The organism is Nonomuraea sp. NPDC050680 (genome assembly GCF_040654555.1).
Lineage (GTDB): Bacteria > Actinomycetota > Actinomycetes > Streptosporangiales > Streptosporangiaceae > Nonomuraea.
The window spans coordinates 56,460-169,615 of the sequence record NZ_JBFAIF010000014.1 but is presented as its reverse complement, the minus strand read 5'-3'; the positions used below and the strand labels follow the sequence as shown (position 1 = coordinate 169,615).

105 protein-coding genes, 6 tRNA genes and 2 pseudogenes (2 of these 113 cut by a window edge) are annotated in these 113,156 nt (G+C 67.7%); 60 read left to right on the top strand and 53 right to left on the bottom strand.

The annotated features are described in order from the left end of the window. The 4 genes from AB0H88_RS35765 to AB0H88_RS35750 all read right to left on the bottom strand — a co-directional run. Positions 1–868, bottom strand: the 5' portion of a protein-coding gene (locus AB0H88_RS35765) for a peptidase inhibitor family I36 protein (RefSeq protein ID WP_357652392.1). 26 nt of this gene lie to the left of the window's left edge; only the first 868 of its 894 coding nucleotides appear in the window; it begins with the start codon at positions 866–868; the stop codon falls past the left edge of the window. 60 nt (positions 869–928) lie between these two features. Further along, complete coding sequence (locus tag AB0H88_RS35760; RefSeq protein WP_357652390.1) at positions 929–1,654, bottom strand: peptidoglycan-binding protein; 726 nt, start codon at positions 1,652–1,654, stop codon at positions 929–931. 409 nt (positions 1,655–2,063) lie between these two features. Further along, positions 2,064–3,488 carry a sulfatase-like hydrolase/transferase gene (locus AB0H88_RS35755; protein WP_357652572.1) on the bottom strand — a complete coding sequence of 475 codons (1,425 nt, stop codon included), beginning with the start codon at positions 3,486–3,488 and terminating at the stop codon, positions 2,064–2,066. Between the two features lie 33 nt (positions 3,489–3,521). Continuing rightward, complete coding sequence (locus AB0H88_RS35750) at positions 3,522–4,982, bottom strand: extracellular solute-binding protein (protein WP_357652388.1); 1,461 nt, start codon at positions 4,980–4,982, stop codon at positions 3,522–3,524. 130 nt (positions 4,983–5,112) lie between these two features. Between AB0H88_RS35750 and AB0H88_RS35745 the strand changes: the two genes are divergently transcribed. The 5 genes from AB0H88_RS35745 (at position 5,113) to AB0H88_RS35725 (ending at position 10,236) form a co-directional block, all read left to right on the top strand. After that, positions 5,113–6,126, top strand: coding sequence for a LacI family DNA-binding transcriptional regulator (locus AB0H88_RS35745; RefSeq protein ID WP_357652386.1), 1,014 nt, complete (start codon positions 5,113–5,115; stop codon positions 6,124–6,126). Beyond that, positions 6,123–7,052, top strand: coding sequence for a sugar ABC transporter permease (locus AB0H88_RS35740; protein WP_357652384.1), 930 nt, complete (start codon positions 6,123–6,125; stop codon positions 7,050–7,052). Before AB0H88_RS35745 ends, AB0H88_RS35740 begins: the two co-directional genes overlap by 4 nt. Further along, positions 7,049–7,888: a carbohydrate ABC transporter permease gene (locus AB0H88_RS35735; protein WP_357652382.1), complete on the top strand. Its 840-nt coding sequence runs from the start codon at positions 7,049–7,051 to the stop codon at positions 7,886–7,888. Before AB0H88_RS35740 ends, AB0H88_RS35735 begins: the two co-directional genes overlap by 4 nt. A gap of 35 nt (positions 7,889–7,923) precedes the next feature. Then, entirely contained in the window at positions 7,924–9,711 is a 1,788-nt protein-coding gene (locus AB0H88_RS35730; protein ID WP_357652380.1) for a sugar-binding domain-containing protein, read from the top strand. Between the two features lie 213 nt (positions 9,712–9,924). Next, positions 9,925–10,236, top strand: coding sequence for a hypothetical protein (locus tag AB0H88_RS35725; RefSeq protein ID WP_357652378.1), 312 nt, complete (start codon positions 9,925–9,927; stop codon positions 10,234–10,236). A gap of 189 nt (positions 10,237–10,425) precedes the next feature. Here the strand turns inward: AB0H88_RS35725 and AB0H88_RS35720 are convergent, their stop codons facing one another. Both AB0H88_RS35720 and AB0H88_RS35715 read right to left on the bottom strand, forming a co-directional pair. Further along, positions 10,426–11,166 carry a hypothetical protein gene (locus tag AB0H88_RS35720; RefSeq protein WP_357652376.1) on the bottom strand — a complete coding sequence of 247 codons (741 nt, stop codon included), beginning with the start codon at positions 11,164–11,166 and terminating at the stop codon, positions 10,426–10,428. Between the two features lie 252 nt (positions 11,167–11,418). Next, entirely contained in the window at positions 11,419–12,120 is a 702-nt protein-coding gene (locus tag AB0H88_RS35715) for a hypothetical protein (protein ID WP_357652374.1), read from the bottom strand. 966 nt (positions 12,121–13,086) lie between these two features. On the opposite strand from AB0H88_RS35715, the gene AB0H88_RS35710 reads away from it, so the two are divergent. Further along, positions 13,087–13,776, top strand: coding sequence for a transposase (locus AB0H88_RS35710; RefSeq protein ID WP_357652373.1), 690 nt, complete (start codon positions 13,087–13,089; stop codon positions 13,774–13,776). On the opposite strand, the gene AB0H88_RS35705 is transcribed toward AB0H88_RS35710, so the two are convergent. Then, the gene (locus AB0H88_RS35705; RefSeq protein WP_357652371.1) at positions 13,715–14,020 is read right to left on the bottom strand and encodes a hypothetical protein; all 306 of its coding nucleotides are present in this window, start codon (positions 14,018–14,020) and stop codon (positions 13,715–13,717) included. The two genes, AB0H88_RS35710 and AB0H88_RS35705, sit on opposite strands and share 62 nt — an antisense overlap. Before the next feature lie 270 nt (positions 14,021–14,290). Continuing rightward, positions 14,291–14,758, bottom strand: a complete 468-nt coding sequence (locus tag AB0H88_RS35700) for an ATP-binding protein (protein WP_357652369.1) — start codon at positions 14,756–14,758, stop codon at positions 14,291–14,293. 246 nt (positions 14,759–15,004) lie between these two features. Between AB0H88_RS35700 and AB0H88_RS35695 the strand changes: the two genes are divergently transcribed. Beyond that, the gene (locus AB0H88_RS35695; RefSeq protein WP_357652367.1) at positions 15,005–15,835 is read left to right on the top strand and encodes a helix-turn-helix transcriptional regulator; all 831 of its coding nucleotides are present in this window, start codon (positions 15,005–15,007) and stop codon (positions 15,833–15,835) included. Beyond that, positions 15,823–16,038 carry a DUF397 domain-containing protein gene (locus AB0H88_RS35690; protein ID WP_357652365.1) on the top strand — a complete coding sequence of 72 codons (216 nt, stop codon included), beginning with the start codon at positions 15,823–15,825 and terminating at the stop codon, positions 16,036–16,038. Before AB0H88_RS35695 ends, AB0H88_RS35690 begins: the two co-directional genes overlap by 13 nt. Before the next feature lie 42 nt (positions 16,039–16,080). Here the strand turns inward: AB0H88_RS35690 and AB0H88_RS35685 are convergent, their stop codons facing one another. After that, positions 16,081–16,893, bottom strand: a complete 813-nt coding sequence (locus AB0H88_RS35685; protein ID WP_357652363.1) for a hypothetical protein — start codon at positions 16,891–16,893, stop codon at positions 16,081–16,083. A 293-nt stretch (positions 16,894–17,186) separates the two neighbouring features. On the opposite strand from AB0H88_RS35685, the gene AB0H88_RS35680 reads away from it, so the two are divergent. The 4 genes from AB0H88_RS35680 to AB0H88_RS35665 all read left to right on the top strand — a co-directional run bounded on the left by AB0H88_RS35680 (position 17,187) and on the right by AB0H88_RS35665 (position 22,655). After that, a complete protein-coding gene (locus AB0H88_RS35680) occupies positions 17,187–20,309 on the top strand; it encodes a TIM-barrel domain-containing protein (protein WP_357652361.1) in 3,123 nt (1,040 codons plus the stop codon). Positions 20,310–20,486: 177 nt separating this feature from the next. Further along, positions 20,487–20,999, top strand: coding sequence for a SigE family RNA polymerase sigma factor (locus AB0H88_RS35675; RefSeq protein WP_357652359.1), 513 nt, complete (start codon positions 20,487–20,489; stop codon positions 20,997–20,999). Next, the gene (gene mltG, locus AB0H88_RS35670; RefSeq protein ID WP_357652357.1) at positions 20,996–21,946 is read left to right on the top strand and encodes an endolytic transglycosylase MltG; all 951 of its coding nucleotides are present in this window, start codon (positions 20,996–20,998) and stop codon (positions 21,944–21,946) included. The genes AB0H88_RS35675 and mltG overlap by 4 nt, the downstream gene beginning before the upstream one ends. A 166-nt stretch (positions 21,947–22,112) precedes the next feature. Then, positions 22,113–22,655, top strand: coding sequence for a hypothetical protein (locus tag AB0H88_RS35665; RefSeq protein WP_357652355.1), 543 nt, complete (start codon positions 22,113–22,115; stop codon positions 22,653–22,655). A 240-nt stretch (positions 22,656–22,895) separates the two neighbouring features. On the opposite strand, the gene AB0H88_RS35660 is transcribed toward AB0H88_RS35665, so the two are convergent. Genes AB0H88_RS35660 through AB0H88_RS35645 form a run of 4 tightly spaced genes read right to left on the bottom strand, consistent with a single transcriptional unit; the run spans position 22,896 to position 27,879 of the window. After that, a complete protein-coding gene (locus AB0H88_RS35660; protein ID WP_357652353.1) occupies positions 22,896–24,539 on the bottom strand; it encodes an alpha-L-arabinofuranosidase C-terminal domain-containing protein in 1,644 nt (547 codons plus the stop codon). A gap of 22 nt (positions 24,540–24,561) precedes the next feature. Further along, a complete protein-coding gene (locus AB0H88_RS35655) occupies positions 24,562–25,401 on the bottom strand; it encodes a carbohydrate ABC transporter permease (protein ID WP_357652351.1) in 840 nt (279 codons plus the stop codon). Further along, positions 25,398–26,342: a sugar ABC transporter permease gene (locus AB0H88_RS35650; protein WP_357652350.1), complete on the bottom strand. Its 945-nt coding sequence runs from the start codon at positions 26,340–26,342 to the stop codon at positions 25,398–25,400. Before AB0H88_RS35650 ends, AB0H88_RS35655 begins: the two co-directional genes overlap by 4 nt. Before the next feature lie 22 nt (positions 26,343–26,364). Further along, positions 26,365–27,879, bottom strand: coding sequence for an extracellular solute-binding protein (locus tag AB0H88_RS35645; protein WP_357652348.1), 1,515 nt, complete (start codon positions 27,877–27,879; stop codon positions 26,365–26,367). Positions 27,880–28,152: 273 nt separating this feature from the next. Between AB0H88_RS35645 and AB0H88_RS35640 the strand changes: the two genes are divergently transcribed. From AB0H88_RS35640 to AB0H88_RS35625, 4 genes are all read left to right on the top strand, one after another. After that, a complete protein-coding gene (locus AB0H88_RS35640; RefSeq protein WP_357652346.1) occupies positions 28,153–29,190 on the top strand; it encodes a LacI family DNA-binding transcriptional regulator in 1,038 nt (345 codons plus the stop codon). 171 nt (positions 29,191–29,361) lie between these two features. Further along, positions 29,362–30,537, top strand: coding sequence for a hypothetical protein (locus AB0H88_RS35635; RefSeq protein WP_357652344.1), 1,176 nt, complete (start codon positions 29,362–29,364; stop codon positions 30,535–30,537). A 252-nt stretch (positions 30,538–30,789) separates the two neighbouring features. Further along, positions 30,790–32,103, top strand: coding sequence for a family 43 glycosylhydrolase (locus AB0H88_RS35630; RefSeq protein ID WP_357652342.1), 1,314 nt, complete (start codon positions 30,790–30,792; stop codon positions 32,101–32,103). A gap of 127 nt (positions 32,104–32,230) precedes the next feature. Further along, complete coding sequence (locus tag AB0H88_RS35625) at positions 32,231–33,136, top strand: alpha/beta hydrolase (RefSeq protein WP_357652341.1); 906 nt, start codon at positions 32,231–32,233, stop codon at positions 33,134–33,136. 3 nt (positions 33,137–33,139) lie between these two features. On the opposite strand, the gene AB0H88_RS35620 is transcribed toward AB0H88_RS35625, so the two are convergent. Together AB0H88_RS35620 and AB0H88_RS35615 are read right to left on the bottom strand one after the other, a co-directional pair. Continuing rightward, positions 33,140–33,817, bottom strand: a complete 678-nt coding sequence (locus tag AB0H88_RS35620) for a DoxX family protein (protein ID WP_357652339.1) — start codon at positions 33,815–33,817, stop codon at positions 33,140–33,142. Further along, the gene (locus AB0H88_RS35615) at positions 33,814–35,013 is read right to left on the bottom strand and encodes an FAD-dependent oxidoreductase (protein WP_357652337.1); all 1,200 of its coding nucleotides are present in this window, start codon (positions 35,011–35,013) and stop codon (positions 33,814–33,816) included. The genes AB0H88_RS35620 and AB0H88_RS35615 overlap by 4 nt, the downstream gene beginning before the upstream one ends. Positions 35,014–35,202: 189 nt before the next feature. On the opposite strand from AB0H88_RS35615, the gene sigJ reads away from it, so the two are divergent. The 5 genes from sigJ to AB0H88_RS35590 all read left to right on the top strand — a co-directional run bounded on the left by sigJ (position 35,203) and on the right by AB0H88_RS35590 (position 42,446). Next, positions 35,203–36,252, top strand: coding sequence for an RNA polymerase sigma factor SigJ (gene sigJ / locus AB0H88_RS35610; protein WP_357652335.1), 1,050 nt, complete (start codon positions 35,203–35,205; stop codon positions 36,250–36,252). Further along, entirely contained in the window at positions 36,249–37,442 is a 1,194-nt protein-coding gene (locus AB0H88_RS35605) for a cytochrome P450 (protein WP_357652333.1), read from the top strand. The genes sigJ and AB0H88_RS35605 overlap by 4 nt, the downstream gene beginning before the upstream one ends. Positions 37,443–37,586: 144 nt before the next feature. After that, a complete protein-coding gene (locus AB0H88_RS35600; protein WP_357652331.1) occupies positions 37,587–38,117 on the top strand; it encodes a pyridoxamine 5'-phosphate oxidase family protein in 531 nt (176 codons plus the stop codon). A 145-nt stretch (positions 38,118–38,262) separates the two neighbouring features. After that, a complete protein-coding gene (locus AB0H88_RS35595; RefSeq protein ID WP_357652329.1) occupies positions 38,263–40,794 on the top strand; it encodes an excinuclease ABC subunit UvrA in 2,532 nt (843 codons plus the stop codon). 248 nt (positions 40,795–41,042) lie between these two features. Further along, positions 41,043–42,446: a M1 family metallopeptidase gene (locus AB0H88_RS35590; RefSeq protein WP_357652327.1), complete on the top strand. Its 1,404-nt coding sequence runs from the start codon at positions 41,043–41,045 to the stop codon at positions 42,444–42,446. A gap of 7 nt (positions 42,447–42,453) precedes the next feature. On the opposite strand, the gene AB0H88_RS35585 is transcribed toward AB0H88_RS35590, so the two are convergent. After that, complete coding sequence (locus AB0H88_RS35585; protein ID WP_357652325.1) at positions 42,454–44,559, bottom strand: NACHT domain-containing protein; 2,106 nt, start codon at positions 44,557–44,559, stop codon at positions 42,454–42,456. A gap of 394 nt (positions 44,560–44,953) precedes the next feature. On the opposite strand from AB0H88_RS35585, the gene AB0H88_RS35580 reads away from it, so the two are divergent. From AB0H88_RS35580 to AB0H88_RS35570, 3 genes are all read left to right on the top strand, one after another. After that, positions 44,954–45,106 (top strand): hypothetical protein, encoded by a 153-nt coding sequence (locus tag AB0H88_RS35580; protein WP_357652324.1) that lies wholly within the window; start codon positions 44,954–44,956, stop codon positions 45,104–45,106. Between the two features lie 124 nt (positions 45,107–45,230). Continuing rightward, on the top strand, positions 45,231–45,890 hold the full coding sequence (locus AB0H88_RS35575) for a DUF998 domain-containing protein (protein WP_357652322.1): 660 nt from the start codon (positions 45,231–45,233) through the stop codon (positions 45,888–45,890). Positions 45,891–46,049: 159 nt separating this feature from the next. After that, the gene (locus tag AB0H88_RS35570; protein ID WP_357652320.1) at positions 46,050–46,721 is read left to right on the top strand and encodes a DNA alkylation repair protein; all 672 of its coding nucleotides are present in this window, start codon (positions 46,050–46,052) and stop codon (positions 46,719–46,721) included. A 122-nt stretch (positions 46,722–46,843) separates the two neighbouring features. On the opposite strand, the gene AB0H88_RS35565 is transcribed toward AB0H88_RS35570, so the two are convergent. After that, on the bottom strand, positions 46,844–47,734 hold the full coding sequence (locus tag AB0H88_RS35565) for a LysR substrate-binding domain-containing protein (protein ID WP_357652318.1): 891 nt from the start codon (positions 47,732–47,734) through the stop codon (positions 46,844–46,846). Positions 47,735–47,805: 71 nt separating this feature from the next. Between AB0H88_RS35565 and AB0H88_RS35560 the strand changes: the two genes are divergently transcribed. Then, complete coding sequence (locus AB0H88_RS35560; protein WP_357652316.1) at positions 47,806–48,222, top strand: ester cyclase; 417 nt, start codon at positions 47,806–47,808, stop codon at positions 48,220–48,222. Positions 48,223–48,347: 125 nt separating this feature from the next. Here AB0H88_RS35560 and AB0H88_RS35555 read toward each other — a convergent pair whose 3' ends face one another. Continuing rightward, complete coding sequence (locus tag AB0H88_RS35555; protein ID WP_357652314.1) at positions 48,348–49,568, bottom strand: FAD-dependent monooxygenase; 1,221 nt, start codon at positions 49,566–49,568, stop codon at positions 48,348–48,350. Between the two features lie 23 nt (positions 49,569–49,591). Beyond that, entirely contained in the window at positions 49,592–50,518 is a 927-nt protein-coding gene (locus AB0H88_RS35550) for a zinc-binding alcohol dehydrogenase family protein (RefSeq protein WP_357652312.1), read from the bottom strand. 259 nt (positions 50,519–50,777) lie between these two features. On the opposite strand from AB0H88_RS35550, the gene AB0H88_RS35545 reads away from it, so the two are divergent. After that, positions 50,778–51,227, top strand: a complete 450-nt coding sequence (locus AB0H88_RS35545) for a MarR family transcriptional regulator (protein ID WP_357652311.1) — start codon at positions 50,778–50,780, stop codon at positions 51,225–51,227. A gap of 81 nt (positions 51,228–51,308) precedes the next feature. On the opposite strand, the gene AB0H88_RS35540 is transcribed toward AB0H88_RS35545, so the two are convergent. Further along, the gene (locus tag AB0H88_RS35540) at positions 51,309–52,142 is read right to left on the bottom strand and encodes an enoyl-CoA hydratase/isomerase family protein (protein WP_357652570.1); all 834 of its coding nucleotides are present in this window, start codon (positions 52,140–52,142) and stop codon (positions 51,309–51,311) included. A gap of 123 nt (positions 52,143–52,265) precedes the next feature. Here AB0H88_RS35540 and AB0H88_RS35535 point away from each other — a divergent pair, with 123 nt between their 5' ends. Beyond that, complete coding sequence (locus AB0H88_RS35535) at positions 52,266–52,673, top strand: helix-turn-helix domain-containing protein (protein ID WP_357652309.1); 408 nt, start codon at positions 52,266–52,268, stop codon at positions 52,671–52,673. Positions 52,674–53,075: 402 nt separating this feature from the next. Here the strand turns inward: AB0H88_RS35535 and AB0H88_RS35530 are convergent. After that, positions 53,076–53,513 (bottom strand): annotated as a pseudogene (locus tag AB0H88_RS35530) (dihydrofolate reductase family protein); the annotation flags it as partial. A 27-nt stretch (positions 53,514–53,540) separates the two neighbouring features. Then, positions 53,541–54,317, bottom strand: a complete 777-nt coding sequence (locus AB0H88_RS35525; protein WP_357652307.1) for an alpha/beta hydrolase — start codon at positions 54,315–54,317, stop codon at positions 53,541–53,543. Positions 54,318–54,413: 96 nt separating this feature from the next. On the opposite strand from AB0H88_RS35525, the gene AB0H88_RS35520 reads away from it, so the two are divergent. From AB0H88_RS35520 to AB0H88_RS35500, 5 genes are all read left to right on the top strand, one after another. Next, positions 54,414–55,058 (top strand): TetR/AcrR family transcriptional regulator, encoded by a 645-nt coding sequence (locus tag AB0H88_RS35520; protein WP_357652305.1) that lies wholly within the window; start codon positions 54,414–54,416, stop codon positions 55,056–55,058. Between the two features lie 371 nt (positions 55,059–55,429). Further along, positions 55,430–56,884: an OmpA family protein gene (locus AB0H88_RS35515; RefSeq protein ID WP_357652303.1), complete on the top strand. Its 1,455-nt coding sequence runs from the start codon at positions 55,430–55,432 to the stop codon at positions 56,882–56,884. Positions 56,885–57,045: 161 nt separating this feature from the next. Continuing rightward, positions 57,046–58,020: a hypothetical protein gene (locus AB0H88_RS35510; protein WP_357652301.1), complete on the top strand. Its 975-nt coding sequence runs from the start codon at positions 57,046–57,048 to the stop codon at positions 58,018–58,020. Between the two features lie 8 nt (positions 58,021–58,028). After that, on the top strand, positions 58,029–59,294 hold the full coding sequence (locus AB0H88_RS35505) for a histidine kinase (RefSeq protein ID WP_357652299.1): 1,266 nt from the start codon (positions 58,029–58,031) through the stop codon (positions 59,292–59,294). Next, entirely contained in the window at positions 59,291–59,932 is a 642-nt protein-coding gene (locus tag AB0H88_RS35500; protein WP_357652297.1) for a response regulator transcription factor, read from the top strand. The genes AB0H88_RS35505 and AB0H88_RS35500 overlap by 4 nt, the downstream gene beginning before the upstream one ends. Before the next feature lie 87 nt (positions 59,933–60,019). On the opposite strand, the gene AB0H88_RS35495 is transcribed toward AB0H88_RS35500, so the two are convergent. Next, on the bottom strand, positions 60,020–61,033 hold the full coding sequence (locus AB0H88_RS35495; RefSeq protein ID WP_357652295.1) for a DUF6528 family protein: 1,014 nt from the start codon (positions 61,031–61,033) through the stop codon (positions 60,020–60,022). Between the two features lie 696 nt (positions 61,034–61,729). Here AB0H88_RS35495 and AB0H88_RS35490 point away from each other — a divergent pair. The 3 genes from AB0H88_RS35490 to AB0H88_RS35480 all read left to right on the top strand — a co-directional run bounded on the left by AB0H88_RS35490 (position 61,730) and on the right by AB0H88_RS35480 (position 67,101). Next, the gene (locus AB0H88_RS35490) at positions 61,730–64,717 is read left to right on the top strand and encodes a BTAD domain-containing putative transcriptional regulator (RefSeq protein ID WP_357652294.1); all 2,988 of its coding nucleotides are present in this window, start codon (positions 61,730–61,732) and stop codon (positions 64,715–64,717) included. Between the two features lie 196 nt (positions 64,718–64,913). Further along, a complete protein-coding gene (locus tag AB0H88_RS35485) occupies positions 64,914–65,144 on the top strand; it encodes a PT domain-containing protein (protein ID WP_357652568.1) in 231 nt (76 codons plus the stop codon). Then, complete coding sequence (locus AB0H88_RS35480) at positions 65,098–67,101, top strand: tetratricopeptide repeat protein (RefSeq protein WP_357652566.1); 2,004 nt, start codon at positions 65,098–65,100, stop codon at positions 67,099–67,101. Before AB0H88_RS35485 ends, AB0H88_RS35480 begins: the two co-directional genes overlap by 47 nt. Positions 67,102–67,228: 127 nt before the next feature. Here the strand turns inward: AB0H88_RS35480 and AB0H88_RS35475 are convergent, their stop codons facing one another. Next, positions 67,229–67,603: a hypothetical protein gene (locus tag AB0H88_RS35475; protein ID WP_357652292.1), complete on the bottom strand. Its 375-nt coding sequence runs from the start codon at positions 67,601–67,603 to the stop codon at positions 67,229–67,231. Positions 67,604–67,735: 132 nt separating this feature from the next. Here AB0H88_RS35475 and AB0H88_RS35470 point away from each other — a divergent pair, with 132 nt between their 5' ends. Beyond that, the gene (locus AB0H88_RS35470) at positions 67,736–67,867 is read left to right on the top strand and encodes a hypothetical protein (protein WP_357652290.1); all 132 of its coding nucleotides are present in this window, start codon (positions 67,736–67,738) and stop codon (positions 67,865–67,867) included. A 193-nt stretch (positions 67,868–68,060) separates the two neighbouring features. Here AB0H88_RS35470 and AB0H88_RS35465 read toward each other — a convergent pair whose 3' ends face one another. From AB0H88_RS35465 to AB0H88_RS35455, 3 genes are all read right to left on the bottom strand, one after another. Continuing rightward, a complete protein-coding gene (locus AB0H88_RS35465) occupies positions 68,061–69,275 on the bottom strand; it encodes an aminopeptidase (protein WP_357652288.1) in 1,215 nt (404 codons plus the stop codon). Beyond that, positions 69,256–69,432 (bottom strand): hypothetical protein, encoded by a 177-nt coding sequence (locus AB0H88_RS35460; protein ID WP_357652286.1) that lies wholly within the window; start codon positions 69,430–69,432, stop codon positions 69,256–69,258. The genes AB0H88_RS35465 and AB0H88_RS35460 overlap by 20 nt, the downstream gene beginning before the upstream one ends. A 103-nt stretch (positions 69,433–69,535) precedes the next feature. Continuing rightward, on the bottom strand, positions 69,536–70,051 hold the full coding sequence (locus AB0H88_RS35455) for a helix-turn-helix domain-containing protein (protein WP_357652284.1): 516 nt from the start codon (positions 70,049–70,051) through the stop codon (positions 69,536–69,538). A gap of 233 nt (positions 70,052–70,284) precedes the next feature. Between AB0H88_RS35455 and AB0H88_RS35450 the strand changes: the two genes are divergently transcribed. From AB0H88_RS35450 to AB0H88_RS35440, 3 genes are all read left to right on the top strand, one after another. Beyond that, positions 70,285–71,028: an MBL fold metallo-hydrolase gene (locus AB0H88_RS35450; protein ID WP_357652282.1), complete on the top strand. Its 744-nt coding sequence runs from the start codon at positions 70,285–70,287 to the stop codon at positions 71,026–71,028. Between the two features lie 1,232 nt (positions 71,029–72,260). After that, complete coding sequence (locus AB0H88_RS35445) at positions 72,261–72,581, top strand: hypothetical protein (protein ID WP_357652280.1); 321 nt, start codon at positions 72,261–72,263, stop codon at positions 72,579–72,581. A 424-nt stretch (positions 72,582–73,005) separates the two neighbouring features. Next, positions 73,006–74,037, top strand: coding sequence for a PQQ-binding-like beta-propeller repeat protein (locus tag AB0H88_RS35440; protein ID WP_357652278.1), 1,032 nt, complete (start codon positions 73,006–73,008; stop codon positions 74,035–74,037). A 59-nt stretch (positions 74,038–74,096) separates the two neighbouring features. On the opposite strand, the gene AB0H88_RS35435 is transcribed toward AB0H88_RS35440, so the two are convergent. Beyond that, positions 74,097–74,504: a tetratricopeptide repeat protein gene (locus tag AB0H88_RS35435; protein WP_357652276.1), complete on the bottom strand. Its 408-nt coding sequence runs from the start codon at positions 74,502–74,504 to the stop codon at positions 74,097–74,099. 47 nt (positions 74,505–74,551) lie between these two features. On the opposite strand from AB0H88_RS35435, the gene AB0H88_RS35430 reads away from it, so the two are divergent. Both AB0H88_RS35430 and AB0H88_RS35425 read left to right on the top strand, forming a co-directional pair. Then, on the top strand, positions 74,552–74,953 hold the full coding sequence (locus tag AB0H88_RS35430; protein WP_357652274.1) for a hypothetical protein: 402 nt from the start codon (positions 74,552–74,554) through the stop codon (positions 74,951–74,953). A 152-nt stretch (positions 74,954–75,105) separates the two neighbouring features. After that, positions 75,106–75,375 (top strand): annotated as a pseudogene (locus tag AB0H88_RS35425) (tyrosine-type recombinase/integrase); the annotation flags it as partial. Between the two features lie 71 nt (positions 75,376–75,446). Here the strand turns inward: AB0H88_RS35425 and AB0H88_RS35420 are convergent. Continuing rightward, positions 75,447–75,519: transfer RNA gene (locus AB0H88_RS35420), tRNA-Lys, on the bottom strand. A 59-nt stretch (positions 75,520–75,578) separates the two neighbouring features. Continuing rightward, entirely contained in the window at positions 75,579–76,733 is a 1,155-nt protein-coding gene (locus AB0H88_RS35415) for an acyl-CoA dehydrogenase family protein (protein ID WP_357652272.1), read from the bottom strand. Between the two features lie 91 nt (positions 76,734–76,824). Between AB0H88_RS35415 and AB0H88_RS35410 the strand changes: the two genes are divergently transcribed. Continuing rightward, positions 76,825–77,124, top strand: coding sequence for a PspC domain-containing protein (locus AB0H88_RS35410; RefSeq protein ID WP_357652271.1), 300 nt, complete (start codon positions 76,825–76,827; stop codon positions 77,122–77,124). Here the strand turns inward: AB0H88_RS35410 and AB0H88_RS35405 are convergent, their stop codons facing one another. Then, entirely contained in the window at positions 77,125–78,390 is a 1,266-nt protein-coding gene (locus AB0H88_RS35405; protein WP_357652269.1) for an MFS transporter, read from the bottom strand. It lies immediately after the preceding gene. A 109-nt stretch (positions 78,391–78,499) separates the two neighbouring features. Further along, the gene (locus AB0H88_RS35400) at positions 78,500–78,841 is read right to left on the bottom strand and encodes a metallopeptidase family protein (protein WP_357652267.1); all 342 of its coding nucleotides are present in this window, start codon (positions 78,839–78,841) and stop codon (positions 78,500–78,502) included. A 60-nt stretch (positions 78,842–78,901) separates the two neighbouring features. Here AB0H88_RS35400 and AB0H88_RS35395 point away from each other — a divergent pair, with 60 nt between their 5' ends. From AB0H88_RS35395 to AB0H88_RS35375, 5 genes are all read left to right on the top strand, one after another. Then, complete coding sequence (locus AB0H88_RS35395; RefSeq protein ID WP_357652265.1) at positions 78,902–80,446, top strand: metallophosphoesterase; 1,545 nt, start codon at positions 78,902–78,904, stop codon at positions 80,444–80,446. Continuing rightward, positions 80,447–80,519 (top strand) — tRNA-Glu (locus AB0H88_RS35390). Positions 80,520–80,599: 80 nt separating this feature from the next. Further along, positions 80,600–80,674: transfer RNA gene (locus AB0H88_RS35385), tRNA-Asp, on the top strand. Positions 80,675–80,678: 4 nt separating this feature from the next. Then, positions 80,679–80,752 (top strand) — tRNA-Phe (locus tag AB0H88_RS35380). A gap of 50 nt (positions 80,753–80,802) precedes the next feature. Continuing rightward, a complete protein-coding gene (locus AB0H88_RS35375; protein WP_357652263.1) occupies positions 80,803–81,648 on the top strand; it encodes a barstar family protein in 846 nt (281 codons plus the stop codon). A gap of 168 nt (positions 81,649–81,816) precedes the next feature. Here AB0H88_RS35375 and AB0H88_RS35370 read toward each other — a convergent pair whose 3' ends face one another. Further along, entirely contained in the window at positions 81,817–82,104 is a 288-nt protein-coding gene (locus AB0H88_RS35370; RefSeq protein ID WP_357652261.1) for a hypothetical protein, read from the bottom strand. 292 nt (positions 82,105–82,396) lie between these two features. Between AB0H88_RS35370 and AB0H88_RS35365 the strand changes: the two genes are divergently transcribed. The 5 genes from AB0H88_RS35365 to AB0H88_RS35345 all read left to right on the top strand — a co-directional run bounded on the left by AB0H88_RS35365 (position 82,397) and on the right by AB0H88_RS35345 (position 86,216). Then, on the top strand, positions 82,397–82,624 hold the full coding sequence (locus AB0H88_RS35365) for a GntR family transcriptional regulator (protein ID WP_357652259.1): 228 nt from the start codon (positions 82,397–82,399) through the stop codon (positions 82,622–82,624). A gap of 359 nt (positions 82,625–82,983) precedes the next feature. Then, positions 82,984–83,400, top strand: a complete 417-nt coding sequence (locus tag AB0H88_RS35360) for a profilin (protein ID WP_357652258.1) — start codon at positions 82,984–82,986, stop codon at positions 83,398–83,400. Positions 83,401–83,977: 577 nt separating this feature from the next. Then, entirely contained in the window at positions 83,978–84,892 is a 915-nt protein-coding gene (locus AB0H88_RS35355) for a hypothetical protein (RefSeq protein WP_357652256.1), read from the top strand. Between the two features lie 247 nt (positions 84,893–85,139). Next, positions 85,140–85,210: transfer RNA gene (locus AB0H88_RS35350), tRNA-OTHER, on the top strand. A gap of 211 nt (positions 85,211–85,421) precedes the next feature. Then, the gene (locus AB0H88_RS35345; RefSeq protein ID WP_357652254.1) at positions 85,422–86,216 is read left to right on the top strand and encodes a hypothetical protein; all 795 of its coding nucleotides are present in this window, start codon (positions 85,422–85,424) and stop codon (positions 86,214–86,216) included. A gap of 81 nt (positions 86,217–86,297) precedes the next feature. On the opposite strand, the gene AB0H88_RS35340 is transcribed toward AB0H88_RS35345, so the two are convergent. Next, on the bottom strand, positions 86,298–87,101 hold the full coding sequence (locus tag AB0H88_RS35340) for a hypothetical protein (protein ID WP_357652252.1): 804 nt from the start codon (positions 87,099–87,101) through the stop codon (positions 86,298–86,300). Positions 87,102–87,159: 58 nt separating this feature from the next. Beyond that, positions 87,160–87,417 (bottom strand): hypothetical protein, encoded by a 258-nt coding sequence (locus AB0H88_RS35335; RefSeq protein ID WP_357652251.1) that lies wholly within the window; start codon positions 87,415–87,417, stop codon positions 87,160–87,162. A 1-nt stretch (position 87,418) separates the two neighbouring features. Here AB0H88_RS35335 and AB0H88_RS35330 point away from each other — a divergent pair. Together AB0H88_RS35330 and AB0H88_RS35325 are read left to right on the top strand one after the other, a co-directional pair. Continuing rightward, a tRNA-OTHER gene (locus tag AB0H88_RS35330) sits at positions 87,419–87,481 on the top strand. A gap of 608 nt (positions 87,482–88,089) precedes the next feature. After that, a complete protein-coding gene (locus AB0H88_RS35325) occupies positions 88,090–89,196 on the top strand; it encodes a hypothetical protein (RefSeq protein ID WP_357652249.1) in 1,107 nt (368 codons plus the stop codon). 212 nt (positions 89,197–89,408) lie between these two features. Here the strand turns inward: AB0H88_RS35325 and AB0H88_RS35320 are convergent, their stop codons facing one another. After that, positions 89,409–90,263 (bottom strand): isocitrate lyase/phosphoenolpyruvate mutase family protein, encoded by an 855-nt coding sequence (locus tag AB0H88_RS35320; RefSeq protein ID WP_357652247.1) that lies wholly within the window; start codon positions 90,261–90,263, stop codon positions 89,409–89,411. Between the two features lie 136 nt (positions 90,264–90,399). On the opposite strand from AB0H88_RS35320, the gene AB0H88_RS35315 reads away from it, so the two are divergent. Continuing rightward, positions 90,400–91,392: a DUF5937 family protein gene (locus AB0H88_RS35315; RefSeq protein ID WP_357652245.1), complete on the top strand. Its 993-nt coding sequence runs from the start codon at positions 90,400–90,402 to the stop codon at positions 91,390–91,392. A gap of 199 nt (positions 91,393–91,591) precedes the next feature. Here the strand turns inward: AB0H88_RS35315 and AB0H88_RS35310 are convergent, their stop codons facing one another. The 7 genes from AB0H88_RS35310 to AB0H88_RS35280 form a co-directional block, all read right to left on the bottom strand. Then, positions 91,592–92,470 carry a bile acid:sodium symporter gene (locus AB0H88_RS35310; protein WP_357652243.1) on the bottom strand — a complete coding sequence of 293 codons (879 nt, stop codon included), beginning with the start codon at positions 92,468–92,470 and terminating at the stop codon, positions 91,592–91,594. 67 nt (positions 92,471–92,537) lie between these two features. Then, complete coding sequence (locus tag AB0H88_RS35305) at positions 92,538–93,872, bottom strand: Dyp-type peroxidase (protein ID WP_357652241.1); 1,335 nt, start codon at positions 93,870–93,872, stop codon at positions 92,538–92,540. A gap of 21 nt (positions 93,873–93,893) precedes the next feature. After that, entirely contained in the window at positions 93,894–94,910 is a 1,017-nt protein-coding gene (locus tag AB0H88_RS35300) for a hypothetical protein (RefSeq protein WP_357652239.1), read from the bottom strand. Positions 94,911–94,937: 27 nt separating this feature from the next. Then, the gene (locus AB0H88_RS35295; protein ID WP_357652237.1) at positions 94,938–95,471 is read right to left on the bottom strand and encodes a hypothetical protein; all 534 of its coding nucleotides are present in this window, start codon (positions 95,469–95,471) and stop codon (positions 94,938–94,940) included. Between the two features lie 190 nt (positions 95,472–95,661). After that, entirely contained in the window at positions 95,662–96,135 is a 474-nt protein-coding gene (locus AB0H88_RS35290) for a hypothetical protein (RefSeq protein ID WP_357652236.1), read from the bottom strand. A gap of 248 nt (positions 96,136–96,383) precedes the next feature. Further along, on the bottom strand, positions 96,384–97,577 hold the full coding sequence (locus tag AB0H88_RS35285; RefSeq protein WP_357652234.1) for a serine hydrolase domain-containing protein: 1,194 nt from the start codon (positions 97,575–97,577) through the stop codon (positions 96,384–96,386). 40 nt (positions 97,578–97,617) lie between these two features. Then, positions 97,618–97,995 (bottom strand): hypothetical protein, encoded by a 378-nt coding sequence (locus AB0H88_RS35280; RefSeq protein ID WP_357652232.1) that lies wholly within the window; start codon positions 97,993–97,995, stop codon positions 97,618–97,620. A 177-nt stretch (positions 97,996–98,172) separates the two neighbouring features. Here AB0H88_RS35280 and AB0H88_RS35275 point away from each other — a divergent pair, with 177 nt between their 5' ends. Further along, positions 98,173–98,562: a TraR/DksA C4-type zinc finger protein gene (locus tag AB0H88_RS35275; protein ID WP_357652564.1), complete on the top strand. Its 390-nt coding sequence runs from the start codon at positions 98,173–98,175 to the stop codon at positions 98,560–98,562. A 185-nt stretch (positions 98,563–98,747) separates the two neighbouring features. Here AB0H88_RS35275 and AB0H88_RS35270 read toward each other — a convergent pair whose 3' ends face one another. The 3 genes from AB0H88_RS35270 to AB0H88_RS35260 all read right to left on the bottom strand — a co-directional run bounded on the left by AB0H88_RS35270 (position 98,748) and on the right by AB0H88_RS35260 (position 102,658). Next, positions 98,748–100,787 (bottom strand): cellulose binding domain-containing protein, encoded by a 2,040-nt coding sequence (locus AB0H88_RS35270; RefSeq protein WP_357652230.1) that lies wholly within the window; start codon positions 100,785–100,787, stop codon positions 98,748–98,750. A 222-nt stretch (positions 100,788–101,009) separates the two neighbouring features. Further along, complete coding sequence (locus tag AB0H88_RS35265; protein ID WP_357652228.1) at positions 101,010–102,140, bottom strand: CU044_5270 family protein; 1,131 nt, start codon at positions 102,138–102,140, stop codon at positions 101,010–101,012. Further along, positions 102,137–102,658 carry a sigma-70 family RNA polymerase sigma factor gene (locus AB0H88_RS35260; protein WP_357652226.1) on the bottom strand — a complete coding sequence of 174 codons (522 nt, stop codon included), beginning with the start codon at positions 102,656–102,658 and terminating at the stop codon, positions 102,137–102,139. Before AB0H88_RS35260 ends, AB0H88_RS35265 begins: the two co-directional genes overlap by 4 nt. A gap of 162 nt (positions 102,659–102,820) precedes the next feature. Here AB0H88_RS35260 and AB0H88_RS35255 point away from each other — a divergent pair, with 162 nt between their 5' ends. Then, positions 102,821–103,456, top strand: a complete 636-nt coding sequence (locus AB0H88_RS35255) for a hypothetical protein (RefSeq protein WP_357652224.1) — start codon at positions 102,821–102,823, stop codon at positions 103,454–103,456. 93 nt (positions 103,457–103,549) lie between these two features. Then, positions 103,550–104,290, top strand: a complete 741-nt coding sequence (locus tag AB0H88_RS35250) for an endonuclease/exonuclease/phosphatase family protein (RefSeq protein WP_357652223.1) — start codon at positions 103,550–103,552, stop codon at positions 104,288–104,290. Between the two features lie 104 nt (positions 104,291–104,394). Here the strand turns inward: AB0H88_RS35250 and AB0H88_RS35245 are convergent, their stop codons facing one another. The 5 genes from AB0H88_RS35245 to AB0H88_RS35225 all read right to left on the bottom strand — a co-directional run bounded on the left by AB0H88_RS35245 (position 104,395) and on the right by AB0H88_RS35225 (position 109,275). After that, on the bottom strand, positions 104,395–105,453 hold the full coding sequence (locus AB0H88_RS35245) for a hypothetical protein (RefSeq protein WP_357652221.1): 1,059 nt from the start codon (positions 105,451–105,453) through the stop codon (positions 104,395–104,397). A gap of 73 nt (positions 105,454–105,526) precedes the next feature. Then, the gene (locus tag AB0H88_RS35240; protein ID WP_357652219.1) at positions 105,527–106,735 is read right to left on the bottom strand and encodes a HAMP domain-containing sensor histidine kinase; all 1,209 of its coding nucleotides are present in this window, start codon (positions 106,733–106,735) and stop codon (positions 105,527–105,529) included. After that, positions 106,732–107,376, bottom strand: a complete 645-nt coding sequence (locus tag AB0H88_RS35235) for a response regulator transcription factor (RefSeq protein WP_357652217.1) — start codon at positions 107,374–107,376, stop codon at positions 106,732–106,734. The genes AB0H88_RS35240 and AB0H88_RS35235 overlap by 4 nt, the downstream gene beginning before the upstream one ends. 61 nt (positions 107,377–107,437) lie before the next feature. After that, positions 107,438–108,817, bottom strand: a complete 1,380-nt coding sequence (gene lpdA / locus AB0H88_RS35230) for a dihydrolipoyl dehydrogenase (protein WP_357652215.1) — start codon at positions 108,815–108,817, stop codon at positions 107,438–107,440. An 83-nt stretch (positions 108,818–108,900) separates the two neighbouring features. Further along, positions 108,901–109,275, bottom strand: a complete 375-nt coding sequence (locus AB0H88_RS35225; protein WP_357652213.1) for a tautomerase family protein — start codon at positions 109,273–109,275, stop codon at positions 108,901–108,903. Between the two features lie 45 nt (positions 109,276–109,320). Between AB0H88_RS35225 and AB0H88_RS35220 the strand changes: the two genes are divergently transcribed. Beyond that, positions 109,321–110,373 carry a quinone-dependent dihydroorotate dehydrogenase gene (locus tag AB0H88_RS35220; RefSeq protein ID WP_357652211.1) on the top strand — a complete coding sequence of 351 codons (1,053 nt, stop codon included), beginning with the start codon at positions 109,321–109,323 and terminating at the stop codon, positions 110,371–110,373. A gap of 222 nt (positions 110,374–110,595) precedes the next feature. Then, complete coding sequence (locus AB0H88_RS35215) at positions 110,596–111,375, top strand: aminoglycoside adenylyltransferase domain-containing protein (RefSeq protein WP_357652209.1); 780 nt, start codon at positions 110,596–110,598, stop codon at positions 111,373–111,375. 94 nt (positions 111,376–111,469) lie between these two features. Here the strand turns inward: AB0H88_RS35215 and AB0H88_RS35210 are convergent, their stop codons facing one another. Together AB0H88_RS35210 and AB0H88_RS35205 are read right to left on the bottom strand one after the other, a co-directional pair. Further along, complete coding sequence (locus AB0H88_RS35210; protein WP_357652207.1) at positions 111,470–113,074, bottom strand: beta-N-acetylhexosaminidase; 1,605 nt, start codon at positions 113,072–113,074, stop codon at positions 111,470–111,472. Beyond that, on the bottom strand, positions 113,071–113,156 hold the final stretch of the coding sequence (locus AB0H88_RS35205; RefSeq protein ID WP_357652205.1) for an N-acetylmuramoyl-L-alanine amidase. 772 nt of this gene lie beyond the right edge of the window; only the last 86 of its 858 coding nucleotides appear in the window; its start codon lies beyond the right edge, outside the window; its stop codon occupies positions 113,071–113,073. Before AB0H88_RS35205 ends, AB0H88_RS35210 begins: the two co-directional genes overlap by 4 nt.

Below are 113,156 nucleotides of genomic sequence, written 5' to 3'. Positions count from 1 at the left end.
TCCAGAACGAGGTCGGGTTCGGGTTCTCCAGGGTCGGGTCGCCGACGCTCTTGGACGCCCGCGTCTGCCGTCCGGGGCGCATCTCGACGTGGGTGTGCGCGGACGAACTGCTCGAAACCCCGTGCCACGACTCGTCGGCGATGATCTGGCCGCGGCTGACCGTCTGGCCCACACGCAGGGAGGACCGCGGAGCGGAGTGCAGGTAGATCACCGTCTTGTTCGCCGCGGAGTTGTAGACGGCGATCGTGGACAGTCCGGCCCTGCCGGTGGATCCGAACTGGACATTGGTGATCGTGCCCGCCACCAGGTTGTGAACATCCGAGCCGATGCCGCGGGCGATGTCGATGCCCTCATGCCGGCCGGAGGTGGAGGTGTAACCGTCGAAGCCACAGCTGATCCCGCCGCCGGAGGACGCGTACAGCGCGTACGACATGTTGGTGCGCGTTGTCGATGACGGGTTGAACTCGTGCGAGGCGTTCTGGTTCTTGAGGCTGGGGTTCAGGTTGGCCTTGGCGCCTGGGGCGAAGTCCTGATAGGTGCCGGTATTGCCGGTGTTGAAGTAGACGCGGACCTTCTTGCTGCTGCGGTTCCAGGCGGAGGCGGCGGCGTTCTTGATGCACTTGCCCTTGCCTTCGCCGGGGCCCTTGAAGTCGTAGCAGGTGGGCTGCGTCGTGGAGTAGTCGGAGACCGATCCGGTGAAGTCGGAGACCGACCCCTGGTTGTTGCTGTTGAAGTAGTAGCAGAACTCGCCGGTGTCGCAGACGCCGTCGCGGTTGGCCGCCGAGGCGGGCGTCGCGGTGGCCAGCACCGTTCCGCTGAGCGCCATCGCGGCGGTCGTGGCGGTGAGGATCCTGGTGAGCGTGTTCATGCCGTTCTCCTTTTGTCCGTTTTGTCTGTCATGTCTGCGGAGCTCTGAGTTTTGGCGGAGTCAGCGACGCTGGTACTCCTCCCAGGTGCGGATGGTCACCTTCGGGCCGTCGTCCGGCCCGCGGTTGGCGAGCCCGTTCTGGCCCAGGTAGTAGTCACCGATCTGGTGCTGGGCCTGGCTGGAGAGGCTGGGGTCGCTGATGGCGGCGGCGTGGATGTGCCACGGCCAGTCACCTTGCTGGGGGCTGCGCACCCACGCCGCGAAGCCGACACGGCGCAACGTCCGGCAGACCGCCGTACGGGTGGCGGCGGTCATCCCCTTCACCGAGACGTCGATGACGCCGCCGCCATCGTGGGTGCCCACCGACGTTGGGTCGCCGCCGGGGTTGTACGAACCCTGATCCAGCGGGAGATCGCGGCCGAGCAGGCGCTTCGCCTCGGCCAGCATGTTTCGTGTACGGGTGTTGATGACGGCAGCGCCGGCGGACACCCGGGGGCCCGGGTCGATGGCGGCGGTGACGGTGAAGTGGCCGGCGCCGAGCTTGGTGAGCGACGCCTTGCCCGGCAGCCCGTTGGCGTCAAGGCCGGTGAGGCCGAGCGACTTCTGGTACTTCGCATAGGCGGTGACCGTTGTGGAGCCGAAGTAACCGTCCACCCACTTCTCGTCGAGCAGGCGCCGGTCGCGCAGCGCCTGCTCAACGAGAAGCACGCTGGCCTTGGCACCCGGGGTCAGCGTGCTGTCAGGTCGCCTGGGGTCGATCTGGGCCGCCTTGACAGTGGCTTCCATGTTCACGATCGGAAGGGCCCTCATGCCGGCCGCTTCGGCCGCCGACATCACGGACCCTTCGGCCAATGACGTGAGCAGGGCGGCCGACAAGAGGGCAGCGGCGCATGAGGCCAACTTCATCGTTACTCCTGGGGTGGTGTTGCTGGGCGGCGGAATCAACTTCGCCGGTTACCCAACGTGTCCACAAGGAGATCGGTGTTGTCAGCCTGTCCACATGCGATCTGACAGCCCTGGCCGTACGCCGTCTGACAGGCGGCCCGGTGGCGCTGACAGGGCCTGACCAGGCATATCGAGCACTATGACGTCGGCCGGGAGCTGACGGCAGAATGGCCCGCTCCGCAGGCGCGGCGACATCGGCGGCGGCTACACACAGTGGCCGACGGCGCGCAGCGAGTGGGAGGCGGGGCGCCTAGCGCCAGTTGTGTGGCGCGCGTTTGAGGGTGTAAGCCGCCTCTGGCAGGTCGTCCCGGACGCGGATCATCCAGTGGGCGAGATCGGTGGTGAGGTCGGCCCGGATGGTGGCGAGCGCGGGATCGTCGTACCGGTTGTCCAGCTCGGCGGGGTCGGCGTCCAGGTCGTAGAGCTCGCCGGTGCCGCGCTCGTCCAGCAGCAGTTTCCACTGCCCACGCCGGAGCATCACCGTCGTGCCGGATTGGGTGACGGTGTTGAGCTCGTCGAAGGTGCGGCCCTCGTACGGGAAATGCAACGGAGGGCGCTCGTCGACGTCATAGGACAGCCCGCCGTACCCGCGTTCGCCGTATCCGCTGGCGAACTCCCCGGCCGGATACGGCGCCCCGGTGAGCATGGGCCACAGGCTGCGGCCCTGGACGCCGGGCGGGATCTCGACGTCGAGAGCGTCGCAGATCGTCGGGAACAGATCGGCGAGCGAGACGAAGTCGGCGCTGTTGACCATCGGCCGCACGCCCGGCCCGGCCACGGCGTACGGGATGCGCATGAGGCACTCGGGCATGCCCGCGCCCTTGCGTTGCAGGCCGTAGTCGCCCACGTAGTCGCCGTGGTCGGCGACGAAGAACACCAGCGTGTCCCGATCGCCCAGGTACGCGAAGAACCGGCGCAGCTGGTCGTCGATGAGCCGGAGCATCCCGCAGTAGTTGGCGCGGTACCGCCGCCACTCCGCGTCGTAGCCGGGCCGCTTCTCCTCGATCAGCTCGCGCAGCCAGGTGTACGTGCCGCCCTTGCGCTCGGCGCCCTCGGGCCCGACCAGCCGATCGGGCACCTGGTCCGGCGCGAAGAGGCTGAAGTACGGCTCCGGGACCTGGTACGGATTGTGCGGCTCGGGGAACGACAGCCAGGTGAAGAACGGCCGGTCGTCGGGCGTCCGGTCGATCGCGCTGATCGCAGCGTCGACGATCCGATACGGAAACTGGCACTCCAGCGGAAACGGCGTCGGCTCATGGCTGACCGAGTGGTCGAGCGAGCCGAGCCACTGCTCGAACAGTGCCTGCTCAGGCGTCGCCGTCGGCCCGCGATCGTGCCAGTACGGTGCGGCGAAGGTGTCGAAGTCGGCGGGCTGCCGATAGAAATGCGTCTTGCCCGCCAGATGCAGCGCGTAGCCGGCCTCACGCAGCACGTCCACCAGATCGGCGCCGCGCAGCACGTGCTGCGCGGCGCTGTTCTGCCGGACCCGGTGCGCGGAGGGATACCGTGCGGTGAGCAGGCTGACCCGGGCGGGCACGCACGCCGGAGACGTGGTGTACGCCCGCTGGAACTGGGCGCCGGTGCTCATCAGCCCGTCGAGGAAGGGCATGGTGTCCAGCGGGAAGCCACTCGCCGCCGTCCAGCCGGCGCGCTGCTGATCGGTCATGATCAGCACGATGTTCGGTCGGTTCACGGGTTGCGGCCTCCGCTAGCGCTTCGCGTACATCGGCTTGAGGTAATCCGTCCGCGGCTTCCAGTTGGGGAAGGCGTAGTCGTCCAGGCTGACCTGCGCGCCCTTGCTCTTGGCCGCCGCGATGGCCAGGTCCCGCTGCTTGGCGCTGTCGCTGGACAGCTTGGTCAACGCCGCGCGGACGTCGCTGACATCGCCGGTCAGCGCACCCTGGACGATGTCCCCGAGGCCGGGGGTCACCGGCTTGGACTCGACCTGCACGCGCTGGAGGTCCTTGTTGCCGGCGATCGGTTCGGGGGCGAGGAAGACGCTCTCCTTGAACCAGCCGATCAGCTTCTTGTACGCGGGGTGCGCTGAGGACTGGTCGACGACGGAGATGTCGCGTGGGGGCTGCGACATGGTCCCGGCGATCGTGCGCGAGTACTCCTCGGTGGCGAAGTAGTCGCTCAGCAGCTTGTTCGCCGCCGAGGCCTTCTTGGTCGTCGGTGACAACCAGTAGTCTCCCGGCTGCGGCACATGGTACGTGGCCACGGTGGTGCCCGCGTCAGGCACCAGAATCGGCCCCACGCCGAGTTTGTCCCCGAAGCCGGGCGTGTCCTTCAGCGCCACGCCGGGGCACCAGGGGCCGTCGAAGTAGTACGCCGCGATCCCGGCGGTCCATCGGGCCCGTGCCACGTCGTCGAGCCAGGAGTTCGCGCCCGGCACCACCACCTTGTCCTGGCGCAGCGAGATCAGGAACTCGATCACGTCGAGGTATTCGTCGGCGTGGTAGGCGTACTCGCCGGTCTGGTATCTCAACCCGCCGCCCCCGGCGAAACCGGCCGCCTGCGCCAGGTCGTGGACCTGGTCGCCGAGCCGGATCGGCATGCCGATGTTCCACACCCAGCCGTACGACTGGCCGCCGCCCTTGCTCTGCACCGCGCGGGCCGCGGCCCGGAACTCGTCGTACGTCTTCGGCGGCGCGTCCGGGTCCAGCCCGGCGCGCGCGACCAGCTCCGTGTTGAACCACGTCACCGTGGAGTAGGTCTGGTGGCTGAAGATGGGGAAGGCGTAGATCTTGCCGTCGAAGACGTGCAGGCCCTCGATGAGCGAGTCCTTGACCTGGGCCTTCGCCGCGTCGCTGAGGTCCAGCGGCTGAGCCCACCCGGCGGCGACGAGCGCCGCGGCGGGAAGGTTGAGGCCGGCGTTGGTGCGGATGTCCGGCAGCTGGCCGCTCTGCTTGGCCAGTTGCAGCGCCTGGCCCATCTTCGCCGGGTTGTAGTAGGTGTACTGGACGGGAACGCCGCCGGGGCTCTTGGCGAACTTGGCGAAGACCTCCGCCTTCGCCTTCTGGAGCTGGTTCTGGTGGTCCCACCAGGTCAGCGAGTTGCCGCCGGCTCCGGCGCCGCCACCACCGCCCGCGCCGCATCCGCCGGTCGCCGTCGCGGCGGCCAGAGTGCCCGCCGCGGCGAGGAATCCCCGCCGAGTCATCCCGCTCATCGGTCCTGCCTTCCACCTCGCAGCGTGAAGAATGGGTTCAACAATGTTGCCGCGTGGCAAATTCATTCTTGCCACGCGGCATGCCGCGTGGCAAGACTCTTCTTAGCAACTAGGAGGATGAACGACTGTGGTGACACAACGTGACGTGGCGCGGCGGGCGGGAGTCTCAGTGCGGACCGTCTCCAACGTCGTGAACAACTTCGCCTACGTGGCCGAGGAGACCCGCGCCCAGGTGCAACAGGCCCTGGACGAGCTCGACTACCGGCCCAATCTCGCCGCGCGCAGCCTCAACCGGGGGCGGTCCAACCTGCTGGCCCTCGTCCTGCCGCTGGACGTGCCGTACTTCACCGAACTGGCCGCCCACGTGGTGGACCGCGCCGAGGAGCGCGGATACACGGTGCTCATCGACCGGACTGAAGGCGTGGCGGAACGCGAGCGGCAGATCGTCATGCGGCGAGACCGGTCGGCCCTGTTCGACGGGTTCATCTTCAGCCCGCTCGGTCTGACCAAGGACGAGCTGCGCGACTGGGCGGGCAAGTGCCCGGCGGTGACGCTGGGTGAGGTGAGCGTGGAGGGCGTGGACCACGTCGCCATCGACGACACCGCCGCCGCCCGCGCCGCCACCGCGCACCTGGCCGCGTTGGGCCGGACCAGAATCGCTGCCATCGGCGCGGTGGAGAAACCGCACGGCAACACCGCGGCACACCGCTCCGCGGGCTATTGGCAGGCGCTGGAGGAGGCGGGGCTGCCCCTGCGGACCGAGCTGACGGTGCCCGTACGGCGCTACCAGCGCCAGGACGGCCGCCAGGCGATGGACCGCCTGCTCGATCTGGCCGAGCCGCCGGATGCCGTGTTCTGCTACAACGACCTGCTCGCGCTCGGCGCGATGCGGGCGGTGCTGGCCCGAGGGCTACGGGTGCCGCAGGACGTCGCCGTCGTCGGGTTCGACGCCATCGACGAGGGCCGATTCGCCACTCCGCCGCTGACCACCATCGCGCCCGACAAGGAGCGGATCGCCGAGCTCGCCGTGACCCGCCTGCTGGCACGCATCGAGGGTGACAAGAGCCCGGCCGTCCAGCTTGAGGCGCCGTGGCGGCTGATGGTCGACCAGAGCACCACGGGCGTCGTCGGAGCGAGCGGATGACGGTCGCGATCCCTTCCGCGGCGCGCCCGCGCCGCGGCCGCAACACCCTTTACGTCTGGCTGTTCCTGACGCCGACCGTGCTGCTGTACGGCGCGTTCACCGTCTACCCGATCGCCGGCAGCTACATCTACTCCTTCACCGACTGGAACGGGTTCGACGCGAGCCCGTCGTTCATCGGCGTGGCCAACTACCGCGAGGTCCTCGCCGACCCGATGTTCTGGAGTTCGTTCCGGCTGACGCTGACGTTCATGGTCTTCGCGGTGCCGGTCCAGGTGCTGGCCACCCTGCTGCTCGCGATCGTGCTCAACTCGCCCCGCATGCCGCTGCGCAAGCTGTTCCGTACCGCCCTGTTCCTGCCGGTGGTCACCACCACGGCGATCGTCGGCGTGGTCATGCAGTTCGTCTTCGACCCGGCCAGCGGCCCGGTGAACCTGGCGTTGCGCGAGGCCGGTCTGGCGCCGGACGGCATCGACTTCCTCGGGCAGTCCTCCTCGGCGCTGGGCACGACGATCGCCGTGTACGTGTGGAAGTGGTTCGGGATCACCCTGGTCTACTGGCTGGCCGCGCTGCAGACCGTGCCGAACGAGGTGTACGAGGCGGCGCGCCTCGACGGCGCCGGCGCGCTGGCTACCTTGCGGCACATCACCGTGCCCCTGCTCAAGCCCTTCCTGGTCATCATCACCCTGTTGTCGATCGAGGCGTCGTTACAGGTCTTCGACCTCGTCCTGACCATGACCGGGGGCGGCCCGTTCTACTCGACCGAGGTGATCGAAGTGTACATCTACCGCTGGGCCTTCGCCGCGACGATCCCCCGGCTCGGGTACGCCTCCGCGGCCGCCGTGCTGTTCGGGTTGTTCGTCTGCCTTGTCGGGTTACTGCAGTTGCTCGCCATGCGCGCCACCCGCCGGACCAGGAGCGCGGCATGAGTCGTATGTTGCGCCGACTGCCCTGGTGGCTGGCCGCCGCCGCGCTCGCCATCGGCTGCCTGATCTGGATCTACCCGTTCCTGTGGATGGTCTCCGCGTCGCTGAAGACGTCGGCCGAGGTGTTCACGAAGGGGCTCGACCTGCTGCCCGGCGGCGATCCGGCATGGGACAACTACGAGCGCGCGTGGGTCAGCGCGGACTTCGGGAAATACCTGCTCAACACCGTGATCGTCACGGTGTGCACGGTGGTGGTCGTGGTCGTCAGGTGCGCCATGGCCGGCTACGCCATCGCCCGCCACGACTTCCGCGGGCGCCGGATCGTGATGGGCGTCCTGATCGCCACGCTGTTCGTCCCGGCCGGATACACCATCATCCCGCTGGTCGACCTCGCCCAGCGGCTCGGCATGCTGAACTCGCTGACCGGCATGGTCCTCGCGATGTCGGGCGCCGCGCACGTGGCGGCGATCCTGCTCTACGTCGGGTACTTCCGCGGCATACCCAAGGAACTGACCGAGAGCGCGCTCCTCGACGGCGCCGGGTTCGCGACCGTCTTCTTCCGCATCATGCTGCCGCTGGCCAAGCCCGTGACGGCCACGGTCACCGTGCTGACCTTCCTGTCCACCTGGAACGCCTTCTTCCTGCCGCTGGTCTTCACCTTCTCCCGGCCCGACCTGCGCACCGTCAGCGTCGGCATGCTCGCCTTCGTCGGCGAGAACACCACCGACTGGTCGGGGATGGCCGCTGCGGCGACGATCTCGCTGCTGCCGGTCGTCGCGCTGTTCATCGCCTTGCAGCGCTACTTCGTCGAGGGCATCGCCGGCGCCGTCAAGTCCTGAAATTTCCCGATATTTCCACCGAGAAAGCGAGCACTGTGAGCATTCCGCGTCCTGAATACCCGCGTCCGCAGTTCGTCCGCACCGAATGGCAGTGCCTGAACGGGGCCTGGCAGTTCGAGCGGGACGCCGGCGACTCCGGACTTGAGCGTGGCCTGGTCGACCGGGACCTGACCGGTGAGATCGTCGTACCGTTCTGCCCGGAGGCACCGCTGTCCGGCATCGGCGACCCGGACTTCCATCCGGCCGTCTGGTACCGCCGTACCGTCCAGGTGCCGGAAGGCTGGGCCGGGCAGCGGGTGTTGCTGCACTTCCAGGCGGTGGACCACGACGCCACGGTCTGGGTGGACGGTGTCGAAGCCGGCCGGCACCGGGGCGGGTTCACCCCGTTCAGCTGTGATCTGGCCGCCGCGGCCGACCCGGCGCACACGTACACCGTGGTCGTGCGCGCCCGCGACCCCCGCACCGGCCCGCAGGCGCGCGGCAAGCAGGCGGTCACTTTCGAGGGCACCGGCGCGCGCTACGGACGCACCACCGGCATCTGGCAGACGGTATGGTGCGAGCCCGTGCCCGACGCGCACCTCGGCCGGCCACGGATCACACCGAACGTCGCCGCGTCCGCGTTCCGGATCACCGTGCCGGTGTCGGCCAACCGTCCGGGGCACCGGGTCCAGGTGACGCTGTCGGACCAGAGCGGTGACCTCGTGCGCGCGACGGCGCGCGCCGACCTCGACCTGGCCCCCGAAGTGTGGCTGGCGCTGCCGGCCGACCGGGTCCGGCTGTGGTCTCCCGAGGATCCGCACCTGTACGACCTGCGCATCGACCTGCTCGACGGCGACGACGCCGTGGTGGACACCGCCACGAGCTACGCCGGGCTCCGCTCGGTCGCCATCGACGGGCACGCCGTCCTGCTCAACGGCGCGGTCCGCTTCCAGCGGCTCGTGCTCGACCAGGGCTACTACCCGGACAGCCTGATGACCGCGCCGACGGACGAGGCGCTGCGCCATGACATCGAACTGGCCGTGGCCGCGGGGTTCAACGGCGCCCGGTTGCACCAGAAGGTCTTCGAGGAGCGCTATCTGTACCACGCCGACCGGGCGGGTTTCCTGGTCTGGGGCGAGTTCGGAGACTGGGGAGCCAACACCGGCGGGCCTTCGGGAGACAACCAGCGACCGACCGCGTCGTTCGTGACCCAGTGGCTGGAGGCCGTCGAGCGCGACTACTCCCACCCGTCCATCGTCGGCTGGTGCCCGCTCAACGAGACCTGGCAGCGGCTGACCGACCAGATCACCGTGCTCGACGACGTCACCCAGGGGATGTACCTGGCCACGAAGGCGGCCGACCGCACCCGCCCGGTGGTCGACGCCTCCGGCTACGCGCACCGGGTTCCGGGCGCCGACGTCTACGACTCGCACTGCTACGAGCAGGATCCGGAGGTGTTCGGCAAGCTGATGGCGGGCCTGGCCGACGGGACGCCGTACGTCAACGTCGATCCCGACGGCACGGCATGGTCGGTGCCGTACCAGGGCCAGCCGTACTTCTGCAGTGAGTTCGGGGGCATCTGGTGGAACCCGGACCTGCGCCCCGAGGAGCGCTCCTGGGGATACGGCGAACGCCCCGCGAGCGAGGAGGAACTCCAGCAGCGGTTCGCCGGGCTGGCCGGCATCCTGCTGGACGACCCCAGGATGTTCGGCTACTGCTACACGCAGCTGACCGACGTCTTCCAGGAACAGAACGGCATCTATCGCTTCGACCGTACGAGCAAGCTGGACGTCTCGCGAATCCGCGCGGCCCAGCTACGTCCGGCCGCCATCGAACAGGCGTGACATGCCGTTAATGACCGTCGCGCAAGAAATGCGGAAGGCATCGGAGCCGCGCAATCGGCTTCTCGAACCAGCGCTCGGCCCGCTGCGTCCTGACGCCGAGAACTGTTACTGCACCACATCGCCGTGATGACAGACATGTGCCGGCCTCTGGTGGCACCGGAGGCCGGCACATGCTTGATTGAAAGACGAACATCTGCCGGCCAAGGGGGTTTCGTGAGAAAAATCATCTGGTCGGTGACACTCGCGGTGTTGATCGTCGCCCTCACCGCCTGCCAGCCACGCACCAGTCGATGGGTGGAGCTCGAGAACCGCACGGGTGAGACCGTGTCGGTGAAATGGCTTGGCGACGCGACCGACGGCCGACAGGTTCCACCCGGAGAATCGACGCGGATCGCGGTCGTATCCGGAGCCTGCCTCCATGCAGGAGTCGAAGACGTGATCGTGGCCGACACGGCCAGTGGACGGCGTTTCACCTTCGGCCCGCCCGCCTGCAAAGGTGGAAAGTGGACTCTGCCGGCCAGTTGATCCACCCGGTGATGATGACGTCCAGGGTGGTTGCAGCGAAGGCAGAAACCCATGATCGGACCCTACGAATTCAACCTGTGCAACCGTCGTGCGTGACCCCTACCTGTCCGCGGCCGACGCAAGCGAGTCGACCGGGGGCAGGTCAGAACACGCTGGGCGCTACGGGCCCACTGAACTGATCGGAGAGTGTTATCGGTTCTTGTGGTCAGGGTCGTTGAAGGTCGGGATCGGCTGGTTGGTTTTGGCGTCGAGCATCGTCACACACTCTGGTCTGATGAATCCCCAGCCGTAGTCTTCGTCCAGGACGACGAGGGCTTTGCCGTCCAGGGTCTGAAAACGGTAATTGATCTGGCCTGACCTTTTGCCTATCTGCTCGGCGGGGTGCGCGGGGTCACGAAAGGCGCCACGAGTGAAGTTCGTTCCGGTGAAGTAATTGTAATAGAGTCTGCAGTCTTTGCCCTGGCCGGTCGCCACCTTAGTGGGGACTCCGCTGTGCTTTTTGGTGCCGGCCGGCTTGCTGAATTTCGTACCGATGTTCGTGCGTTGCCACATGCTGTTGGCTGTGCTGGTGGAGCAGCTGTTCGGGCGAATTCCGGTACGGGCGCCACGGGCGCTCAGGTGGATCCATCCACACATGTTGACTCCGGCCCCCTGGAGTCGGCCGTAGGCGTGGTTCAGCTGGCTGGGGCCTACTTGAACGAATGTGGACTGGGACATTATCCGGCCGAGGTAGTAGCCGAATGGGCGGTTCGTTATGCGGGCGCCGGCGCCCAGCTCATCCTTGCCCTCGTTAGGGCTGGGAATGGCGCCGTCCTTGGTCGTGAAGGCGGTCCCTGCCAGCGCTACGGGCGCCGATAGGAGCGACATTGCCAGGACGCCCGATATTGCGATGAGCGTTCGACTGTAGGGCCGGATGTGGATGTGGCTCATATCGTTTCCTTTACGAGTGCCAGAGGTGAGAGTCGATCAATGGCAGGCCCGGAGTTCCGTCAGCCGGGCGTCTGCCGTCGGCTGGGAGAACCCATGTCGCCGAGGAGCGGTGACCTGCGGGACGTGCGGCGGTCATGCAGATCGGCCGCCGACGCGGCCCCGATCGCGAAGGACGCAGGGTGCTCCGACCGGAACGCGGCCCATTGAGAAGGCCAACAACCCGGGTTCCGGTCGAGGCGGCTGCTGGGTTGGCTAGGAGAGGGCGACTCGCTCGATGTAGCCCCAACGGTTCAGGGCCGGCACGTACACCTTGACCCACCAGTCAGTGGGCGACGGGGTAGCCGTCAGGTCCACCTGCCAGGTGGCCGGTACGTTGCCGATCACGAAGTGGGCGGGGTCGCGCAGGGTGGCGTTGCGCGTCACCTTGACGCCTCGTCGGACGATGGGGCTGGCCGGGACGTTCCACTGCACCGGGCGCCATCCGTCCTCCTGCTGGGAGCGTCCCATCTGGATCGAACTTGGGACGGGAACGCCGGTGGGGTAATCCTTCTGCTTGATGGAGTTGCCGAGGCAGGAACGCTGGGTGACGCCCCACCATGGGAAACCGGCGGAGTCCTTGCGCGACGGCTGGGAGATCATCGCCCAGGTGGCGTCGATGTTGTAGCGCCACACCAGATGGGTGCCCGCCGTGGTCTGCCAGGCTACGGTCGGCTGACCGTAGTTAGTCATGATGGTGCAGGTCGCCTTGGTGTCGTAGAACATCAGCAGTTTGTCCCGTTCCGGCTCGGGAGCAGGGCCGGAGGCCGTTCCGGCGAGCGCCGCAGGCGCGGCGCTGGCCGTCAGTCCTCCGGCCAGGAGCACAGATAGGGCGGCGAGTACGGCGGTTCGCAGGTGTGCGGAGACCTTCACGAACATCCCCTCCTTGTTCTTCGCAGCCTCCACCAAACGCGACATACTTCCCCGAATGGTGAATTGTCGGAAAATGGCGGAGATGGCGTGCGTGTTCGGAAATGTCGCCGCTGTCGGGCGACCGTGGAAACTTTGGCAGCCGACCGTCGCACTCGCAAGGCGAAATCCGAAATGCCCGGCGAATCGCGCCGAGTCCGCGCGATTCGCGCGCCAATGGGGCAGTTTGTCCAGGTCGCCATGTTGCGCCAGTTTTGGCAGACTGCCGCCCATGCTGTCCAACCCGGATCCGATCAACGCCTTCTATGATCATTTATCGCACCTCATAGACTCCAAGGGAAAGGGGACGCTTCCTAAGCTTCAAACGTATAGCGAACAAAACTCGCCAGGACTACGCCTAAAGGCCAGTACTCTCCGAGGATGGCTGAAAGACCGTAAGACAGTCCCAGAATGGGACAAAATCGCCCTCATTCTGGACTACTTTAAGATCACCGAAAGACAGGAATGGCGCGGACTATGGACGGGCGCACGTGACGCCCACGCTGCCCGGCTCTCGGCGGACACCTCCGAAAGCTCTCCGGCGGAGGATGCTCCTGCGGCAGAGCGTTCTCATCGAAGGTTAGGCACGCTCTCGTCCTGGTCGACGAGGACGAAGATCCTCGCTGCCACAGCCCTCCTGGTGGTGCTCACGGCGGGCGCTGTGGTGTGGCTGTGGCCTCTCGGAGGCGACACCGCCGGACAGACCTGGCCCGTCGAGGGACAGCCCGTGTACCGCCAGTGCTCACCCCGGGACCGATTGATCCTCAGCCAGCCCGGTCAGGTGCGTGGCGGCCAGTTGCTCGGGCACCTGCGCGTCGGTGAGAGGTTCGTCGTCAGCAAGCGGACCACATATTGGCGCTTCGGACATGTCGAAGGCGATGCCAAACGCGAAGGGTGGGTCATGTCCAGCTATCTCTGCCTCAGTGGCTAGGGGCAGTCTCGGCATCAGAGGGCTCGCAACACCGCAGCCGGTCAATGCCACCTTGGAGCGTCAGATACTGCAGGGCTGCGACACTGGCCACCGCCCACGACTCGGATGACCCACTCGACGAGAAAGTGAGGTTTCCCCGAGGCGAGGACGCCCCTGACAATGGATCTTGTTCCATAGAGGGGAGCTTTCGGGTGGCACGACCGTCGAAGTTCGGCGATGAGTTCAAGCGGGACGCGGTGAGGTTGGTGCGTACGACGGGCCGGGCCTGTGCCGATGTGGCGCGGGAGCTCGGGATGACCCGCGAGACCCTGCGCACCTGGGTGCGAGAGGCCGAGAGCTACGGCGCCGCTGGCGGCCGGGTCGTCATGCCGCGTACGACATTGCTCGACGCCGGACATCTCGCCGACCTGTGCGGCAACGTGTTCGGCGCCATGGAGTACGACCAAGCCGCCAGCGAGGAGGCCCTGCGGGAAGGGGCGATGCGTTACCGCTCAGCGTCTGTCCGAGAAGTCATGGACGCTGCCACCAGCACGAGCCCGATCTCTACGCGGTGGTCGCGGGGGACCTGGTCCATGCAACCGAGACGGCGACCACCGTCCGAAAGGGCGCGACCTGGCCGTGTACCACCATGGGGGTGCCGGGGGGTGTCCAGTCGTCTAGCGTTGATCGAGGTCAGGCGGCGCCTCTCCGTGCTACGGCCAGTACGCGGCAGATGTGATCGGTCGCTGTGGTGAGATCGGCGACCTCGACGATCGGTTCGCCCCACGACCACCAAAACAGCCATTGGCCTTCCTGTGGCGCGGCGGAGATCACCTCGGACAGGGTGGTGGCTTCGGGGTTGATCACACGCAGGCGCGGTAGCTGTTCGTCCTGGGTGGGCAGGCGTGCATGCAAGCAGAGGTTCTGCAGCCGTTCCTGCAGATTGGTGAGGTGGGTGGCGGCATGCGCAGCCATGGCGGGGGTGATGGGTCCGGGCATGGTGGACTCCGAGGGAAGACGGATGGTGGGGAGGGGCTGCTCGCCTTTGCGGGGATGGCGGGGCTGCGGGCGTTACGAGCAGGGTCGGTTGCGGCTGGGAAACGCCACGCGGTAGAGCGACCGCAGGATCGCCGTGGCGAAGCCGACCAACAGGGCTACGAGAACAGCCAGGACATCGGCTTGACCACAATGGCAGAGGCCAGCAGCGCGAAGGCGATGTAGCCGGCGGCCAACAGCACAGCCAGCATGCTGATCATCTGAAGCAGCCGGTTAGACGGAGGCGCGGAAGAGCTCTTCGAGCTGTGCCGGGGTAGGGCAGAGGTCGAGGTGGCACCACACGCTACGGTGCCCGTTCACCGGTAGTCGGTGGCTTCCCCACCGTCCGCGCGACAGGCTCTCCACGATCGCCAGTCCTCGCCCCTGTTCCGCGTACAGGTTCGACGCCTGCATCGGGATGCGCGAGGGCGTTGAGCAGGCCAATCCTGGATCGGTCACCACCAGTCGGAGGAAGTCCAGTCCCTGGGACAGTTTGAGCTCGATCCAGTCGATGTCGCCGGCATGCGTGACGGCATTGGTGATCAGCTCAGATGTCGCCAAGATCAAGATCTCCTGGGCGGGATGCGCAACTCCTGCCCAGGCGGCGACCGCCTTCCGCGCCTGATACGGGGTCCGGTCATTGCACTCCAGTTGGATAACGCCGAGCTCCTGAAGTTCGGTCTGTGCGGGTACCTCGATCACTGAATTCGCCTCGCTATTTCTGGATCGTCTGACATGTCCTTTGTGTGAAGAATGTGAGCGCCGTTGTGCACGCCCGTTCGTTTTTTCGTGCGGCGACGTGCTACGTCGAACTGTTCCAAAGAGACGATCCCAGAAACCCGCTGCTCATAGGGGGTAAGGCAAAGCACTTCCCAGGCACGAACCAGGTGTGCTATTACACATGACGCGTGCATTTGTTGTGTGCAATCGGGAAGGAGAATCTCGGTCTTGCATAACATTGATCCGGAACCCGCTTTGAAGGGGCCGAGGGTAGAGTTCGGCACTCATCTCCGCGAATACCGCATCGCTGCAAGGAAGCGGCAAAAGGAAGTCGCCGCGATGCTCGGCTGGTCGGTATCGAAGATCAGCATGGTCGAACGGGGACAACGTCCGGCCGACGAAGACTTCGCCCGCGCCGCCGACACCGCGCTGAGCGCGGATGGCGGGCTGCTGTCGCGCTGGCGCGAGACGGTCGAACACGCATCACGCTGGCCCGTCTGGCTGGCTCGGCTGGTGGAGATCGAGCAGCAGGCGGACACACTCCGGCTGTGGCAGCCGCTGATCGTGCCTGGCATGCTGCAAACGCCGGAGTACGCGCGAGCCATCTTCCGCGGCAAGCCCGCCACCACCCCTGATGAGGTCGAGCGGAATGTTACGGCGCGTCTGGAACGCCAGCATGTTCTTCAGCGGGACAACGGGCCTACGGTATGGGTAATAGTGGACGAAGTGGTTCTTAGTCGGCCTATCGGCAGCGAGGCGGTAATGGCTGAGCAGATGGCGCATCTGGCCGCATTGGACGAGTGTCCTCGCATCAACGTCCGTGTGCTTCCGCGTAACTCCTGGTTGACCACCGGGCTGCAAGGCGCTTTCGTTCTCGCCAGTGGGCCAGGGATGCCGGACATGGCTTACCTGGAGTCGATCACGCTGAGCCAGATCACCGCTGACAGTGAGCGAGTCCGTGAGATCAAGTCGAGGTACGAGATGTTGCACAACGAGGCCCTGCCTCGACGGGCTTCACTCCAGTTGATCAGGGAGATGGCAGAGCAATGGACGACGTGACCGCAGAACTACTGGAGAGCGCAGCGTGGCGTAAGGCGACTCGCTCCGGCGAGGCCGGCGACTGCATCGAAGTTGCTCCCCTGGGCGACGGCCAAGTGGGCTTGCGCGACTCCGAGCATCCTGAGAAGGCCCCCTACGTCTTCTCGCCTTCGGTCTGGGCGGCGTTCATCGACGGCGTCAAGAAGGGTGAATTCAACTTTTGAAATGTCGATGGCGGCGTCCCTGTCTTGCCCACCAGGTCCCCGTCAGTCGTCGCTGCGCTTTTTAGGGGAGTAGACCTGACCGGCGGGCGGGGGAGTCACGCGTATCTTGCTTCCCCAGCCGGTGAAGCGGGTCTCAATGGTGAACACATCGTCTCCCGCCAGAGTCACTCCCAAGATCTCTGTCGCCGGAAAGGTGGTGAGCAGTCGCTGCGGCAGGTTGTCGGGGCCGAGGGTGAGTTCGTAGTCCAGCGCGCCGTCGTTGTCCTTGAGCAAGCTGGCGGCCCGATACCACGGAGACACCTGCCAGAGCCGGGCCTTGCTGATGCTGCCCTTGTAGGTTCGGCCCGTCTTCTGGCCGCCCTTGATGAGGGCCTGGAGGGTCGCGGGCTCGGCCGGGTTCGGCTGCTGGCAGTAGATCGAGCTGGAGCCGCCGGGCATCGGCGCCCTGACCTTGAGCCAGCTCTTGCCCTTGGGGAGGGGCTTCGGCATCTCGCCCTTAACATAGCTGATCTTGCCGATGCTGATCGTATGCTCGTCGGCCAGCGAGATGCCGATGGTCTTGAAGACCGGGCCGTTATGTTGGGTGTAATCGGCGTTGATGTCCGCGGCCAGGATGTCGCCCATTCCGCCCTTGACCGGCTTGCCGTACTGCATGACCCCCGTACGCCGCAGAAAAGCGGTCTTGCCGGCCAGTTCCACGAACGACATGACGTCGGTGAACTTCACCCCCTTGCCCACGGCCATCTGGCTCTTCAGGGCCTTGACCGGGTCGGCGGGAGCGGCGGCCTGGGCCGGGGTCGCGGCGGCACTGGCCAGGATGACGGCGCCGACGAGGCCGGCGATGTAGCGCTTCAACGGGTTCCTCCTCGACAGGATGGACGGGAGGAGCCTGCCATGCCTTGATCACGGCAGGACGTACGGCTGGGCACAAGATCGTCTCCGGCCGCCGCTGACCAGCCCGGGATCCGCCGGTGATCTCGATACTGCTCGCGCACGTTTCTTGTACTGACCGATTTACATACCTCCCTGACCGGATCCGATCAATATGATGCTCCGATCTTGTCAGGTCGATCCGTCTGGTCAATAGTTGCGGCAAAGCAGTCAAATTCGATCCGCTGCACGATCGAACGTGACTAAGGAGCCGCCCAGTGCGACCAAGCCCTTCCCTGCGTCTCGTAGCCGCCGCGATCACCGCGGCCGCCACGTTAGGCATCGCCCCCGCCCCGGCGGAGGCGATGCCCGACAGCAACCGGATCAAGGCGGTGACCTCAGGAAACGCCCGCTTCGAAGTGCTCTCCCCAACCCTGATAAGGACCGAGTACGCGGGCGACGCCAAATTCCTCGACACTCCGACCTTCAACGCCGTCGGGCGCGGCGCCTTTCCGGCAACGTCCTTCACATCGAGTACGTCGAACGGCTGGCTCACCATCAGGACGAGCGCCCTCACCCTGCGCTACCAGGTCGGTTCGGGCCCGTTCACCCCGCAGAACCTCTCGGTCAGCCTGAAGACCACGACCGCCGCCCCATGGCAACAACTGACCTGCCCCGCCGGAGCCCTGTGCGAGGCCGAGGACCTCTCGTACGGCGGGCTGGCCATCGCCACCGACCACTCCGGCTTCACCGGCGCGGGTTTCCTGGCAGGCTTCGAGGGCACGGGCAACTCGCTGTCCGCGGACGTGAACGCGACCACGTCAGGGCAGTACCAGTTCGCCATCCGCTACGCCAACGCCGTCGGCGGCGACGGCCAGCACACGCCGCGCACGCTCACCCTGTCGGTGGACGGGGGCACCGGCCAGACGGTGACCCTGCCGGTGACCGCGAACTGGGACACCTGGGCCATCGCCACAACCGGAGTGCAGCTCGCCGCGGGCCGGCACATGATCACGCTGACCCGCACACCCGCCGACTCCGGCAACGTCAACATCGACAGCCTCGCGCTGCTGCCACCGGGCGCCGGATATCCGCCGCCGTCGGCCAGAGCCACCGTGCCCTGCGCGTACGGCACGAGCTGCGAGGCCGAGGCGGGCGGGCTCGCCGGTACGGCCAAGGTGCTGCAGGACCACGCCGGCTACGCGGGCAGAGGTTTCGTCGCCGAACTCAACCAGGGCGCCGGCCTGGCCACCCGCCTGGTGGGCGTGCCCGCCGACGGCGCGTACACGCTGCACATCCGCTACGCCAACGGCGTCGGCGCCGACGGCCTGCACCAGACGCGAACGGCCACCATCACAACAGGCGGCGCCACGCAGCAGATGACCTTCCCGACCACCGCCAACTGGGACACCTGGGCGACGGCCGCCATCCCGATCGCGCTCAAGTCCGGCACGAACGACATCACCCTCACCTGCCCCGGCGCCGCCGGCTGCCGCGTCAACGCGGACACGCTCGCGGTGACCCCCACAGGCACGGCCGCCCCGCCGCCCCACCTCCCGCTCGGCGGCTACCGCCGCAGCCTCGACAACGTGAACGGTGACAACGGCACCCCGCCGACCACTCCGGGCCTGCTGCACAAGGACGGCTGGTACCTGCTCGACGACACCCCCTCCGCCCTGTACGACCCCGCCACCGGGAAGGTCGCCCAACGGCCCGGCGGCAGGGCGTACCAGGACGGTTACTTCTTCGGTTACGGCCACGACTACAAGCGCGCCCTGTCGGACCTGTCCACCCTGACCGGGCCGCCGGCGCTGCTTCCCCGCTGGGCGTACGGCGTGTGGTACTCCGAGTACATCGACCGCACCGCGGCCGACTACCAGAACACGATCCTGCCCAGGTTCCGCTCCGAGGGCGTCCCGCTGGACGTCCTGGTCACCGACACCGACTTCAAGTCGCCCAACACCTGGAGCGGCTGGCAGATCGACCGGGCGAAGTTCCCCGACCCGAAGGCGTTCTTCGACTGGTCGGCCGCTCAGGGCCTGCACAACACGCTCAACGTCCATCCCAGCATCGTCGGCGACGACCCCCAGTTCGCCCAGGCGCAGGTCACGGCCAAGGGCAAACTTCGCAAGGGCGGCTGCGCCGGGTCCGCGGGCGCGAACTGCTACACCTTCGACTGGGGCGACCCCGACCAGCTCAAGGCGTACATGGACCTGCACAAGACCATGGATCAGCAGGGCAACGACTTCTGGTGGCTCGACTGGTGCTGCGACGCCTCGCAGTCCTCGCTGCCCGGCGTGACCCCTGACGCCTGGATCCACCAGCAGTACGCCGCGGCCAACGGCGGCTTCGTGCTCTCCCGCGCCTTCGGCTCCCTCCAGACAGGCTCGTACGCCGGCCGCTCGGGTCTGCCCACCGGCCCGTGGGCCGACAAGCGCACCACTGTCCACTTCACCGGCGACACGTCCTCCACCTGGGGAACCCTCCGGGCGGAGGTCGGCTACACGCCCGGCGAATCCGCCACCACCGGCATGTCGTCCATCAGCCACGACATCGGCGGCCACAACGACACCACGGGCCTGCAGGGCTCGGAGACCTACATCGACAACGGGCAGACCAGGCGGACCAGCAAGCTGCCCGACGACCTGTACGCCCGGTGGGTCCAGTTCGGCACCTTCCAACCCATCGACCGCCTGCACAGCAACCACGGCGACCGGCTGCCCTGGCAGTACGGGACCGCGGCGAGGGACTCGGCGAAGAAGTTCCTCAATCTGAGGGAGAACCTGGTCCCATACACCTACATGCTGGCCCAGGAGGCCAACGCCACCGGCGTCCCGATCGTCCGCCCGACATACCTGGAATATCCCGACGAGGAGAACGCCTACACCACCGCCGCCAGCCAGTACTTCTACGGCCCCGACCTCCTGGTCGCGCCCGTGACCACGCCCGGCGCCACGGCCACGACCTCGGTGTGGTTCCCGCCCGGGCAGTGGACCGACTACTTCACCGGCCAGACCTACACCGGCGGCACCACCCGGAACATCACCACCGGCCTCGACACGATGCCCGTGTTCGTCAAGGCCGGGGGCATCCTGCCGACCAGGACCGCCGACGTCGCCAACAACGTCCAGAACCCCCTGGACAAGGTCACCCTGAACATCGCCTCGGGGGCCTCCGGCTCGTACACGCTGTACGACAAGACCACGATCCGATACTCGGAGTCAGGAGGGCGGCGGATCGTGAAGATCAGCGGCAAGGCGCACCAATGGACGCTCAACTTCCTGAACGCCGCACCTCCCACGGACTTGCCCGCCGACGCGTACCGCTATGACAGCGCCACCCGCACCCTGACCGTCAAGCTCCCCGAACACACCACTCGGCTCAGCTTCACCTCCGGCTGACACCCGACGGCCCACCAGGGCCCGGACCTCCGACTGATACCCGAGGCCCCGTCGGGGCGGGGCCTCACACCTCGGCGCCCTTCCAGGGAATGCCCTTGATGCAGATCGGTTCGGCCATGCTGGCATAGATCGATGCCCTGTCCGCGTCCTTGCTTGGCGAGATCGCGAGGAGGACAGGTGGATCCAGGATTTGAGGCGGACTTCCGGGAGTTCGTCATCGATCGATCAGGAGCGCTGTTCCGTACCGCGTACCTGCTGACCGGTGACCGGCACGCCGCTGAGGACTTGGTCCAGTCGGCGCTGGCGAAGACCGCCGTGAAGTGGCGCGGCCTGCGCGACACCGCGGCCATCGAGGGCTACGTCCGCCGCGCCATGTACCACGAGCAGGTGAGCTGGTGGCGGCGCCGTTCCCGCATCGCGGAAGTCTCCACCGGATGGCTGCCCGAACAGATCGGCGATGGGCACGCCGAGATGGTGGATCTTCGCCTGATGATGCGCGCGGCTCTTGCCCGGCTGACACCCCGGCAGCGGACCATGCTCGTGCTGCGCTACTTCGAAGACCTGTCCGAGACCGAGATCGCGCGGCTGCTCGGTGTCAGGGTCGGGTCGGTGCGCAGCCAGATTTACCGATCGTTGGAGCGCCTGAAGAAGGCCGCACCTGAACTGAGCACCGTGAGGGAGTTCGGATGAACATCGAGGATCTGCTGCGTGAGACCCTCTCCGACATGGCCCACGAGGAGCAGCCACCCCCACCGGGCCGGTTCCTCCAGGTCAACCGGGGTCGATCCCGTCGGCGCGGCCTCGCACTGGCGGCGGCGACGGCCGTAGCCGTGATGGCGGTCGGATCCACGATCGTGGTCCAGGGGCTGTCCTCCGTCTCCCAGGACGTCGCCGGACAGGGCTCTGGCGAGACGCTTGTGGAGACGAAACGGGGACAGACCACCCTGGCCGTGAGAGAAGGACTACGGCTCTCACAGATCTTGGAGCAACTGTCGACCGCCACTGGCAGACCGCTGGTGGAGTTCGAGCGGGCAGCCAAGGACAGCAGAGCGCTCGGCCTTCCGGGCTACGCCAAGGGCGCGCTGGAAGGATTCGCCTTTCCCGGGACCTACGAGGTCTCGCCCACGTCGAGCCCCGCCGAGATCCTCGCCGCGATGGTGACACGCTTCAATCGCGCCGCCGAGGAGAGCAACCTGGTGAAGGGTGCCAGGCGGGTCGGCCGTACGCCACTGGAGATCCTGACCATCGCCAGCATCGTCCAGGCCGAGTCGAGCGACAAGCGCGCCATGCCCAAGATCGCGCGGGTCATCGAGAACCGGCTGAAGCACAGGCCCGAGATGGAGCTGCGGATGGACAGCACGGTCCTGTACGGCCTGAACAAGTTCGGCGCCAGCGCCTCGACCGAGGAGCTCAAGAGCCGGTCGCGGTACAACACCTATACGCGCCTCGGCCTGCCGCCTGGTCCCATCTGCAACCCGGGCGCCGACGCCATCGAGGCCGCCCTGAAGCCGGCCGCCGGGCCGTGGCTGTACTTCGTGACGGTCGATCCGAAGACGGGCGCCACGAAGTTCGCCGGCTCCCCATCCGAGTACGACAAGCTGGTCGAGGAATACCGCAAGAACCTCAGGACCGGCTGATGGAGCGGCGCGCCGCGATCCTCGGTTCACCGATCGGAGAAGATCAGCAGGAGGCATTCTGGACCGAGCTCGGCGGCTCGGCCACCATGAGGAGATGACGGGGAGTGGATCAGCGCAACCGCCGACGGCGGGCGGAGGAGCAGGCTCGCGCCTGAACTGGACGGCAGTGAGCGGTCTGGCGGGTGTGATCGCCGCCGTGGTCGCGCTGGTCGCGTACCTGATGCCACCGGCCCCGCCTCCCCAGCCCCAGCCCCAGCCCGACACGGTAGCCCCCAGTACGGACCCGCAGTCATCGTCACCAGATCCGGTCACCACCCGGCCTGCACGGCGGACCCCGAGGCCATCGCGTGAGTCCAGCACGCCCCCACCACCGAGCCCCACGCCGGCGGCCCCGGTTTCCTCCCCACTGCTGCCGCCGGTCCGGCCCGGCGGCTGCGACGATGCGGCGGCGGCGCTGACCGCATACCGCCGCAACGCCGGGACCGTCCGCAGCAGCCAGGCGGCCGCGGCTCAGCAGACGTACCGCGAGCTGATGGGCGCGGTCCTCGACGCGGAAGGAGTGGTGCAGGCGAAGATCAGTCGGCTGGCTCAAGAATTCCAGGAACTGAACTTCCGCTTGACCGGCATGGTCGGCAGCGACCCCAACCAGGTGATCGCGGATATCAATACAGACGTCGCGGAGCTCAACAGGCTGTGCGGGTCCCCCTGACCTGACGACACGTCACAGCCCAGACCGGCGCTCGGCGGTCGTCGGTGGCCAGGTCGTCGAGCACCGCGCCCTCGCCGGAGAAGCCGCGCCAGCGCTCGGTCACTGCGCGGTACCACACGATCGGGTGGGGCGGCGGACCAGGAGGGGGCGGGGCCAGTCGGGATCGTGGGTCACGAAGCTCCTTGAGAGTGGGTCACGAAGCTCCTTGAGAGTGGGTCACGAAAGCTCCTTGAGAGTGGGTCACGAAAGCTCCTCCAGAAGGGTCAGCACGGTCACCGAGTGCGGCGCGATCTCCCACGCCCCGCCGCTCGCCTCGACCTCGCCCAGATCCCGCACGGCGATCGTGTCCTGGGCGCCGAGCGTGTTGACCGCGCCGAGACCGGGGACGTCGCCGCCGACGGTGCGCACCCGCGCGCGGGCGGGGGTGGCGCCGGAGCTGCCGTCGAGGACGACCCGCACGCGGATGGTCTCGTCGCGGTGCCGGTTGACGACGGCCACCCGCACAGAGCCGTCGTCGGCGCGGGTGGCCGACACGTCGATGTACGGGACGGTCATGGGCGCGGTGACCAGCCGGCCGTCAGGGCCCCAGCTGTCGCCGAGCCGGACCGCGGCCGTCCTGGCCGGGCCGTCCACCTCCGACGGCAGCACGGTCCTGCCGGTGTGGTGCCGGTAGAGGTGCCAGACGTGGTAGATCGCCGAGCGTAGGGCGCCACCGGGGCGGGCGACCACCAGGCCGTTGGCGTTGACCAGGTTGACCGGGTTGGCCATGGACACGGGAGCGGGCAGGCCGGCGGAGCGGTGGACGGCGTGGAACACTCCGGCGCAGAAGACCAGGTCGGCGACCGTGCGGGGACTCCACCGGTTCACCCGTACCCGGCGGCCTGGACCGTCGCCCGCCTCGGGCAGCTCGCGGTCGGCGAGGCCGCCGTCGTCGCCGGGCAGCGGCTGCGGCCAGTCCTCGGGTTCGAGGTGGCGCATGGTCCACTCGTCGAGCGCGAGCGCGGGCGGGCGCTCCAGGCCCACCTCGGCGGCGAGTTCGGTGACGAGCTGGGAGTAGGCGTGGATCTCCCGCTCGAAGTAGAGCGCCTGGGCCACGACGGCGTCGTAGTCGTCGCCGGTCCACAGGTGGGTGCTGGCGCCGTACAGGTGCAGGGACAGGTAGTCCAGCAGTTTGCCCGCGCCGGCCAGCAGCGGGCGCGTCCACTGCTCCTGCTGCCAGGGGATGCCGACGCCGACCAGGCGGATCTCGGGGTCGACCAGGCGCATGAACCGGGCGTGCTCGAGAGCGGCGGCGGCGTACTCCTCGGCTGTGCGGTGGCCCATCTGCCACGGGCCGTAGACCTCGTTGCCCACGCCCCAGTAGCGCACCTTCCACGGCTCGGCCCGTCCGTTCTCGGCGCGGCGGCCGGTGAGCGTGGTCGCGCGGGCGGAGTTGGTGTACTCGACCCAGCGCACCGCCTCGTCCACGTTCCGGCAGGAGTGCACCAGGTACGGCTCCGCGCCCGCCGCCTCACACCAGGCCAGGAACTCGTCGGTGCCGAAGCGGTTGGACTCCTGCCCACCCCAGGCCAGCTCCAGCCGGCTCGGCCGGGTCTCGCGCGGGCCGATGCCGTCCTCCCAGTGGTAGGCCGAGGTGAAGTTCCCCCCGGGCCAGCGGATGGGACCCGGCCCCAGCTCCCGTACCAGTTCCAGCACGTCGGCGCGCGTCCCGCGGAGCAGGCCGGGCTCGGCGACGGACAGCGGTGAGCCCTCGTCGAACACGCCGCCCTCGATGTTGCCGAAGAACGCCGATTCCAGGAAATGTCCGTAGACGTCGTCGTCGATCCGGCCCGCCGGGCGGCGGGTGTCGATCGTCACGAGTGCCTCACGGCCGTGGACAGACATATGGCTCAAAACTCCATTCCGGTCACTGCTTCACCGCTCCCGCGATGCTGTCGACGAACTTCCGCTGAAGGACGACGAACACGGCGATCACCGGGATCAGCGAGATCACGGCGGCCGCGGCCATCCCCGACCAGTCCGTTTCCCGCTCGCCCATGAAGACCGTCATGCCCACGGCCAGCGTCCGCAGGTCGGGGTCGCTGAGCGTGAACACCAGCGGAAGCAGGTAGACGTTCCAGGCGAACAGGTACGTGAGGATGACCACCGTGGCGGTGATCGGCCAGGCCAGCGGGAGCATCACCCGGAAGAAGACGGTGAAGTGACCCGCGCCGTCCAGGCGGGCGCACTCCTCCAGTTCGTTCGGCAGCTTCCTGAAGAACCCGGCGTACAGGAGGGTCGAGGCGATCTGCCCGCCCGCGCCCAGGCCGAGTATCACGCCGGCGTGGGTGTTGAGCAGCCCGAGCTGGTCGGTGAGCTGGGTGATCGGAATGATCGTGTAGCCCTCGGGCAGGAAGAACGTGACCAGGAACAGGCCGATGACGACCTTCTTGCCGGCGAAGTCGTAGCGGCCCAGCACGTAGCCCGCCAGGGCGCTGCGCACGACGACGAGCACCACCGTTCCGATGGTGACGACGAGGGTGTTGACGAAGTATCTGGCGAAGCCGACCTCGGTCCAGGCGCGGGTGTAGTTCTCCCAGACCGGCTCCTCGGGCAGCAGGCCGAGCCCCGAGCCGAAGATCTCGGGCGAGGTCTTGAGCGACGCCGAGACCAGCCAGACGAACGGGTAGACCCACAGGGCGCCGAGCACGAGCAGCAGGACGGCGGTCACCACCTGCCCGGCACTCAGCCGGGAACGCGCGATCATGCCGAGCCCATCCGGTTCCTGGCCCAGCGCATGCCCAGCGCCTGGGCGATAGCCAGGACCATGGTGAGCAGGCCGAACAGCACCGCCGCCGCCGAGGCGTACCCGAGCTGGGGGACGGTGGCCTGGAACGCCGTGCGGAAGATGAAGATCTCGATCACCTCGGAAGAGAAGGACGGGCCCCCGCCGGTGAGGGTCTGCATCAGGTCGAAGACGTTGAGCGCCGCCACGGTGTCGATCAACGTGATGATCACCAGGAACGGCACCAGCAGCGGCAGCGTGACGCGCCGGAACTCCGCCCAGGGACCCGCGCCGTCGATCATCGCGGCCTCGTGGACGCCCGGCGGGATCGTCTGCAGCGCGGCCAGCCAGTAGATGAGGGTGATGCCCAGCCACTTCCACACCCAGACGGCGATCCCGGCGTAGAGCGAGGTGCCGGCGTCGGCGGCGAAGTTCGCCGGTGAGTCGATCAGGCCCGCCCAGACCAGCGACACGCTCACCGGGCCACTGGCGTCCAGCAGCAGCGTGAACACGATGCCGACGATGGCGCCGGTGGTGACGACCGGCAGGAAGAACAGCGTGCGGAAGAAGCCCTTGAACGGCGTCTTCCTCCGGTTGAGCACGATCGCCAGCGCGAGCGCCAGCCCGACCCGCAGCGGCACGGCGATCACGAGGAAGACGATCGAGTTCCAGAACGCGTTCCAGAACAGCTCGTCCTCGATCAGCCGCGCGAAGTTCTCGACGCCGATGAACGTCCCGGCGTCGGCGAAGCCCGGCCAGTCGAGGAAGCCGAACCACCACGACGCCAGCAGGGGGTAGATGGTGTACGCGCCGTACCCGACGAGGGTCGGCAGCAGGAAGAGGTAGATCCACCAGTCCTTGCGCAGGCGCCCCAGCCGTCCGGGCCGGGGACGCGCGGAGGTCTGCCCGTGGGTTGTCGTCATGGCGCTCCTGTCCGGCCGCCCCTCAGCGGCCGGCGTAGTCCTGCTGCTCGTAGTCCTTCTTGCGGTCCCAGTTGGCGAAGACCCAGGCGTCGAGGCCGACCTGGACCCCCTTCTTCTCCTTGACCGCCTTGATGGCGCGCTCGCGCTCGGCGCTGAGCTGGTCCTTGTAGCGCCGCAGCTGGCCGCCCACGTCGGAGTTGGAGCCGGTCAGCACCGACTGGACGATGTCGCCGAGGTCGGGATGGATGTCGCGCATCTCGGCCAGCACCTGCCACACGCCCGGCGTGCCGACCTCGGGCACCGGACCGATGCGCACGTCGTCCTGGAAGTTGGCCACGCACTTCCGGTAGGCGGGGTGCACCTCCGCCTCCTTCACCACCTCGGCCAGCGCGGGCGGCTGGTCCATGGCGGCGGCCAGCTTGAGCTGGAACTCCTTGGTGGTCATCCGCAGCAGCACCTCGGCCGCGGCCTTGGCCTTCTTCGACTGGCTCGACACCCAGAACGTGCCGGGCATCGGAGGGCTGTAGACGAGGTTCCTGGTGGTCTCGGGGCACGGGATGTGCCACACGCCGACCCCGCGCTCGACCGCCTCGGGCTCGTCCACGCGCAGGCCGCCGACGAACCACGCGCCCCACGGGTAGATGGCCGCCTGCCCGGCGGCCCAGCGGGCGCGGGCGTCGCGGGGCCCCATCGACGCCGACGCCGGGTGGACGACCTTGTCCTTCTGCAGCGAGACGAGGAATTCGACGGCGTCGATGTACGGCTGGGAGTCGTGGACGTACTCGCCCGTCGCCCAGTCGACGGCGCCGGGCCCGGGGGCGCCCGCGGTCATGGCGAGCCGGTGCACCAGCGTCGCCAGGTACGCGGGGTCCTTGAGCGGGATCACCATCCCGTACGCGCCCGCGGCGTTCCCCTTGGTCACGCGGCGGGCGACGGCGCGCAGGTCGTCCCAGGTGGCAGGCTCGTCCTCCGGGTCAACCTTGGCCTCCTTGAGCAGCGCCGTGTTGAACCACGGCACCGCCTCGTGATTCCGGCCGGAGAACGGCGCGAAGGAGTAGACCTCGCCGTCGAAGCGGTGGATGCCGTCGTAGAGCTGACCGGCGACCGGGCTGCCGGCGAAGTCGGCCAGCTTGCCGACCGGCTGGAACCAGCCCTCGCTGACCAGGGCGGCCGGGGAGACGTTGCCCAGCCCCGCCAGCGAGTGCACGTCCGGCATCTGGTTGCTGCGCCGGGCCACCTGCAGCGCCTGGCCCAGGTCGGTCACGTCCATCTGGCGACGTTCGATCGTGACGCCGGGGTGGCCCTGCTCGTAGGGGGTGAAGAGGTCGCTCTCCAGCATCTTGGTCAGCGGCCTGAACTGGTCCCACCACTGCAGCGCGTCACCCGCGGCCTGGCTCCGGCGGCTCATCTGCCCGCCGCCGGTGCACGCGGTCAGCGCCGCGGCCAGTACGGCGGCGCTCGTGCCACCGAGGAACTGGCGGCGGCTGACGCCTGCCACGCCGGGCGGGATTCCAGGGATTCGGCGATGCGACCCCATGGCGACTCCTCTTCGTCGTCGGCTCGGTCACGATCCCGCCCAGCCCTGAAAGTTCAGGACTCCCCGTGAAGCGGATCCATGTTTGCGCAAACCTATGGCTGACCTCTATCAACGTCAAGGTCATGACAGTTAGGTTGTTAAAAGACCAGTTCAGAGGCCCTAACCTCCCTTGCGACATGTTTGCGGAAACACGCATGACACATCCGCAAGCGGCGACGGAGGACATCGATGTACGCTGTACGCCGCTGCTACGAGGAAGGGAGAGCGCCCCGCGTGGCTCGACTACCAGGCACGGGATCGTCCGGCGGCCCGTCGATGGCGGACGTCGCCAACCTCGCCGGTGTCTCAGGCCAGACCGTGTCGCGGGTCGTGAACGGCAACGACCGGGTGACCGCCGCCACCCGGCTCAAGGTCGAGACGGCCATGAGACAGCTCGGCTACCGCACCAACATCGCCGCGCGGGCGCTGGCCACCGGCCGGTTCCGCACGATCGGCGTCGTCATGTTCAACCTCAGCGCCGTGCTCAACGTCCGCATCCTCGAGGCCGTCGTGACCGGCGCCCAGACCCGCGGCTACTCCGTGAGCGTCGCGATGGTCGACGGCCCGACCGAGAAGGACATCCGCGCCGCCGTCCGCGGTCTCACCGACCGCGCGGTGGACGGCGTGATCGTGATCGAGGCCCGGGTGCTCGACACCCCGCACCTGCAGCTTCCCGAGGAGGTGCCGGTGGTGATCGCCGACAGCAGGGCGGCGCACCGGCACCCCACGTTCGGCATGGACGAGGCCGCCGGCGCCCGCGCCGCCGTGGACCACCTGCTCGGGCTCGGCCACGCCACCGTCCACCACGTGGCCGGGCCGACCGACTCGATCCCGGCGCAGCGGCGCCGGGCCGCGTGGCAGCGGCTGCTGAAGCGGTCGGGCCGCGCCGTCCCGCCGCCCGTCGTCGGCGACTGGTCCCCGCAGTCGGGGTACGACGCCGCCCGCCGCCTGCTGGCCGGCGACGACGTGACCGCCGTCTTCGCAGCCAACGACCAGATGGCCGTGGGCGTCCTGCGGGCGGCGGCCGAGCTGGGCCGCAGGGTGCCGGAGGAGCTGAGCGTCGTCGGCTTCGACGACCTCGACTTCACGCCGTTCCTCTCCCCGCCGCTGACGACCGTGCGCCAGGACCTCGCCGCGGTCGGCCGCCGCTGCCTCGAGCAGCTGATCGCGCGGATCGAGGCCCCGCAGGGGGCCGAGGCGTCCGCTTCCGCCAGCCGGTTCGTGCTGCCGGAGCTGGTGGTGCGGGCCTCCACGGCGCCGCCGCGCCGCTGACCTCGTCGCTGACCTCTTCGCTGACCTCACCGCTGCTCACCGCTGATCTCACCGCTGATCTCACCGCTGGCCTCACCGCCACCGCTCGTTGACAGGCCAGTTGAGTTAGCGCAAACATGAATGCGGCCAGCCGAACCACGCGTCGGCCTCCCCTCCGAGAAAGCAGGTCCCATGCTGCGCCGACTGTCGACCATCGCCATGACCGCCGTTCTCGCCCTCTCGACCCTCACCCAGGCCGCAGTCGCGGAAGGAGCCGAATCCGTGGCCCGCGACAAGCCGCGCGCCCTCGCGTACGGCGCTCTGGGAGCCAACTTCAACGAGAACCTCGACACCCTCGACTATCGGGAACTGCGCGAGGCCCACGCGCGGTGGGTCCGCGGGTTCTTCCCCATGCCCCAAACCGACCAGGGCGACCCCGCCGCGCACGTCTCGATCAGCACCATCACCAAGGCGGCCGCGCGCGGCTACGACACCGTGCTCAGCCTGAAGTTCCCCTACAACGCGGCGTCCTTCCCCGCGCTGGGCAGCGCCAAGATGGCCGCGGAGCTGGCCCGGCTGGACAAGGTACTGCCAGCGGTGATGGGCAAGGTGGACATCCTCGCGATCGGCAACGAGCCCTTCATCGAGAGCCTGCCCGCCGAGCGTGACCAGCGGCTCAACACCTTCTACGAGACCGTCGCCCGGCACGTGATCGACTACCGGCGCGAGCGGTGCGGCGCGGACTGCGGCACCGCGCTCTACATGGGCGCACTGAACCGGCTCGACCTGGCCGACCGCCGCACGCCGGCGGCCGAGCGCTGGATGACCTTCGTGCGCGAGACGCCGGAGATCGAGGGCGTGGACATCCACCCGCACATCCCCTCGCCGGCGGCCGCGAAGCCGTTCCTGGACTACATCCTGCCGAGGATGCGTCCCGGCCAGACGTTCCTGGTCACCGAGTTCTCCATCGTCTGGTACTGGCAGCAGCACCTTAAGGACCCGATCCCGGCCACGTTCGCCCAGAAGTACGGTTTCCCCTCCGGCACCCTGGTCTGGCAGGTCATCAAGGCCGCCATCGACAAGCCGTTCACCGAGCGGAAGTGGGACGACTTCCTGAACAGCAGCCCGTGGTTCACCGCCCAGGCGGGCTTCCTTCGCGACCAGATGAAGCTGTACCGGGGCACCGGGCGACTGGCGGTCGCCACGTACGGCTTCAAGCAGGACGACCCGATGGTCACGAACTTCGGCCCCGACAAGACCCCGTGGCTGCTCAACAGCGTGTACGCCACCAAGGTCGTGCGGCCCCGCGGCGAACTTTCGGGACGCGGCTACTGGCTCGACGCCTTCCGCGCGCTGCAGCAGCCCTGACCAGGCCGCGCCGGCCTTCGCGAACCGGCGGCGGCCGGCGCGGCTCAGTGCCTCAACCGCATCGCGTCCAGAAGCACCTCGCCGGAGGATGTCAGTTTTGTCCACAACGGTGTCCTGCGCTTTTTCACCAGTCATTTTTCCGGGTTATTGACGACATATAAATGACTAGGCACACTCTCCGCAGGCTGCGCCGGACGGACCGCTCAGCAGCAGCAGCGAGCGCGGCAGGCGCTGACGTGGAGGACGTGACTGATGACTGATTCCAACAAAAGATTGACCGTCGACCGACGGTCCCTGCTGGCGGGCGCCGCCGGCCTGCTGGGAACGGCGGCGCTGCCCGCGACCGCCGCGCAGGCGAACACCTCCATGAAGCGATACCCGTCGAACTGGCCCGACCTTGAGCCCTACGGCCTCGCCGACACCCGGCTCGACCTGTGGCCGCGCGAGGACAACTCCTTCATCCTCCCGCTGGAACTCCGCCCCCGTGACAAGGAGCTCGGCCGGGTCTGGATGCGCGACACCTACGTCAACTGCTTCGTTGTGCGGGGTCGCCCCGTCTACGTCGCCACCGGCACCACCCGGGCGACCGGGATCGCGGGCGCCGCCCCGTGGAACGACGGCGTCTTCATGTGGACCTCCCCATCCCTGCGCGGGCCGTGGAAGCTGGTCGACACCACGGGCATCCGCCCCGGCGCCGAGAAGGGCAAGGTCTGGTCGCCCGAGTTCGTCGACGAGAACCGGCCCGGACGCATGGTGGTCGCTCCGTGGCAGGAGTACTGGCACGACGACCAGTTCGGCAAGCGTGGCGATGTCTGGGCGCCGGAGGTGCACTACTTCCGCGACAAGTGGTACATCGTCGCCTGCATGGGCGACCACTCGCACAAGGTCGGCTCGTTCATGCTCGTGAGCGAGGGCGGGCCCGAAGGCCCGTACCGGCTCGTCCAGGGCAACTACGACAAGCCCTTCGGCGACCCCGTGATCGGCGGACCCAGCTTCATCCTGCCCGGCGCCTACCACCACATCGACGGCAGCCTCTACACCGAGGGCGATGACGCCTGGCTGGTGCTGCACAACAACCTGTACGCGAAGTTCCGGGACGACATGGAGGACATCGTCCCGACCACCGACCTCCCGCAGTTCCAGCAGAGGCCCTACGCGCCCGAGCCGTATCTCGAAGGCGCGTACGTGTTCAAGTACGGCGGCAAGTACTTCCTGCTCCAGGCCGCCTGGAACCGGACCTCGACCAATGCCGACGGCAGCACCCGGTACGCCTACGACCCGCCCGGCACCGGTCGCGCGCAGTACCACTACGACGCGGTCGTCGCCGTCTCGGACACCTTCGAGGGACCGTACTCGAAGCGGTGGACCGTGGGTGTCGGCGCCGGCCACAACAACTTCTTCGTGGATCACGGCGGCCAGCTGTGGGCGACGTTCTTCCGCAATCCCAGATTCGGTTACTGGGCCGACCCGTCACGCGTCGCCGACACGGCGGTTCCCGGGATCGTGCGGGTGGAATGGACGGGACCGAAGGGCAACCGCCTGTACGTCCAGCGCCGTAACCACTGACCTGTCCCCCGTGAGAGCTACCGGCGAATGTCCTCTGTGCGGTGACGATTTCGCACCCGCCGACTCCATAACGTTACGGCGTGGCACGGCACCTCGGCCACCTTCCCGATTTCGCATGGAGGACATCATGCCCCGCAAGCTCAAGGCAGCCGTTGTGGCCGCACTGTGCATCACCGTGGTCGGTGCGGGAGTCACCGGCTGTGACGACGACTCGATGGACAACTGGGACCCACTCGCCGCCACGACCCACAAAGCCGATGCCGGCCGGATCTCTGGCACCAAGAAGATCAATGTCGCGGGCCGGTCGGTGAACGTGTCCTGTTCGGGCGACCCGGCGAAGGGCAAGCCCGTCATCATGCTGATGCACGGAGGAGGTGACGGGCTGGACAAGATGGCCGCTCTCCAGAAGACGCTGAGCAAGAAGAACCAGGTCTGTAGCTACGACCGGCTCGGCGCGGGCGCCAGCGACCGACCGGATGGCCCTCAGGACTTCTCCAGCATCGGGAAGATCCTTACCGGTGTGCTGGACCGTGTCGCCGGTGACGGCCCGGTCGTCCTGGCGGGGCACTCGCTGGGCGGACTGATCGCCGCCAGATACGCCCCCGACCATCAGGACAGGGTCAAAGGGCTGGTCTTGATGGACGCCACGCCACCCACGATGGTGCACGACATCACGAAGGCGATTCCCGAGTCCGCCAAGGGTCCGGCCGCCGAGGTGCGCGCGCAGAACCTCGCGATATTCCAGGGACAGAACCCGGAGAAACTCGTCATCCCCGATGGAAAGGCCCGGTCCGCCGGAAACATCCCGGTGGAGGTGATCCAGCACGGCAAGCAGTACCTCGCGGCCATCCCCACCTACGGGCCGCGCCTAGAGCAGGCGTGGTCCGCTGGACAGCGCAAGTGGCTCGCGCTGTCCAGCGGCAGCAAGCTGAGCACGGCCACCGACAGCGGCCACTACATCTACGTCGACCAGCCTGACGTCGCCGTCCAGGCCATCCAGCGCGTCACCTCGGCTGCGGAAGACAGCCCCTGAGCGCTACTCGTCGATCCAGCCGAGCTCAACTGCCCACCCGTGCGTCATGGCTTCGGCCGCGGGCAGCGTGAGAAACGAAACGGCATACACAACAACAAGGAGCCCGATCGGAACGGCCCAAGCGCGAAGACGGGTTTCCGCTGGACCGGCCCTATCCTGTCCAGCGTTGGCACGGCGCTCCCGCCGGAGTCGCGTCTGCGGGAGCCGGCGGTCGGCTGGCCTCAGCGCCCACGACACGATGGCGCACGCCCCGAACACCAGCGGCACCCCCCACGTCCGAAGACTGTCGCCGACTATCAGATGCGACGCCACGGCACTCGACCAGAGGAAAAAGGCACCCGCGTACGCCCATTCCTTGATCAGCGGGAGCCTGGGCGCGATGATCGCGATGGCCGCACCGGCCTGCCACGCGGCTAGAACATAGGCGAAGAAGTGCGGGTATCCCAGGTGACGCAACTGGGCTTCCACCCATTCGATCGGCACCAGGTTCCACACCGATCCAGCAACCAACTCGAAGACGATGACCAACGTGGTGGCCCAAAAGGCGACTGGGCGGATCCGGCTCCCATTCCAGCCGCTTCGTGCGACGGCGGCCGGCTTCTCGCCCGTCGCGTGCTGGAACGTTGTGGTCGTTTGAGTTCGCATCGCAGCCCCCTCGTCAGATCGATCTGCCATGTTCATGAGATTCTGCTTGCGTCGCGAGCGACCGCGGAGGCCGGCTGCTCGGGACGCGGGCCGCCCTTGGGCCAGAGGCTGGAACCCGGCTTGCGGGCCTCACGGCGGATCCTCGACACCCCGAGTTTGCAGGTCGCCTCCTTGATCACCGCGGCCATGCGCCCGGCGATGTAGACGTTCACTGTCGTGTCGTCCTTGCGGGCGAGCTGTCGTATGCCGGCGCGCCGGCCGAGGCTGACGCAGGATCCGGTGAGGGCCTGGTTGATCACTGCCGGTTCGGTTCCCGCTATGCGGCTCAGTACGGTGTTGGCAGCCTGCGCCCCGAGCGGCTGTGCGGCCTGGGAGCTCATCCGCAGCGGCTGGCCCGACGGTGCGGCGGCGTCCCCGGCCGCGACGATGCGGTCGTCGTCGATGCTGGTCAGCGTCTCGTCGGTGAGCAGCCGGCCAAGCGCGTCGGTCCGCAGCCCGCTCGCGGAGGCCAACTCCGGTACGCCGAAACCGGCCGTCCAGATGGTCAGTGCGCTCGCGCGCACCCCACCGTCGCCCAAAACCACCGCATCCGGCTGGACCTCGGTCACCACGCCGGCCTCGAGCACGGTGACACCGTGCCGGGACAGCCACGTGGCCACGGATCGGCGAGCGGGCACACTCAGTGCCGGCGCGAGGGTTCGGCCACACACCAGCGTGACCGTGCGTCCTTGTTCGGCCAGTTCGGCGGCCGTCTCGATGCCGGTCAATCCGCCGCCGACCACGGTGATCGGGGCATCGAACGGCAATTCGGCCAGCCGGGCGCGCAGCCGCTGCGCGGATTCGAGTTCGGCGATGGGGAAAGCTGATTCGGCCGCGCCGGGTACCGATGACGGTATCGCCGCAGTGCTGCCGACCGCGTAGATGACGTAGTCGTAATCCAGCGCGCGGCCCGACGCCAGCCGTACTGTGCGGGTGGCGGTGTCGATGCGCGTGGCGCTGTCGACCACCAACTGGATGTCCTCTCCCAGCAGTGTGCCGTAGTCCACCGTGACTTCGCCGGTGTCGGCCACGAACTGGTGCAGCCGGATTCGTTCGACGAAATCCGGACGGGGATTGACCAGAGTGATGTCGACGTCGGCGCGCATCCGAAGATGGTTGGCCGCGAGTGCTCCGGCGTAACCACCACCGATGACGACGACCTTGCTGGGTGTGTGGTGTTCGGGCGTGGGCATGGCGAGGCCTTTCCTTCTCGACGGCGATCCGCATACCTGCCGTGGGTGGCTTCCTGCGTGCTGGATGGTGTCTCGCTAGTTGGACAACACAGCACCGCAGAATGTGAGGCGACGCGCCAACCTCACATTTCGAAGGGCTGTCTTGTCGTCCTACCGACAGCGAGTGCGACAAAAGAAGCCGGGGACGCCATGACCACCCAGCCCGGGCCAGGAGACGGCCTGCTCGATCCGAGCCTGAGCGAGATCACGAGCGAGCGGCGTCGGCTGATCAATCTCGCCTACCGGCTCCTCGGCTCCTTGGCCGATGCCGAGGATGTCGTCCAAGAGACCTACGCCCGCTGGTACGCCATGTCCCGCCGGCAGCAGCAGAGCATCGAATCGGTCGCCGGCTGGCTGACCACGGTCGCCAGCCGCATCTGCCTGAACCTGCTCTCCTCGGCACGGGCCCGGCGAGAGACCTACGTGGGCGAATGGATCCCCGAGCCGCTACCCGAACATACGGAGTGGACCAGCGGGCGGCCGGACGGCACCCCCATCGACCCGGCCGACCGCGTCACCCTCGACGAGTCCATCAACATGGCCTTCCTCGTCGTGCTCGAGTCGATGACCCCCGCCGAACGCGTCGTGTTCATCCTGCACGACGTCTTCCGCTATCCCTTCGCCGAAGTGGCCGAGATCGTCGGCCGTACCCCGGCGGCCTGCCGCCAGCTGGCCACTTCGGCCCGCCGCCGCATCCGCGCCGCGCAGGCCTCGTCGACGCCGGCGGCCCGGCAGGCCCGGATCGTCAGGGACTTCAAACAGGCATGGGAGGCCAAGGACATCAACGCCCTCATCCACCTCCTCGACCCGGACGCCACGGCGATCAGCGACGGCGGCGGCGTCGTCGGCGCCATGCGCCACCCGGTCGAAGGCGCCGAGCAGGTGGTGCGCTCCCTGCTCCATCTCGAGGGCAGGCTTCGCGACCTGACGATCCTGGAGCGTACGGTCAACGGCCGGCCCGGCCTGATCGCCCAGCAGGACGGAGTCACCGTATCGGTGTACGCGTTCGACGTCGCAGGCGACCGGATCAAGCACATCTGGGCGGTACGCAACCCCGACAAGCTCCGGTCGTGGACGGTGGGACCGCAGCACCAGGAACAGCGAGTCGCGCCCAGACGCCAAACGCCGGCCGCCTCACACCTGAACGGCGGCACAGAGACGCTCACACACACGACGACGACATGGATGGACAGACGATGACGCAAGCGCTGGAATTGCCGCTGCAGATGCGGCGTAACGGGTTCGACCCGGCCAAGGAGCTGGGCCGGGCACGCGACGGCGAGGGTGTGGTGCGGGTGGTGACGCCGTCCGGCGAGCCCGCGTACCTGGTCTGCCGCCATGAGGATGTTCGCCAGGTGCTGTCGGATCCGGCCCGGTTCAGCAGTGCCCTGACACCGTTCCCGGGATCGGGTGACATGGACGCCGAGGAGCAGGTCAAGATGCGGGCCGGGGGGCTGATCGGGTTCGACCCGCCGGAGCACACGCGGTTGCGGCGGATGCTGACCCCGGAGTTCACGGTGCGCCGGATGCGCCGGCTTGAGCCGCGGATCACCGAGATCGTGGAGTCGGCTCTGGATGATCTGGAGCGGGCCGGTAAGCCGGCCGATCTGGTGGCGCACTTCGCGTTGCCGGTGCCCTCGCTGGTGATCTGTGAGCTGCTGGGTGTGCCGTACGCCGACCGCGCCGAGTTCCAGGAGCGTTCCGCGCGCATGCTGGATGTGGCGTTGCCGATGGAGCAACAGGCCGCCGCGCGGCGGGAGGACCGCGCCTACATGACCGGCCTGGTGGCCCGCGCGCAGGCGGACCCCGGTGAGGACATGCTCGGCATGCTGGTACGCGAGCACGGCGACGATCTCAGTACCGATGAGCTGATCGGCATCGCCGGACTGCTACTCCTGGCCGGGCACGAGACGACCTCGAACATGCTCGGCCTGGGCACCCTGGCCCTGCTGCGGCACCCGGACCAGCTCGCGATGATCCGCGATGATCCGGCGCAGGTCGAGCCCGCCGTCGAGGAGCTGTTGCGCTGGCTGTCCATCGTGCAGTCGCTGCCGCCCCGCACGACCACGACGGAGGTGAAGATCGCCGGACATGTCATCCCCGCCGGCTCGCTGGTGATCTGCTCCCCGCCCGCCGCCAACCGCGACCGCGCCTTCATCGACGAACCCGACACCCTTGACATCACCCGGCGAGCCGCCGGCCACGTCGCCTTCGGCCACGGGGTGCACCACTGCCTCGGGGCACCGCTGGCGCGGATGGAGATGCGCATCGCCTTCCCGGCCCTGCTGCGGCGCTTCCCCGGCCTCGCCCCGGCCGACCCGGACGAGCAGGCCGACTTCCGGGCCTTCAGCGCCGTATACGGCTTGAACGCGCTGCCGGTGACCTGGTGAGCGGGCGGTCGCCCTGATGTCCGCACAAGCAATGAAAAACATGACACAAGATGTCGGGTTTTGGAGCGAGCATGGTTTCGCCGGTCGGCCCTGATGGAGGACGTGGGCCGAGCCCTACGGATAGACGCTTAGACAAGGACCGCAATGCGCGAAACCCCAGAAGATCTCAAAGAGCTGCAGGTCCTACTGGATGCTTCTCTCTCCCTTTCCACCTCGCATCTCCGCTCGATCATCACTACGGAGAGAACGCTGACCGCAGAGCAACTCGCCGGCGTCCTCACCGGGATGTGCCCTCTGGCCCTTTCCACCGTGACGGCCAAGGGCGAGCCGCGGATCAGCGGGGTGGACGGGCACTTCCTGCACGGCAAGTGGCACTTCGGTACGGCGCGCAAAGCCGCCAAGGCCCGCCATCTGGCCGCCCGCCCCGCCGTCAGCGCCGCGCACATGCGCGGTGAGGACCTGGGCGTGTTCACACACGGCACGGTGGAGATCCTCAATCCCTTCGGTGGCGAGCCGGCCGCGGACTGGCCGGACCTGCTCGCCTACTTCAAGGACTTCTATGGCGACGACTTCTTCGACTGGGACAACGAAGTGGTCTACTACCGGCTGCATCCGCACTGGATGAGCGCCTACGCCCCCGACGTCGCCAAGGTCACCGCGATGTCTCGGTCCTGATCCGCGGCACGTGCCGCATCGGGACCGGCCACGTGCCGAGAGACCTGGTCAGAGCGGCCGCCGCGTAGTGGCGTGATCGGTTCATTCGGCATGGGCGGGGCCTGTCCGCCCATGTCCTGCTGCGTTGCGAGAGGGTGGACGAAGGTTGACGGCATTCGTACGGGACGTCGCTGGTATGGGCGGCGAGACCATCGACGTGGTGGGGGCTCGTACCAACAACCTGCGGGACGTGTCGGTGAGCATCCCCAAAGGGCGGCTCGTCGCGTTCACGGGAGTGAGCGGCAGCGGCAAGACCTCGTTGGCCATCGACACTCTGCACAATGAGGCCCAGCTGCGGTATCTGGAGGGGCTTTCGCCGTTCGTACGGCAGTACATCACCCAGCGCAATCGTCCGAAGGTCGACCGCATCCTGGGACTCGGCGCGACGCTCGCGGTCGATCAGCGTCGCTTGAACCGCAACCCCCGCTCCACGGTCGCGACGATCACCGGCATCGACGGGCACCTGGGGCTGTTGTACTCGCGCCTTCCCGGGATCGGCGCGGACCCGGCGGCGGAGATGGGGGACGGGTATCTGACGACCGCTCACTTCGACCGCAACACGCCGGAAGGCAGCTGTGCGGACTGCCATGGGGTGGGCGGGCGCTGGCAGGCGCAGGAGGACCTGGTCATCACTCACCCGGAGCTTCCGCTGTTCGAGGGGGCCTCGCCCTGGTACGCGAAGTGGCGGTCGGGAGAGCACGCGTTCGTACCGGCGCTTGCCGAGAAGCGGGGCGTGGACCTCGGCCGGCCCTGGCAGTCGCTGCCTGAGGAGTTCCGTCACTGCGTGCTGTATGGCACGGGTGACGAGAAGATCGAGGCGACCGTCGACATGACGAACAAGAATGAGACGGCCCAGGTGACCTACACCTTGAGCGAGCCGCTGCGGGGCGCTCTCGCCGAGGTGGAGCGGGTGTTCGTGAACGCCCAGACCTCCAGCGCCAAGCAGCGCTACCTGCCGTACATGCGCAAGCGGCCCTGCGGCACCTGCGGTGGCAGCGGGTACGACCAGGTGGCCCTGTCCGTGCGGCTCGGCGGGCTGACCTATCCCGACCTGCTCGAGGTGGAAGTACGGGAGGTTCGCAGGTGGGTGAAGCGCGTGGCGGACGACCTGGGCTCCCGGCAGCGCGAAGTGGGTGAGCCGCTGCTGCAGGACCTGGGCCGCAGGCTTGGCATCCTTGACCGGCTCGGCCTGGCCCATCTCCAGCTGTCCCGGAGCGCGGCGACGCTGTCCGGGGGTGAGTTGCAGCGGACCCGGCTCGCCGCCCAGCTCAGCACCGAGCTGAGCGGCATCATCTTCGTCCTGGACGAGCCCGGGGCCGGACTGCATCCGGCGGACAAGGCACACCTGCTCGACATCGCCCTGGAAGTGCGCGCGGCCGGCAACACGGTGCTCCTTGTCGAGCACGACCCTGAGCTGATCGCCCGGGCCGACTGGGTGATCGATATGGGGCCGGGCGCGGGCCGTCTCGGCGGTGAGGTTCTGGTGTCGGGGCCGCCCGCCGACGCGGCCGCCCACCCGAAGTCGCTGACCGGACGCTATCTGGCCGGTGAAGGGCCGCGGCTGCGCCGGACCCGCCGCCCGGCCGGGGACGACACCGGCTGGGTGGAACTGCACGGCCTGCGCGCGCACAACGTGACCGCGGAACTGGTGCGTTTCCCCACCGGTCGGCTCACCTGCCTGACCGGGGTGAGCGGCAGCGGCAAGAGCAGCCTGCTAGGCGTGCTCGGGACGAGCGTGGAGGCCGCACTCAACGGGGCGGTGACCGACACGGTGCGGGAGGTGACCGGCTTCGAGGGATTCGGCTGGGTCGCCGTCGTCGATCAGGAACCGCTCGGGCGCACGCCGCGGTCCAACCCGGCTACGTACAGCAAGGCATTCGACATCGTCCGCAAGCTGTTCGCCGAAACCGACATGGCGCGCGGGCGCGGGGTCAATGCCTCCTGGTTCAGCTTCAACACCTCGGGTGGCGGCCGCTGTGAGACCTGCACCGGTTATGGCCGCAAGCTGGTTGACATGCACTTCCTGCCGGATGTGTGGGTCGTCTGCGACGCGTGCGAGGGGCGGCGCTACCAGCCGGAGGCCTTGGAAATCAGATACCAGGGGCTGGCCATCGACCAGGTACTGGAGCTGACCGTCGCCGAGGCCGTGGAGCGGTTCGCCGAGCCCCGGCAGCTCACGGAGATCCTGGAATCCTTGAACCAGGTCGGACTTGGCTATCTCCAGCTCGGCCAGAGCGCAACAGAGCTGTCCGGCGGCGAGGCGCAGCGGCTGAAGCTGGCGTCCGCGATCCAGCGCGGTGCCGGGAGCCGCAAAGCCGGCCTCGTCGTCCTCGACGAGCCCGTCTCGGGCCTGCACCCGTCTGACATCCAGCGTGTGGTGGATGCGCTCGATGTGTTGCTCGACTCGGGCAACACCGTCGTCGTCGCCGAACATGACATCCCCGTCGCCGCGTCCGCGGACTGGGTGATCGACCTGGGGCCGGGAGCCGGTCCGGACGGGGGCGCGGTGGTCGCGGAGGGCACCCCGGACGCCGTCGCGACGGCGGACACCCCGACAGCCGGCTTCTTCCGCCGGTACGCGGCGGGCCTGCCGCTCCTGGAGATGCGAGAAGTCGTTTCGGTGCCTGGTCGGCCCTGACCCGGCGGCAGACGAAACCTGAGCCGGAAGAGGTGTGGGGAGTGGTAGGGCGACCGGGGCTCGAACCCGTGGATCTCTATCGAGGGGCCACCCCGCGTTCGCGGTGAACGTGGCGTCGTCGGCGTGGGCGATGGACAGTCTGAGGCCGTGGTGGTGGTGTTCGACGCGGAGGCCGAATCTTGGGTCCGGACAAGTTCGGGTTTTTCCTTCACTCTCGGGCTAATGACCTACCCCCACGGAGGCTTGCGATGGTGCTTGCCCAGATCGCTCGCTGGACCGCCGCTCTCAGCATGGCGGCGGCCATGACCTTCGCAGTCGCCCCGTCCTCTGCCGCGGCCGCGCCGCCCGACTTCCGGCCGGGGGCGCCTGGCCTCGGTGACCCCTACTTCCCCCTGGAGGGAAACGGCGGGTATGACGCCCAGCACTACTCCCTCAACCTTGGCTACGACCCTGCCACCAAGGTGCTCAGGGGGACGGTGCACATGCTGGCTCGCGCCACCCAGGACCTGTCCCGCTTCGATCTGGACTTCCAGCAGCTCACCGTGAGATCGGTCACGGTCAACGGCCGCCAGGCCTCCTACGTGCGCGACGGCCAGGAGCTGATCGTCACCCCCAGGTCGGGTCTGCGGCGTCATGGCGTGTTCGACGTAGGTGTCACCTACGACGGCATCCCGCAGCCGCTCGGCGGCCCGATCGTGTTCGGCCTGCCGTACGGGTGGATCGCCACGGAGGACGGCGCGCTCGTCGCCTGCGAGCCGAACGCGGCCAGCACCTGGTTCCCCTCCAATGACCACCCGAGCGACAAGGCGACCTACTCCATCTCGGTGACCGTCCCGAAGGGGCTCACCGCCGCGGCCAACGGCGTGCTGACGGCGCAGGCCACTCACGGTGACACGACGACCTTCCTGTGGAACGAGCTGCGTCCGATGGCGTCGTACCTGGTCACGGCCACGATCGGCCGGTTCGACGTGCAGAAGGGCAGGACGCCGGACGGCTTGCGCGAATGGGTCGCCACCGATCCGACCGTGCCTGGTACCGAGGTCGTCTTCCAGCAGACCGCCGACATCACCGATTACTGGAGCGAGCTGTTCGGGCGCTACCCGTTCGAGGAGACGGGCGCGATCGTCGACAACGTCCCCATCGTCGGCTTCTCGCTGGAGAATCAGACCAAGCCGCTGTACTCCGCCGTCCGCAGCGAGACCACGGTCGCGCACGAGCTGTCCCATCAGTGGTTCGGCGACAGCGTTTCGGTGCGGACATGGCAGCACATCTGGCTCAACGAGGGCTTTGCCACCTTCGCCCAGCGCTACTGGACCGAGCACACCGGCGGCGAGACCGTCCAGGCGTGGTTCGACCAGCAGTACGCCACCAGGCCGGAGTCGTTCTGGCTGTCGAAGGTGGCCGACCCGCAGCGCGACACCATGTTCGACACCGCCGTCTACAACCGCGGCGGCATGACGCTCCAGGCGCTGCGCGTGAAGATCGGCGATGAACCCTTCTTCCGGCTGCTGCGGACGTGGGCGGCCGATCATCGCTACGGCCTGGCCGACACCGAGGAGTTCATCACGCTCGCGGAGAAGATCTCCGGCCAGGACCTGACCGAGTTCTTCAACGTCTGGCTGTTCACCCCGAGCAAGCCCGTGACATGGTGACAGCCTGTCAGGGGGAGTGGCAGGTCGCCTTGCCAGCGAGATGATCTTGTAGTTCGGCGTGGCGGAACTGGTAGAAGGGCCCCACGCTCCGCAGGACGCCCAGGTGGTGCAGATCATGCAGGAAGGGCATCAAGCGGAAAGGCAGCCGGCCCGATGGCCCAAGATGTAGCAGGGCGATGGTGGACATCAGCCACATGTGCTGGCGTTTGGTCACCAGACCGAACGCCACGCCGAAGATGATGCCCATTCCCGCGTCCGCGGCCGCGGACGGGTGAGGTGGCACGATGGACGCCTCGTTCATGAAATCGACAGCGAAGCCGACGGTCGCCCCCAGGAGCAGCGCGTTCATCAACTGCAAGCCCACGAGGCTTCGGTTGACCTGCCAGCTGGACTGCGGAGTGACGGCGGCGGTGAACGGGGGGAGCCGATTCTCGTCCGGCTCGGCGGGCTTCGTGTCCTGCCGCGAGACCCGCAGGCCCACCCAGCCGAGGCCGAGCGCTGAGATCAAAGTGGCCACGCCCATCTTCCAGCCGTGCACCCACGTGCTGTAGCCCACCGCCGGCAGGCCGAGGCCGGCCGGCAGGATGAGGAAGATCGACGGCACGTCAGACAACAGGCCGCGGGTGAAGTCCCGCAGCCGTTGCCGTACACGCAGCGGAGCGAAGTCGGGAATGCGGGCGGCCTGCACCGCGGACAGGCCGAAGCAGATGCCGAAGGCAGAGCCGAAGACCGGCCCATAGGACAGAATGGCGCTCAACGCGGCCGGGAGCGCGAACACCAGACCGCTCAACAAGCCGATCCAGGTACGGGCAAGCGCGCGCCGTGTCCGGGAGGCGGGCAGCGCCTGGTCGGTCAGCCGCCACCAGGCCAGGTCATGACCGCCGGATTCGGCCTGCAAGTGTGCCAGCCGCCTCGTCCATTCGGTGATGCTGTCCGGGTCCCATGTCGTGGGCCGGATTTTTCCGCGTGCGTTCAGCAGCGCACCAAGGAGATTGTCGAGCAGGTGGACGCGCAGGGCCCGCGCGTCGTCGGCGTACCGGGTCGCCAACAGGGCCGGGTCGGCGTCGCGCTGGTCGATGTAGACGGCCCGGACCAGCCATAGGCCCATGGCGGTGGAGGTGACGTCGGCCAGGGCCGGCGCGGCGCCCTGTCTGAGGGCGCGCAGGACTGTGGTCCATGCTGAAGACGAGGAAAGCGGAGGTAGACAGTCGCTCAGGTAGTTCGCCACGATGCGGGGGCGCAGCGCCTTGGGTGCGACGACGGCGGCGGCCTTGAGCGGGCGCCGTGCGGCGGTGACCGCGTCGCCGTACTCGGTGGTACGCGAGGTGATGATCACCTGATCGCGTTCCATGAGCGTGTCGGACAATTTCTCGATCACCTTGCCGCGAGCGTTCTCGGGCAGTTCGTCGAGGCCGTCGAGAATGGCCAATATGGAGCCACGGGCAGCGAGAATGTCGGCGCCGTCCTGTCGGCTGCCCGGCGTGCGCAAGGCGGCGTAGTCGGTCCGCACGCGCTCGGCCACCCAATCCTGAAACCGAGGGCAGGTCTGGATGTCCCAGTCGGCGACGGGCAGGAGTACCGGGACCGGCTCGTCGTCGGCACGTGTGCGGATCAGTTCCAGCATCAGTTGGACGGCCAGGGTGGTCTTGCCTGTGCCCGCCCCTCCGGTGATGACCAGGCGGCGTCGGCGCAGCGTGCGGAAGGCGGCGGCGAGCGCGGTGATGTCGTCCGATCGGCCCGAGATCGCCGGCTCACGGTCGGCGATCAGGTGCGGATGATCCATGAGCCTGGTCCGGCGGGTCATGTGCCAGGAGACCGGGATGGGCGGATCGCCCAGGGCGCGCTTCACCACCTCATCGCTCCAACGCTCGTGGACCAGTTGGGCGAGCTCCCGCATGGTCTCGGTGACGGTCCCGGGAGCGGGGGCGAGCACGCGCGCGGCCCGTTCGGCGATCAGCCCGGCCACCACCGCCGCCACGATGGTGCCGGCGAGCCAAGGGCCGCTCCACACGCCGTCGTTGAGCACCTGGTTGGCGGCCACCGACACCACGACCGGCGCGAGCACCATGGACAGCCATAACAGCCGGGCCCGCCACCTCCGCTCGCCCACCATGGCGGCCATCATAGTGATCGTGACCTGCGGCCGATGGCCTTCCATCGCGTAGCACCGGCCACTGCGCAAAGGGGCGAAAGCCTCCAACGACCGCCTGGATCACAGCTCACCGCCCCGCTTCCAGCATCTCGGCCAGCCGGATCGGGTCTGTCCAGTGATCGCCTGTGTCCCTCTTCCTGGCGGTATCGGAGCGATAAGCCGCACGCCTGCCCCGCCGTACGAGCGGAACGCTCCCGCCGAGGGCCCGACTCGACTTAAATCAGCCTTGACTTATATAAGCCTGGAGTGAAATTGTTGGTCCCGTTCACGCACTCGACGTGCTCGGCGGCGCGGTCGGCACCCCCGACGCCCGTACGGCGTCGGCTCCGTACCACTTGGGGAGGTCGGCATCCAGATGGAGCGCTTTCGCCGGTTCTGGAGCCGGCGCCTGGCCGCGCTGGGCACCGAACTCGCGCGCGCCCGGCGCGAGCGCCGCGACCCGCTTGACGAGAGGCCGTCCGCGGAGGGACGTCCGGGCTCGAACGACAAGGAGGAAGAAGAGGAATGATCGACATCGTCAACCAGATCGACGCCACCCACCGGGATGTGCGGCACTTCGCTCCCGAGACCGGTGGGGACGGCAACAGATGACCCGCCGCGCGGTGAACCGTCCCGTTCTCAGAGAAGTACCGATGACCGACAACCTCACTGGCGGGGCGACGCGGACGCTGCTGGGCTGCGGCATCGTCGCCGGCCCGCTCTACATCATCGTGGTACTGCTGCAGATGCTCACCAGGGACGGGTTCGACATCAGCCGGTACCCGGCCAGCATGCTGAGCAACGGTGACCAGGGATGGATTCAGATCGCCAACTTCGCGGTCAGCGGCCTGCTGTTCGTGGCGGCAGCGATCGGCCTGCACCGGGCACGCGGTCCGGCGGGCTGGGAAGGTAGTTGGGGGCCGCGGCTGGTCGGCGTCTTCGGCGCCGGGATGGTCGCCGCCGCCTTCTTCTCCGCCGACCCTGCCGATGGCTTCCCGCCTGGGACGCCCTTCGGCCCGCCCACGAGCATGAGCACGCACGGGATGGTGCACTTCCTCGTCTCCGGGGTCGCCTTTCTCGCGCTGGTCGCCGCGTGTTTCGCGTTCGGGCGGCGGTTCGCGGCGGCCGGCCGCCGCGGCTGGGCCGCCTTCAGTACGGTGACCGGCGCGCTCTTCCTGGCGGCCTGGATCTCGCTCTTCGCGTCGCAGGGCTCCCGGGTGGCCAATGTCGCCTTCGCCCTCGCCATCGCGGTCGTCCTGGCATGGACGTCGCTCCTGGCGGCGCAACGGCTGACTACCGGCCGCCCGAAGTGAAGACAAGGGTCAGGGCGGTCCGGGCGGTCCGGGCGGTCCGGGCGGTCAGGGCGCGAAGATGCGAGCTCCCGTGTCGGTGGCTGCCGCCGAACCGGCATTTACGGTACGAAGCCGGCTCCCGTCTAGGCTGAATTCGCACGTGACGGACAGGAGGCTGAAGTGGCCGAGACGACGCTGGGCGAGGTGATGGCCGAGCTGGCCGGGTTGGCGGACCCGAAGGCGCGCGAGGTGAACGAGAGGCACGGTGACGATCACGGTGTGAACCTCGGCAAGCTGCGCGCGCTCGCCAAGCGGCTGAAGACGCAGCAGGAACTCGCGTGCCGGCTCTGGGAGACGGATGACACCGCGGCGAAACTGCTGGCGATCCTGATCTGCCGCCCGAAAGCGTTCGAGCGTGACGAACTGGACGGCATGCTGCGCACGGCGCGCACACCCAAGGTGCACGACTGGCTCGTGAACTACGTGGTGAAGAAGAACCCGCACGCCGAAGAGCTACGCCTGGCCTGGTCCGCCGATCCGGACCCGGTGGTCGCGAGCGCCGGCTGGGCGCTGACCGCCGAACGCGTGACGAAGCAACCACGGGGACTCGACCTCGCAGGACTGCTCGATGTCATCGAGGCCGAGATGAAAGACGCCCCGGATCGCCTGCAGTGGGCGATGAACGACTGCCTGGCTCAGATCGGGATCGAGCACGCCGAGCACCGCGCCCGCGCGATCGACATCGGTGAGCGCCTGGCGGTGCTCAAGGACTACCCCACGTCCCCAGGCTGTACGTCTCCGTTCGCGCCCATCTGGATCAACGAGATGGTGGGCCGGCGGCACGACAAGTAGGGAGGGCTCGCACGCCTCGTTCACCCGCAGCCCGACCTCGCCCATCAAGCGGCGGAGGAACGCTGACCAGCAGCTATCTCACCCGTTTCCGCTTCTGCCCCCTAGCCAGATCGTTCTCCTCGCTAACGGCTGTCCCCCGGTTCCTCGACCCCGAGGCAGTCACGGGCTGACGTGCGGAACGCGGCCACCAGCCGGCCGCAGTCCGCGGCCCGGGTCGCCACGACGACGTGGCCGGGTTCGACGCCGCGCAGCGGGATGGTGGTGAGGTCGGGCCGGGTGCCGCCGGTGTGCAGGGCGGCCGGGATGATGGCCACGGCCTGCCCGGCGGCTATATGTTCGAGCTTGTCCTCGATGGTCTCGACCGCGGGCCCGCCCGGTGCTGGGCGGCCTCCCGGCCGCGGGTCGATCCGCCAGTACGCGTCCCACTCCGGATCCGGGAAGCGGGGGATCGGCTCGCCCTCGATGTCGTCGAGCGTGACCGACTCCTTGCCCGCCAGCCGGTGCCCGACCGGTACGAGCAGCATCTTCGGCTCGTCGTAGAGGATCGTCACCCGCAGCCCTTCGGTTCGCAGCGGCAGCCGGGTGATCGCCGCGTCGACCCGCCGGTCGAGCAGGGCCTCGCGCGGTTCGTTCCACGCCAGATGCAGCGTGCGCACGTCGGCGTCGGGGTGTTGGTGCCGCAGGTTCCGCACCGCCGGGGTGACGATCAGGCCCGCGGTGTAGCCGACGGTGAACCGGGTGGGTTGCGCGGCGGCCTGGGCGGCGGCCGTGGCCTGCTTGGACGAGCGCAACAAGTCCTGGGCGTACGGAAGGAAGGCCGCTCCCGCCTCGGTGAGCCGCGTGCCTTGCCGCGTACGGTCCAGCAGCCGCGCGCCCACTTGGGCTTCGAGCTGGCTGATCTGCCGGCTCAGCGACGGCTGGGCGATGCGCAGTTCGGCCGCGGCCCGGCCGTAGTGCAGATGTGACGCGACGGCGGCGAAGTAGCGCACCAGCCGGAGGTCGAGATCCGTCATGCCTGAATCGTATGACGTGTTCCAGAACAGGTCTTTGATCACCGGGAGTGCTCGTCCCTAACGTGAGACACATGCAAACTGACAGCGAGATCGCGGTCCGCCGCTTCTACGAGGCTCTTTCCACCGGTGACACGGCGCTGGTCGACCAGGCCCTGGCCGCCGATTGGGAGGCCGTCCCGCCCATGCGCGCCGGCGGCGGCCCACAGGGATGGAAGGCGAGCATCGCCCACCTTCGCGGGGTTTTCAGCGACCTGTTCATCGAGATCGAGGACGTCGTCGTCAACGGGGACATGGTTGCGGTGCGGGCGCTCAACCGCGCGAAGCAGACCGGTGAGCTGCTCGGCGTCGAGGGCACCGGCCGCGAGGTCGAGTTCCGGGCGGCCGACTTCCACCAGGTGGTCGACGGCCGCATCGTGCGGACCTGGCACCTGGAGGACTACTTCGCGATCGCCACCCAGATCGGCCTGGAGTTCACCCGTGGCGCTTGACGGAAAGGCTGGTGTGCGACATCAGCCGGCCGGTCGACTGTCACCCGCACCTTGTGACCTTCGGCGTCGCCGGTCCGCGCAAGCGAGCATCCCCGTTCGAGTGCGTGCCACCGGCGCGGCTCGTGTCAGCCGGCGTGGGCGATGTCCAGTTCCCGTTGCTGGATGAACTTGGTGTTGCTTCGTAGGGAGCGCAAGGCATGGCCGATCACCGGGAGCCGGAGGCTGCGCGCCATGAGGGGCCGGAGGGCGATCTGCCGCTGGTTGCCGGGGGTGATGAAATCTCGCTGTTCGACGCCGTTGGCCTGGTAGTAGGTCATGTGCGGGCGGAGCTGTGCCTCCCAGGCGTACAGGGCGCCGTGGATGTCGCCGGGGTGTCGGTGCAGCATGCTGGCGAGCAGGTCGGCTCCGGCGAGTCCGGCGGAGATCCCCATGGCGGCGTACAGGCTGGGGGACCAGGCGGAGTCGCCGACCAGCACGACCCGGCCGTGCGACCAGGTGTCCATGCGGGGTTGCTCCACTGAGTCGAACAAGAACTCGTCGGCGGCCTCGAGCGCGTCGAGCGCCTCGCCGAGCAGCCGGCCCGTGGGCTGAGGTCCGTAGGCGGCGCGCACCCGCTCGGCGGGCCGGCCGGTGAACTCGGCGTCGACGTCGTCGGCGCGGTAGGAGAAGAGCACAGTGGGCGGGTGGTCGGCGAACGGAAAGACCCACATGGCCCGGTCGGGCTCGAGGAGGCTCGCTCCCTCGTGCGGGAGGAGACCGCCGACCGGGCCCGGCAGCATCGTCGCCGCGATCATGTAGCCGAGCCGATGCAGATGTCTGTCGTGCGGGCCGAAGACGAGACGCCGGACCGTGGACCGCAGCCCGTCGGCGCCCACGACGAGGTCGAATCGCTCGGTCACGGATCCACCGTCGTGTTCGAGCGTCACCTCGGCGCCGGAGGCGTCCTGCTTGATGCGGGTGGGGGTCGTCGCGTAGCGGATCTCCACGTCGTGCGGGAGCGCGGCGAAGGCGGCACGTTCCACGTCACCACGCAGCATCGTACGAGGCGAGCCGGGCATATCCCCGAACCCCAGCCCGGGTTTGCGGACGCCGGCGCGGTCCACCGTGTAGGTGATGCCGCCGAGCGGCGATCGGTCGGGCATGGCGTCGAGAATGCCGAGTCGCCGCGCCGCGGCCTGGCCGGCGCCGAACAACACGACGAAGTAACCACCCGATCGACGGCCCGGCGCCCTCTCCACGATCACCGGGTCCCAGCCGATGCGCCGCAGGCCGATCGCCGTGGCGATGCCGCTGACGCCGAGACCCACGACCAGGGCCCGTCTTCTGCTGCTGCTCAACGAAGTCATGGCTCATTCCTCAGATAGGGCGGCTAGGGGACGAAGACGATGCGGTCATCGGTCTCGGCGCTCCACGCCTGCGCGACCTGGGCGAGGGGTACGGCGCGGGCCTGTACGTCGACCGTGCCCGCGGCCACCGCCGAGGCCAGCTCCGGCAGCTCGGCGAGGAAGTCCCGGGCGGGGACCGAGCCGATGCCGCTGCCGACGATCTGCAGGCGGGCTGAGCGCAGACCTGCGGAGGGGATCGGCGCGGTCCGGCCGGCGACGGATCCGATCTGGATCCAGACCAGCGGGGCGGAGCGGTCGGCGCGGGCGGTGAGCATCGCCGTCATGGCGCCGGCGGCGCATTCACCCCACACGTAGTCGATGACCACGTCGACGTCGGCCGCGCGGCTGATCTGGTCGAAGGTGACCGTCTCGTCGGCGCCGAGCGCGGTCAGCGCCTTCAGGCGGGTGGCGTCGCGGCCGGCGGCGATGACCTGGGCGGCGCCGAACAGCTTGGCGATCTGGACCGCCATCCGTCCGGCGTTGCCGGTGGCGCCGAGGACGAGGACGCGCTGGCCGGCGTGGAAGTCGACGCGCCGGCGCAGCGCGACCCAGGACGACATGGCCGGGTTCATCGCGGCGGCGATCCGCACCGGGTCGATTCCGTCGGGCAGGATCACGCTGCGGCGAGGGTCGATGAGGGTGCGGTCGGCGAACGTCCCCAGAGCTGTGTCGTCCAGGGCCACGTAGCGGAGGTTGCCCTCGTGGTCACGTACCACGCCGTCGACGCCGGGAACGAGCGGATACATCCCGTTGCTGGAGTAGTGCGAGCCGTTCGCCTTGGCCCTGGTCAGATGATGCAGGCCGGCCGCGAGAACGTCCACGGCCAGCTCGTCGCCGTGACGTGGCGCGGGATCGGGATGGTCGCGATAGACCGGGAGGGCATCGGGTGCGGGGATAACGGCAGCGTGCATGGCGGCCTCCTCAAGATGATTTGTGTTACCAACAACTGCCATAGTGGTTGGTAATACAAATCATGTCAAGCGGTGCGGCGCGATCGATGCCACGTCACGATGCGTCATACGGCCGTCGCTTTGGGGAGCGCATCGGGCGGGCGTGATGAGCGGCGCAGCCGTGGTGGTGTTGCCGCGTCGCTATCCGTCGACGCCGACAAGGTCGTCGGCGGCCAGGGCATGGTTGGCATTACCAACCATGCCGGACTAGAATGACGGCATGACCGCCGACGATGCCATGGACGCCCTCGTCCGGACCACCTTCGAGGTGGCAGGCGTGCTGACCCGCATCGGCGGCGAGCACGATTTGTCGCTCACCCAGCTACGGGTGCTCGGCATCCTTCGCGACCGCCGCGCCCGCATGACCGAACTGGCCGCCTACCTTGGCCTGGACAAGTCCACGATGTCCGGCCTCATCGACCGCGCCCAGCGCCGGGGGCTGCTGACGCGCGGGAAGAACCCCGATGACGGCCGGGTCGTCGAGGTGTACATCACCCCAGCGGGGCTCGAACTGGCCAAGCGAGTAGAGGACGACATCCGGCGTGCCCTGGCGCCCGCGACCGGCCGCCTCGATCCGGATCAGCTCGATCAGCTCGTCAACCTGCTCGACGTCGTTTTGACCCGCTCGACGCGTGCACACGCCGTACCGGGGCCGACGGCCGCGAGCTGAAGGTGAGGAGCGGGCTCCCCTGCACCGCGCCTACGATCGTGCCGTCGGCGAAGGCGACCGCCGCGACGGGCATGACCTGTTTCACCGTATCCCGGCTAGGTTTCGCATCAGGGTCTCCAGATCGCGTTCGCCGTCGCGGGTTTGGGCGCCCGCGGCCAGGCCGCCGCTGATCAACTGCCCCGCGACGGGACGGAAGACGAGGCCGGCCCAGGCGTCGTTCTCCCGTACCAGGCCTGCGGCCAGGTCGTCGGCGACGATCGCGTGCTTGGCCGCGACGATTACGCCCTCCGGCAGGGCCGCGATGTTACGGGCGAGTCGGTCGACGAACGCGTCCAGTTCGTCGGCGGGCAGGGCCCGGTTGATCCAGCCGTAGCGCTCGGCGAGCTCCGCGTCGAACAACTCGGCGCCGAGCACCGCCTCCAGCGCACGATTGCGCCCGACCCTAGCGGCGAGGTACTGCGTGCCCCCGCCACCCGGGACGATGCCCATGAGCGCCTCGATCTGGCCGAGCCCGGCACGGCCGATCGCCGCGAAGGCCATGTCTGCGGCCGCGACGAACTCCGCTCCGCCGCCGCGCGCCTTCCCCGCGAGCTTGACGATGGTCACCTGCGGCTGGCGACGCAGCATCTCCCCGACGGCCTGGAAAACGTTCACACCCTCCGGGGCGGCGGCCGCCAGTCCGGCCAGCGCTTCCGGAGTGGAGGTCATATCGACGTGCGCGATGAAAAACTCCGGATCGGCACTGTCGAACACGATCACCCGCACCGACCCGTCGTCGCGCAAGGCGGTCAGCAGGTCCCGCAGGTCGGTCATGAGCGCGACATCCAGCACATTTACTGGCGGGTTGTCGATCGTAACGCGGGCAATGCCGGCTTCGTCGGCGACACGAAGAGTCTTGTAACTGCTATGGACCACGAGAGAACCCCTGTAGGTATCTGGCAGGCATCTTGGTTTCTGATGTATACCTAGAGTGAATCGGGCCGCCACCTGCGTCAATAACGCACTTTGAGCATCTCAGGGATCCTGGAGGATACCGTCATGGCCGCTTCCGAGACCGGCGCTGACACCATCTACCGAACCGCCGCGGGCAGCGGCATCGCTTTCCGGGCCGACTGCCCGAGCCGCCCGATTCTCGACCAGATCGCCGACAAATGGTCGATGATGGTCATGGCCGTGCTCGAGAAACCACGCCGGTTCAACGAGATCAAGCGCCGCCTCGAAGGCGTGACCCAGCGAGTCCTGACGCAGACCCTGCGCCGCCTCGAACGCAACGGCATGATCGAGCGCCGCGTCCTGCCGACCTCACCAATCGGGGTCGAATACTCCCTGACCCCGCTCGGCGAATCCCTGCGCGAGCCGTTCGGCCGACTCTACGACTGGACGGTCAACCACGCCGAAGAGATCCGAGCACGCCAGATCGACTACGACGGATGCATCCGGAAGTGAGTGTTCGACGAGGTCGTGGATCTCCTGCGATGAGTTATGAAGCGGTACAGGTTTGACCAGCGCTTGGACGGGTCTGCAGTCAAGCCGAGGAGGCGGCCGCAGGTGGCCTTCCTGGCCTCGGAACAGAGCAGCTACGTCGTCGGTGCGAACTTCTACGTTGACGGAGGCGCGAACCAGATCTGAGCAGGCACCACACGGTGGGTGGCATCTGAAGCGTCCCAGGTTCTATGCCGCTACTCTGCGGGTTGAACCTGCTCGGTGAGGGCAGCGTAGTGGGCCTCCGCGTACTTGGTTGGAGTGGTCATCGCCCGAACGAACCACTGCTTCTTGGTGTATAGGAGAGCCCGTTAAGAACCTCTTGGCGTCGGCGTGACACGGACAGGTGGCCGCCAGCCCGCCTTTCTATGAATCAAGCGCGGGTTGATAGGTCAGATGAAGGACTCCGGTGCTGAAGGTCGCGGAGTCGACCAGTCGCAACGGCGTCCGCCGACCGTCGTCTTCGAAGAGGCGCCGGCCGCGGCCCAGGAGGATGGGATGGACAAGCAGCTGGAGTTCGTCCAGGACGTTCTCACGCAGCAGTGACCGGACCAGGGTGGGGCTGCCGCTGATGGTGATGTTGTTTCCGGGTTCCTTCTTGAGCTTGGTGAGCTCGGTGGTGACGTCGCCGCCGATCAGCGTGGAGTTGTGCCACAGCACCGTGCCCAAGGTCGTGGAAGCGACCAGTTTGGGCATGGAGTTGCTCCGCTCCGCCAGCGGCACCTCACTGCCGCGCTGCGGCCAGGACGCGGCGAACACCTCGTAGGTGGACCGCCCGAGCAGCAGGGCGTCGGCCTGGTGGAACTGCTCGGCGACCGGCGCAGAGCGGTGTCAGGCGGCGAAAAACTCGGCCAGCACGGGGGCGATGGCCGCTGGATCGACGTTGTGGGGCTGACCGGTCAGGGTGCGGCGCCGGGGGTTGGGCAGGGCGGTGGCGATCGCCTCGGCGGCAGCGCTGATCCACGGAATGGTCGCGCCGTCGATCACGATCGCGGGGACGGTGAGGGCGGCCAGCTGTTCGGTGGGCAGGCTGAAGTCGCCGGCGAGCTCGGCGTCGTAGGCCAGGGCGGGCGCGGTGGCGCCCATTCCCTCCCAGAACGGGCTGGCCTTCATGCCGGCGACGAATTCCTCCGGCATCAGCACCGCCTCCAGGAAGAACAGCTCCAGCATGTCGCCGTAACGGCCCTGCTCGCGCAGCGCGAACTGCTGATCGCGATAGTCGGCGGGGACGGCCGGGCGAGTGCCGGGGAGGATGTAGGGCACCTCCCACAGCGCCAGCTTGCTGATGGCCAGGCCGTGAGCCGCGGCGTGGATGGCGAGGAGCCCGCCACCGGAGGTGCCGTACACCATCGCCGACCCGCCCGCCTCGGTGATCAGCGCCTGCAGGTCCTCCAGCTCACGCTCCACCGCGTACGGTTCCGTGTCGCCGCTCTCGCCCCGGCCACGCCGGTCGTAGTTGTACACGGTGAAGCCATCGGCCAGCAGGTCGGCTACCGGCGCGTTCACCGACCTGTCGGTGGGCCCGCCGCCGATCAGGATGACCGCCGGCCCCTCACCGGTCCGGTCGTAGGCGATGGGGGTGCCGTCGGTGGAGATGACCTTGTTCATGGGGTTCCTCTCGCTCTGCTGGGTACTGGACTGTACAGTACTGAGTTGAGTACTGGTCCGTCTAGTACTAAAATGAAGGAGAGAAGAGGAGCGGACATGACAGACCTGGCACAGACGAGCCCCCTTCAAGAGGAGGGCCGATCGGCCCGCAAGCGCAGGGCGATCATGGAGGCGGCCACCGGACTGTTCCTGCGCAACGGCTATCAGGGCACCAGCATGGACGAGGTCGCCGCCTTGGCCGCGGTGTCCAAGCAGACCGTCTACAAGCACTTCACCGACAAGGAACAGCTGTTCAACGCGATCATCCTCGGCGCCGCCGAACGGGTCGGCGACTTCACCGACACCGTCGCCGCGTTCGCCGACACCGAGAACCTGGAGGAGGACCTGGGCGAGCTCGCCCGCCGCTACATCACGACGGTCATCCAGCCACGAACGCTGCAGCTGCGCAGACTTCTCATCGCCGAGGCGGGCCGCTTCCCCGCGATCGCGCGCGACTACTACCAGCGGGCACCGGGGCGCACGATCGACGCGTTCGCCGACACCTTCCAGAAGCTGGCCGGCCGGGGCCTGCTGCGGATCGACGACCCGTCCGGGGCCGCTGCGCAGTTCGCCTGGCTGATTCTGTCCCAGCCGATGGACAGGGCCATGTTCTTCGCAGACGAACAGCAGTACACCCCAGCCGACCTGCACCGCTTCGCAGACGAAGGAGTCCGGGTGTTCCTCGCCGCCTACCGGACCTGAGCGAGCCCAACAGGGTACGCAGCCGATCCGAATCGGCGGCCGCTGACACCGCCACTGTTGATGCCGCTGGGGAGCGCCAGGTCGCCGGAGGCTCGCAGGAGAGTTTTCGGCAACCGCAAGGCCAGGCATCTTGGGCGTTTGGCGAGGAGTTTGACTGATCTGCAACTGTGCCACACAGGTGACCTATAACTAGATAGGAAGGTTTTGTCGGCATGCGCCCTTTGCGAGCGACCCTTCTTGTTCTCCCGGTAATCCTGGCCTGCGCATGCGGCCCGAAGGATCAACCGGTGCGCGTTACCCCGTCGGCCGCGGCTTCCAGTGCCACATCCTCGGCGCCGCCCTCCACCCCAGCCGCGGCAGGGGGCAGCTACGTGAGCGAGGGCATGGTCGGTCTCTACATCGCCACCCCCTTCAGAATCCAGGTGCAGGCCATCGAGCGGCACGCCAAGCTGACCGTGTTACGCATGGAGATCATGACCACGGCGACCACCCACACCGCCGGCGACTTCGGCTACGGCACTATGCCGACCTCTTTCGACAGGTTCAGGTTGTTCGACCCGATCGGCAGGAAGATATATTTCACCCTGCGCGAGAATGACAGCAACGGCGACGCCTTCGGCACCAGGAATCGCAAGGCCACTGCCGACTATCCCGAGGAATTCCTGCCGGGCGTGCGCTACCCGGTCGAGGTTTACTTCCCGCCGCTTCCCGCCACCGCCAAGACGATGTCGATCGTGCCCCACCTGCCGATGGGCCCGATGACCGGCATCCCGGTCACCGACGGCGGCGCCGAACCGACCGCCCGTGAGCGCAGCTCCTCTGACATGCCGAAGGCCGGCGACACCTTCCAGTGGCCCGTCGTCGTGCCGAACGGGGAGATCTGGTCAAGCGTCTCCGACGTGAACGAACTGGTGGAGACACCGGTGAAGACCACGACGCAGGCGGGCGACACGGAGACGATCGGCCTGCGCACCGACGTACTGTTCGCCTTCGACCAAGCACGTCTGAGCACGAAGGCGGCGGCCGTACTCGATGACGTGGTCGAGGAGACCAGACGACGGGCCGACCCTGCCAAACCGCCCATCACGATCACCGGTCACACCGACAACAAGGGCGACGACGGATACAACCAGACGCTGTCGGTCAAGCGGGCCGAGGCGGTGCAGAAGTATCTGGCCGCCAGGCTCGGCAGCGACTACCAGTACAGATCGGCAGGCAAGGGCGAGAGCGAGCCGATCGCCAAGAACGAGAAGCAGGACGGCAGCGACAATCCCGCGGGGCGGGCCAGGAACCGCCGCGTGGAGATTTCCTACTCCATCAAGCAGCAGAGCCCGGACGTGACCACCACCACGAGCCCCTCCGCCGACCAAGTAGGCGGCTCCACCGTGGCGCCGGCCCCCTTCCGCGCCGATCCAGGAGCGCGGGTGGCCGGTTTCACCTGGTCATTCCGCAGCCAGCCGGACAAGCTCAAGGTGGACGTGCTGCCGCTCTATCGTGACGGGGCCTACGTGGTGGCCTCCTTCGACATCACCAAGACCAACGACGGCACGTTCGTCCCGTCCTTCGCCCCCTTCTCCGGATGGGACCACGAGTTCTCCTCCGGCTCCGAGTTCGGCGCGTTCATCCTCGTCGATCCGGCCACCAAGGCGCGCTACCACCCGCTCAAGATGTACACGGAGTTCGTCGAGAACTACGTGCCCGCCCTGGATGCAGGCGAGACCAGCAGGGCCTACGTCTACTATCCCGCCCCGCCCGACGACCGCACGAGCATCACGCTGGAGGTGGCCAACGGAGGCGTCTACCCGGGAATCCCCATCGAACGCTGACCGTGTCCAGGGGCCTCGCCGTAGCGGCTGACAGGTCCTCCTCGGGGACGACGCCGTCGCGACCTCCGAAGGACCTCGACGAGACCCGGGGACGATGTGCGGGGCGCCGTCGCGGCGGCAGATTGAGCCGGGTGAACACCTCTCATCAAGGAAACCGCCGTATGGTCGTGCCAGTCCTGATCGCCGGGGTCTGGTCGGTGAGCTATCTGGCTCTCGGCCTGCTCTGGGCTCTCGGAGGGCCCGGGTATCCGTTCGACGCAGGCCGTGCGGGCGTGGGCAACACCCTGCTCGACCCCGTTCCGGCTGCGGTCGGCGGGGGCGTGCTGGCGGTGTCGGCGCTGGTGGCCGCCGGCGTCGCCGTGCTCGCTGTCAGAGGCTCGCTCAGCCGGGCCCCCGCCGTTGTGGCGGTCGTGGTCGGCGTCGGCCTGGCCGTGGTCCTACCCGACGTACGCATCATGATGACCGCGGGGTACCTGCCGGTGATGCTGGTCGCCGTACTCGTCGGCCAGGCGGAGTTCTCGTTGATCGCGAGCATGCTGACCTGGCCCAGCGTCAACCTGCTCATTCTGACGGCAGTCGGCGTCAGCCTGATGGTCCTGGGAATACGGGCGCTTCTCGGAGGGCACGGGCGGCCCTTCAGCGTTGCCGGCGCGCTGAGGATCGGGCGGTACGCGACGGCCGTCGCGGTCGCCGTCCCCGTCGTCTACGCCGTCACCCGCTTCGGCTGGTTCCTGGGCGTGCCCGTAGGCATCAGCGACGAGTTCCTGGCCTACATCGCCGAGATCACCCCGATCGGCGCCGGTCTCGGCGCTCTGGCTCTCATCGGCGCGGGCCTGACCGTCGGCCTGGTCCGGCCGTGGGGTGAGATCTGGCCGCGCTGGGTGCCGTTCCTGCGCGGGCGGCCGATTCCAGCGCGTTTGCCGACCTGCTCGGCGCTGGCCGTCTCCCTCCCCATCACCTCCGCTGGGCTGATGTACGTGCGCAAGAAGCTCAGCGGCGAGCAGGTCGGCCCGGCGGGGGCGGGCGACGAGCTGGGTGCCTGGCTGCCGGAGATGTTGTGGCCGCTGTGGGGCGCGGCCCTGGCGGTGGCCGCGCTGGCATACCTCAGCCGGCGCAGGCAGCTCGCTCACGGATAATGGCAGGTGTGAAGGAGTCCCCGTTCCCGTCCGGCGCCGCGGTGGACTCGTTTCTCCACCGGCATCAGGTGGGTGCCGACGCCGTGCTCGCCGTCCTGCTCGTCCTGCCGCTCGGTCTGGTCTCGTTGAGCCTGCTCCGGGCCTCGGACAGCCCGGTGTCCCCTCGCCTGCTCGCCGGTCTCGGCCTGCTGGTCCTGCATGGTTGCGTCGTCCCGCGTCGCGTGCGCCCAGTGGCGGCGTACGGCTTGGCCGCCGCGGCGATGCTGTTGCTGGTGCTGCTGCCGCCCCTGCACGACCCGGGCGGCGCCTACTATCCGTCGGTGCTGCTGCCGAGCTCACTGGTCTTCGGACTGCTGCTCTACACGGTGTCCGGCCGGCTCGGCCTGCTACCCAGCCTGCTCTGCCTGGCCGTCACCCTGGCCGGAGTGCTCCTGGTCCTGGCACGATCGTGGACTCCGGCCTCGTGGGGCGGATCGTCGGGCTCCTATGGGCTGCTCGCGTGGCGGATCGGGCTGGCGGTCGGGCTGATCGCCGCGGCGGCGTGCCTGTGGTCACTGGGCCGTCTCAGCCGGATACGGATGTTGTTCCTGGCCGAGCTCACAGCGAAGGCCGAGCGCGCCGAGGCCGACCGCGCCCGGGAACGGTCGGAGGCGACACGGGCGGAGCGCGACCGGATCAGCCGCGAGATGCACGACGTGGTGTCCCACTCCCTGGCCGTCATGGTCAGCCAGGCGGAGGGCGGCAGGCTGTCCGATCCGGACTCGCCCCAGGCGGGCGTGTTCGCCACCATCGCCGGTGTCGGCCGCGACGCCCTGCGCGACATGCGCGGGCTGCTGAGCGTGCTGCGCGCCGAGGGCGGCACCGCTCCGCAGCCGGGCCTCGGCGACCTCTCCGACCTGCTCGACCATGTGCGCGGTACGGGCGTACGCGTCGCCGTACAGGAACTCGGGGATGTTCGGCCGCTGCGCCCCGCCGTCGACCTGACCGCCTATCGCGTCATCCAGGAAGGCCTGACCAACGTCATCAAGCACGCGGGGGTGACGGCCGTCGCCGACATGGCGCTCGCGTGGCGTCCGGACGGACTGCACATCACCATCACGGATGACGGTGCCGGGCCGCCCGCCGAAGAGCCCGGCGTCGGGCTGACCGGGATGCGCGAACGCCTCAGCATGGTGGGCGGAACCCTGGAGGCCGGCAGACGGCCCGGGACGGGCTACGTACTGTCGGTCGCCCTGCCCTATGAGTCGAGGAGCTTCCCATCATCAGGATCATGATCGTCGATGATCAGGAACTGCTGCGCAACGGCTTGACCATGGTCGTCGGGTCCCAGCCCGACATGGAGATGGTCGCCGAGGCCGCTGACGGCCTGGAGGCCCTGAAGTCGCTGGAGTCGCGGCGCGTCGACGTGGTGGTGATGGACATCCGCATGCCCCGGATGGACGGTGTCACCGCGACTCGGGAGATCCAGCGGCTGGACGACCCGCCGAAGGTGCTGGCGCTGACCACGTTCGACTTCGATGAGCACGCACTGGCCGCACTTCGCGCGGGCGCGAGCGGGTTCATGCTGAAGGACGCGCCGGGAGAGGAGATCATCGCCGCGATCCGGCACGTGCATCGCGGCGACTCGATCATCGCGCCCTCCACGACCCGGCGGCTCATCGGGCGGCTCGTCGCGAAGACCGACACCGCTCCGGACGCTGTGCTCAAGGTGCTCACGAAGCGTGAGCGTGAGGTGTTCCTCGCCCTGGCGCGGGGCGCGTCCAACGCCGAGATCGGGGCCGATCTGTTCCTGTCAGAGGCCACGATCAAGACGCACGTGGGGCGCATTCTGACGAAGCTCGGGCTGCGCGACCGGGTCCAGGCGGTGGTCCTGGCCTACGAGTCCGGCGTTGTCACTCCAGGCGAGCGTTAGGCGCCTGTGGGGTGCCAAAACCTCTATGTATGGCTGAGCAGGGCTGCGTGCAGCGATCGCTGACCTGCTCTTCCAGGCTCGGCGCGGTCACTGGTAGTCCGGCCTGAACCAGCGGGCCTTGTAGATCTTGGCGCCCGGCAGGGTGCGGGACGCGGTGCCGCCGAAGAACTCCACCGTGTCGGTGCACCAGGACGCGCCGCAGCCGCTCTTCGGCCGGGTCCTGAGGATCTGTCCGGTACCCTGCTGATCGCCGACAGATTTGACGAGCCGCACGTTCACGTTGTCAGCGTTCGCGTACTCGGTGGTGAAGGAGCTCGTGGATTTCACGTATTGGTAGACGGCGTCGTTCGTGGTGATCCACAGCCGGCCCTTGTCCCCGAAGACCGGGGCCATGTCGTGGCCGCCCTTCTTGCCGGGAAGCGCGACCCGCTGGGTCTCGGTCAGGCTCGGCTGTGCGGGCGTACCGCCGACCTTGAGCGCCACCAGGTCCTTGTCGCCGAGCGCCCACAGGAGCTCATTGGCCGGATCCCAGAGCACGCCATGCCCACCAGGCAGCTTGAACTCCGCGTACTTCTTCGAGGTCGGGCTCTGGGAAGCCGTGTAGACCCGCACCCAGCTCCCCTTGGTGGCCGCGGCGACGACATTCCCGTTGGGAAGCAACTCCACGGCGTGGGGCAGGATCCCGTCGCCTCCCGTGTCCACGGCCCACAGGCGTTTGCCGGACGGGTAGGACGCCGCACCGATGAAACCGCCGTCGTTCACCGCGAGGACCGACTTGCCTCCGGTCTGGCGCGGTCCGCCATAACGGAGCCGGGCATCCGCGATCGCCCCCGAGCACAGCGTGCAGTCATCGAGCTCGGCCTCGGGGAATCCGTTCTTGGCGGACGGCTTCCACTTCCACTTCAGCGCCTCCGGCTCCTTGACCGGGTCCCACGACTTGCTCCGAGAGTCCAGTACCACGACCTGGCGAGCCTTTCCGTCGCCCATGACGACCCAGCCATAGGCGTCCCCGGCGCTCACGGCCTGTGCCGGAGCGGTCATGCCAAGCGTGGCGACGAGGGCCGCGCCAGTCGTCGCGGACATCCACTTGCCGTGTCCCATCTAATCTCCTTCATAGCGCACGCGAACCGCATCCGCGCACAGACGCATGAGGGCTCTGAGCTCCATGCGGTGGATTTCGTTGATGCCGGAGACTAGAAGAGCTGGTTTTTGATTCGCTATCGATTCGATTCACCCGGGTGGGGCCTGCTCGATTCTGGAATCGTCCGCACGCCCGCCCCCGTCGGCCGCGCTCGCGTGCTGCGGGTAAGGAGTGACCTTGCCCGCCCTCTCGTCCACGAACGCGACCCTGTTATCACCGTTACGGCCAGGTCGCCCATGCCCCCACGGTCGCCCTTGGGAGGACCCGCACGTCGTGGCGAGTTCTGTAGGCATCGACAGCCTCCTGCCAGCGCTGCTGCGGAATGTCATGGCCCTGCTCCCAGAGGTGGTGCCAATGAAGGCTGTTATCGGGACGCTATCCGGGCGCGTTATCGATTTGATTTCAAGTTGATTCGGGCCAACCCGCTGTGCGCTGCCGTGCACGACCCTGGTGCCGCGTAGTCCGCCACCCGTCAACGCGCCCCACCCGGGTCTGTGCCGGGCGACGAGGACATCCGCGAGTGGCCGACATCGATCCAGCCGAACAAGATCCCGCCATTCGTGGGGGAAGACCACGGAAATGATCTTCGAATCCCACGCCCGGCTGTTGCCGACGACTTTTGAACGCAGGACACTGGATGGTCAACGGGGGATGTCATGACAACTCACATAGAGTTTCGAGTTCTTGGTCCGCTGGAGGTCGGCGTCAGGGGGCGCCCTGTCAGGTTGGGCGGGCTTCGGCAACGTTCACTACTGGCCGCGCTGTTGTTGGATGCCGGGCGGGTCGTGTCGGTCGATCGGCTGGCGGCCGCGGTCTGGGGCGAGCGCCTGCCCGAATCGGTGCGCACCCAGATCCCGATCCACGTGCACGGGTTACGTAAGGTATTCAAGGCCGCCGGCTGCGACGTGCAGGTGATCGTCACTGAGCAGACCGGTTATCGCCTGCGTACCGACGATGTGTGGCTGGACACGCGCGAGGCGGAGGAACAGGCGGCAGCGGCCCGAAGGGCGGCCGCAGCGGGGCAGAGCGAGCAGGCGGCGGCGATGCTGGGGCGGGTGCTCGGGCTGTGGCGGGGGCCGGTGCTGGCCGAGATCGACACCATCGAGATCACCGCGGTGGCGCGCGGTCTGGAGGATGCCCGGCTGGGCATCGCGGAGGAGTGGGCCGAGGCGGAGTTGGCCTGTGGCCGTTCTCGCGAGGTGGTGGCACGGCTGGCAGGGCTGGTGGAGGATCATCCGCTGCGTGAGGGACTGCGCGCACAGTTGATGCGGGCGCTGTGGCACTCGGGACGGCAGGCCGACGCGCTGGAAAGCTACCAGCAAGGCCGCAAGCTTCTTCTGGACGAACTGGGCCTGGAGCCGGGCAGAGGGCTGCGAGAGGTCCAGCAGGCGATCCTGGCCGGACCGCCTGCCTGCGATGCCGCACAACCGGAGGTTCTCGCGCTGCCTGCGACGCGCCTTGGCGGGAACGCGGACGATGGGCCTCTTCCAGCGGGTTCAGGGCCAGTCGTGACGGTACGGCCGGCGCAGTTGCCGCCGGCGGTATCAGCGTTCGTGGGCCGGATGACGCAGATACGGACGCTGGATCGATTGCTGAGGCAGGACGGGCGACACCTGCCAATGGGCGTGATCAGCGGGGCGGCCGGGGTGGGCAAGACCGCGCTTGCTCTGCAGTGGGCTCATCAGGTGACCGACCGGTTTCCTGATGGCCAGTTGTTCGCCAACCTTCGTGGCTATGACCTCGACAGAGAGTCGGCACAACCCGCGGCGGTGCTGGAGCGGTTCCTGCGGGCGCTCGGAGTTGACGGGGCGGCGGTTCCGGCCGGGGTGGAGGAGCGGACCGCGTTGTTCCGCAGCTTCCTGGATGGCCGGAAGGTGCTGGTCGTACTGGACAACGCCGAATCGGCGGCACAGGTGCGGCCATTGCTGCCGGCGACGCCAGGCTGTTGTGTGATCGTCACCTCCAGGCGCCGGCTGGAAGGTTTGATAGTGGGCGGTGGCGCGCTGCCGGTGCCGGTGGAGGTTCTGACCGAGCAGGAGTCCGCCGAACTACTGGAGCGTGTACTCGGAGCGGAGCGAGCGGCTGCCGAACGGGAGGCGGCGGCGAAACTCGCCGCTCTGTGCGACGGGTCGCCGCTGGCGTTGCGCATCGCAGCGGCGAAACTGGCCACGCGGCCGCAGTGGCCAGTCGCCGAAATGGCCGAGCGGCTGGCCGACGAGTGCAGCCGGTTGGACCAGCTCAGCCGAGGTGAGCTGGAGGTACGAGCCAGCATCGAGCTGTCCTACCGCGAACTGTCGACGCGGGCGGCCCTGGCGTTCCGGCGGCTGGCGCTGATGGACGCCCCAGGCGGATTCGCGCCCTGGCTGGTGGCGGCGCTGCTGGACACGACGGTGCACGACGGTGAGCGGCTACTGGAGCAACTGGTCGATGCCCAACTGCTGCAGCCGCTCGGCAGGGACGTGGCCGGCCAGCCGCGTTACCGCTTCCACGATCTGATCCGCCTGTTCGCCCGCGAGCAGGCGGAGGCCGCAGAGCCGCCGGACGCCAGGCTGGCCGTGCTGAGCCGGGCCTTCGGCGCGTTGCTCGGCCTGGCAGAGCAGGCCCGCGACATGCGATACGGCAGCCGCTACCCGATGGTGCCGCGCGGCGACACTCCGCGCTGGCTACCGGAGGACGCCGCGCAGGCGGCGTTGCTGAATGACCCGCTGGCGTGGCTGGAGAGCGAGCGGCTGAACCTCGTCTCCGCGGTGACGCAGAGCGCCGAGTTGCGGCTCGCCGACCTGTGCCGCGACCTCGCGGCCAGCTTCGTGCACATGTTCGAGTCGCGGGCCTACTTCGACGATTGGCGGGCGGTCGCCACCCGGGCTCTTGACGCCTGCCGCGCCGCCTCCCACCTGCCGGGCCAGGCCGCGATGCTGTTCTCCCTCGGCTCCCTGAATCTGTGCCGCCGGCGGCTGCTCCCGGCCGCCGACCTGCTGGAGACGGCTCTTGAGCTGTTCCGGCGCTTTGACGACGTGCCCAGCCAGGCCGTCACGCTCCGTCACCTCGGCACGGTCCATCTCTTCGAGGGAGACCTCGACAGGGGGAGACGGGAGCTGGAACAGGCGCTGGCGCTGTTCGAGCAGGTCGGCGACACCACCGGCCTCGCCCACGGCCTGGGCTTTCTCTCACACATCCACATGCTGGAAGACCGGCTGGAGGAGGCCGCGCGGCTGTTGGATCGCGCGCTGATCGTCAATCCGGGAGGCAAGCAGACCGAGGCCCAGTTGCTCAAACGCCTGGCCGAGGTCTACCGCCGCCAGGGCCGCTACGCGGACGCGATCAGGCAGGGTGAGCGCGCCCTGGCCCTCACCCTCGACCTGAACGACCTGGTCGGCCAGGCGTATGTGTTACATGCGCTGGGCGAAGCGCAGCTCGACCTGGGAGAGACCGCCGAGGCCGGCTCCACTCTGCATCAGGCGCTGCGCATCGCCCGCCGGGTGGGGGACAGGCTGGTCGAGGGCCGGGTCCTGCTCGCTCTCGGCCACATCAAAGGCGATGACAGCACCTTCCATCTGCAACAGGCTGCCGAGACCTTCGCGGCCATCGGTGCGGCAGGCTGGCACGACGAGGCCGTAAGGGCGGCTGCGCGGGTGAGCGTCTGAGCATCGGCCGGGCATCCTCTGTCGGACACTCCGCTACGATGCATGTCCCTGACGTGAGGGATGATGGGTCGTGAGGTGGATTTCCTGATTACCGGATCAGCCGGTCAGCCGGTCGCGCTGGGAATCATGTCGGCCTCGACGTTGCCGAGCATCGCCGCCGGCCGAGTGGTCGTGGGCCTGCGGAACGGCGTAACCACTGCCTGCGAGGGCTCATAGTGGGGGAGTCCAACCAACCGGAAGGCCAACCGGAAGGCCAACCGGAAGGCCAACCGGAAGGCCAACCGGAAGGCCAGCCGGAAGGCCAGCCGGAAGGCCAGCCGGAGTCGAGCCCGGGTGTCCCGTCACAGGTCGTCGCCCAGCTCACGGCACTCGAACGACCGATCCCGGCACAGCTGCCCAGCCCCATCGCGACGTTCACCGGCCGTGAGACAGAGGTCGAGAGGCTGTGCACCCTGCTGACCGATGGCTCCGAGCGCGCGGTGGCCATCTCCGGACCGGCCGGCATCGGCAAGTCGGCTCTCGCTCTCCAGGTGGCCCACCACATTTCCCACCATTTCCCCGATGGACAGCTCTATGTCAACCTGCAGGGATCCACTCCCGATACGGACGCCCTGCCCACCGAGGAGGTGCTCGGCCGATTCCTGCGTTCCATGGGAGTCGCCACCCCGGCGATCCTGGGCGAGCAGGAGGAGGCCGTCGCGACCTTCCGCTCGCTGACACACGGGAAGCGCCTGCTGATCCTTTTGGACAATGCGGCGAGCGCCGAGCAGGTACGCCATCTGCTGCCAGGCAGCGCGACGTGCGGCGTGCTCATCACCAGCAGGCGGATGCTGAGCTCGATCGACGCCGCGAGCCATTCTCAGCTCCGAGGGCTGATGCCAGACGAGGCCGGCGCGCTTCTCACCAGGCTCCTCGGCACTGACCGGCTCGACCGCGAAGCCCAGGCGGTGGCCGAGGTCATACCACTTTGTGGCGAACTACCGCTGGCGCTGTCCATTGTCGCAGCGCGACTGCTCGGGCGCCCGGACATGTCAGTTCGCGCCCTCGCCGACAGACTCGCCAGCGAGCAGCGGCGCCTGGCCGAGCTCGAGATCGACGACCAGGCGGTACGCGCCAGTTTCATGGTCAGCTACGAGGACCTGGGTGATGGACCGGCGGCCCGGCTGTTCCGGTTGCTCGGCCTTCTGGACGGGCCGGATATCGGCGTTCCCGTCGCCGCAGCTCTCGCGGAGCTGCCGGAGCGGCGCACGGCCGCGCTTCTCGATCATTTGCTGGAGAGCCAGCTCGTGGTGTCCAATGTTCCCGGGCGGTATCGCATGCACGACCTCCTGAGGTTGTTCGCCAAGGAACTCGCGATGAAGCAGGAGAGCGAGAAAGCCCGGGCCCTCGCCGTCCGACGAGCTTTCCACTGCTATCTCGCCACGGCACGACGCGCGGCGTTGTCGGTCGAGCCGCTGATCGCCTGGCGGATCGACCTCGTACCCGAGGTTCTCACCCATTCAGGGGTGCCGCTGGAGTCCATTGAGGCGGTCAACGCATGGCTCGATATCGAGATCGAGAACCTTGTCGCCACTGCCCGTCAGGCCGTGACGAGTGCTGATCCGGCGATCGCGGCCTACCTGTCCGCATGCTTGAACACGCCGTTGGAACAGCGAGCGCGATGGCGCGAGCAACTGGCTCTGGGGCACCTCGCTCTGGAGGCGGCGCGTTCCAGCGGTGATCTCCGCCAGGCGGGCCTCGGCAACAATGATCTCGGTTGGGCATTGCACGCGTTGGGAAAGCCCTCTGAGGCTCTGACGTCCTTCGATCGGGCTCTCGATGCCTGGGGGCCGATCGGCTACGACACCGGCCAGGCCTTGGCCCTGAACGGACGCGGTGCGGCTCTTCGTTCGTTGGGTCGCCACGAGGAGTCGCTTGTTGCCCTGGAACAGGCAAGCGCAATCTGGCACCGATTGGGCCACGCCCGGCATGAGGCATCGTGCCTGACGGGCATCGGGCTGACCCATCAACGACTCGGACGCTACGACGAGGCAGTCGCCGCTCACCGAAAGGCTCTGTCTCTGGCAAGGGAGTCGAATGCCAGGGTCACCGAGGTGATGGCGCTGGGCAACCTTGGTGAGGCACACAGACTGGCTGGGCAGGCGGATGAGGCGGTGACGTGCTTCCAGGAGGCCCTCCGACTGGATAGGCAGCGTGGTTTGTCCGGCACCTACTGGGAGGCAGAGCATTTGTGGGGGCTCGGCCGGGCGACCGGTGACCGTGACAACCTGAACAAGTCAGCGGCAATCCTCCACGAGCTGGGGCTGATCACTTACAGCGAAGCCCGCGCGATCGAACTCGACCCGGTTCCTGAAACCCCCGACGCCATCTCGCAGCAACTCTAGACGCGGGGCTCAACCCGAATCGCCGACACTGGCGGTCATTGCATGGCGGAAACCCTCCTGCCATGCAGGATGCCCCCGCCCAGAGCTCCTGGTCAGAGGCATGCCCACACGCTTCGAGGACGCAGCACTAGCAGTGGCGGACGCCCGGGAACGGGTCCTTCCAGGTGTAGACGCTCTCGGCCGCGACATAGCCGGTGCGCCCGCTGACGTCGCCGTACGTCCGATACCAGATGTTGTTCCCGCCTCCGTGCTTCTGCCCGGAGACGTAGCACTGGAAGTAGCTGGGGTTCGACTTCAGTGTGTCCACGGCATCCTGGTCATGGTCGCTGTAGCGCGGGCTGCGCCACAGGCTCACCCCGGCCTTGTTCCCGCAGTACAGGTGCCCGCTCTTGGCGTAGCACGGCGGGTTGCCCTGAGCCTGCGCCGGAGCCGTCACCAGCAGGCTCGTGCCGATCAGCGCCAGCCCGCCGGCCGCCATCGCGATCTTCGTGTGTAGTCGCATTCCAGATCCCCCTCGTTCGAAACCGCTATGTTCTGGGCGATGCTAGGCACGACGGCTTTCGATCCGTTATCGATGTGATTAACGCACTGATATGCACCGAGCTGTCCGGACGCGCGAGTAAATGAGCCCGCCGTGAACCCGATGACTCGGGTGAGCTGGGAGGCCATCTGCAGCGCAGACAGCGCGGTGACATACCGGTCGTCGTCGAACACCTGCGGCAACACGGCGCTGTACGACGCCCTGACCGGCGCCTCCAACAGGTGAATGACGAATAATTGATCGCCGCCGACGAGGTCCGCTCGTCGCGATCACCGCGATCACCGCGATCACCGCGATCACCGCGACGGCCACGCGGGCGAGCTGGTAGCCGAGGTCCGACAGGAGCGTTGCCGACCAGAGGGCACGGTATTCGCGGGTGGAGAGGACCTGGCGAAAGGTGACAGCCTGTGTGGGGGCGTCAGAACTCCCAGGCGTCGTTGCGCAGGAGCGCCACCTTCCCGCCGGCCCCCAGCCCGGTGACCGTGACGTCCGGGCCGCCGACCATGAAGTCGACGTGCACGCGCGAGGTGTTCACGCCCGCCGCGTCCAGCCGTGCGGGATCGTCCGTACGCAGGTGGGCGGGCGCGCCCGGAGGCAGCCCGGCGCCCCAGGCCAGGTGGCAGGTGGCGTTCTCGTCCAGAAGGGTCTCCATGAAGGTGATGCCGCTCTCGCCCACCCGCGAGGAGCTGTCGACCAGAGCGAGCTCGCCCAGCCGGGCCGCCCCCGCGTCGGTGGCCTGGTGCGCGCGGACGACGTCAGCTCCGGCGCTCGCCCTGACACCGGTCACGACGCCATCGGCGAAGGTCAGCTCCAGGTCGCGGATGACGGTGCCGTCGAGGGACAGCGGCCGGGTGGCGCGGACCGTGCCGTCGACGCGTCGGTAGTCGGGGGTGGTGAACACCTCCTCGGTCGGCAGGTTGGCCTGGAACGGGCGGCCCTTGACGTCCTCCAGGCGGGCGGCGGTCCAGTGGGCGTCCGGGAGCAGGCCGATGGTCAGGTCGGTGCCGGGGCCCTCGAACCGCACGGCGTCCAGGCGCATTTCGGTGAGCCGTCGAGCGCGATCGAGCAGTTCGGCGATGCGCTGCTGCCACGCCGCGCGCGGATCGGGCTCGTCGAGACGGAGGATGCGGCGCAGGTGCCGCCACAGCCTGGCCTGGTCGGGTTCGCCGAAGACGGCACGGGCCCACTCGGGGGTGGCGTAGGGGACGATCGTCCAGCGGACCAGGTTGTTGAGCTGGAGCCGCTGCCGTGAGGTCAGCGACGGCATGCGGTCCAGCCCGACGCGTATCGGATCCAGCCCGGCCAGGAGGTCGGGGGCGGCGGCGCCGCGGACGTTGACGATGATGCCGCCGTGCCGTCCTAGCTCGTCGTTGCGGGCGTCGAGCCACGAGGGCACCTCGGCCAGGCTCGCGGTGTCGGCGTGCCGGACGCGGGATCGTTTGGCGTGCGGGTCGAAGTACCAGATGTCGGCGTAGCGGGCGCCTCTGGCGTAGGCGGCCTCGGCCAGGGCGCGGGCGAGCGGGGCGTGCTCGATCTCGGCGTTGATCAGCACCCGGTCGTCCGCCAGCAGGGGCACGGCCACGTCGAACACGACGTCGGCATAGCCGGACAGGTCAGTGGGGGGAATGGTCAAGGGGGGCTCCTTCGTGTTCGTTGTGGCGCATAGGCAGGAACAGCAGCGCGCCCGCGCACAGGGCCGTGTGGCGTTCGGCCCTGTCGGCCACCCGTCCGGCCAGCGGGCGGGCCAGCACCCCGGCCGCCACGGTGATGGCCAACGAGACGCCTACCATGCCCGCTCCCTGGCCCAGCGGGCCGGTGAGGTATCGCGGAAGCGCCGGGATGAGCAGCCGATCGACAGGAACGCGCCGGCCGCGCGGACGAGCAGGCGGCCGATCATCGTTCGTCACGCAGTTCGAGCAGGAGCGCGGTCATGCTGACCTTGACGCCGTCGTGCGGCGGTCCGGCCTTATCGTGCAGGAGCGCCACGGCCTGGCCGATCAGGCCGACGATCTCCTCCCAGACGGGCCTGGCCAGCCATACCTCGGCGTCCATGGACGTGCGCTGGCGATCAGTCTCAGCCAGGCGCCTGGCCAGGTCAGTGCTCATCGCCTGGTGGAGGAGTTGCCGTCCCTCGGACCGGTCGAGGCGCTCGCCGCTGGACGGATCGTACCGGTAGCGCAGTTGTGGGCGGCCCTTGCCTGCCCGCAGCCGCTCGTCCGTCTGCTGGAGGAAGCCCGCTTTGGCCAACTGGCGCAGGTGGTAGCTGGCCGAGGCGTGCGCGATGCCGAGTTCGTCGGCGACCTCGGTGGCCGACATCGACGCGCCGGTGAGCAACGACACGATGCGGATGCGCAGCGGGTTGGCCAGGGCGCGCAGGGGAACAAGGTCATCCCGATTTTCCAAAGACACCTTGGGATAATAATTTATCCAACAGCTATTGGGAAAGAGGTGGCTCTGCGGCGCGTCCTCAGGCCTGGACGGCAGTGCCAGACGATCGCGGCGTTCATCCCGGAGAGCGATGATGAGGCGGCTGCGGCGTGGCGGGCCGAATTGCTGCACCTCCTTCGGCTTCCAGGGCATCACGGCGGACCGCGACTTTGTGTCGACCACTGAGAACGAGCGACATCCGCTAGGGTTCACGGATGCTGCTGACGGTCCTTGGCGGATGCGGTGCGTGGCCGACGGCGGGCCAGGCCTGCAGTGGTTACCTCGTGGAGCACGACGGGTTCAGGCTGCTCGTCGACCTTGGACATGCGACGGTGCCGCGGCTGCTGGAACGGGTCAGCGCCGATCAGATCGATGCGGTGTTCATCAGCCACGGACATCCCGACCACTGCGCCGACCTGAACCCGCTGTTGCGGGCGCGCACAATGCGTTATGACCCGCCGGCGCCGTTGCCGGTGTACTCGCTGCCCGGCGCCCTGGATGCGGTGCTCGCGCTGGACCGCCCAGGTGTGCTGACCGACGCCTATGTCCTGCACGAGTTCACCGCCGGCAGCGGATTCGACATCGGCCCGTTTCGCGCAGAGACTCGTGTGCTGCCGCACTCGGTACCCAATGCCGGCATACGGCTGACAGCGGGCGGACGGGTGCTTGCGTATGCGAGTGACAGCGGCCCGAGTCCCGACAGGGTGGAACTGGCGCGTGGCGCTGACCTGCTACTGGCCGAGGCTACCTATGTGAATCAGGTCCCGGAGGATTCCCGACGTTACCTGACAAGCGCCCGTCAGGCAGGCCAGCAAGCCCTGGAAGCCGATGCCCGGCACCTGTTACTGACGCACCTGCAGCCAGGCACGGACACCCCAGCCGCGCGAGCCGCCGCTGGGGCCAGATACGACGGTGAGATCGGCATCGCTACGTCCGGTCTCGTCTTCGACCTTTCGTGAGCCAAGGTTTCAGGGAATGTCATCCGCGCAGGTCATTCGGCTTGCCCGACTTCTCCCGCCTTGTGTCCTGTGGGTGCCCGAAACTCGGCCGCTGGGGTTGACCTGGGGTTCGGCGGGTTCAAATTCCTCATCCGTGATCGGGATACGAAGTTCACCACCATGTTCGACGAAGTCTTCACGGCCGCAGGCACCCGTATCCTCAAGACGCCACCTCAAGCTCCGCAGGCCAACGCTTTCGCCGAACGCTGGATCGGCGGCCTGCGCCGAGAACTCCTCGATCGGATCCTCACTTCAATGAGCATCGCCGGCATCGCTCCCTGGGCCAGGCCGCCCCGCTGCGAGCCTTTCCCGACCCGGTCGAGGACGATATCAAGGTCATCCGGCGTGACCGCCTCGGCGGGCTGATCCACGGGTACGCGCAGGTCGCATAGGGCGGCCGAGTTCTTGGCACTCACAGCCCGGTCCCTGCCCAAGAGCAACCAGCGAGCAACCACCCGAGATCATCTTCTCGGTGAAACGCCCCCGAGAATCGAGAACTCGCAGGTCAAATAGGGTAAGAGATGGTAGGGCGCCCAGGCCCGGAACCTACGGATTAAAAGCTCGGCCGATCACGGTTCCAGGCAGTTCAATGCAGGTCAGAGGGCGTGCGCGGTCCATTCTGAACGCCCTCGGACGGCTCCGCATTGCAACGCGAACTGCAACTCTGAGGCAAGTCGTCTGCTGCGTCCGAGGAAGCCAGGACGATGGCGACGATCAGCCGTATCCCCGTGACGAGCGCAGCCGGAAGAACGAAGAAGAGCCAAGACCCCCATGCATCCCGACCCGATGTCCAGGCGATCACGAGCACTACGTTCATGGCGGCGAGAGTGACGGCCAAGTAGAGGATCTTGCGACGCGGGCTACGGGACGTCACAAAGAGCGATCCCACGACGATAACGACAGGTGTTGCGTACACAAGGATCATGGCGAGTAACACGCTGGACTCCTCGACTTCCGCGAGCGTTCGCAGTGGTTGCCCACTCGGATCGTCTCACAGAGCTTCGGGTCGGATGCACTTGGGCTTCCGAGGCCCGGAACCGGAACTTACGGATTAAAAGTGGAAGGCGCTTCTTGGTCTTCGCGGGTTCTGACCTGGGAATTTGGGTGCTGCTTCATTTTTGCCCAAGGGAGGTAATCCGTGCATGCTCCGGATCTTGATGGCGCCTCCACGGGGGGCTGGGAGACTGTGTGGCATGAGCAGGATCGAGCGGCCGCTTGTACGTGGGTTGTTCCCCGATCTCGTCGCCGATCTCATCGCGTGTCTGAGAGAAGAAGGGGAAGAGGATCTCGCCGTCTCCGCCTGGGACATCCAACTCTATGAGGAGTGTGGATGCGGAGATGACTTCTGCCAGAGCTTCTATACGGCTGAGCGGCCGGACGGAGCGTACGGGCCCGGGCACAGATGCGTACCGTTGCTTCCGCCGAGAGGTGATCTGATCCTTGACGTCGTTGAGGGACGGATCATGTACGTAGAGGTCTTGCACTACCCGAAGCTGCCACGTTCGGTGAGCTGAAGTCATCAGCTTGGGAACTCTTTCAAGATCATGCGCTTTGAGCTGAGGATACGCTGACCTGGGCGTACGTGAGTCGAGCGCTGTTGAGTCCCCGCGGCTCCCGCTGATCGCCGTCCGAACGGGCACGCAACGGGCACGCACCTCCCGATCCGTAGGTCCCAAACGATCTTCAGGGTCGTTCAGAGCCGTTCGCCCCGCTGGTCGCCAGGGCTCCGCCTGTTCAGGCCCGTTCAGCTCAGTTCATGGTCGTCCGCCCGGGTGGCTCCCAGAAGCCTGGTGGAGCATCTGCATAGCATGTATGCCCTCCAAGTGATTGTGACTGACCGCCGCTCACCACCCGCTCCAGCCTGGTCAACGGGCATCAGCCGAAGTTCGGCCCGCGCTGCGGTTGGTGGAGCCGACCTTTGCCTGGTGCACTGGGTGGATGATCGGGATGACACTGTGGGAGCGGCAGCTCCACCAAAGGGGTTCCGCGCGCGCATTCGCAGTGGCTGAAGACTGCGTGGTGGTTCATGAGCGGCATACTCGGCTGGTAGGTCTGAATCGCCATGACGGCTCCGTCCGATGGGACATTCCGATAGGAACTTGGCCGCGTGGCCTCATAATCACCGGCGATCGCTGTCTAGCGCTGGCACAGGACAGCGATCAACTGTCCTGCGTCGAGCTCACGACGGGATCCACGGTGTGGCGCGCTGGCTTGCGCCCATACTCGGGGCATGTCGTAGCCACCGCAGAGACGGTCATCGTGGGCGGCTGGCGGGATTACACACCCATGGCCGCCTTCAATTTGGAAGACGGACAGCCTCTATGGCTGACACAGCGGCGTACGGACACGGTGCTTCCTCTGCCGTGGGGCGGCGGTGTGCTGCTGGGAAGCGGCACGAAAGCGTGGCTGATCGATCCACGGAACGGAAGGGAACTGAACAGCTGGCGACTGCCGGAGCCACTGACTGACACCGATAATCGTCCGGCGTTCACCATGATCGGCCCCGACCGTTGTCTGGCTTTGTGTGGGCCGCGATCCGTTGCGACCATTCGACTCTCGGGTCTCGTCGATCGGTTCATCGATCATCATGCCGATCTTTGGCCCTCGGCTGCGGAGTTCGTCGGCGGCGTGGTGTGGTTTGGCGAGCGGCGGGGCGGTTATCTCGCTGTTGACCCCGAAGACGGATCGGCATTGTGGAAGTTGGATATCGGGCAGCCATTCGCCGACGGGGTGGGGCGAAGCCGCGAGGGGTTCGTGATGGCCAGCCAAGGCGGCGTACTATTTCACCTCCGGTCCGACGGGCACGTCCTGGAGCGGTGTTCGTCGGCCGCCAGGGTTACCGCACTGCAAGACCTGGGAACCGGGGAGATGATCATGGTCACCAAGGGAACGTTAAAGATGATCCTGGTCGACGGTTTTACAGCTCGTGACCGTTTCCACTCATATACAGCCCCTGAACTGCGGCGCTAGAGTGTCACTTCGTTCCCGCCATCTTGATCATTTCATGCATATTGCACGGGCGCATAATGTCAAGGACAGTTCCGGGGATCCTGGCCCATTCGCTCGAAAGCACCCAGAGAGATCACGACGTCGACGTCTTGTTGTCTCTTCTCATCCCATTCCTGTATCAGCACCTGGCCTGGGTCGACCTTGGCGGCATCATCGAGCTCGAACGTCAGGTTGGTGAGGGATCGCCGGTCGATGTCGAAAGCGACCATGCCCTCGTCAACAGCCGCGTCGAGGTCGCCGCGTCGGGCGTGCACAATGCCTAGATCTATGTGAGCGTCAGCGACACGCATGGGAGCGTTCGAAGAACCGGCCGGACGGGTGTACATCTGGATGGTTTCGCGGGCGTGCTCTTCGGCACGGTCGTCGTCGGCGAGCCAGGTGTAGCAGGTAGCTGCTCCTCCAGATTCACCGCATCCTGTCCCGCGCACTCAAGATCGCAGTACGCCGGGAGAAGGTCTCCCGCAACGTCTGTACGTTGATCGATGCGCCCGCCGCTGAGGACGTGGAGATCGAACCGCTCGATGCCGACGAGGCCCGCGATGTCCTCGATGTGGCCAACCACCAGAGGAACGGAACCCGTTGGTCCGTGGCGCTCGCTCTCGGCCTTCGGCAATGTGAGGCGTTGGGCCTGCGCTGGAAGTACGTGGACCTCAAGCGAGGCGTGATCCGCGTCTTCTGGCAGATCAAGCACCAGCGCTACCGCCACGGCTGCAAGGACCCGCACACCTGCGGCGGACGACTTCACCGCTACCCGTGCCCCAAGGAATGCCCCAAGGCCAAGCGCACCTCCGGCCGCAAGCACGTGTGCAACAAGGAAGGCCAGAAGTACTGCGCGCCCGACTGCACCAAGCACGCACCCTCCTGCCCGAACGCGTAGGCGGCTGGATCTTTGTGAAGCCCAAGGGCAAGAGCAAGCGAACCGTCATGATCCCGCCCCCGCTGATCCCGCTCCTCAAGCTCCACCAGAAGGCCCAGCAGACCGAACGGGAAGCGGCGGGGGAGTAGTGGCAGGACTATGACCTCGTCTGGTGCCACCTAGACGGACGCCCCATCGACGCCGGACAGGACTGGGACGAATGGAAGGAACTCCTCCGCTTGGCCGAAGTCGAGAAAGACGCGCGCGTCCACGACGCTCGCCACACCGCCGCGACGCTCCTCATCGAACAAGGCGTGGACATCAGCGTCGTTCAGGAGATTCTCGGCCACTCACAACTGACCACAACGAAGCGCTACACCCACATCACGGCCACACTCTCGACCGAGGCAGCAGCCCGCATGGGCCGCGCGCTCTGGGGATAACTGCAACTGAAAATGCAACAGGGCGGGCTTCCTGATCATGAAGATCGGGGAGTCCGCCCAGGTCATTGAGGTAGGGCGCCCGGGGCTCGAACCCGGAACCTACGGATTAAAAGTCCGCAGCTCTGCCAATTGAGCTAACGCCCCCTAGCAACAGCACAAGGGTACAGAGATTACCGCCCCCCACGCGACGCCCTTGAGCCCCCTCACCGATAAGCCGGGAGCCCCGTCAGCGCTTCCCCCAGCACCAGTGTGTGGATCTCCTGGGTGCCTTCGTAGGTGAGCACGCTCTCCAGGTTGTTCATGTGCCTGATCACAGGGTACTCCAGCGTGATCCCGTTCCCGCCCAAGATCGTTCGAGCCTGCCGGGCGATGTCCAGAGCCGCCCGTACGTTGGCCAGTTTGCCGAAGCTGATCTGCCGGGGCTCCAGCTTGCCCGCATCCTTCAGCTCGCCCAGGTGCAGGGCCGTCAGGCCTGCCTGTGCCGTTCCGACGTACATCCAGGCCAGTTTCTCCTGGGTCAGCTGGAAGGCGCCGATCGGCTTGTCGAACTGCACTCGCGTCTTCGCGTAGGAGACCGCCGCCTCCAGGCATGCGCGGGCGGCGCCCACGACGCCCCAGATGATGCCGAAACGGGCCTCTGAGAGGCAGGAGAGGGGGCCTTTCAGGCCGGAGACTTCGGGGAGTACCGCTGAGGCGGGCAGGCGTACGTCGTCGAAATACAGGGACGAGGTGATCGAGGCCCTAAGGGACAGCTTCTTGTGGATCTCAGGGGCGGAGAAGCCCGGCGTATCGGTCGGTACGACGAAGCCGCGGATGCCTTCGTCCGTCTGCGCCCACACGACGGCGACGTCGGCGATGGAGCCGTTGGTGATCCACATCTTGGAGCCGTTCAGGATCCAGTCGGAGCCGTCTCGCTTGGCGTACGTTCGCATGTTGGCCGGGTCGGAGCCGTGGTCGGGCTCGGTCAGGCCGAAACAGCCGATTGCCTCACCGGCGGCCATCCGGGGCAGCCATTGCTCTTTCTGCTCGGCGGACCCATAACGCCAGATGGGGAACATGGCCAGCGACCCCTGAACCGACACGAAGGACCGCAGACCCGAGTCTCCGGCTTCGAGTTCGCGGCAGGCCACACCGTACGAGATGGCGTCCGTGCCGGCGCAGCCGTAGCCCTCGAGGTGCATGCCGAGCAGGCCGAGCGAGCCGAGTGCGGGGGCGAGCTCGCGTGCGGGGAAGGTGCCGTGCTCGAACCAGTCACCGACGTACGGCAGGACGCGGTCGTCGACGAAGGACCTGACGGTGTCGCGGATCAGCCGCTGCTCGCTGTTGAGCCGGTCGTCCAGGCGCAGCAGGTCGTCCATCGAGCGTCCTTCCGTCATGTAAGGGCCTACCAGGGTTCTACCAGGGGGAATCCTGATGTGCGAACGCCGGGTCGCCGGGCAGTCTTGAGACATGAGCGAATACAACGTCAAGCAGCTTCGTCGGACCAACAACGGCCGCGTCATCGCGGGTGTCTGCTCGGGCATCGGGGAGTACCTCGGCATCGACGCCAACCTGATCAGGATCGGCCTGGCGATCGTCACGCTGTTCGGTGGGCTCGGAGTCGGCGTGTACGCGGTCGGCTGGCTGCTCATGCCGGACGAGGACCGCAACACCTCGATCGTCCAGGACCTCCTCAACAAGCAGCAGGCCAAGTCCACCTGGCAGGACAGCACCGACTACTACCGCGGCGAGCAGAAGCCGCAGCAGTGATCAGGCGGGGGCCGGGGTCTCGACCCGGGACTCGGACCAGAGTATGGCGAGCACGGCCGCGGCCGTCACACCCGTGACGCCGGCCAGCGCGACCACCGGCTCCGGTCCGAGTTTCTCGGCGGCGAACCCGCCGATCAGGATCCCGATCCCTTGTACGGCCAGAAGCCCCGACTGCACCAGGCCGAACGCCTGGCCGCGTTGGTCGGCCGGCACGCACTGGACGAAGGCGGCATTGGCCGCAAGCTGGTACGCCCCACCCACCCCCGACAGGAACCACGCCCCCAGCACCACGGCCAGCGGTGGCTGCATCGCGGTCACGACCAGCGGCAGACAGCTCAAGATGGCCATCCACCCCATCATGCGCAATCGCCGCGGTGGCGTGACGTACCTACTGAAGAAGAACGCCCCCACCGCGGTCCCCATCGGCATCGCCGCCATCAGCAGCCCGGTGACCACCGGGATCGACAGGGTGCCGGTGCTGAGCTTCGCCGCGTAGGGCACGGCCAGGCCTTCCGGCAGGATGTAGAAGCCGCAGAGCCAGGCGAAGAGCACAAGAGTGCGGAGCTTTCGGTCGCCGAAGACGAGACGAGATCCCGCCCTGGCCATGGCCCACATCGACGACCTGCCGCTCTGGTGGGCGGCCGCGGGGCGCCGATGAACGCGCGCGACCAGGATCAGCGCGGAGCCAAGGAACGTGGCCGCGTCGACCGCGAGCGCGCGATAGGGGCCTACGGCGGCGATCATCGCGCCGCCGGCCGCGAAGCCCAGCATTTGGATGCCCTGGTTCGTCATGTTCTGCAATGCGGAGCCGACGATGTACTGGTCACCTTCGAGCACCTCGGGCAGCAGTGCCGCGCGCGCGGCCGAGAAAGGCGCGCTGAGCAGCACCACGAGGAACACCAGCCCGCACAGCACGGGGAACGGCACCCCTGGTAGCGCCATCACGCCCACCAGCGCCGCGCGGAGCAGGTCGCACGTGATCATGACGCCCCTGCGCGCGAACCGGTCGGCCAGGCCGGCCAGCAGCGGGCCGCCGAGGATCGTCGGCAGATAGGTCAGCGCGTAGACGGCCGCGGTCGCGAGTGGCGATCGCGTGCGGTCGTAGACCAGCACGGCCAGCGCCACCTGGGCGAGCTGGTCGCCGAGCAGGGACAGGCTCTGGCCGTACCAGAGCGCGCGGAACTCCCTGATGGCGATGACCTCGCCGTAGGTGACTTGGCGTGGGAGGGCACGGCGATGCCGTCCCAGCAGCCGTCGCGTCCGCATGGCCCCCATTGGACTCCGCTGTGCCTGACTCAGAGTGTTCGCTATGTCACCTAAGGTGCCCGATCTTTTGACGGGCCGCAACCCAAAGCAGCCAACCCATTGCGAACGGTTACCAGCCTAGTTCATGGAGCCGCGCGTCATCGATGCCGAAGTGGTGCCCGACCTCGTGGACGACCGTTATGCGCACTTCGTCGATCACGTCGGCTTCGGTATCGCAAATCTGACATATCTGATTGCGGTAGATCTCAATGCGGTCGGGCAAGACTGCGGAGTACCAGTCGCCGCGCTCTGTGAGGGGGATTCCGGTGTACAGGCCAAGGAGGTTGGGTTCGGGCGCATCGTCGACGACCGTGACGACGACATTGCTCATCGCCCGGGTCAGACCTGGGGGGATCACGTCCAACGCCTCGGCGACGAGCTCTTCGAACCTCTCCCGCGAAACCTCGATCACCCTTGCCATTCTGCCTCGCAGGTTGGGTAAGCAAGAAACTGTATGAAGTTCGCTGACAGATTGAAGACAGTCCTCCAGTCGCGGGCGTCCAGGGTTGTGGCCGTACTCATCGTGGCCGCCGTGGGCGCCTGGCTCGGCATCTTCCTCAGCGGCACCGTCAGGGCTCAGGTCGGTCCGGTAGAGACGGGTATGTCGCTCCGGCCCGCCTGGAACGGCGAGACGATCGTGGACGCCAGCCCGCTGGGCACGCTCACGTTCCGCACCCATGACGCACCGCTCAGGCTCCGCATCTCCCTCGAGAACATCGACCAGGAACGCGCCAAGGCGATCATCGAGGACCCCCGGCTGGCCGACCGGCTACCGGAGATCATCGAGCGCGACCTGCTCGACGGTGTCCGCGCGCTGCTGATCCGCTCGCTGCTGTGCGCGGGAGCCGGGGCGCTGATCGCGAGCCTGCTGGTGTTCAGGCGCCCCAGGGTGGCGCTGCTGGGCCTGCTGGTCACCTCGGTGGCGCTCGCCGGCACCAGCGCGCTCGCGGCGCTCACGTTCCGCCCCAGTTCGCTCGTCGAGCCCAGATACTCGGGGCTGATCGCCGCCGCGCCGTCGCTGGTGGGCAGCGCGGAGTCGATCGTGACGAAGTTCGAGTCGTACCGGTCGCAACTCACCAAGCTGGTCACGAACGTCTCCAAGCTGTACGACACGGTGTCGACGCTGCCGTTGTACGACGCGGATCCCAGATCCATCCGTGTCCTCCACGTCTCGGACATCCACATCAACCCGATCGCCTGGAACGTCATTCGCTCCCTGAAGGACCAGTTCAAGGTCGACATGATCATCGACACCGGCGATATTTCCGACCATGGCACGAAGACCGAGAACAAGTTCGTCGACGAGATCGGCACCCTCGGCGTCCCGTACGTCTACGTTCGCGGCAACCACGACTCGATGATCACTCAGAAAGCGGTCGCCAAGCAGAAGAACGCCATCGTCCTGGACGACAAAACCCAGAAGGTGGCAGGCCTGAACATCTACGGCCTCGGCGACCCCCGCTTCACCCCTGACAAGACCGTCGCCGTGGACTCGGATCCCGCCGTTCTGGCTCAGTTCGGGCGGTCGCGTGTTCCGCGGATGGGGAAGCCGGACCTGGTCGCCGTCCACGACCCGGAGGTCGGCCGCGGCTTCTCCGGCGCCACACCGATCATCCTCGCAGGTCACACCCATGAACGATCGACGACCATGCTGCCCTCGGGCACCCGCCTCCTGGTCCAGGGCTCCACGGGCGGCGCCGGCCTGCGCGCCCTCGAACACCCCCAGCCGACCCCCGTACAGGCCTCGGTCATGTACTTCGACAAGGAGACCAAACGGCTGCAGGCCTGGGACGACATCACGCTCGGCGGCCTCGGCGAGCAGTCGGTGTACATCCAGCGTCACGTGGAGCGTGACCCGGGACGTATGATTTCTCCAGAGCCAACGAACGCCCCGTCGCCAACGGGATCGATCACTGGCACGACGTCGCCGGCCGCCGGTCCGCCACTTTGGCATCAAGGGCAATCGTCCCCTATGCTTCAGAGGTCTCCGACGGAAGACGACAGGGAAAGTTCCTGAGCCCCCATCGTCTAGCGGCCTAGGACACCGCCCTTTCAAGGCGGCGGCACGGGTTCGAATCCCGTTGGGGGCACGGCGAAGCGCCTAGCGCACCGCAAAACGGTTGGTCGAAAGCCAGCCAGGAGCTGGTAAGCTAAGCGAGTCGCAAAGCAAGGTCCTGTAGAGCAGTTTGGAGTGCTCGCCACCCTGTCAAGGTGGAGGTCGCGGGTTCAAGTCCCGTCAGGACCGCTCGGGTCAGGTAGCTCAGTTGGTACGAGCGTCCGCCTGAAAAGCGGAAGGTCGGCAGTTCGACCCTGCCCCTGACCACAAGCATTGAACAGTAAGAACGCCCCGGACGGATCATCGTTCGGGGCTTTTTGATCTCTCCTGACAGCAACGTCATAGATGCACGGGTGAGGACCGGGTCCGTGGATTCCAGTCAGCCGAAGTTCCTGTTGATCGACGGGGATGGACACGTGCTCGGGACATGCCTCGATGCCGAGGGTGTCTTCGTCGAGTCGGCCGAGTGCGATAGGCCTGTGACGGTCGAGATCCTGGGGTGCCTTCCTATTCAGCGCTTACGTGACTACTTGGAGGGGTCCAAGCGGTACCGCCTGAGAAATCCTCTCTGGCTGGAAGGGCTTCGTATGCTGGACGCGGCAGGAAAGCCTCTTGCGGACTTCTGGGTGAGCGAGATCATCGAGTGGCGACCCTCGCGGCTCGGTCCCGAGCGGGTGGACATCATCGCTGAGTGGGGATACGACAGCCCGCAGTCCGGTGCACGGCATATCTGGGAGCGCTGGCGTACGGTCCGGCCTGACCAAATCAACCAGTGGGCGGTGTACGACTCGGAGGGCAGACGGGAATGGCTGACCGTTGTCGGCCGCAGCAGCTTCCGGCAAACGGGGCCAGTTGATCGTCCGGCAGGGTTCGCCTACCACCTCGATGGAGCTCACGTCACCGATGAGACCTGCTTCTACCTCGCCGTCGGGGAAGCCATCAACGGGCCCGGGGGCTATTTCGGTTGGAATCTCGATGCGCTGAATGACTGTCTGCGCGGGGGGTTCGGAGCAACGACACCGTTCACCTTGATCTGGAGCGACTCCCAGGTTGCGCGACAGTCTCTAACAAGGATCTTGGAGGAGACGGACGACGCTCCGACCTTTTTCGAGATCATTCAGACGATCTTTGCGGAGCACGAGGTGGACGTCGTGTTGAGGTGATAGCAGTTTCGTACGCCGCCGGTTTGGCTTCGACAGCCAGGAGACCGAACGGCCGATCTTCTCGGCAAGGGTTGCTTGATACCGGCCCTTGCGGTGACGAGCCTGCGCAATGCGCTGGTCCTGCGTCACGTACTCTGTTGCCACGTCGCCGCCCGGGTTTGTGCGCCGTTACTTCGCTTCCCCGGTCATGAGCTGTCGCCACAGCGCCATAGCATCGACTACCCGCACGCGCGGGCTCTCGGCGATGTCCCACGGAAAGACGGACCGGTCGTAGCGCCGGATGAAGCCCTGCCCGCCGGCCATGCACTGCTCGAAGACTAGAGACAGGCATTCGCAGGTGTAGGCCCGGACGCGAGCTGCACCCGGACGCTGCTGGACCGGGATCCACCTCACCGGCACCGCGTCCGGGCGCGGCGAGGCGGGGTGCGTACCGTGGAAGTCGTAGTCATCTGCCACAGGGGCTCGCCCTCCTTCATGAGGCGCGATCCCCGACGAGCCACCTTCGGCGCCCGCGAAAACCGCAATCGATGAACAGGCGTTGGTGAGCGAGGAGCCATCTCCCGCCGCAGCGCGCTCGTACGGGGCGGCAGGCCGGAGCGCACTTGCGAAGCCCCACCCGGAGGGACTCTGGAGCCTCGCTCGCCAACGCCATATATGCAAGCTAGCTCAACCTGTCCTAACCTGTCTACGCCATTCCTAGGACTGCCTGTTCTATGTCAATAGGTCCACCGATACGTAAAGTCGTCCTGTGATTGAGTGGGACCCCAGGCTCTACAAGTGGGAGCAGATAGCCAACGTCGTCGCCGGGCGCATCGACAGCGGCACCTACCCTGCACTCACCTTGATCTCCGAGGTGAAGCTCCAGGAGGAGTTCGACGTCGCACGCGTCACGGTGCGCAAGGCGATGGAGGCCCTCAGAGAACGCGGCCTCATCACCACCAAGCCTGGCAAGGGCTCCATCGTGGCCCCACAGTAGCTACGCCTGACCCTTGGATAGCCACACCTCGGCGCTCACAGGTCATCAGCAGCCATGACAGCCAGCGACGTCTTCCTCATTGAGGATCACAGCGAAGATCGGGAAGGGCTCCGGTACTGAACAAGCGCCTACCGGAGCCACGACTACGCACGATCAGCAGTTCAGGCGTGGCAGGCAAGCTCGGGCTGGGCCCCTCCAATAGACAGAGGCCAGGTCTCCCGCGCGTAGCGCGCTCAGAAGGGCGTGCGAAGCACCATTGACTGGTCGGAGCGGAGGGCTTTGATCACGCGTTCGTGCTACTAGACGATGACAAATACTGGATCGCCTGGCATAGGCCGGGCTGCAACTGGGGGCTGTGTATGGGCGAGTGGCAGCGCTATGTGGACGACAATCTGATCGGCTCCGGTAAGGTCAACCGGGCGGCAATCGTCGGGCTGGACGGCGGAATCTTGGCTGCGTCCGAGGGATATAAGATCAGTGCCGCCGAGCAGAGTCAGCTCAGCAAGGAGTGCAGGGCCGTGTTCAGCGGCGGAGAGGACCAGGTCGGTGGTCTTGTGCTGGCCGGCAACAAGTTCCTCACCTCCGGGAGCGACGAGCGCTCCCTTTTCCTCAAGACCACGCACTCCATCAACTACGATCCCAGACACGCCGGTGCGATCGTGGTGCAGACGAAACAGTGCATCATCGTCGCCGAGTATGACGCCCCACTCCAAATGGCGGAATCGATTCCCGTCGTCGAGTCTCTTGCCGACGAACTGATCAACGCCGGGTACTGATCACTAGAGTGGACCCCTGTGGCTAGATCTGCCGCCTGACCCGTCCGCAAAGCTCCTCGGAGCGCTTAGAAGTTCTCTCAGATGCCCGTTTCTCAATGTCAAGGGGTCGTGGAACTGGCCGGTTCGGACCGCCTACGCCAAGCGCACGCCCACGAGAAGGGGTGCCGGTAAGAATCAAGGCACACGGCCCAAAGCGGCAGTGCGTGACCGGGAGCTCCGGGACGGCTTGACATAAAGCACTTAGCGGGCAACGCGACGTGGGAAAACGCGCCCCGCAGCGTTGTCACGGCCGCGACCGCCGGACTCATCCCCCGAATGTCCTGACCGAAACTCGTGGCTGCGCTGGGCCCAGGTCACCTGCTGTGACCTGGGGAGCCTGCAAGACTGCTGTCAGGCCACCCGGTCGTGATCATAACTGGTGAGCACGGCCGGGTGGCGTTGGGGAGTCACAGACCTCCTCCGCGGGCCTGTGCACGACGTGAATGCTTACATCGGATTCACTCGACCGGGAAAGGCGGATCATGCCGATCGCTCATGCCGGTTGACACCCGTCCGACCATCAAGCAAGACTCCCATTATGCAAATAACCCAAGTTTGGGAAGAACAGTGGGCGATAGGCTGGACAACGCTCACTCCGTTTGAGCTATACGGCGAGTATTATCTCCTGTCGTACAAGAACGGGTCGGGAAACGCGGACCTCAGCAGGTTCCACAAGGACGGCTCATACGGCGGGATATGGCAGCAGGGGTGGACGAAGGGGTGGACGACACTCGCTCCGTTCGAGCTATACGGCGAGCCGTACCTCCTGTCGTACAAGAACGGTTCGGGAAACGCGGACCTCAGTAAATTCCACAAGGACGGCTCATACAGCGGGATATGGCAGGAGGGGTGGACGACGGGGTGGACGACACTCGTCCCCTTCAAGGCGTACGGCGAGCCGTACCTCCTGTCGTACAAGAACGGGTCGGGTGAAGCGAGTCTTGACAAGTTCGGCAGGGACGGCTCATACAGCGGAGTGTGGCAGCAGGGGTGGGCGACGGGGTGGACGACGCTCGCTCCGTTCGAGCTATACGGCGAGCCGTACCTCCTGTCGTACAAGAACGGTTCGGGAAACGCGGACCTCAGTAAATTCCACAAGGACGGCTCATACAGCGGGATATGGCAGCAGGGGTGGACGACGGGGTGGACGACACTCGTCCCCTTCAAGGCGTACGGCGAGTATTACCTTCTGTCGTACAAGAACGAGTCGGGCGAAGCGAGTCTTGACAAGTTCGGCCAGGACGGCTCGTACAGCAATGTGTGGCAGCAGAACTGGGCGACGGGGTGGACGACGCTCGCTCCGTTCGAGCTGTACGGTAAGTGTTATCTGCTGTCTTACCAGGCGGGGACGGGAACTGCGGAGCTGAGCAGGTTTGATTTCGCCGCTGAGGCGGCGTCCGGTCGGCCGGTGCCGTCTATGACGGCGAAGGGGATTTACGAAACTCTGAAATAGAGGCGAGGGTGTCGCGGTGACACGGCAAGCTGGTCACCATGGGGTAGCATTCACGGCCTGTACGTTTCGGGTTCTGTTGATCGCGCTGTGTGATCGATCAGAGGTGTGCAACGGTGTGACCGGCTCCGGAACGTCAGGCGGTGAATGCTTGCCCTCTTTGGTGGAGTGACTGAGTGACAACCGCGGCAGACGATCGCGGACGTTGACGGACGCTAGGGGATGGCGGGGCCTGGTCAGCGCCGTCATGAGCCCAGCGGGAGCGGGTGCCCGGCTTGCCGGAAAAGCGGAAGGTCGGCAGTTCGACCCTGCCCCTGACCACCTTCTTTGAGCAGCCAAGATGCCCCGAAGCGAAGATCGCTCCGGGGCGTTTTCGCGTCTGCGACAGCAACCTCGCCACCTCCAACGCAGGGTCGACCATGGCACGCTGGTGTTCGTGTGGTTACTTCCTTGGCCTGTGGCGAAAGATTCGGACCACGGCACAGTGCTGCCCAGGGCGCTTCGGACGGTTCGTGCCGTCGACACAGCCACGATGATCGAGTTGCTGCGCGAGACCTCAGGCTCTGTCAAGCCGCAGGCCATCGAGCTTCTGGCTGCCCATCTTGCTCCAGGTGGAATCCACTATGTGATCCCTTGGCCACGTAGGTCGTGGGATGTGGCCGTTGAAGGCTGTATCTCTGCAGCCATGGTGCTCAAGATGAACGACGGTGCGCTCATCAAGAGCGGTCTTAACAGGCCTGTTCCAGTGCCGCGATTCCAGCAGCTACCGAAGACGCTGTCACGATGGGAGGAGTATCGGACAGCGCGGCGCGCCAAGGGCATAAGACGTGACTTTTACGTGTGGTCCCGTGATCACCGACACGACCACAGTTGCAAGCACCCGCGCTGCGTCGAAGAACGTGACGGCCACTGCTCCTGCTTCACTTTTCTGGAAGACATGCGGACAGCTCGTGACCGGCCGGCCGGGTTGGAGCACGGGTCGGCGCAGGAGGCCATCAGGGTAATAATGGCCATGGGGTTCATTGAGCTGCGAGCCGGCAGTCACTTCGTGAAGCGGGCGTTGGCTGCGGGGGAAACGGACGCGGCACTGACGCATCTGGAGGAGATGCGCGTGATCGCGGACGTGTGCCACAACCTTCCGCAGGATTTCGTCCCCAAGAGGCGCAAGACCCGTGAGCGGCACGCTATCGCGAGCCTCCGATTCCATTTGCGGGAACTTGATCCCGATGATCGTGCTGCTCAGTGGGTCGTGCGGCAGCTACAAGATCAGGGGTTCGACTATGTTCGTGTTCTGCGAGATCGGACCAAATGGAAGCACGCTCGGTAACGGCATCACCGAGCGTACTGACCAGCCTTGAAAGGGTCTGGCAATCCGAGGGCATCGCCCAGCTTGCGCAGGGCGGCTCAATTAGGCTGACCAGCGCCACCGGTCGAGTTCGGTCCACTTTGCTTCGAGGGCGTTGGCGAGTTGGCCCCCGAAGGCGACCGTTCCTTCGTGGGAGGCGAAGACGATCCAGGTAAGCGTGTCATCGCTCCACACGCCTTCAGCGCCGGTGTACTGGGGTGCGAACATCTCTACATCTACGAGGTAGTCCGCGCCGTACTCGCGTAGTTCTGTAACGCGGCCGCCGCTCATGTCGCGTAGGGCGGCGCGCACCTGGGCGAGTCCCTGTTCGTCCCACATCGATGCCTCCGTCAGCACGAGGACGTCGGGTGGAGTTGGCTTGGCGAGCATGGGGTGCCACGACCTGCCCACCAGCCCCCACCGCTGCTCCAACTGTTTCTGTCGTTCGAACGACTGGGCGGGCATCAACACGCGCCGGTAGGGCAGCGGTTCCACCGGAAAGTCGGCCCGCGCTACCCAGGCTTGCAAGGTCGACTGAAACAGCCGGCGTTCCTCAGCCATCGCCTTTGCCTCGGTCTTGTTCGATGCCGGTTGTGTGAACGGCGACTGGGCCGTGTCGGCAGCCTCGGATAGGGCGTCGACGAGGTCGGAGAACTCGGGCAGCCGGTCTGGATCGAGCCGCTCCACGTGTTCCAGGATCGCTGCGATCACGTTGTAGCGGGGGAAGATGCGCCAGGCTTCGGGACGGTAGTTGTACCCGAATGCGGACCGTCCCTCGTTGGGCAGTGCGGCGTACTTGTCGGTCAGCTCGTCGTACCGCTCCATCAGGTACCGTCGTGCCGCCGTGTGCAGCGTTACCGAGTCCATGTCACAAACTCCCCATGATTCAGCCGCCGGCGCACTCTGATGCCTGGCAACGGACGTTTCAGTCCAGCACCTGGCCCAGGTTCATGAAGAGGTTATCGGCGACGGATGACCTGTCTGTCGACCAGTCACCGGTGAGGCCCTGACGATCGCCGGCCTCGGTTCCCGTAGTCGAGGGCCGTGGCGATTGCTGCAGCGGCCCTTCTTCGTCGCCTCCCGATGGCCATGGGAGAGGTGACAGCAGCGCTGACAGCAACGTCCCCACACGTCGACGCATCCGCGCCACCGTCCACACGCGCCTGACCGTGGTCTTGATCACTGGAGCAGGGTGGTTGTTCCGCCTGAAAAGCGGAAGGTCGGCAGTTCGACCCTGCCCCTGACCACAAGCATTGAACAGTAAGAACGCCCCGAACGGATCACCGTTCGGGGCTTTTTGATCTTCGGTGACAGCAACGTCGGCTCCGGCTTTCAGTCATGGAGGCCGGGTAGTGGTTGGCCGAACATAGCGACGTCGTCATCTTCCCCTATCCAGCGCGGGGAGTGAGGTCCATCGAGGCGGCGGACGTTAAGGAGGATCGTGTCGTGCTGGCCGGTGGCATCACCTCGCAGATCGGGGAGGAGCGCCTGGGCCGTCGCCTTGGGCGGGCAGCTGCAGCAGGTCTCCGTCGAAGGCCAGATGAAACGGGGCGCCCAGGCGTATCGCCGCGAAGCCGGGGTCGGTCGCGCGGGGTGGCGAGTTAGCCCATATGGGCCCAATACCCACATCGATATGATCTTGAAATAAGGCTGATGGGGGTGATTATGCTGTGATCTTGTTAGCCTGTTGTGTTCGTGTTCGTCTCGCTACGGTGTGTCTCGTCCGTTGGCGGGATGAGCCGGTAAGCGTGGCCAGCCCGGCCCTGGGGCGGTGTGGCTGCGCGCCACCCGGGGCGCTGTCAGCCGATCCGGGCCACCGGCCTGGTGGTTGTCCTGGGGGAAGTGGGGAGAGGACATGCGTTTTCTGGAGCGGGAACGCGCCACTGTGGCGCAGCTGCTGCCGGGGCTGGACGAGAGCCTGCGGGCGGTACCCGTCATGGAGCTGGAGGGCCCGAGCGGCCCCGGCATCGGGCTCTTCCGCGACAGCGGCGGCCCCGGGCTGCTGGTGCCGACCGCCTACCAGGGGCGGGGAGCCACCGCCCTGGACGCCCTGCGGGTGCAGCGCGCACTGGGCAGCAGGGCACCGTCGCTGGCCGTGGCCACCACCCTGCACCACTTCTCGACAGCAACCCTGGCCGCTCTGATCCCCAACAAGGGCATGTTGTCGACGCTTGTCGAGGGTGTGGCCTCCGACAACCGCCTCGTGGCGTTCGGCTTCGCCGAGGACCGCCCCGGCGCGGGAGTCCTCTCCCCCTCGATGACAGCCACGGAGGAGGACGAAGGGGTGCGGATCAGCGGGATGACGCGCCTGCGCAGTCTGGCCCGGTCGATGGACCTGCTCATCGCTGGTGCCATGGTCCCCTGCTCGGACGGCCCGGGCGAGGAACCGGCGCTGGCGCTGGTGCCCGCGGACAGCGAGGGTATGAGCGTCAGCGGGGCAGAGGCGGAGAGCAAGCAGGTCACCCTCGACAACGTCGAGTTGGCGCCAGAGCTGCTGGTGCGCACCTCGGCCCTCGACGGGCAACTGGACGCACTGCTGACCGCGGGCTTCGCCTGGTACCAGCTGCTGATGACCGGCAGCTACCTCGGGGCCGCCAGCGCACTGGTCGAGCGGGCGCTGCTCGACAACCGAGCGCCCGAGTCCGAGCGGGTCCAACTGCTGGTGGAGACCGAGGGCGCGATGTCGGCCGCGGAGGGCGTCGCCCGCCGGATCGACGACGGCGGCCCGAACGAGTCGACGCTCGCCGCCTCGCTCTACGTCCGGTACTGCGTGCAGGACGCCCTCTCCCGGGTGGTCCCGCGCGCGGTCGAACTGCTCGGCGACCTCGACTCCACGGCCTCCGACGAGGTCGGCCACCTCGCCACCTGCGCCAACCGGTTGGCCCTGCAGCCGCCCGCACGGTTCCGGATGACCGGTCCGTTGGCGGCGTACCTGGTCGACGGGCCGCTCACCATCGTCTGATCCCGGGCTTCCTCGCCCCGGACCACGACCCGCCGCCCTGCTCCCCGGAGCAAGGGCTGGTGGGCCCCGGCACGCTCCGACCGCCCGGGCTGGGCGGAGCCGCCTACGCCCGGCCGGCGTCGCACGGGTGGCGCGCAGCCACACCACCCCAGGGCCGGGCAGGCCACGCTAGCCAACGGACGAGACACACCGTAGCGAGACGAACATGCCGATCAGTGGCGGAACAGGACGTTGAGTTCGCTGAAGTTCAGTGAGTCGTCCAGTGCTGTGAGACCTCCTGTGCCGAGCAGTTCCGCGGCGGCTCTGCGGGCCGCGGTGTAGGCGGCCTGGGCCAGTCCGGTGCCCAGACTGATCCTGCGCACCCCTGCCTGCGCGAGCTCGGTGACGCTCGGGCCACCGGCGACGGCCATCGCGTTTACCGGCAGCGGCGACTCGGCGCAGAGAGTGTTCAGCACGTCCAGATCGAGCAGGCCGGGAACGAAGATGCCGTCGGCTCCCGCCTCGGCGTATGCCGCCGTGCGCGCCAGCACCTCGCCCAGCCGGGCCTCGGATGGACCGATCGCGAACAGGAAGACGTCGGTGCGTGCGTTGACGAAAAGGTTCGCCAGGCCCGCCGCTGCCGCGGCGCCCCTGGCCGCGCGCAGCCTGGCGCTCTGCTCGGCCATGTCGAACAGCGGACCGCCGGGGGCGGTGGAGTCCTCCAGATTGACGCCCACCGCACCGGCCTCGACGACCGCGCGCACGGTCGCGGCGACATCCGCAGGGGCCGGTCCGTACCCTCCCTCCACGTCGACTGTCACGGGCAGGTCGACGGAGTCCACGATGCGCCGGGCGGCCTCCACCATCTCACCCCGGCTGAGCCGTTGCCCGTCCCCGCGGCCCAGGGACCATGACACGCCACCGCTGGTTGTGGCTATCGCCGTGGCGCCGGCCGCGGCGATCACCGCCGCACTGGCGGCGTCCCAGGCGTTGGGCAGCACCAGCACGGACTCGGTGCTCAAGGTGCGGAACAGCCGGGCCTTCCCCTGAGTCGCGGCATCAGCGGAGGGGGAAATATCAACAGACATATGCGTGATCGCCTTCGCGTTGTTCTGCTTCCCGGCACCCTGCCTCGCGGGTGCCTGCTCACGGGATGCTGCCGGGCGGAGGAGTAGGCGTCCATTGATTAAGCTCGGGCCGAATCCTGGAAGCAGCGGAGGCGGTATGAAGGCACGGCTGACCTTCTCGGTGAACGGTCTGGCCGAGACCCGGTTCGCTGTCTCGCCCATGTGGGAAATCGTCACCAGCAGCAGAGTGCTGGCCGCCGCCGCCGTACCGGAACCCCATGGCGACTGGGCCGATCAGGTACGCCCTCGGCTCGCGGCCGCGGGTCTCGATCGCGGCTGGCTGGCCGACATGATTCCGCCCATTGGCCACCTCCCCGACTTTCTCAACCCGGCACCGGCGACCGCATGCCCCGATCTCTCCGAAGAGTTGGCCGCCATCGAGGCCACCGACCCCGAGCAGGTACGGCGGGACCTCGACTGCCTGGCCGCTGAGCGCGACGGCCGGTTGTCCTCGCGGCTGCGGAGCCTTCACCGGACCCCTCGGACTTACCTGCCTAGGATCGTCGCGGAGATCGAGGTCTACTGGGGGCTCGCAATAGCGCCATACTGGGCCAGGATTCGCTCGGTGCTGGAGGCGGACATCTTCCACCGGGGCCGCCAGGTGGCCGAGCAGGGTACGGCCCAGGCACTCGACGAGTTGCACCACACGGTGCGCTGGGCCGACGGCGGCCTCCACCTGGTACAGCGGCACTGCGCCATCACCAGGATCGAGACCGGAGCCGGGCTGCTCCTCGTGCCGTCGGCCTTCGCCTGGCCGCGAGTGCTGACGCGGTCCGTCGCGTCGGAACCACCTCAGCTGGCCTACCCGGCGCGCGGGATCGGCGCGTTGTGGGAGCGTCGGACACATGAGCGCATGGAAGCCCTCGCCGCCGTGATCGGCCGATCCCGTGCGCTGATCCTGACCGAACTGGACTCACCCGCCTCGACCACCGAACTCGCCCGACGCTCGGGCCTTTCCGCGGCGGGCGTGTCCCAGCACCTCACCGCTCTGCGAGCCGCCGGCCTGACCAGCACCCACCGAGCAGGCCGCTCGGTGCTCTACGCCCGCACCGGCCTCGCCGACGCCCTGCTCACCGCACAGAAGATGTGAAGGCCCGCTCGAAGTAACGCTGATCGCGTGCGTAGCCTCCCACGCTCTGCCTGCCGACTCCGAAGGCCGTCAGGATCACCGGTCCGGACGCGGCCAGGACCGCACCTAAGCGCAGCGCCGCCGCCGGGGACAGCGCTTCTGCCGTGGGTTCCCGCATCACGGCACCTCCGAAAGTGATCAACCCGGGTCAGGCTAGCGGCTAGCGATCTTCATGTGGAGGTCGCGCCCGGTGACGACTCAGCACCGCCGCGATGGGGACCGCCGCGGCCAGGCCGCTCAGCAGTACGGCGGCCAGAGCTCCCAGGATGGACGGCGCGTTGCCGAAGGCGAGACCGACGGCGGCCAGTGCCGGGCCCACGTTGCGTACCGCGGCGACTCCGCCCATCGTGGTACGGCGTGCCGGTGGTCCGGTGGCCAGGGCCGTACCGAGCGCGAAAGAGAGGGCGGAGAAGACGAAGCCCGCGAGCAGGCTGAGTGAGCCGATCAGCGCGACGACGTCACGCCAGTTCCCCACGAGCATGCCTACCAGCACGATGAGGAACGTCACGTTCGACGTCCTGGCGGCCACCGGCTGCCATGCCGGCGCCATGGCCGGAGCGTAGTGTCGCACGATCAGTCCGACGGCGAACGGCACGAGCTGGAGGACCACGACGGTCAGCATCAGCACCGGGACGTCGAGGGCGACTCCGCCGCCCACGTCGGCCGCCTGGAGGATGAGGTTCGCGGTAGGCCCGAAGGTGACGCTGCCGATGGCGGCCAGCAGGACCTGCATCGCCGCCCCCGCGACCACGTCCCCGTTCTGCACCATGCCGAGTTTCGCGCCGAACGGTCCGCCGGGGGAGGAGGCCGTCAGGAGCAGCGCGATGTACGCCGCCGTGGGCAGACCGAACAGGGCGGCGAGGCCCCAGCCGAGGAGCGGGATGGCGACCAGGTTGGCCACCAGCACCAGGACGAGCAGCAGGACGTTCGCGAAGACGGCGCGCAGGGCCGGCAGCGTCGCGCCGAGACCGGCGGCGAACATGGTGGCCGCGATGAAGACGACCGTGACGGCGTTGAACAGCAGGTGCAGCGTGTTCATGAAGGCTCCCGGTCGTCATGACGGAGCGGCGTCGCCCTGGCCTGGGGGTCGGCGTGCTGGTTAGCGGTCAGCCGGTCAGGTCGCCCAGCCAGCGCAGTGCGGTCAGTCCTGGCATGAAGCAGTATTCGCCGCCGCGCGTGACGACGAATCGCGGCAGGGAGAACAGGCGTCGCCGTACGGGACGCCGGGGGATCGTGAAGTCCCCTGAGCCCGACCCCGCGCCGACGACCGGGTCCTTCGCGTCGCCCGCGCCGAAGAAGACGCCGTCGTTCATCCATTCGGACTGGACGAACTCGAACTGCCGCCCCAGATGCGCTCCCACGAAGGCGAACATCAGCCCCCGGTCGGCTCCGTCGTCTTCCAGGACTCCGTCGGGCAGCGGCGGGCCGTACGCCGTACCGCGTCTGATCATGCGGTGCAGCCGCGGCACCCCGGCGACCGCGGCATCACGAGGATTGCCCCGGCGGATGTGGCACCCGCCGGGGGTCGTGAAGCCGGCGGCGTCGTCCCGCTCGTACAGGAACATGTTGTTGCGCGTGCGGTCGGCCCCGAGAGTGGGGTCGTCGTGCAGGGGGCTGAGCGCCAGTGGCGCGCCGCTGCGCCAGCGCCCCATGATCTTCGCGGCCAGCAGCTCCTCGTCCGCGGGGTCGGTGGCGTTGTCCTTCAGGTACCGACGGAACAGGGCGACGCGCTGGTGGAGTTTGCGGAAGACCACGTAGGTGCCGTTGCGCCCGAGCACATCGGGCTGCGGGGTCTGGATGCCGCCGAGCTCGTCGCGGTAGCCGAGTACGAACTCGCCGGCCTTCAGCGGCGTCTCCAACGGGTTCGTACCGGCTATGCCGCTGCCTTCGACGGCGGGATGGCTGATGCCGTCGCGGTAGCCGAAGGGCTCGGTCTCGGTGGGCAGCGCGTGGCAGTTCTGGCGCCAGATCGCCGTCACGCCGGGCAGGGCCTCGTAGGCAGGCCGGGCGCGGTCGACGGCGGCCTCCAGCAGCGCGCTGTCGGGCGCGAGTGCCACCAGCACCACGTGGACGTCAGGCGTGCCGAGCGGAGACTCCCAGTGTTCGGGGCCGCTCTCGCCGGTGTCGCCCAAGGCGTTGGCCCGTGCCGCCATGCCTTGCCGGAACTCCCAGGCGAAGGTGTCCAGCCACTCCTGCGGAACACCGAGCGCCTTGAGGCCGTGGTAAGTGAGCGCGACGCTGACCCAGGTCTCGCCGAGCGGGCTCGCCGTGTCGGCGGCCGAGGTCACCACGGCACTGGCCCGCCGCATCAGCTCCCGCCCGTGCTCGCGGTCGTCGATGCGGAACAGGATGTAGGTCGCCGCGTACGGTGTCGGCCTCGGGCTGAGCACCCCGCGCTGGATGTCGTCGAGCTCCAGCTTGACGCTGATGTCCTCGCTCATCTGGACCAGCCTCCCCATCAGCTATTTCGCCGAGACGATGTTGTTCCAGAAGGCGCGCAGGCTCTCGTCGACGCCGAACAGCGAGCTGAAGATCGTGGTGTCGGCGAAGATCACGTCACCGGCCCGGTCGCCGCTGGGTGGCATCCACAGGAACATGTTGAACTCGGTGTTGCCGGCTTCGGTGAACGGGTGCGGCCTGGACATGTCGATCGGCTGCCTGCCCAGCACGTGGACGACGTTCGGATCGTCGGTGGTCACGGCGTAGTGCGGCAGGTGCATGTGGAAGTTGAAGCTGGACACGCCTTCCAGCCACCCCTTGGTGTCCAGATCCCTGGCGATGGACAGCGGGGCGCTCTTGCGCCCTTCCGTCACCGCGGGACGCAGCCCGTAGCGGTTCTCCACGGGCACCCCCAGGCCCGCCATCAGCGACCGGGTGTACCTTCCGAAGCGTTGCTGGCGGGGCACCAGCGCGTCGCCGTGATGGCGATACTCCACGTCGCGCACCGCCATGTCGTCCGACGCGCCGACGTCGTGATGCGGCCCCAGAGCCAGGCAGGTTCCCTCGCGGGTGAGGAACTCGCGCACCGCCTCGATCTCCGCGGGTGTGGCGTCCTGCCCGGTGATCATGTGGTCCAGCCCCCACACGAACAGGGTGTCGGTGTCCGCCAGCACCCGTTCGTCCAGCGGGGTGTGGAAACCCGCCTGATCGACGCGTTGGTACACAGGCACGGGGTATCCGGTGCTCTCCTCGACGTACTGCTGGAAGGGCAGCCAGCCCCAGAAGAACAGCTCCAGCCCGCCCGCGATGCCCTGCTGGAACCGCAGCGGATCCGACCATTTCGGGTCCTCGTAGGCCGGCCACGTCACGCGCCGCACTTCGGTCATCGTGGAGAACCGGTTGTCCAGCTGGGTCACATCCCTGCCTGCCTCGGCGGGATAGCTCCATGCCACATAGATGCTCAGCCGGCGCCGGCCGGGGCTGTAAGGGCGCGGCACATGGTTCTGGTTGTAGGTGCGCGCGGTTCTGGACTCGCTCATCTCTTCTCCAGGAAGCGCTGGTGGGCGTCACTGCAGCTGGTCGAGCATCTCCGACATCGCGCTCTTGATCCGCAGAGCCTTCTTGATCTCGTCGGCGGTGACGTACGGGTACTCGCCGTACTCGATGAAGCTCGGGCAGTGGTGCTCACGGACGAATCTGATGAAGGCCTCGGGGTTGGTCTTCCAGTCCTCGGGGAAGCCTTCCAGGTTCTCGAAGGCCGTGTTCACTCCCGCCCGGGTGAACAGGGCGATGGCGTCTTCGGTGTACTTGTCGAAGTCGGTGTCGAAGATGCCCTGGTACATGAAGCGCGTGTCGTCGTCGAAGAGCACCCAGCGCAGGTAGTGCAGCTTCAAGGGCGCGAGCAGGTTGGGGTCGGCCTCCAGCGCCTTGGCGAGGGTGTAGCCGTATTCGCGGATCGCGTCGGCTCGGCCGGGTTTGACCTTCGCGATGATGGTGAACCCGTAACACGCCGGGGTCCGCGGGTAGACAGGGCCATACTTGCCCTGCTCCAGGTGGTCCGTCTCCTTCGGAATGACGGCCGCCTGCGGCCTGATCTCCATGCCCATCCCCTCCGTCGTTCTACTCCTGGGGGAAGGATAAAACGGGCTGAATGCCCTAATTGTCGCATAATGCGGCTTTACCAGCCAGTCTGCGACTGCGCGCCCGTCGCTTGTCCGGGGAGGGAGATCAAGCTTGATCCACATGGTATCAATGGACGATTCTTACGCTAGGGATCTCTCCTAGGTGTCGCTAGGGATTGGGCACTTCATGGTGTACCACTTCGCCGTCTTGGGCTCCGTTCAGGTCTTCCTGGAAGGGACCCCGTAGGCCCCGATCCATCTTCGTGGCAAGCCTCGGGCCGTACTGGCCACGCTGCTCCTCAACGCCGAAGTCCTTCGCGTCCCAGCCGCCCCGCTCGGCCTCCTGGACCAGTGCCGCGAGGTACGAAGCCGTCGTGTTGAGGTGGGTCATCTGTGGCCGCTTGCCCGGGACGTGCAGCGGAACCGCCAACCGGTCCAGCGTGGCGCGGGGGTCCACGAGACCTACGTGGACGAAGGCCGCCCCGGTCATGGTCGCCGCCCGCTCGATGAGGATCTGGGCGATGGACCGCGACAAGGTCGCCCGGAGGTCTTCGACCAGCGCGGTCACGTCCTTCACTCGGAACCGGCGGCCCGCCAGCATCGACCAGGCGTACCCCAACTGCCGGGCGGCTGTCCCGAACATCCTGTCCCATCCTTTGCGCGGTGGTCATGGAACACGACGGTCCCTGGGAGCGGCACGAAGCCGCTCCCAGGAGCCGTCAGGAGGGACCGAGCCTCAGCCGTTGAGGCTGAACACGGCGGTGGAGAGGGCGCTGACGACGTAGCGCGTAGAACCTGGCCGTCTTGACCATGACGTCTCCCTTCGTTCCTGCCCCGGTAAGGGCCAGGAACGACTGTCGTCGCGGGGCCTACACGATCGCTACACGGTCACTATCGGCGCAGGTCAGCGGTCTCCATTGCGCGCTGGACCGCGTCGAGGAGGGTGGCGGCTCTACGGTCAGGTGTTCCTTCCAGAACGTGGTTCATGACGTAGCCGAACGCGAGGCCGCTCGCCGGGTCGGCGAAGCCGAGCGATCCCCCCATGCCGGGAAACCCGAAGGCGGTCGGGCTGTACCAGAAGGCGTCGGGTGTCGGCAGGCCGAAACCGGTGCCGATCCGGACGGGTACCCGAAGGATGCGGTCGACACCACTGACCTGCTCCGCGGTCGCCGCCGCCAAGGTCTCGGGGGAGAGAACGCGCTGCCCGTCGACCTCGCCGATCAGCGCGGCGTAGAAGCGGGCCAGCGCGCGAGCCGTGCAGATGCCGTTGGTCGAGGGCATCTCGGCGAACTGCTCGTCGGGGTTGTTGTGGTCCAGTGCGGGCGTGATGATGGTCAACAGGGACCGCACGGTCAACGACGTCGGATCGGTATAGACCGCCATCACCTCGCGCATGGGTTCGGGAAGGGCGTCCAGGTCGATCCGGGCCAGCGCGTCCAGGTCGAGCGGGGTGGCGATGATCCGGCTGACCCGATGCCGCTCGGTTTCCGGCAGCCCGATCCACAGGTCCAGATCGAGCGGTCCGGCGATCTCTTCGGCGAGGAACGTGCCGAGGCTGCGCCCGCTCACCCGGCGGACGACCTCGCCGACCAGCCAGCCGTAGGTGTGCCCGTGGTAGCCATGGTCGGTGCCCGGCTCCCAGGATGGGCGCTGGGCCGCCAGCGCGGTCACCATCGGGTCCCAGGCGATCGCTTCCGCCGGGGTGATCGGGTGGTCGATCGTGGGCAGTCCGGCCTGGTGGGTGAGCAGCCAGCGGACGGGGATGCGGTCTTTGCCGTTCGCCGCGAACTCCGGCCAGTAGTCGGCGACGGGTGCGTCGAGGTCCAGCTCGCCGCGCTGGGCCAGCAGGAGCGCGCAGGCGGCGGTGATGGCCTTGGTGGTGGAATAGACGACCTGCAGGGTGTCGCGCTCCCAGGGACGGCCGGTTTCAGGGTCGGCGATTCCGCCCCACAGGTCGACGACCTTCCGGCCGTGCAGGTAGACGGCCACCGCGGCGCCCACCTCCTGGCGGTCGGCCAGATTGGCGGCGAATGCCGTACGCACTTCTTCGAATCCTGGTGCGGTGCTGCCGCCGATTTCGGGCATGCGTCATCGCCTTCCGGTCTTGTGATGTCGCCGGGAAGTGCTAGCCGCGCCACTTCTCGATGAGCCAGGCGCAGACTTCCGGCTCGGTCATCTCGGGAAACTCTTCGGTGAACGTGAGGAGAGCGCGGAGCGCCTCGCCCCGCTCCAGGCCGCGCGCCGCCGCGTGCCTGAGGTACTCCTGACGTGCGGCGGAAGGACGACCTCCACCGGCGCCGCGGCCGGGCAGGCCGTTGCGCCACCGCACTATTTCCTCCAGTCGATCAGCCCGCCAGCCGGGAGCCCCGTCGATCTCGACGTCAGGCTCGGGAAACGGATGAGTCGAATCGCTCGGATAGCGGGAGCGCCATTTGTGCACCGCGTGCCGGCTCACCCCCAGCGCTTCGGCGATGCCGATACCGCCGAGGTAGTGCTCGGTCATGATGCGCCAACTTCTCTGTCGGAGACGACGATAGAACGGTACGGGAAACATCGTCAACAGCGAAGACGAAGTTTCCGCCCCGCAGCGGCGACGTCGCTCCGGGGCCTGACTATGGCGGCTCCGGAGATGGATGGGAGAACCTTACGCGTACGCTGGTAGGGAAGGTGAGGGACCGTGATGACCACACAACACCGGGACGCCGCGCTTTCCCCCTCAGAGCAGGCGACCATCCGACAACTGCTCGACGCCGACCGTCAAAGAACCGAAACCCGCATCGCCGTGCTGGGCCATGATCGGGACGATATGGTCCAGTCGGCGGCGCAGTCGGCCTCCGACGACGAGCACGACCCTGAGGGGACGTCCACCGCCTTCGAGCGGGCCCACATTGAGGCCCTGCTCGACCAGGCCCAGACGCACCTCGTCGATCTGGACCTGGCCGTCGAGCGGCTGCACGACGGCACGTACGGGATCTGCGCGAAATGCGGGCAGCGCATCGCCATCGAGCGCCTGATGATCCTGCCGGCCGCCAAGATGTGTGTCGGCTGCGCCGCCCACCACCGTCGCTGACCAGCTGGAACCCGAGGAGGACCCTGCCCTTGAAAGCGCGGGGACCGCCGATGAGGGACGGCCCCCGGGCACTGACTAGCCCCCCAGAGGGGGTATTCCTCCAAAGGCCCCCAGCCGCCACGGACCGTCACAGGGATCGAGACGGTCGTGGGACGAACCACCCGGGGGCCTTGGGGGGCACCGCCCTAACGGGTGGTGCAGACGGTTCCGTTGAGGGTGAAGACGCCCGGCAGGACGTTCGGGCCGCTGTAGTTGCCGACGAAGCCGATCGCGGTCGATGCCCCAGCCGGTAGCGAGCCGTTTCCGGGTTCGTTGACGGCCTTGACGTCCGGCCCGTCCTGCGTCCAGGTGGCGTTCCAGCCGCTGCCCAGGCTCTGCCAGGTCCTGGGCCAGGTGAAGGCCAAGGTCCAGCCGTTGATCGGCGCGCCGTTGTTGGTGATGTCGATGGCGCCGACGTAGCCGCTGGCCCAGTCGGACTGGACGGTCAGCCGTACCGTGCAGGAGCTCGAAGCGGGGGTGCCGGTGGTGAAGGTCAGCGGCGGGGAGGCCCACGAGACGCCGCCGCCGGTGTCGCGGGCGATCACGTTGAGCGTGTAGCGGGTTCCCGGCTTGAGGTTGCTCACCGTGAGTGAGGTGCCGGTGGCCTCGCCGAGTTGCTCGCTGATGGCTCCGTTCTGGCGGTGGAGCTCGTACTTGGCTATCGGGCGGGCGCCGGGGGAGGCGGCGGGCCAGGAGATCGTGGCGGCGCGGTCCGTCACGTCGGCGGCGGTCGGCTGCCCCGGCGCGCCCGGACGGCCGGTCTGGGGCGTGGAGGGGTGCAGCACGACGGTGGTCATCGAGAGCGGCGGCAGCGTCTGGCTGGTCGCGCTGCCCGCGGTCGAACCGGTGATGCTCGTGGCGCCGTTGGTGTGGGTCAGTATGGTCGGCGCCGCGGAGGCCGGGCTGAAGCCGGAGTAGCCGATGGTGACGGGGTAGGACGTGTCGGACGAGGTATTGATCAACAGCACGGCCAGGTCGCCGTCGGGGCGGCGGGCGGCGTGCGCGGTGACCTTCGCCTGGCCGGTCGCGGCCCGGACGAACTGGTCGCCGGGACGGGCGAACTTGCTCATCATCTGCAGCGCGTAGTAGGGCGCGAAGGGAGTGTTCAGCGGCGGCTCGCAGACGCTCCCGTCGGAGGTGCACGTAGCGCTGGACAAAAGGCCGAAGTCACCGTAGTCGGTCTGTCCTTCGACCTGCGCGATGTTGCCGATGCCGTTGTGGACGTTCCACCAGTCGACCGTGAACACGCCGTTCGCCAGGAGCGTCGCGTAGGCGTCGGCGGCGGCCAGCGCGCCGGGCTGGGTGGTGGTGCCGGTGCTGCTGGACCCCGTGTTGAACTCGGTCATGGCCATGCCGATCCGCTCAGAACCGGGCCCGGCGTACTTCGCGATCTGCTGGCGGGTGAGTTGGATCATGTCGGGGACGTGGGCGGCCTTGTCGAGGGCGCCGGGGTACCAGTGCAGGATCACGAAGTCGATCTTCGGTCCGGCGATCGAGAGGACGACCTTGTTCCAGGTGCCGTCGTCGCCGTCGGCGACAATGCCGTCGGGCCAGTTGGCGGCCGTGGTCAGCACCGCGCCGATCTTGATGGTGGGGTCGACCGCCTTCATGGCGTCCGCGTACGTCACGACATGGCGGGCGTACTCGGCCGGGCTCTTGTCGGCGTGATCGTCCGCCTCCCAGGCGGCGCCGTAGTGCCCGTTGCCATAGTTCTCGTTGCCGATCTCCCAGTATTTGATGCCGTAGCCCTTGGTGACGTTGGCCTGACGTACCCAGGCCGCGGCCTCGTCGGCGGTGCCGGTGCCGTAGTTGGCGGTCACCATCGCCTGCGCCCCGGTGCGGCGCACACCACTCATGAATGTGTCGAAGTCGGTGTTGGGCGCCACATAGCCACCGGGAGCGGTGTGAGTTGCCCAGTGGTAGATGTCCGAATAGGAGCCGCCGGGATAGCGCAGCAGCTTCACCCCGGCGTCCTTGAGCAGGTCGGCGGTCTGGTTGGTGCCCAGATTGGTGTCCCAGATGGCATGGTTGCTGCCGATGCCGGTCTCTGGGACGGTGGCAAGCGCGGCGCGGGCGTTGACGGTCACCGCGACCGGGGTGACCTCGTCGGCGTGCGCCGCGGGGGCGTTCAGGGCGGTCAGCGTCAGCAGGACGGCGGACGCGGCTCGTAAGGAGAATCTCGGCATCGGTGCACCTCGCCATGGGTAGCGGCATTCACTCGACGCCCCCTCCTGCCAGGAGGCAACATGATCATGAGGTGTGGCGTCATGCCCGTCAACCAACGGTGAAACTTTCATGCCGATCCGCCCGGAGATGCGTGATCCGCCCCCCGGCCATCCGCCGCGAACGACCGCCTCCGCATGCTGATCGCCCCCGCTCAGCGGGCGGGGGCGATCGTGGCGGCGAGGTCAGGAGGGCGGCTCGCTGTCGGTCCAGCCGGCTTCCAGTACGACCTCCGAGTTCCACACGGTGCCGGGTTCGAAGGCGCTCTGGAGGCCGCCGGGCTTGACCACGACGTTCTCTTTGGCCAGGCCCCGCCCGGTCGCCTGGTCGAAGACCAGCCGGTTCTCCACGACACCCAAGCCCTTGGTGTGCTCCTCGATCGCCACGGCCGTACCCTGGCGGCCCTCCGCGTCCGTGACGTTCTCGATGACGTCGACGGTGTCGAGGTCGGCGAGCATCCGGAAGGCGGCGCCGCGTACCTGGGGTGTGACCGGCATGTCGATGATCAACCCTATGCTCACGGTGAAGAGCCAGGGGTCGGCCTCCATCGGGTCGCTGCTGGACCCGGGGCTGTGCCCCTCGTACGAGCGCAGCAGCCACGCCTTGAGCTTGGCCGGGTCGGAGGGCAGGCCGCGCAGGTCCTTCATGGTGACGTTCCGGCCGAGCCAGAACACTTTGTCCCCGTCGACCAGGGGACTGTGGCCGGTGAGTCCCTTTCCGGGAGAGGTCGAGAGGATCATCGGGCGTGGCTTGCCCGGCACCTTGACCGGGATCTTGGCCGGGGAGCCGGCCTGTTTCCACGACTCCTCGTCCGCGGCGGTGACCGGTCGCGCGCCGAGCGACTTGATGCTGCCCCACTGGTCCCCACCGGTGGCGTTGGGCGTCCAACCCTCCTCCCGCTGCCGTTCCATGACCCGGTAGCCGGCGCCCTCGACCGCGAACAGGGTTCGCCGCATGGACACGGTGTGCCAGTAGGCGCCCGTCCCGGCGGGCTGGCGGGCCGCCTTCGCGGCGGCGGTCAGCAGGATGTCCCGAGCCGAGAGCTTCACCTTGGGGGTGGACGACGTGGTCGTCGTGCGGGCCGGAACGGGCGCCTGCGCCGTCGTGCCGCCAGTGCCGGAGACCACCACGGCCACAGCGGTCGCGGCGCCGATGAGGCTGAAACCCCATACCGGCCGCACGTTTCTACGCTTGCGCCGCACCGGCCGCGGCCGGGACATGGCGTACGAGAGCTCCGCGGCCCTGGTGCGTTCGTCGACCGGGGCGTCGCCGAGGTGCGCGGGCCGGGCCGCCCGTAGTTCGTCGATGGGGTTCATGACCACTCCTCACTGAGGTTCTTCACCTGGGGCCGGGACCGTCCCGCCGGTTCCATCGCCTGCTTGAGCCGCTTGCGGGCCCGATGCAGCCGGACGCGGAAAGCGGCCGCCGAGCAGCCGACGACGAGGGCCGCAGCCTTGGGGGACAGGCCCTGCCAGGCGATGAGGATGAGGATCTCCCGGTCGTCCTCCGGCAGCTCGGCCAGCGCGCGCAGCACGCCGAGCCGCTCGGTCACCTGGTCGGCCACGTCGCCCTCGGTCCAGGCCCGCAGCTCCGCGTTCAGCGCCTCCCGCCGGGTCTCCGCGCGGATGTTGTCGCGCAGGACGTTGCGCGCGACTCCGAGCAGCCAGGGCAGGGCCGGCTCCGGTACGTCGTCCAGCCGCCGCCAGGCGACCGCGAACGTCTCGCTCACCACCTCGTCCGCCACCTGCCGGCCCGCGCGACTGACCACGTACGCCCACACGCGTTGTCGGCATTCGTCGTACATGCTGGTGAACCGGTGCGAATCATCCGTCACCGCCTCAACCCCTTAAATCCCGGACATTATTCTTCGGACACCAGGAAGTGGTCTGAGCCCCTTCGTTGTTACGCCAATCCCGAAATATCAGGACGATCTGCCGCCCGGCCAGGAGGCCACCTATACGCTCGGTCGCGACGCAGCCGAGCGCGGAGGATGAGCGTGGACGAACGGATCGAACGAGGCAGGCTGCTGTACGAGCGGGCCGTCTTCGACGGCGATGCCACGGCGCTGGAGACGGCCGACCGGGACCTGGACGCGGTCGAGGCGGATCTCGCCCTGGCCCGCGGCCGGCTCGTTCACGGGCGATTCCTGACCAAGGGCGAGGAGGACCCGAGCGAGCAAGGCCTGTTCGAGCACGCCGCGCGGCTCTACCGAATCCTCGGCGACGTGCGCGGCGAGGGCGAGGCGCTGTTCTGGATCGGCGTCTTCCACCAGGTCGTCCGCCGGGACAACGACGCCGCGGTCCCCATGCTCGAACGCTCCCACGAGCTCGCGGCCCAGGCGGGCGACAAGCTGACCATGTCGTACGCGCTGCGGCACCTGGGCATCGCCGAGCACGTCGCCGGCCGCCTGGGCCCGGCGCGCCGGCGACTGGAGGAGTCGGTACGCCTGCGCCGCGAGCTCGGTTTCCGGCCCGGCGTCGCCGCGAACCTGATCGGCCTGGCCTACATCACCGCCGCGGAAGGCCACCGTGACCAGGCGCTGGAGGTGCTCGACGAGGCGGCCGAGATCGCCGGGGCCACCGGCGCCCACGGCATCCTGCGCTCGGTGGAGGAAGCGCGCCAGGCTCTTTGACAATGCCGCCTACCTGCCAAGATGCAGGCGGCCGAGGCCGAATTCGGGATGGACTCGGACTGATCACTCACAGATGGCCTAGGCTCAGCCGTCATGGGCGATGAAGCGGGCATGAAGTACGACCGCGTCGGCACGATCGCCGACGGTGTGCTCAAGGCGGTCGACGACGTGGTGGAGGGAACCAAGAAGCTGGGTGAGGCGCTCTCGCCGGTCACCTACGTCCCGGTTCCTTCCGTGCCGGGGTTCAACGCCTTCGGCAACACCTCCAAGGCCGTCAGCTGCGGCTCCAGCTACGCCGACACCCTGACCGCCGCCGCCGACGCCTCCGAGTTGCTCGGCGCCCTGCTCGACAGAGACGAGAAGCGCCTGCGCAGGGTGATCCAGGTCTTCAGGACCACGGATCACGAGGAGGCCGACCGCATCTGCGCCGCCTCCGCCAAGTCGCTGGACGTCTACAGCGCCCACGTCCACAGCCACGGTCTGCACGGGAACGACGAGACCGTACGCGCCATGCAGATCGACAAGCTGCACAACTCGATCGACGGCCCCTCCGTGATCGGGGCCGACCTCAACGCGATCACCGAGGACGGCCAGACCGATTCGAAGAAGGCGGGGCCGCAGTCCATCGCCGCCTTCGCCCAGGAGGGCTACACCGTCTACTCGGGCGCGGGCACCCCCGACGGCGCCATCGCCGGCACATCCCCGTCGGGCACGCGCATCGACCACGTGATCGGCTCGCCGAGCGTCGAGTTCGGCGGCCGGCCGCAGCTGGTCGACGGGGGCAGCTCCGACCACGACGGGCAGAAGGTGGACGTGGTCATCCCCGACTGGTGACGCGACCGTCCCCCCAGCAGCGACACCGTCCCCAGCCGCGACACCCAGACGCGACACCGTCCCCAGCCGCGACACCGTCCCCGCCACGCCACATCACGGCGACGCTATCGGGGCTTGAACCTGATCTCCGTCTTGGCCGCCGACCGCCCCTCGCCGTCCTCGATCTCGACGTTGCCCATGCCGGGCGCGTTCCCCGGCAGTGTGATCTTGCTGCCGGGCGCGTCCAGCTTGATGTTCTCGCCGTCGCCCACGCTCTCGATGGCGTCGCCCTGCCGTACGAGGACCGCGTTGCCGAACGGCTGGTGCCAGTTGTCGCCCAGGATCGGGATGGAGTCGCTCGCCTGGTACTTCCTGCTCGCCTCCTCGAACCGCACCTCCCACTTGACGCCGGTCTCCCGCTCAAGGCTGTGCTTGAGGTCGAAGGCGCTGTTCGCCTTGAAGCCCGCGTCGATGTCCTTCTTGAACACCTCCTGGAGGGTCACGACGTCGGCGCCCGAGCCGGCGATCAGCTTGGCCATGCCGGGGATGTCTTCGGGGTCCGTGCCGTTCTTGTCGCGCCAGGCGTTGCCCGCGCCCTGACCCACGTTGAGGTTGAGCATGGTCAGCGTGCGCGGCTTCCACTGCTTGGCGTGCGCGTCGAACTGCTCCTTGTAGTAGGCGAGTTCCTGACGCTTGGCGTCGAGCAGGTCGTCGAGCCGCGTGCGCATCTCGGTGGCGGTGCTGATCGCCGTACTGACCAGGGTGGCCTGCTCGGCGTTCTTCGGGCGGAAGGTCAGGCCGTTCAGGTCCTCGGTCACGGGTACGTGCTTGAGCTTGTCCCACTCGTCGTCGAGCAGGCCCTGGTACGTCTGGAGGACGGAGGCCATGCTGTCGAGCACGCCGCCGACGTTCCCCGCCTGGGCGCCGAACAGCTCCATGTCGCTGGTCAGCCTCTTGCGGTACTTGTTGAAGGCGTCGGCGGAGTCGCCGACCCACTCGTCCTTGTTGAAGACGGCCTGTGCCGCGTCATGGACCTTGCCCTCCGCCGAAGCCGCCTTGGTCTCCAGCGTCCGCCAGGAGTCGGCGATCGTCTCCAAGGTGGACGGCGACGCTTCCAGCCGCCACAGGTGAGAGCTCCGCACCGCAGCCGTCGAGCTCCCCTGACCGTCGGATTCCTGTCCCATGGGCGACCTTTCCTCAGACAAGCGAAGACAAGCGGGCAGCCCACCCCTACACAAGCTCGACAATTCGCGCAACTCAGGGTGCGGTCTCCAGTGACCGCCCTCGTACGCGATCGGCGGTCACATGAGCTCCACCCGCCAGCCGTACGGTCACCGCCAGGCCGCCTTCTGGCCTGCCCACGGCCGTCACCGTGCCGCCGTGCGCGCCGACGATGGCCCGGACGATCGACAGTCCCAGCCCCGCACCGCGCGCCGACCGCACCCGATCGCCCGGCAGCCGGCGGAACGGCTCGAACAGGTCGTCCACCTCGTACGGCGAGACCTGCGGACCGGTGTTCTCCACCACGACCACCGCCTCGTCACCCTCCTGCCGCAGGCGCAGCCACACCTGGCCCCCGTGGACGTTGTACTTGATCGCGTTCTCCACCAGGTTGAACAGGCAGCGCTCCAGGAACAGCGGGTCCCCCGCGGCCACGGCCTGCCGCACATCCTGGTGCACGGTGAGGTGCCGCTTCGTGGACGCGAGCTCGATCTGCTCCAGCACGGTCCGCAGGATCTGCGGCAGCTCCACGGGCTTGCGCTCGGTCAGCTCCTGCTCCGACTGGGCCAGCAGCAGCAACCCCTCGATCAACCGCTCATAACGGGCGTTGGTCCCCAGCAACGCACGAGCCAGCGCCTTCAGATCCGGCGAGGCCGCCGGCTCCTCCAGCGACACCTCCAGAATCGTCCGATTGATCGCCAACGGCGTCCGCAACTCATGCGAAGCATTACCGATGAACCGCCGCTGCGCCTCGAACACCCGATGCAACCGATCCAACATCGCATCGAACGTATCGGCCAACCGCTTGACCTCATCCTGCGGACCCCGCAACCCGATCCGCTCATGCAACGTACTCTCCGACAACCGCCGCGCCGTCTCCGTCACCCGATCCAACGGCCGCAACGCCCGATCAGCCACCAGATAGCCGAGCACGAACGCGATGACCCCGATCACGATCATGATGACGACCGAGGACCGCAGCATGTCGTTCAGCACGGTGGCCGCGCCCTGCTCCACATCGACCCGCACCTGCCGGACGGATGAGCCGGCGTCGGGTGGCGGGTCCTCCGTACTGGAGACCAGGGAGCCGCCGAACTTCGTGACGAACTGCGTGTTCATCGCCCGGGCGGTCAGCAGGTAGGTGACCCAGAGCAGCATCGACCCGGCGACGAAGAACAGCCCGCCGTACAACAAGGCCAGCCGCATGCGCAGCCCGAGCCGGTCCCACGGCCGCAGCCGCGTCACAGCCGGTAGCCCTTGCCGGGGACGTTCTGGACCGCGAGCGGCGCGCCCAGTTTCCTGCGCAGCGACGTGATCGTGACGCGCAGCACGCCGGTGCCCGTGTCGGCGTGCTCGTCCCAGACGCGCCGGCGCAGTTCGGCGGAGGTGACGAGGTCGCCTCCGGCCAGCAGCAGCTGCTCCAGGACGTCGAACTCCTTGCGGTTCAGCGCGACCACCCGCTCGTCCCTGGTCACCGTACGGCGGCCGGGATCGAGCCGGATGCCGGCCCGTTCCAGCGGCTCCGGCACGGCCCGGGACGAGCGGCGGGCCAGTGTCCGGATCCTGGCCACCAGCTCGGCGAACGCGAACGGCTTGACCAGGTAGTCGTCAGCCCCCAGGGACAACCCGTCGACCCGGTCGCGGACCTGTCCCGCGGCGGTCAGCATGAGGATCCGGCTCGAGCTCGCCAGCTCGCCGCAGACGTCGTCGCCGTGCACCTCGGGCAGGTCGCGGTCGAGGACGACGACGTCGTAGTCGACGTACGAGGCCAGGTTCAGCGCCTCCTGCCCGTCGTAGGCCACGTCGACGGCGATCGCGTGCAGCCGCAGGCCGCGCGCGACCGCGTCGGCCAGCTCTTCCTCGTCCTCCACGACAAGCACTCGCATGTGGTCGAGCGTGGCGGGCCGGGTGTTAGCCGCGAATAAGCGCTGTTGTCCGAGCGCTCCGTCACATGTTGATCATGTGCCCCGAGAGGCCGTGGATCGCTTCCTTGACCGCCTCGCCGAGCGTCGGGTGGGCGTGCACGTTGCGCGCGACCTCGTGCACGGTGAGGTCCCACTGCTGGGCCAGCGTCAGCTCGGGCAGCAGCTCCGTCACCTCCGGGCCGATCAGGTGCGCGCCGAGCAGCTCGCCGTGCTGGTCATCGCTGATGATCTTGACGAAGCCGACAGCGTCGCCCAGGCCGTGCGCCTTGCCGTTCGCGGTGAACGGGAACTTGACCACCTTCACGTCATAGCCCAGGTCACGGGCCTGCGCCTCGGTGTAGCCGAAGCTGGCCACCTGCGGCTGGCAGTAGGTGGCCCGCGGGATCATCACGTAGTCGAGCTCCATGGTCTCCGCCTCGCCGATCGTCTCGGCCGCGATGATGCCCATGGACTCGGCGGCGTGCGCCAGCATCAGCTTGGCGGTGACGTCGCCGATGGCGAAGATGTGCGGCACGTTCGTCCGGCACCGGCCGTCGATCGCGATCGCGCCCCGGTCGGTGAGGGCCACACCGGTCTTCTCCAGCCCGTAGCCGTCCACGCGCGGCGCGAAGCCGATGGCCTGCAGCACCTTGTCGGCATCGAGCACCTGCTGCTGCCCGTCACGGGTGACGGTCACCTTGACCGAGGCGCCGGTGTCCTCGATGCCGTCGACGCGGGTGGAGGTGAGCACCTCGATGCCGAGCCGCTTGTAGCGCTTGGCCAGCTCGGCCGAGACCTCCTCGTCCTCCAGCGGGACCATGCGGTCGAGGAACTCCACGATCGTCACCTTGACGCCGTAGTTGTGCAGGACGTACGCGAACTCCACGCCGATCGCGCCGGCGCCCGCGATGATGATGCTGCCGGGGAGCTGATCGGTCATGATCTGCTCCTCGTACGTCACCACCCGCTCCGACAGCGACGTGCCCGGGATCAGCCGGGTGCTGGCCCCGGTGGCGATGATGCAGTTGGCGAAGGTGATCGTCTCGCCGTTCACCTGGATCGTGTTGGCGTCGAGGAACGTGCCGCGGCCGTCGTACTCCGTGATGGCGTTCTTCTTCATCAGGTAGTGGACGCCCTTGACCCGCCCGTCGGCCACCTTGCGGCTGCGCTGGAAGGCGGCGCCGTAGTCGAAGCTGACCTCGCCGCTGATGCCGAAGGTCTTGGCCTCGTTGTGGAAAATGTGCGCGAGCTCGGCGTTGCGCAGCAGTGCCTTGGACGGGATACAGCCCACGTTCAGGCAGACGCCACCCCAGTACTTCTCCTCGATGACCGCTGCGCGCAGCCCGAGCTGGGCGGCGCGGACCGCGGCCGTGTACCCTCCGGGACCCGCGCCGAGAACGACGACGTCATAGTGAGTGCTCATGAGTCGGACCATACCGTCCGCCCAACTCCACCCCTGAACCTCGCCCCTGTGACAAGGACCCGGCCGAGGGCGCCAGGCCGAACCTAGACCTCCACCTTGTACGGCAGCGCCAGCTCGTCCGCCGGAACCCCGCGAATGCCCCAGTTGACCTTGGGCATCTCGATGATCGTGATCTCCACGTCCTCGACAGCGAGCTGAGATCTGTCATAGATCGTCCGGATCAGCGCCCGCTTGGCGTCGTCGCTGCGGCCGGTGAAGCAGACCACCTCGATGATCAGGTAGTTCGGGCCGCGCTGCGGGCACACGAAGTCCTCGTCGTCGAGCAGCAGGAACCGGTGGAATCGCTTGTCCTCTGGCAGCCCCCACGCACTCACCAGGCAGGAGTGCAGCAGGTCCGAGAGCTCCCGCTGCCGCCCGGCCCACACGTCCCGCCGACCATAGATCTTGAGCTGTGCCATGCCAGTCAATATAGGGGGTCGCCGCGATTGGTAGCCTGACCCCTGATGTATCGCCTCGTGTTCACGCAGGTCTTGCGACGTTTCGACGCCGAGGCCGTGCACCATCTGACTGTCAGGGCCCTCGCGCTGCTCTCGGCGCTACCCCTGCTCAAGCGGCTGCTCCATCGAGCGCTCGCGCCGCACGACCCGGTTCTGCGCGTCAGCGCGTTCGGCGTGCACTTCCCCGGACCGCTCGGCCTGGCCGCCGGGTTCGACAAGGACGCCGCCTGCGCCGAGGGCGTCGCCGCCCTGGGCTTCGGCCATGTCGAGGTCGGCACCATCACCGCGCACGCCCAGCCGGGCAACCCCCGGCCCCGGCTGTTCAGGCTGGTGCCGGGACGGGCCATCATCAACCGGATGGGGTTCAACAACGCCGGGGCGGTCGCCGCCGCGCGCCGCCTGCGCCGCACCCGTGGGATCCCGGTCGTGGTCGGGGTCAACATCGGCAAGACCAAGGTGGTGCCCGAGTCCGAGGCCGTCGCCGACTACGTGGCCAGTGCCAAGGAGCTGGCGTCGCTGGCCGACTACCTCGTGGTCAACGTGAGCTCGCCCAACACGCCTGGCCTGCGCGACCTGCAGGCCGTGTCGCTGCTGCGCCCGCTGCTCGCCGCGGTGAAGCTGGTCGCGGACGGCACCCCGCGCCGTACCCCGCTGCTGGTGAAGATCGCGCCCGACCTCGCGGACGAGGACGTCGACGCCGTCGCCGACCTGGCACTGGAGCTGGGACTCGACGGGATCATCGCGACCAACACCACGATCCGGCACGGCGGCGAGACCGGCGGGCTGTCAGGCCGCCCGCTCAAGGCCCGCTCCCTTCAGGTGCTGCGCCGGCTGCGGGCCCGTGTCGGCGACCGGCTCACGCTGGTCTCCGTGGGTGGCGTGGAGGACGTCGACGACGTGTGGGAACGCCTGCTCGCCGGGGCCACCCTGGTCCAGGGCTACACCGGGTGGATCTACGGCGGGCCGTTCTGGGCCGCGCGCATCCACCGGCAGCTGGCGCGCCGCGTCCGCCGCCACGGCCTCACCTCGATCTCCGAAGCCATCGGCCGCACTGCCTGAGACGTGCGGTGTGAGACGCACTGCCTGAGACGCACTGCCTGAGACGCACTGCCTGAGACGCACTGCCTGAGACGCACTGCCTGAGACGCACTGCCTGAGACGCACCGCCTGAGACGCGCGGTGTGAAACGTACGGTGTGAAACGCGTGGCCTGAAAACGGCCACGTCGGGTGATCCTGGCAACGGGACAGCATGCGTTTCCCCGCGTTGCTAGGGTTCCCGGATGCTCGATGATCTGCCTGACATCCCCTCGCGTCTGTGCCGGGACTACCTCGCACTGGCCGATCGCCACGCGCCCGGTCTGGTCGAGGGGCTGTACTTGCAGGGATCGATCGCGCTGGGCGACTACCGGCCACACCTGAGCGACGTCGACTTCGTCGCCGTGACCAGCCGGTCGCCCGACCCAGCGGTCCTTCGTACGATCCACGCCGAGCTGAAACCCACCGGGGCCAAGCCGCACTTCGACGGCCTCTACGTGACCTGGGACGACCTGCGCAAGGACCCGGCACAGGCACCCGACGGCCCGTCGGTGCGCGAATGGCGGCTGACCGAGTCGGGACGGTTCGAGCGGCACCTGGTCACCTGGCACGTACTCGCCCAGAGCGGGGTGTCGGTACGGGGGCCGGCGGCGGCCCAGCTCGGCATCCACACCGACTGGGACACCCTCGCCCGGATGACCAGGGAGAACCTGGCGACGTACTGGACCAGGTGGGTCCAGCGCAGTGCCCGGCGGATCTCCTGGCCGGGCGTGGCCGCGCTCAGCGACTACCAGACCGCGTGGGGAGTGCTCGGCATCGCCCGCCTGCGCCAGACGCTCGCGGTGGGTGAGGTGACGTCGAAATCGGCCGCTGGCGAGTACGCGCTGGAGGCCTTCCACGAGCGCTGGCACCGGATCGTGCGTGAGGCGCTGCGGATCAGGCAGGGCGGCCCCGCGCTCTATCGCAATCCGTTCCGTCGCCGAGCGGACCTCCTGGCCTTCATGACCATGGTCCTGGAGATGTGACCCGCCACTCACACGCTGGGGCCCCCACGTGCTGGGGCCCCCACGTGCTGGGGCCCCCACGTGCTGGGGCCCCAGCACGCGCTGGGGCCGCCGCTCACACGCTGGGCCTGGTCGACTCCGCGTCGTGGGTCATCGAGTCCAGCCGCGCCATGACGTCGGCCACGCGTACGGCGGCCGGCCGGTGGGGCCTGCGCCGCTGCCACGGCTTGGGCCCGTCCAGCGGCCGGTACTCCACCCCGATCGCGTCGAGCCGCCCGAGATGTTCGGACAGGCGGGCCGGGAAGTCGGTCCCCGCCGAGCCGGACCACGCCACCTCCGCCAGGGCGCACGCCCGGGGCCACGCCCGGTAGTCGAGCGTGCGGGGGTCAGGGATGCGCTCGCTCCAGAGCTGGGCCTGCGCCCCGACGACCCGCGACCGCTCCTGCTCGGACCAGTCGTCCGGGGCGGGGGAGAAGGCCGCGACGTCGGCGACCGTGATCGTGTCGCCGATCGCCACGGGCTCGTCGGCCGAGGCCGCCTCCGCGTAGTCGAAGTACAGCGGGAACACCGGCGTCGCGATCACCTCATGGCCCGCCGCGGCGGCCCGGCGGCCGACGCCCATCCCGCGCCACGGCATCACCAGCGTGTCCTGCCGCAACTCGCCGCTGACGAACGCCTCGTCCCACACGACCGCCCGCGCGCCCCGATCGGCGAGCACGTCGGCGAGCCGGCGCAGGAACCACGCCTGCAACTCGCCCATGGACGACAGGCCCAGGGAGTCACGGTAGGCGATGATCTCGGCGGAGGCGGCCCAGTGGTCGAGGACCACCTCGTCGCCGCCGATGTGCACGTATGGGGTCTCGCCGATGGCGCCGATCAACTCGTCGAAGATCGTGGTCAGGAACTCCACCGTGTGCGGCATGGGGGACAGGATGGCCGGCGTGATGCCCCACCGCTCCAGCACCTGGTAGTCCTCATCGGAGGAGCCGAACTCCGGATAGGCGGCCAGGATCGCCTGGGCGTGCCCCGGCACGTCTATCTCAGGCACGACGGTGACGGCGCGGGCGCGCGCGTAGGCGGCGATCTCCGCCAGGTCGTCGAGCGAGTAGTGGCCGCCGTGCGGGATCTCGTCGTAGGCGTCGGGCTCGCGGTAGTAGTTGGTCGCGGTACGCGAGCGGTGCGACGACACCTCGTGCAGCCTCGGGTAGGCCCTGCTCTCCACCCGCCAGCCCTGGTCGTCGACCAGGTGCAGGTGGAGCCGGTTGAGCTTGTGGATCGCCATCAGGTCGACCAGCCGCAGCACCTCCCGCTTGGGGAAGAAGTGCCTGGCCACGTCGAGGTGCAGCCCACGCCACGAGAAGCGGGGAGCGTCCTCGATCCGCACTCCGGGAACGATCCACGCCGCCTCGGCCGCCGGCGCGGAACGGTAGGACGCGTGCGGCAGCAACTGGTGCAGCGACTGTCCCGCGTAGAAGGCGCCCGCCCGGTCACCCGCCGTGATCTCCACTCCGCGCGACCCCACGACCAGCCGGTACGCCTCCGGCCCGAGGGCGGGGTCGTGCCGCAGGTCGACGGCTCCCGCGTCGCCCGGCCGCAGGTCGAGCACCGGCAGCGCCAGGCGTACGGCGTCGACCAGGTCCTCGGGTCCCGAGATGGTCGCGCCCGAGGTCAGCTCGTAGGAGGCGGAGAGATCGCTCAGCAGGTTGGGGCGAGGAATCATGCCTTGAGATAGTGCTGCAATCCGTCGGCGAGCGCCACCGCGATCCGCTGCCTGAATGCGGGATCCTTGAACTTGGCCGCGT

Bases quoted from the DNA above. Each gene is read 5' to 3' on its own strand.
- AB0H88_RS35760 (WP_357652390.1), bottom strand. From the start codon at position 1,654: ATGGAAGCCACTGTCAAGGCGGCCCAGATCGACCCCAGGCGACCTGAC.
- AB0H88_RS35750 (WP_357652388.1), bottom strand. From the start codon at position 4,982: ATGAGCGGGATGACTCGGCGGGGATTCCTCGCCGCGGCGGGCACTCTG.
- AB0H88_RS35740 (WP_357652384.1), top strand. From the start codon at position 6,123: ATGACGGTCGCGATCCCTTCCGCGGCGCGCCCGCGCCGCGGCCGCAAC.
- AB0H88_RS35735 (WP_357652382.1), top strand. From the start codon at position 7,049: ATGAGTCGTATGTTGCGCCGACTGCCCTGGTGGCTGGCCGCCGCCGCG.
- AB0H88_RS35720 (WP_357652376.1), bottom strand. From the start codon at position 11,166: ATGAGCCACATCCACATCCGGCCCTACAGTCGAACGCTCATCGCAATA.
- AB0H88_RS35715 (WP_357652374.1), bottom strand. From the start codon at position 12,120: ATGTCGCGTTTGGTGGAGGCTGCGAAGAACAAGGAGGGGATGTTCGTG.
- AB0H88_RS35710 (WP_357652373.1), top strand. From the start codon at position 13,087: ATGCCACCTTGGAGCGTCAGATACTGCAGGGCTGCGACACTGGCCACC.
- AB0H88_RS35705 (WP_357652371.1), bottom strand. From the start codon at position 14,020: ATGCCCGGACCCATCACCCCCGCCATGGCTGCGCATGCCGCCACCCAC.
- AB0H88_RS35690 (WP_357652365.1), top strand. From the start codon at position 15,823: ATGGACGACGTGACCGCAGAACTACTGGAGAGCGCAGCGTGGCGTAAG.
- mltG (WP_357652357.1), top strand. From the start codon at position 20,996: ATGAACATCGAGGATCTGCTGCGTGAGACCCTCTCCGACATGGCCCAC.
- AB0H88_RS35660 (WP_357652353.1), bottom strand. From the start codon at position 24,539: ATGTCTGTCCACGGCCGTGAGGCACTCGTGACGATCGACACCCGCCGC.
- AB0H88_RS35655 (WP_357652351.1), bottom strand. From the start codon at position 25,401: ATGATCGCGCGTTCCCGGCTGAGTGCCGGGCAGGTGGTGACCGCCGTC.
- AB0H88_RS35650 (WP_357652350.1), bottom strand. From the start codon at position 26,342: ATGACGACAACCCACGGGCAGACCTCCGCGCGTCCCCGGCCCGGACGG.
- AB0H88_RS35645 (WP_357652348.1), bottom strand. From the start codon at position 27,879: ATGGGGTCGCATCGCCGAATCCCTGGAATCCCGCCCGGCGTGGCAGGC.
- AB0H88_RS35635 (WP_357652344.1), top strand. From the start codon at position 29,362: ATGCTGCGCCGACTGTCGACCATCGCCATGACCGCCGTTCTCGCCCTC.
- AB0H88_RS35630 (WP_357652342.1), top strand. From the start codon at position 30,790: ATGACTGATTCCAACAAAAGATTGACCGTCGACCGACGGTCCCTGCTG.
- AB0H88_RS35625 (WP_357652341.1), top strand. From the start codon at position 32,231: ATGCCCCGCAAGCTCAAGGCAGCCGTTGTGGCCGCACTGTGCATCACC.
- AB0H88_RS35620 (WP_357652339.1), bottom strand. From the start codon at position 33,817: ATGAACATGGCAGATCGATCTGACGAGGGGGCTGCGATGCGAACTCAA.
- AB0H88_RS35615 (WP_357652337.1), bottom strand. From the start codon at position 35,013: ATGCCCACGCCCGAACACCACACACCCAGCAAGGTCGTCGTCATCGGT.
- sigJ (WP_357652335.1), top strand. From the start codon at position 35,203: ATGACCACCCAGCCCGGGCCAGGAGACGGCCTGCTCGATCCGAGCCTG.
- AB0H88_RS35605 (WP_357652333.1), top strand. From the start codon at position 36,249: ATGACGCAAGCGCTGGAATTGCCGCTGCAGATGCGGCGTAACGGGTTC.
- AB0H88_RS35600 (WP_357652331.1), top strand. From the start codon at position 37,587: ATGCGCGAAACCCCAGAAGATCTCAAAGAGCTGCAGGTCCTACTGGAT.
- AB0H88_RS35590 (WP_357652327.1), top strand. From the start codon at position 41,043: ATGGTGCTTGCCCAGATCGCTCGCTGGACCGCCGCTCTCAGCATGGCG.
- AB0H88_RS35585 (WP_357652325.1), bottom strand. From the start codon at position 44,559: ATGGTGGGCGAGCGGAGGTGGCGGGCCCGGCTGTTATGGCTGTCCATG.
- AB0H88_RS35580 (WP_357652324.1), top strand. From the start codon at position 44,954: ATGGAGCGCTTTCGCCGGTTCTGGAGCCGGCGCCTGGCCGCGCTGGGC.
- AB0H88_RS35575 (WP_357652322.1), top strand. From the start codon at position 45,231: ATGACCGACAACCTCACTGGCGGGGCGACGCGGACGCTGCTGGGCTGC.
- AB0H88_RS35565 (WP_357652318.1), bottom strand. From the start codon at position 47,734: ATGACGGATCTCGACCTCCGGCTGGTGCGCTACTTCGCCGCCGTCGCG.
- AB0H88_RS35560 (WP_357652316.1), top strand. From the start codon at position 47,806: ATGCAAACTGACAGCGAGATCGCGGTCCGCCGCTTCTACGAGGCTCTT.
- AB0H88_RS35555 (WP_357652314.1), bottom strand. From the start codon at position 49,568: ATGACTTCGTTGAGCAGCAGCAGAAGACGGGCCCTGGTCGTGGGTCTC.
- AB0H88_RS35550 (WP_357652312.1), bottom strand. From the start codon at position 50,518: ATGCACGCTGCCGTTATCCCCGCACCCGATGCCCTCCCGGTCTATCGC.
- AB0H88_RS35545 (WP_357652311.1), top strand. From the start codon at position 50,778: ATGACCGCCGACGATGCCATGGACGCCCTCGTCCGGACCACCTTCGAG.
- AB0H88_RS35535 (WP_357652309.1), top strand. From the start codon at position 52,266: ATGGCCGCTTCCGAGACCGGCGCTGACACCATCTACCGAACCGCCGCG.
- AB0H88_RS35525 (WP_357652307.1), bottom strand. From the start codon at position 54,317: ATGAACAAGGTCATCTCCACCGACGGCACCCCCATCGCCTACGACCGG.
- AB0H88_RS35520 (WP_357652305.1), top strand. From the start codon at position 54,414: ATGACAGACCTGGCACAGACGAGCCCCCTTCAAGAGGAGGGCCGATCG.
- AB0H88_RS35510 (WP_357652301.1), top strand. From the start codon at position 57,046: ATGGTCGTGCCAGTCCTGATCGCCGGGGTCTGGTCGGTGAGCTATCTG.
- AB0H88_RS35500 (WP_357652297.1), top strand. From the start codon at position 59,291: ATGATCGTCGATGATCAGGAACTGCTGCGCAACGGCTTGACCATGGTC.
- AB0H88_RS35495 (WP_357652295.1), bottom strand. From the start codon at position 61,033: ATGGGACACGGCAAGTGGATGTCCGCGACGACTGGCGCGGCCCTCGTC.
- AB0H88_RS35490 (WP_357652294.1), top strand. From the start codon at position 61,730: ATGACAACTCACATAGAGTTTCGAGTTCTTGGTCCGCTGGAGGTCGGC.
- AB0H88_RS35475 (WP_357652292.1), bottom strand. From the start codon at position 67,603: ATGCGACTACACACGAAGATCGCGATGGCGGCCGGCGGGCTGGCGCTG.
- AB0H88_RS35460 (WP_357652286.1), bottom strand. From the start codon at position 69,432: ATGGTAGGCGTCTCGTTGGCCATCACCGTGGCGGCCGGGGTGCTGGCC.
- AB0H88_RS35450 (WP_357652282.1), top strand. From the start codon at position 70,285: ATGCTGCTGACGGTCCTTGGCGGATGCGGTGCGTGGCCGACGGCGGGC.
- AB0H88_RS35445 (WP_357652280.1), top strand. From the start codon at position 72,261: ATGAGCAGGATCGAGCGGCCGCTTGTACGTGGGTTGTTCCCCGATCTC.
- AB0H88_RS35440 (WP_357652278.1), top strand. From the start codon at position 73,006: ATGATCGGGATGACACTGTGGGAGCGGCAGCTCCACCAAAGGGGTTCC.
- AB0H88_RS35415 (WP_357652272.1), bottom strand. From the start codon at position 76,733: ATGGACGACCTGCTGCGCCTGGACGACCGGCTCAACAGCGAGCAGCGG.
- AB0H88_RS35410 (WP_357652271.1), top strand. From the start codon at position 76,825: ATGAGCGAATACAACGTCAAGCAGCTTCGTCGGACCAACAACGGCCGC.
- AB0H88_RS35405 (WP_357652269.1), bottom strand. From the start codon at position 78,390: ATGCGGACGCGACGGCTGCTGGGACGGCATCGCCGTGCCCTCCCACGC.
- AB0H88_RS35360 (WP_357652258.1), top strand. From the start codon at position 82,984: ATGGGCGAGTGGCAGCGCTATGTGGACGACAATCTGATCGGCTCCGGT.
- AB0H88_RS35355 (WP_357652256.1), top strand. From the start codon at position 83,978: ATGCAAATAACCCAAGTTTGGGAAGAACAGTGGGCGATAGGCTGGACA.
- AB0H88_RS35345 (WP_357652254.1), top strand. From the start codon at position 85,422: ATGATCGAGTTGCTGCGCGAGACCTCAGGCTCTGTCAAGCCGCAGGCC.
- AB0H88_RS35340 (WP_357652252.1), bottom strand. From the start codon at position 87,101: ATGGACTCGGTAACGCTGCACACGGCGGCACGACGGTACCTGATGGAG.
- AB0H88_RS35325 (WP_357652249.1), top strand. From the start codon at position 88,090: ATGCGTTTTCTGGAGCGGGAACGCGCCACTGTGGCGCAGCTGCTGCCG.
- AB0H88_RS35320 (WP_357652247.1), bottom strand. From the start codon at position 90,263: ATGTCTGTTGATATTTCCCCCTCCGCTGATGCCGCGACTCAGGGGAAG.
- AB0H88_RS35315 (WP_357652245.1), top strand. From the start codon at position 90,400: ATGAAGGCACGGCTGACCTTCTCGGTGAACGGTCTGGCCGAGACCCGG.
- AB0H88_RS35310 (WP_357652243.1), bottom strand. From the start codon at position 92,470: ATGAACACGCTGCACCTGCTGTTCAACGCCGTCACGGTCGTCTTCATC.
- AB0H88_RS35305 (WP_357652241.1), bottom strand. From the start codon at position 93,872: ATGAGCGAGGACATCAGCGTCAAGCTGGAGCTCGACGACATCCAGCGC.
- AB0H88_RS35300 (WP_357652239.1), bottom strand. From the start codon at position 94,910: ATGAGCGAGTCCAGAACCGCGCGCACCTACAACCAGAACCATGTGCCG.
- AB0H88_RS35295 (WP_357652237.1), bottom strand. From the start codon at position 95,471: ATGGAGATCAGGCCGCAGGCGGCCGTCATTCCGAAGGAGACGGACCAC.
- AB0H88_RS35290 (WP_357652236.1), bottom strand. From the start codon at position 96,135: ATGTTCGGGACAGCCGCCCGGCAGTTGGGGTACGCCTGGTCGATGCTG.
- AB0H88_RS35285 (WP_357652234.1), bottom strand. From the start codon at position 97,577: ATGCCCGAAATCGGCGGCAGCACCGCACCAGGATTCGAAGAAGTGCGT.
- AB0H88_RS35280 (WP_357652232.1), bottom strand. From the start codon at position 97,995: ATGACCGAGCACTACCTCGGCGGTATCGGCATCGCCGAAGCGCTGGGG.
- AB0H88_RS35275 (WP_357652564.1), top strand. From the start codon at position 98,173: ATGACCACACAACACCGGGACGCCGCGCTTTCCCCCTCAGAGCAGGCG.
- AB0H88_RS35270 (WP_357652230.1), bottom strand. From the start codon at position 100,787: ATGCCGAGATTCTCCTTACGAGCCGCGTCCGCCGTCCTGCTGACGCTG.
- AB0H88_RS35265 (WP_357652228.1), bottom strand. From the start codon at position 102,140: ATGAACCCCATCGACGAACTACGGGCGGCCCGGCCCGCGCACCTCGGC.
- AB0H88_RS35250 (WP_357652223.1), top strand. From the start codon at position 103,550: ATGGGCGATGAAGCGGGCATGAAGTACGACCGCGTCGGCACGATCGCC.
- AB0H88_RS35245 (WP_357652221.1), bottom strand. From the start codon at position 105,453: ATGGGACAGGAATCCGACGGTCAGGGGAGCTCGACGGCTGCGGTGCGG.
- AB0H88_RS35235 (WP_357652217.1), bottom strand. From the start codon at position 107,376: ATGCGAGTGCTTGTCGTGGAGGACGAGGAAGAGCTGGCCGACGCGGTC.
- lpdA (WP_357652215.1), bottom strand. From the start codon at position 108,817: ATGAGCACTCACTATGACGTCGTCGTTCTCGGCGCGGGTCCCGGAGGG.
- AB0H88_RS35225 (WP_357652213.1), bottom strand. From the start codon at position 109,275: ATGGCACAGCTCAAGATCTATGGTCGGCGGGACGTGTGGGCCGGGCGG.
- AB0H88_RS35220 (WP_357652211.1), top strand. From the start codon at position 109,321: ATGTATCGCCTCGTGTTCACGCAGGTCTTGCGACGTTTCGACGCCGAG.
- AB0H88_RS35215 (WP_357652209.1), top strand. From the start codon at position 110,596: ATGCTCGATGATCTGCCTGACATCCCCTCGCGTCTGTGCCGGGACTAC.
- AB0H88_RS35210 (WP_357652207.1), bottom strand. From the start codon at position 113,074: ATGATTCCTCGCCCCAACCTGCTGAGCGATCTCTCCGCCTCCTACGAG.